General features: G+C 52.6%; 109 protein-coding genes and 7 tRNA genes (2 of these 116 cut by a window edge). 38 read left to right on the top strand and 78 right to left on the bottom strand.

The window, feature by feature from the left end; all coding sequences use genetic code 11:
• Together cstA and ICA20_RS17490 are read left to right on the top strand one after the other, a co-directional pair.
• Positions 1-1,645 carry the 3' portion of a pyruvate/proton symporter CstA gene (cstA, locus tag ICA20_RS17495; protein WP_006685575.1) on the top strand. 461 nt of this gene lie to the left of the window's left edge, so 1,645 of the gene's 2,106 nt are visible here — the last part of the coding sequence; the start codon falls outside the window, past its left edge; it ends in the stop codon at positions 1,643-1,645.
• 63 nt (positions 1,646-1,708) lie between these two features.
• The gene (locus ICA20_RS17490; RefSeq protein ID WP_006685574.1) at positions 1,709-1,906 is read left to right on the top strand and encodes a YbdD/YjiX family protein; all 198 of its coding nucleotides are present in this window, start codon (positions 1,709-1,711) and stop codon (positions 1,904-1,906) included.
• A gap of 99 nt (positions 1,907-2,005) precedes the next feature.
• On the opposite strand, the gene ICA20_RS17485 is transcribed toward ICA20_RS17490, so the two are convergent.
• On the bottom strand, positions 2,006-3,094 hold the full coding sequence (locus tag ICA20_RS17485) for an oxidoreductase (protein ID WP_038638645.1): 1,089 nt from the start codon (positions 3,092-3,094) through the stop codon (positions 2,006-2,008).
• 131 nt (positions 3,095-3,225) lie between these two features.
• Here ICA20_RS17485 and ICA20_RS17480 point away from each other — a divergent pair, with 131 nt between their 5' ends.
• On the top strand, positions 3,226-4,386 hold the full coding sequence (locus ICA20_RS17480) for a pyridoxal phosphate-dependent aminotransferase (RefSeq protein WP_038638647.1): 1,161 nt from the start codon (positions 3,226-3,228) through the stop codon (positions 4,384-4,386).
• Here ICA20_RS17480 and ICA20_RS17475 read toward each other — a convergent pair whose 3' ends face one another.
• The 4 genes from ICA20_RS17475 to dsbG form a co-directional block, all read right to left on the bottom strand.
• Positions 4,387-5,004 carry a ParB/RepB/Spo0J family partition protein gene (locus tag ICA20_RS17475; protein ID WP_038638649.1) on the bottom strand — a complete coding sequence of 206 codons (618 nt, stop codon included), beginning with the start codon at positions 5,002-5,004 and terminating at the stop codon, positions 4,387-4,389.
• Positions 4,989-6,212 carry a phosphoadenosine phosphosulfate reductase gene (locus tag ICA20_RS17470; RefSeq protein ID WP_038638652.1) on the bottom strand — a complete coding sequence of 408 codons (1,224 nt, stop codon included), beginning with the start codon at positions 6,210-6,212 and terminating at the stop codon, positions 4,989-4,991. The genes ICA20_RS17475 and ICA20_RS17470 overlap by 16 nt, the downstream gene beginning before the upstream one ends.
• A gap of 173 nt (positions 6,213-6,385) precedes the next feature.
• Positions 6,386-7,297 (bottom strand): LysR family transcriptional regulator, encoded by a 912-nt coding sequence (locus ICA20_RS17465; RefSeq protein ID WP_038638654.1) that lies wholly within the window; start codon positions 7,295-7,297, stop codon positions 6,386-6,388.
• A 206-nt stretch (positions 7,298-7,503) separates the two neighbouring features.
• Entirely contained in the window at positions 7,504-8,250 is a 747-nt protein-coding gene (gene dsbG, locus ICA20_RS17460) for a thiol:disulfide interchange protein DsbG (RefSeq protein ID WP_038638657.1), read from the bottom strand.
• Positions 8,251-8,616: 366 nt separating this feature from the next.
• Here dsbG and ahpC point away from each other — a divergent pair, with 366 nt between their 5' ends.
• Entirely contained in the window at positions 8,617-9,180 is a 564-nt protein-coding gene (ahpC, locus tag ICA20_RS17455; protein ID WP_004859485.1) for an alkyl hydroperoxide reductase subunit C, read from the top strand.
• Between the two features lie 150 nt (positions 9,181-9,330).
• Entirely contained in the window at positions 9,331-10,896 is a 1,566-nt protein-coding gene (ahpF, locus tag ICA20_RS17450; protein WP_038638660.1) for an alkyl hydroperoxide reductase subunit F, read from the top strand.
• Between the two features lie 101 nt (positions 10,897-10,997).
• Here the strand turns inward: ahpF and ICA20_RS17445 are convergent, their stop codons facing one another.
• The 8 genes from ICA20_RS17445 to ICA20_RS17410 form a co-directional block, all read right to left on the bottom strand.
• Positions 10,998-11,558, bottom strand: coding sequence for a desulfoferrodoxin family protein (locus tag ICA20_RS17445; protein ID WP_071888118.1), 561 nt, complete (start codon positions 11,556-11,558; stop codon positions 10,998-11,000).
• Between the two features lie 13 nt (positions 11,559-11,571).
• The gene (gene fadK, locus ICA20_RS17440; protein WP_038638663.1) at positions 11,572-13,233 is read right to left on the bottom strand and encodes a medium-chain fatty-acid--CoA ligase; all 1,662 of its coding nucleotides are present in this window, start codon (positions 13,231-13,233) and stop codon (positions 11,572-11,574) included.
• 3 nt (positions 13,234-13,236) lie between these two features.
• Positions 13,237-14,559, bottom strand: a complete 1,323-nt coding sequence (locus tag ICA20_RS17435; RefSeq protein WP_038638665.1) for an aromatic acid/H+ symport family MFS transporter — start codon at positions 14,557-14,559, stop codon at positions 13,237-13,239.
• A 66-nt stretch (positions 14,560-14,625) separates the two neighbouring features.
• The gene (locus tag ICA20_RS17430) at positions 14,626-14,910 is read right to left on the bottom strand and encodes a ferredoxin (RefSeq protein WP_038638668.1); all 285 of its coding nucleotides are present in this window, start codon (positions 14,908-14,910) and stop codon (positions 14,626-14,628) included.
• Complete coding sequence (locus tag ICA20_RS17425; protein WP_038638671.1) at positions 14,907-16,199, bottom strand: FAD-dependent oxidoreductase; 1,293 nt, start codon at positions 16,197-16,199, stop codon at positions 14,907-14,909. The genes ICA20_RS17430 and ICA20_RS17425 overlap by 4 nt, the downstream gene beginning before the upstream one ends.
• Positions 16,200-16,244: 45 nt before the next feature.
• Positions 16,245-17,201 carry an FAD-binding protein gene (locus ICA20_RS17420; RefSeq protein ID WP_038638674.1) on the bottom strand — a complete coding sequence of 319 codons (957 nt, stop codon included), beginning with the start codon at positions 17,199-17,201 and terminating at the stop codon, positions 16,245-16,247.
• A gap of 19 nt (positions 17,202-17,220) precedes the next feature.
• Entirely contained in the window at positions 17,221-17,985 is a 765-nt protein-coding gene (locus ICA20_RS17415; RefSeq protein ID WP_038638677.1) for an electron transfer flavoprotein, read from the bottom strand.
• Between the two features lie 11 nt (positions 17,986-17,996).
• A complete protein-coding gene (locus ICA20_RS17410) occupies positions 17,997-19,142 on the bottom strand; it encodes an acyl-CoA dehydrogenase (protein WP_038638680.1) in 1,146 nt (381 codons plus the stop codon).
• Positions 19,143-19,549: 407 nt separating this feature from the next.
• Between ICA20_RS17410 and ICA20_RS17405 the strand changes: the two genes are divergently transcribed.
• The 4 genes from ICA20_RS17405 to ICA20_RS17390 all read left to right on the top strand — a co-directional run bounded on the left by ICA20_RS17405 (position 19,550) and on the right by ICA20_RS17390 (position 24,420).
• A complete protein-coding gene (locus tag ICA20_RS17405; protein WP_149282231.1) occupies positions 19,550-20,716 on the top strand; it encodes an acyl-CoA dehydrogenase family protein in 1,167 nt (388 codons plus the stop codon).
• A 124-nt stretch (positions 20,717-20,840) separates the two neighbouring features.
• Positions 20,841-22,154: an MFS transporter gene (locus ICA20_RS17400; protein WP_038638688.1), complete on the top strand. Its 1,314-nt coding sequence runs from the start codon at positions 20,841-20,843 to the stop codon at positions 22,152-22,154.
• 32 nt (positions 22,155-22,186) lie between these two features.
• Positions 22,187-23,401, top strand: a complete 1,215-nt coding sequence (locus ICA20_RS17395; protein ID WP_038638690.1) for a CaiB/BaiF CoA-transferase family protein — start codon at positions 22,187-22,189, stop codon at positions 23,399-23,401.
• 68 nt (positions 23,402-23,469) lie between these two features.
• The gene (locus tag ICA20_RS17390) at positions 23,470-24,420 is read left to right on the top strand and encodes a helix-turn-helix domain-containing protein (RefSeq protein ID WP_038638694.1); all 951 of its coding nucleotides are present in this window, start codon (positions 23,470-23,472) and stop codon (positions 24,418-24,420) included.
• A gap of 47 nt (positions 24,421-24,467) precedes the next feature.
• Here the strand turns inward: ICA20_RS17390 and uspG are convergent, their stop codons facing one another.
• The gene (uspG, locus tag ICA20_RS17385) at positions 24,468-24,896 is read right to left on the bottom strand and encodes a universal stress protein UspG (RefSeq protein ID WP_016152215.1); all 429 of its coding nucleotides are present in this window, start codon (positions 24,894-24,896) and stop codon (positions 24,468-24,470) included.
• Between the two features lie 188 nt (positions 24,897-25,084).
• Positions 25,085-25,495 (bottom strand): nucleoside diphosphate kinase regulator, encoded by a 411-nt coding sequence (rnk, locus tag ICA20_RS17380; RefSeq protein WP_005120853.1) that lies wholly within the window; start codon positions 25,493-25,495, stop codon positions 25,085-25,087.
• Positions 25,496-25,771: 276 nt separating this feature from the next.
• On the opposite strand from rnk, the gene ICA20_RS17375 reads away from it, so the two are divergent.
• Together ICA20_RS17375 and ICA20_RS17370 are read left to right on the top strand one after the other, a co-directional pair.
• Positions 25,772-26,602 (top strand): alpha/beta hydrolase, encoded by an 831-nt coding sequence (locus ICA20_RS17375; RefSeq protein ID WP_038638697.1) that lies wholly within the window; start codon positions 25,772-25,774, stop codon positions 26,600-26,602.
• A 96-nt stretch (positions 26,603-26,698) separates the two neighbouring features.
• Entirely contained in the window at positions 26,699-27,322 is a 624-nt protein-coding gene (locus ICA20_RS17370) for a flavin reductase family protein (protein WP_038638700.1), read from the top strand.
• 41 nt (positions 27,323-27,363) lie between these two features.
• On the opposite strand, the gene rna is transcribed toward ICA20_RS17370, so the two are convergent.
• The 8 genes from rna to citC all read right to left on the bottom strand — a co-directional run bounded on the left by rna (position 27,364) and on the right by citC (position 35,018).
• Positions 27,364-28,170: a ribonuclease I gene (gene rna, locus ICA20_RS17365; RefSeq protein WP_038638702.1), complete on the bottom strand. Its 807-nt coding sequence runs from the start codon at positions 28,168-28,170 to the stop codon at positions 27,364-27,366.
• Between the two features lie 110 nt (positions 28,171-28,280).
• The gene (gene citT / locus ICA20_RS17360; RefSeq protein WP_038638704.1) at positions 28,281-29,744 is read right to left on the bottom strand and encodes a citrate/succinate antiporter CitT; all 1,464 of its coding nucleotides are present in this window, start codon (positions 29,742-29,744) and stop codon (positions 28,281-28,283) included.
• A 25-nt stretch (positions 29,745-29,769) separates the two neighbouring features.
• A complete protein-coding gene (gene citG / locus ICA20_RS17355; protein WP_038638706.1) occupies positions 29,770-30,675 on the bottom strand; it encodes a triphosphoribosyl-dephospho-CoA synthase CitG in 906 nt (301 codons plus the stop codon).
• Positions 30,644-31,198: a citrate lyase holo-[acyl-carrier protein] synthase gene (gene citX / locus ICA20_RS17350; protein ID WP_038638710.1), complete on the bottom strand. Its 555-nt coding sequence runs from the start codon at positions 31,196-31,198 to the stop codon at positions 30,644-30,646. The genes citG and citX overlap by 32 nt, the downstream gene beginning before the upstream one ends.
• A gap of 3 nt (positions 31,199-31,201) precedes the next feature.
• Positions 31,202-32,734 carry a citrate lyase subunit alpha gene (citF, locus tag ICA20_RS17345; protein ID WP_038638713.1) on the bottom strand — a complete coding sequence of 511 codons (1,533 nt, stop codon included), beginning with the start codon at positions 32,732-32,734 and terminating at the stop codon, positions 31,202-31,204.
• Between the two features lie 9 nt (positions 32,735-32,743).
• Complete coding sequence (locus ICA20_RS17340; protein ID WP_038638716.1) at positions 32,744-33,652, bottom strand: aldolase/citrate lyase family protein; 909 nt, start codon at positions 33,650-33,652, stop codon at positions 32,744-32,746.
• Positions 33,649-33,945 (bottom strand): citrate lyase acyl carrier protein, encoded by a 297-nt coding sequence (citD, locus tag ICA20_RS17335; RefSeq protein ID WP_003831276.1) that lies wholly within the window; start codon positions 33,943-33,945, stop codon positions 33,649-33,651. Before citD ends, ICA20_RS17340 begins: the two co-directional genes overlap by 4 nt.
• Complete coding sequence (gene citC / locus ICA20_RS17330; protein WP_038638718.1) at positions 33,942-35,018, bottom strand: [citrate (pro-3S)-lyase] ligase; 1,077 nt, start codon at positions 35,016-35,018, stop codon at positions 33,942-33,944. Before citC ends, citD begins: the two co-directional genes overlap by 4 nt.
• A 388-nt stretch (positions 35,019-35,406) precedes the next feature.
• Between citC and dpiB the strand changes: the two genes are divergently transcribed.
• A complete protein-coding gene (gene dpiB / locus ICA20_RS17325; protein ID WP_038638721.1) occupies positions 35,407-37,068 on the top strand; it encodes a sensor histidine kinase DpiB in 1,662 nt (553 codons plus the stop codon).
• A complete protein-coding gene (gene dpiA, locus ICA20_RS17320; protein ID WP_003831279.1) occupies positions 37,037-37,717 on the top strand; it encodes a two-component response regulator DpiA in 681 nt (226 codons plus the stop codon). The genes dpiB and dpiA overlap by 32 nt, the downstream gene beginning before the upstream one ends.
• Before the next feature lie 149 nt (positions 37,718-37,866).
• Here the strand turns inward: dpiA and dcuC are convergent, their stop codons facing one another.
• Positions 37,867-39,249, bottom strand: coding sequence for an anaerobic C4-dicarboxylate transporter DcuC (gene dcuC / locus ICA20_RS17315; RefSeq protein ID WP_038638723.1), 1,383 nt, complete (start codon positions 39,247-39,249; stop codon positions 37,867-37,869).
• A 450-nt stretch (positions 39,250-39,699) separates the two neighbouring features.
• On the opposite strand from dcuC, the gene pagP reads away from it, so the two are divergent.
• Positions 39,700-40,263: a lipid IV(A) palmitoyltransferase PagP gene (gene pagP / locus ICA20_RS17310; RefSeq protein WP_038638726.1), complete on the top strand. Its 564-nt coding sequence runs from the start codon at positions 39,700-39,702 to the stop codon at positions 40,261-40,263.
• A 189-nt stretch (positions 40,264-40,452) separates the two neighbouring features.
• Positions 40,453-40,662, top strand: a complete 210-nt coding sequence (gene cspE / locus ICA20_RS17305; protein WP_000034825.1) for a transcription antiterminator/RNA stability regulator CspE — start codon at positions 40,453-40,455, stop codon at positions 40,660-40,662.
• 51 nt (positions 40,663-40,713) lie between these two features.
• On the opposite strand, the gene crcB is transcribed toward cspE, so the two are convergent.
• Complete coding sequence (gene crcB / locus ICA20_RS17300; protein WP_003831281.1) at positions 40,714-41,097, bottom strand: fluoride efflux transporter CrcB; 384 nt, start codon at positions 41,095-41,097, stop codon at positions 40,714-40,716.
• Between the two features lie 90 nt (positions 41,098-41,187).
• Here crcB and ICA20_RS17295 point away from each other — a divergent pair, with 90 nt between their 5' ends.
• Together ICA20_RS17295 and tatE are read left to right on the top strand one after the other, a co-directional pair.
• Positions 41,188-41,976 (top strand): deaminated glutathione amidase, encoded by a 789-nt coding sequence (locus ICA20_RS17295; protein ID WP_038638732.1) that lies wholly within the window; start codon positions 41,188-41,190, stop codon positions 41,974-41,976.
• A 128-nt stretch (positions 41,977-42,104) separates the two neighbouring features.
• Positions 42,105-42,308 (top strand): twin-arginine translocase subunit TatE, encoded by a 204-nt coding sequence (tatE, locus tag ICA20_RS17290; RefSeq protein WP_038638735.1) that lies wholly within the window; start codon positions 42,105-42,107, stop codon positions 42,306-42,308.
• Between the two features lie 97 nt (positions 42,309-42,405).
• On the opposite strand, the gene lipA is transcribed toward tatE, so the two are convergent.
• The 10 genes from lipA to ICA20_RS17240 form a co-directional block, all read right to left on the bottom strand.
• Positions 42,406-43,371: a lipoyl synthase gene (gene lipA / locus ICA20_RS17285; protein ID WP_038638737.1), complete on the bottom strand. Its 966-nt coding sequence runs from the start codon at positions 43,369-43,371 to the stop codon at positions 42,406-42,408.
• A gap of 206 nt (positions 43,372-43,577) precedes the next feature.
• Positions 43,578-44,219, bottom strand: a complete 642-nt coding sequence (lipB, locus tag ICA20_RS17280; protein WP_038638740.1) for a lipoyl(octanoyl) transferase LipB — start codon at positions 44,217-44,219, stop codon at positions 43,578-43,580.
• A gap of 113 nt (positions 44,220-44,332) precedes the next feature.
• Positions 44,333-44,596, bottom strand: coding sequence for a DUF493 family protein YbeD (ybeD, locus tag ICA20_RS17275; RefSeq protein WP_003022706.1), 264 nt, complete (start codon positions 44,594-44,596; stop codon positions 44,333-44,335).
• A gap of 106 nt (positions 44,597-44,702) precedes the next feature.
• On the bottom strand, positions 44,703-45,914 hold the full coding sequence (gene dacA, locus ICA20_RS17270) for a D-alanyl-D-alanine carboxypeptidase DacA (RefSeq protein WP_038638745.1): 1,212 nt from the start codon (positions 45,912-45,914) through the stop codon (positions 44,703-44,705).
• 142 nt (positions 45,915-46,056) lie between these two features.
• On the bottom strand, positions 46,057-47,151 hold the full coding sequence (gene rlpA / locus ICA20_RS17265) for an endolytic peptidoglycan transglycosylase RlpA (RefSeq protein WP_038638749.1): 1,095 nt from the start codon (positions 47,149-47,151) through the stop codon (positions 46,057-46,059).
• 10 nt (positions 47,152-47,161) lie between these two features.
• Positions 47,162-48,274: a peptidoglycan glycosyltransferase MrdB gene (gene mrdB / locus ICA20_RS17260; protein ID WP_006685529.1), complete on the bottom strand. Its 1,113-nt coding sequence runs from the start codon at positions 48,272-48,274 to the stop codon at positions 47,162-47,164.
• 2 nt (positions 48,275-48,276) lie between these two features.
• A complete protein-coding gene (gene mrdA / locus ICA20_RS17255; RefSeq protein WP_006685528.1) occupies positions 48,277-50,178 on the bottom strand; it encodes a peptidoglycan DD-transpeptidase MrdA in 1,902 nt (633 codons plus the stop codon).
• Between the two features lie 30 nt (positions 50,179-50,208).
• Positions 50,209-50,676, bottom strand: coding sequence for a 23S rRNA (pseudouridine(1915)-N(3))-methyltransferase RlmH (rlmH, locus tag ICA20_RS17250; protein ID WP_003022725.1), 468 nt, complete (start codon positions 50,674-50,676; stop codon positions 50,209-50,211).
• Positions 50,677-50,679: 3 nt separating this feature from the next.
• A complete protein-coding gene (gene rsfS, locus ICA20_RS17245) occupies positions 50,680-50,997 on the bottom strand; it encodes a ribosome silencing factor (protein ID WP_003022728.1) in 318 nt (105 codons plus the stop codon).
• Positions 50,998-51,251: 254 nt separating this feature from the next.
• Complete coding sequence (locus ICA20_RS17240) at positions 51,252-51,863, bottom strand: adenosylcobalamin/alpha-ribazole phosphatase (RefSeq protein ID WP_038638753.1); 612 nt, start codon at positions 51,861-51,863, stop codon at positions 51,252-51,254.
• Positions 51,864-51,959: 96 nt separating this feature from the next.
• Here ICA20_RS17240 and cobD point away from each other — a divergent pair, with 96 nt between their 5' ends.
• The gene (cobD, locus tag ICA20_RS17235; protein ID WP_038643073.1) at positions 51,960-53,054 is read left to right on the top strand and encodes a threonine-phosphate decarboxylase CobD; all 1,095 of its coding nucleotides are present in this window, start codon (positions 51,960-51,962) and stop codon (positions 53,052-53,054) included.
• Here cobD and nadD read toward each other — a convergent pair.
• From nadD to leuS, 4 genes are read right to left on the bottom strand one after another with little or no spacing between them, the layout of a single operon-like run.
• Positions 53,029-53,670, bottom strand: coding sequence for a nicotinate-nucleotide adenylyltransferase (gene nadD, locus ICA20_RS17230; RefSeq protein WP_087857163.1), 642 nt, complete (start codon positions 53,668-53,670; stop codon positions 53,029-53,031). The two genes, cobD and nadD, sit on opposite strands and share 26 nt — an antisense overlap.
• Before the next feature lies 1 nt (position 53,671).
• Entirely contained in the window at positions 53,672-54,703 is a 1,032-nt protein-coding gene (gene holA / locus ICA20_RS17225; RefSeq protein ID WP_038638754.1) for a DNA polymerase III subunit delta, read from the bottom strand.
• Positions 54,703-55,296, bottom strand: a complete 594-nt coding sequence (lptE, locus tag ICA20_RS17220) for an LPS assembly lipoprotein LptE (protein WP_038638758.1) — start codon at positions 55,294-55,296, stop codon at positions 54,703-54,705. The genes holA and lptE overlap by 1 nt, the downstream gene beginning before the upstream one ends.
• 14 nt (positions 55,297-55,310) lie before the next feature.
• Positions 55,311-57,893 carry a leucine--tRNA ligase gene (leuS, locus tag ICA20_RS17215; protein WP_110498575.1) on the bottom strand — a complete coding sequence of 861 codons (2,583 nt, stop codon included), beginning with the start codon at positions 57,891-57,893 and terminating at the stop codon, positions 55,311-55,313.
• Positions 57,894-58,128: 235 nt separating this feature from the next.
• Here leuS and ICA20_RS17210 point away from each other — a divergent pair, with 235 nt between their 5' ends.
• Complete coding sequence (locus ICA20_RS17210; RefSeq protein ID WP_038638764.1) at positions 58,129-58,611, top strand: zinc ribbon-containing protein; 483 nt, start codon at positions 58,129-58,131, stop codon at positions 58,609-58,611.
• A gap of 96 nt (positions 58,612-58,707) precedes the next feature.
• On the opposite strand, the gene rihA is transcribed toward ICA20_RS17210, so the two are convergent.
• The 10 genes from rihA to miaB form a co-directional block, all read right to left on the bottom strand.
• Entirely contained in the window at positions 58,708-59,643 is a 936-nt protein-coding gene (rihA, locus tag ICA20_RS17205) for a pyrimidine-specific ribonucleoside hydrolase RihA (protein ID WP_038638767.1), read from the bottom strand.
• 116 nt (positions 59,644-59,759) lie between these two features.
• Positions 59,760-60,485 (bottom strand): glutamate/aspartate ABC transporter ATP-binding protein GltL, encoded by a 726-nt coding sequence (gene gltL, locus ICA20_RS17200; RefSeq protein WP_000631392.1) that lies wholly within the window; start codon positions 60,483-60,485, stop codon positions 59,760-59,762.
• Positions 60,485-61,159, bottom strand: a complete 675-nt coding sequence (gltK, locus tag ICA20_RS17195; RefSeq protein ID WP_038638772.1) for a glutamate/aspartate ABC transporter permease GltK — start codon at positions 61,157-61,159, stop codon at positions 60,485-60,487. Before gltK ends, gltL begins: the two co-directional genes overlap by 1 nt.
• A complete protein-coding gene (gene gltJ / locus ICA20_RS17190; RefSeq protein ID WP_038638776.1) occupies positions 61,159-61,899 on the bottom strand; it encodes a glutamate/aspartate ABC transporter permease GltJ in 741 nt (246 codons plus the stop codon). Before gltJ ends, gltK begins: the two co-directional genes overlap by 1 nt.
• 160 nt (positions 61,900-62,059) lie before the next feature.
• Positions 62,060-62,968 (bottom strand): glutamate/aspartate ABC transporter substrate-binding protein GltI, encoded by a 909-nt coding sequence (gene gltI, locus ICA20_RS17185; RefSeq protein WP_003022762.1) that lies wholly within the window; start codon positions 62,966-62,968, stop codon positions 62,060-62,062.
• Positions 62,969-63,326: 358 nt separating this feature from the next.
• Positions 63,327-64,865 carry an apolipoprotein N-acyltransferase gene (lnt, locus tag ICA20_RS17180; protein ID WP_038638779.1) on the bottom strand — a complete coding sequence of 513 codons (1,539 nt, stop codon included), beginning with the start codon at positions 64,863-64,865 and terminating at the stop codon, positions 63,327-63,329.
• Positions 64,866-64,889: 24 nt separating this feature from the next.
• Entirely contained in the window at positions 64,890-65,768 is an 879-nt protein-coding gene (gene corC / locus ICA20_RS17175) for a CNNM family magnesium/cobalt transport protein CorC (RefSeq protein ID WP_038638785.1), read from the bottom strand.
• Between the two features lie 96 nt (positions 65,769-65,864).
• The gene (gene ybeY, locus ICA20_RS17170; RefSeq protein WP_003835559.1) at positions 65,865-66,332 is read right to left on the bottom strand and encodes an rRNA maturation RNase YbeY; all 468 of its coding nucleotides are present in this window, start codon (positions 66,330-66,332) and stop codon (positions 65,865-65,867) included.
• Positions 66,329-67,375, bottom strand: coding sequence for a PhoH family protein (locus tag ICA20_RS17165; protein ID WP_019076268.1), 1,047 nt, complete (start codon positions 67,373-67,375; stop codon positions 66,329-66,331). The genes ybeY and ICA20_RS17165 overlap by 4 nt, the downstream gene beginning before the upstream one ends.
• Positions 67,376-67,528: 153 nt before the next feature.
• Positions 67,529-68,959 carry a tRNA (N6-isopentenyl adenosine(37)-C2)-methylthiotransferase MiaB gene (miaB, locus tag ICA20_RS17160; protein ID WP_038643077.1) on the bottom strand — a complete coding sequence of 477 codons (1,431 nt, stop codon included), beginning with the start codon at positions 68,957-68,959 and terminating at the stop codon, positions 67,529-67,531.
• Between the two features lie 147 nt (positions 68,960-69,106).
• Here miaB and ubiF point away from each other — a divergent pair, with 147 nt between their 5' ends.
• Entirely contained in the window at positions 69,107-70,282 is a 1,176-nt protein-coding gene (gene ubiF, locus ICA20_RS17155) for a 3-demethoxyubiquinol 3-hydroxylase (RefSeq protein WP_038638790.1), read from the top strand.
• Positions 70,283-70,386: 104 nt separating this feature from the next.
• On the opposite strand, the gene ICA20_RS17150 is transcribed toward ubiF, so the two are convergent.
• The 12 genes from ICA20_RS17150 to nagB all read right to left on the bottom strand — a co-directional run bounded on the left by ICA20_RS17150 (position 70,387) and on the right by nagB (position 77,281).
• Positions 70,387-70,461: transfer RNA gene (locus tag ICA20_RS17150), tRNA-Gln, on the bottom strand.
• 35 nt (positions 70,462-70,496) lie between these two features.
• Positions 70,497-70,571, bottom strand: a tRNA-Gln gene (locus ICA20_RS17145).
• Between the two features lie 43 nt (positions 70,572-70,614).
• Positions 70,615-70,691: transfer RNA gene (locus tag ICA20_RS17140), tRNA-Met, on the bottom strand.
• 20 nt (positions 70,692-70,711) lie between these two features.
• Positions 70,712-70,786, bottom strand: a tRNA-Gln gene (locus ICA20_RS17135).
• A gap of 38 nt (positions 70,787-70,824) precedes the next feature.
• A tRNA-Gln gene (locus ICA20_RS17130) sits at positions 70,825-70,899 on the bottom strand.
• Positions 70,900-70,922: 23 nt separating this feature from the next.
• Positions 70,923-71,007, bottom strand: a tRNA-Leu gene (locus ICA20_RS17125).
• An 8-nt stretch (positions 71,008-71,015) separates the two neighbouring features.
• A tRNA-Met gene (locus ICA20_RS17120) sits at positions 71,016-71,092 on the bottom strand.
• Positions 71,093-71,316: 224 nt separating this feature from the next.
• Entirely contained in the window at positions 71,317-72,981 is a 1,665-nt protein-coding gene (gene asnB / locus ICA20_RS17115; protein WP_038638793.1) for an asparagine synthase B, read from the bottom strand.
• Positions 72,982-73,232: 251 nt separating this feature from the next.
• On the bottom strand, positions 73,233-73,985 hold the full coding sequence (nagD, locus tag ICA20_RS17110; protein WP_038638796.1) for a ribonucleotide monophosphatase NagD: 753 nt from the start codon (positions 73,983-73,985) through the stop codon (positions 73,233-73,235).
• A 57-nt stretch (positions 73,986-74,042) separates the two neighbouring features.
• Positions 74,043-75,263, bottom strand: a complete 1,221-nt coding sequence (locus ICA20_RS17105) for an N-acetylglucosamine repressor (protein WP_038638799.1) — start codon at positions 75,261-75,263, stop codon at positions 74,043-74,045.
• An 8-nt stretch (positions 75,264-75,271) separates the two neighbouring features.
• Positions 75,272-76,420, bottom strand: a complete 1,149-nt coding sequence (gene nagA / locus ICA20_RS17100; protein ID WP_038638801.1) for an N-acetylglucosamine-6-phosphate deacetylase — start codon at positions 76,418-76,420, stop codon at positions 75,272-75,274.
• Between the two features lie 60 nt (positions 76,421-76,480).
• A complete protein-coding gene (nagB, locus tag ICA20_RS17095; protein ID WP_003022803.1) occupies positions 76,481-77,281 on the bottom strand; it encodes a glucosamine-6-phosphate deaminase in 801 nt (266 codons plus the stop codon).
• Between the two features lie 342 nt (positions 77,282-77,623).
• On the opposite strand from nagB, the gene nagE reads away from it, so the two are divergent.
• The 4 genes from nagE to chiQ all read left to right on the top strand — a co-directional run bounded on the left by nagE (position 77,624) and on the right by chiQ (position 83,649).
• Positions 77,624-79,573: a PTS N-acetyl glucosamine transporter subunit IIABC gene (gene nagE / locus ICA20_RS17090; protein ID WP_038638803.1), complete on the top strand. Its 1,950-nt coding sequence runs from the start codon at positions 77,624-77,626 to the stop codon at positions 79,571-79,573.
• 186 nt (positions 79,574-79,759) lie between these two features.
• A complete protein-coding gene (gene glnS, locus ICA20_RS17085; RefSeq protein ID WP_038638804.1) occupies positions 79,760-81,427 on the top strand; it encodes a glutamine--tRNA ligase in 1,668 nt (555 codons plus the stop codon).
• A 433-nt stretch (positions 81,428-81,860) separates the two neighbouring features.
• Positions 81,861-83,267: a chitoporin gene (gene chiP, locus ICA20_RS17080; RefSeq protein ID WP_038638807.1), complete on the top strand. Its 1,407-nt coding sequence runs from the start codon at positions 81,861-81,863 to the stop codon at positions 83,265-83,267.
• A 49-nt stretch (positions 83,268-83,316) separates the two neighbouring features.
• Positions 83,317-83,649 (top strand): ChiQ/YbfN family lipoprotein, encoded by a 333-nt coding sequence (gene chiQ / locus ICA20_RS17075; RefSeq protein WP_038638809.1) that lies wholly within the window; start codon positions 83,317-83,319, stop codon positions 83,647-83,649.
• A gap of 44 nt (positions 83,650-83,693) precedes the next feature.
• On the opposite strand, the gene ICA20_RS17070 is transcribed toward chiQ, so the two are convergent.
• The 8 genes from ICA20_RS17070 to ybfF all read right to left on the bottom strand — a co-directional run bounded on the left by ICA20_RS17070 (position 83,694) and on the right by ybfF (position 91,335).
• Positions 83,694-84,989: an MFS transporter gene (locus ICA20_RS17070; protein WP_038638812.1), complete on the bottom strand. Its 1,296-nt coding sequence runs from the start codon at positions 84,987-84,989 to the stop codon at positions 83,694-83,696.
• A gap of 53 nt (positions 84,990-85,042) precedes the next feature.
• The gene (gene tcuB / locus ICA20_RS17065; RefSeq protein WP_038638814.1) at positions 85,043-86,182 is read right to left on the bottom strand and encodes a tricarballylate utilization 4Fe-4S protein TcuB; all 1,140 of its coding nucleotides are present in this window, start codon (positions 86,180-86,182) and stop codon (positions 85,043-85,045) included.
• Positions 86,169-87,572 (bottom strand): FAD-dependent tricarballylate dehydrogenase TcuA, encoded by a 1,404-nt coding sequence (gene tcuA / locus ICA20_RS17060; RefSeq protein WP_038638817.1) that lies wholly within the window; start codon positions 87,570-87,572, stop codon positions 86,169-86,171. Before tcuA ends, tcuB begins: the two co-directional genes overlap by 14 nt.
• A 97-nt stretch (positions 87,573-87,669) precedes the next feature.
• The gene (gene tcuR / locus ICA20_RS17055; protein WP_038638820.1) at positions 87,670-88,596 is read right to left on the bottom strand and encodes a tricarballylate utilization LysR family transcriptional regulator TcuR; all 927 of its coding nucleotides are present in this window, start codon (positions 88,594-88,596) and stop codon (positions 87,670-87,672) included.
• Positions 88,597-88,723: 127 nt separating this feature from the next.
• Positions 88,724-89,170 (bottom strand): ferric iron uptake transcriptional regulator, encoded by a 447-nt coding sequence (gene fur, locus ICA20_RS17050; RefSeq protein ID WP_003022836.1) that lies wholly within the window; start codon positions 89,168-89,170, stop codon positions 88,724-88,726.
• Between the two features lie 289 nt (positions 89,171-89,459).
• A complete protein-coding gene (gene fldA, locus ICA20_RS17045; RefSeq protein WP_003022839.1) occupies positions 89,460-89,990 on the bottom strand; it encodes a flavodoxin FldA in 531 nt (176 codons plus the stop codon).
• Between the two features lie 155 nt (positions 89,991-90,145).
• Entirely contained in the window at positions 90,146-90,433 is a 288-nt protein-coding gene (gene ybfE / locus ICA20_RS17040) for a LexA regulated protein (RefSeq protein WP_038643079.1), read from the bottom strand.
• Between the two features lie 128 nt (positions 90,434-90,561).
• Positions 90,562-91,335, bottom strand: a complete 774-nt coding sequence (ybfF, locus tag ICA20_RS17035) for an esterase (protein ID WP_038638825.1) — start codon at positions 91,333-91,335, stop codon at positions 90,562-90,564.
• Positions 91,336-91,528: 193 nt separating this feature from the next.
• Between ybfF and seqA the strand changes: the two genes are divergently transcribed.
• Positions 91,529-92,071, top strand: a complete 543-nt coding sequence (gene seqA / locus ICA20_RS17030; protein ID WP_038638828.1) for a replication initiation negative regulator SeqA — start codon at positions 91,529-91,531, stop codon at positions 92,069-92,071.
• Positions 92,072-92,095: 24 nt separating this feature from the next.
• On the top strand, positions 92,096-93,736 hold the full coding sequence (gene pgm, locus ICA20_RS17025) for a phosphoglucomutase (alpha-D-glucose-1,6-bisphosphate-dependent) (protein WP_038638831.1): 1,641 nt from the start codon (positions 92,096-92,098) through the stop codon (positions 93,734-93,736).
• 95 nt (positions 93,737-93,831) lie between these two features.
• Here pgm and kdpE read toward each other — a convergent pair whose 3' ends face one another.
• From kdpE to kdpF, 6 genes are read right to left on the bottom strand one after another with little or no spacing between them, the layout of a single operon-like run.
• Positions 93,832-94,509 (bottom strand): two-component system response regulator KdpE, encoded by a 678-nt coding sequence (kdpE, locus tag ICA20_RS17020; protein ID WP_038638835.1) that lies wholly within the window; start codon positions 94,507-94,509, stop codon positions 93,832-93,834.
• Entirely contained in the window at positions 94,506-97,190 is a 2,685-nt protein-coding gene (kdpD, locus tag ICA20_RS17015; RefSeq protein ID WP_038638838.1) for a two-component system sensor histidine kinase KdpD, read from the bottom strand. The genes kdpE and kdpD overlap by 4 nt, the downstream gene beginning before the upstream one ends.
• A 10-nt stretch (positions 97,191-97,200) precedes the next feature.
• Positions 97,201-97,767, bottom strand: coding sequence for a potassium-transporting ATPase subunit KdpC (kdpC, locus tag ICA20_RS17010; protein WP_038638841.1), 567 nt, complete (start codon positions 97,765-97,767; stop codon positions 97,201-97,203).
• 8 nt (positions 97,768-97,775) lie between these two features.
• Positions 97,776-99,824 carry a potassium-transporting ATPase subunit KdpB gene (gene kdpB, locus ICA20_RS17005; protein ID WP_038638844.1) on the bottom strand — a complete coding sequence of 683 codons (2,049 nt, stop codon included), beginning with the start codon at positions 99,822-99,824 and terminating at the stop codon, positions 97,776-97,778.
• Positions 99,825-99,844: 20 nt separating this feature from the next.
• Positions 99,845-101,524 (bottom strand): potassium-transporting ATPase subunit KdpA, encoded by a 1,680-nt coding sequence (gene kdpA / locus ICA20_RS17000; protein ID WP_038638846.1) that lies wholly within the window; start codon positions 101,522-101,524, stop codon positions 99,845-99,847.
• Entirely contained in the window at positions 101,524-101,613 is a 90-nt protein-coding gene (kdpF, locus tag ICA20_RS16995; RefSeq protein ID WP_077949339.1) for a K(+)-transporting ATPase subunit F, read from the bottom strand. The genes kdpA and kdpF overlap by 1 nt, the downstream gene beginning before the upstream one ends.
• 308 nt (positions 101,614-101,921) lie before the next feature.
• On the opposite strand from kdpF, the gene ICA20_RS16990 reads away from it, so the two are divergent.
• The 4 genes from ICA20_RS16990 (at position 101,922) to ICA20_RS16975 (ending at position 105,708) form a co-directional block, all read left to right on the top strand.
• Complete coding sequence (locus ICA20_RS16990) at positions 101,922-102,128, top strand: YbfA family protein (protein ID WP_003022870.1); 207 nt, start codon at positions 101,922-101,924, stop codon at positions 102,126-102,128.
• 87 nt (positions 102,129-102,215) lie between these two features.
• The gene (locus tag ICA20_RS16985) at positions 102,216-103,169 is read left to right on the top strand and encodes a 2-thiouracil desulfurase family protein (RefSeq protein ID WP_038638852.1); all 954 of its coding nucleotides are present in this window, start codon (positions 102,216-102,218) and stop codon (positions 103,167-103,169) included.
• Between the two features lie 20 nt (positions 103,170-103,189).
• A complete protein-coding gene (phrB, locus tag ICA20_RS16980; protein WP_038638854.1) occupies positions 103,190-104,608 on the top strand; it encodes a deoxyribodipyrimidine photo-lyase in 1,419 nt (472 codons plus the stop codon).
• Positions 104,609-104,769: 161 nt separating this feature from the next.
• The gene (locus ICA20_RS16975) at positions 104,770-105,708 is read left to right on the top strand and encodes an Rpn family recombination-promoting nuclease/putative transposase (RefSeq protein WP_038638856.1); all 939 of its coding nucleotides are present in this window, start codon (positions 104,770-104,772) and stop codon (positions 105,706-105,708) included.
• Positions 105,709-105,758: 50 nt separating this feature from the next.
• Here the strand turns inward: ICA20_RS16975 and dtpD are convergent, their stop codons facing one another.
• The gene (gene dtpD / locus ICA20_RS16970; RefSeq protein WP_038638859.1) at positions 105,759-107,240 is read right to left on the bottom strand and encodes a dipeptide permease DtpD; all 1,482 of its coding nucleotides are present in this window, start codon (positions 107,238-107,240) and stop codon (positions 105,759-105,761) included.
• 289 nt (positions 107,241-107,529) lie between these two features.
• On the opposite strand from dtpD, the gene ybgI reads away from it, so the two are divergent.
• From ybgI to nei, 8 genes are read left to right on the top strand one after another with little or no spacing between them, the layout of a single operon-like run.
• Positions 107,530-108,273: a radiation resistance protein YbgI gene (ybgI, locus tag ICA20_RS16965; protein ID WP_016152273.1), complete on the top strand. Its 744-nt coding sequence runs from the start codon at positions 107,530-107,532 to the stop codon at positions 108,271-108,273.
• 15 nt (positions 108,274-108,288) lie between these two features.
• Positions 108,289-108,945 carry a 5-oxoprolinase subunit PxpB gene (gene pxpB, locus ICA20_RS16960; protein ID WP_038638862.1) on the top strand — a complete coding sequence of 219 codons (657 nt, stop codon included), beginning with the start codon at positions 108,289-108,291 and terminating at the stop codon, positions 108,943-108,945.
• The gene (gene pxpC, locus ICA20_RS16955) at positions 108,939-109,871 is read left to right on the top strand and encodes a 5-oxoprolinase subunit PxpC (RefSeq protein ID WP_038638865.1); all 933 of its coding nucleotides are present in this window, start codon (positions 108,939-108,941) and stop codon (positions 109,869-109,871) included. The genes pxpB and pxpC overlap by 7 nt, the downstream gene beginning before the upstream one ends.
• A complete protein-coding gene (pxpA, locus tag ICA20_RS16950) occupies positions 109,861-110,595 on the top strand; it encodes a 5-oxoprolinase subunit PxpA (RefSeq protein WP_038638868.1) in 735 nt (244 codons plus the stop codon). Before pxpC ends, pxpA begins: the two co-directional genes overlap by 11 nt.
• A gap of 52 nt (positions 110,596-110,647) precedes the next feature.
• A complete protein-coding gene (locus tag ICA20_RS16945; protein WP_003831395.1) occupies positions 110,648-111,370 on the top strand; it encodes a DUF969 domain-containing protein in 723 nt (240 codons plus the stop codon).
• On the top strand, positions 111,367-112,362 hold the full coding sequence (locus tag ICA20_RS16940; RefSeq protein WP_038638872.1) for a DUF979 domain-containing protein: 996 nt from the start codon (positions 111,367-111,369) through the stop codon (positions 112,360-112,362). The genes ICA20_RS16945 and ICA20_RS16940 overlap by 4 nt, the downstream gene beginning before the upstream one ends.
• A gap of 9 nt (positions 112,363-112,371) precedes the next feature.
• Complete coding sequence (gene pcp / locus ICA20_RS16935; RefSeq protein ID WP_038638875.1) at positions 112,372-113,016, top strand: pyroglutamyl-peptidase I; 645 nt, start codon at positions 112,372-112,374, stop codon at positions 113,014-113,016.
• A 14-nt stretch (positions 113,017-113,030) separates the two neighbouring features.
• Positions 113,031-113,822, top strand: coding sequence for an endonuclease VIII (nei, locus tag ICA20_RS16930; RefSeq protein ID WP_038638879.1), 792 nt, complete (start codon positions 113,031-113,033; stop codon positions 113,820-113,822).
• On the opposite strand, the gene ICA20_RS16925 is transcribed toward nei, so the two are convergent.
• Both ICA20_RS16925 and ICA20_RS16920 read right to left on the bottom strand, forming a co-directional pair.
• The gene (locus ICA20_RS16925) at positions 113,819-114,865 is read right to left on the bottom strand and encodes an AbrB family transcriptional regulator (RefSeq protein WP_038638880.1); all 1,047 of its coding nucleotides are present in this window, start codon (positions 114,863-114,865) and stop codon (positions 113,819-113,821) included. The two genes, nei and ICA20_RS16925, sit on opposite strands and share 4 nt — an antisense overlap.
• A gap of 174 nt (positions 114,866-115,039) precedes the next feature.
• On the bottom strand, positions 115,040-115,343 hold the 3' end of the coding sequence (locus tag ICA20_RS16920; RefSeq protein ID WP_006685463.1) for a citrate synthase. 980 nt of this gene lie beyond the right edge of the window; only the last 304 of its 1,284 coding nucleotides appear in the window; its start codon lies beyond the right edge, outside the window — the gene reads right to left on this strand; it ends in the stop codon at positions 115,040-115,042.

Here is a 115,343-nt window from a genome sequence, read left to right as displayed (position 1 = left end):
GATGGGCCCAACGGCGGGCGTTATTGCGCTGGTAGCCTGTTTTATGATCATGGTGATTATCCTCGCGGTACTGGCGATGATCGTCGTGAAAGCGCTGACCCACAGCCCGTGGGGAACCTACACCGTCGCGTTTACCATTCCGCTGGCGATCTTTATGGGGATCTACCTGCGTTATCTGCGTCCGGGCCGCATTGGCGAAGTGTCGGTCATCGGTTTGGTATTCCTGGTGTTTGCCATTATTTCCGGCGGTTGGGTGGCTGAAAGTCCGACCTGGGCACCGTATTTTGACTTTACCGGCGTACAACTGACGTGGATGCTGGTGGGCTACGGCTTTGTCGCTGCCGTGCTGCCGGTATGGCTGTTGCTGGCCCCACGTGATTATCTCTCTACTTTCCTGAAAATCGGCACCATTGTTGGCCTGGCGGTAGGGATTTTGATCATGCGTCCGACGCTGACCATGCCTGCGCTGACCAAGTTTGTTGACGGTACTGGCCCGGTCTGGACCGGTAACCTGTTCCCGTTCCTGTTTATTACCATTGCCTGTGGTGCGGTATCTGGCTTCCACGCGCTGATCTCTTCCGGTACCACGCCGAAGATGCTGGCGAACGAAGGGCAGGCCTGTTTTATCGGCTATGGCGGAATGTTAATGGAATCCTTTGTCGCCATTATGGCGCTGGTTTCCGCGTGCATCATCGATCCGGGCGTGTACTTTGCGATGAACAGCCCGATGGCGGTGTTGGCTCCGGCGGGTACGGCGGATGTCGTGGCTTCTGCAGCGCAGGTGGTCAGCAGTTGGGGCTTTGCTATTACTCCGGACACCTTGCATCAAATCGCCAATGAAGTCGGCGAACAATCCATCATTTCCCGCGCAGGCGGTGCGCCGACGCTGGCCGTTGGGATGGCGTATATTCTGCATGGTGCGCTGGGCGGCATGATGGATGTGGCGTTCTGGTATCACTTCGCCATTCTGTTTGAAGCCCTGTTTATTCTGACGGCGGTTGACGCCGGTACACGCGCCGCACGCTTTATGCTGCAGGATCTGTTAGGCGTGGTATCACCGAGCCTGAAACGTACCGACTCACTGCCTGCGAACCTGCTGGCTACAGCGCTGTGCGTACTGGCCTGGGGTTACTTCTTACACCAGGGCGTGGTGGATCCACTGGGCGGTATCAACACCCTGTGGCCGCTGTTTGGTATCGCCAACCAGATGCTGGCCGGTATGGCATTGATGCTCTGTGCGGTGGTGCTGTTCAAGATGAAACGTCAGCGCTACGCATGGGTGGCGCTGGTGCCAACGGCCTGGCTGCTGATTTGTACTCTGACTGCGGGCTGGCAGAAAGCGTTTAGCCCGGATGCGAAAATTGGCTTCCTGGCTATCGCCAACAAGTTCCAGGCGATGATCGACAGCGGTAATATTCCGGCGCAGTACACCCAGTCGCAGCTGACGCAACTGGTGTTTAACAACCGTCTGGACGCGGGCCTCACTATTTTCTTCATGGTGGTCGTCGTGGTGCTGGGGCTGTTCTCGATTAAAACTGCGCTGGCAGCGCTGAAAGAGGACAAACCGACTTCGAAAGAAACGCCGTACGAACCAATGCCTGAGAATGTCGAAGAGATCGTGGCGCAGGCGAAAGGCGCGCACTAATATTCTCTTAACCAACAAGCCCTCTCCGGTACGGGGAGGGCGTTTGTACGACAGGGAATCACTATGTTTGAAACGCTCTCCAAAGCCGGGAAGTATTTAGGGCAAACCGCCCGCTTGATGATCGGTGTGCCGGATTATGACAACTATGTTGAGCATATGCGCGTCACGCATCCGGATCAGACGCCAATGACCTACGAAGAGTTTTTCCGCGAGCGGCAGGATGCGCGCTATGGGGGCAAAGGCGGCGCGAAGTGCTGTTAATTTTTTTGCCGGATGGCGCTGACGCTTATCCGGCCTACAACAATGCTTTGGCCGTGGGCCTGATAAGGCGAAGCCGCCATCAGGCAACCTGCACCATAGTCACACCGTCAACGATTCTACCTTCTCAAACGCTACGCGCAGGGTATCTGGCGTTAACGTTACCGGCAGCGCATGAATAGATTCCACCGGGCGCAGGGTATGCGCAATCACCTTATCGATCTCAGCGCGATTTGCGATATCCACGTCTAACTGGGCCAGCCTGGTGGGGAGATTGAACCGCTGATAAGCGGTGACAAGTTGCGCCAGCACATCATCTTGTCCAAGCAGCGCGCTCTGCACCAGAATGCCATACGCCACTTTGGTGCCATGGAGAAACTTCTCCGTTTGCGGGAGGACGGTCAGACCGTTATGGACCGAATGAGCCGCCGCCACACGGGTGTAGCGCTCGCCCAGGCCGCCGACCATACCGCCGCCGGCTATAATCGCATCCACCACGTCGCTAAACGCCTGGGTTAGTTCACCACGCTGCTTATCTGCCAGTGCCTGCTCGCTGCTTTCCAGCAGGACGTCGCGGATGGCCAGCGCGCCGTTGATGCCCAGACGTACGGTCAGAGGTAGCGTTTCTGGCTGCGGAGCCAGCACCACTGCCTCATACCATTTCGCCAGCGTATCGCCAATACCGGCCAGTAAATACTCTTCAGGCGCGTTAAGTATGATTCGTGGCTCAACCAGCACCAAAAAATTGGCATCGTCGAATATTTCGAAATGCAGCGCCTGACCGGCATCGTTGTACCAGACGGAAAGCGGCGTCCAGGCCGCGCAGGTGGCGGCGATGGTTGGGATCGCCACGAAAGGTAAATCAAGGCGGCGAGCCAGCGCTTTAGCCGTATCGAGCAGTGTACCGCCACCCACGCCAATCACGATGCTGCGATCATCTCCCGATTCTTTTGCCAGTTGAGCAACATCGGTTTCGCTGCAATGTCCCGTAAATAACAGGCGCTTAGCTTCGGCAAGATGAAAAGCTTCTGGCAGATAAGGACGCGCCGCGGCGATAGCTAGCTCACCGTAGACCCAGACTGCGTGTGAGAGTTGATCCGGGGTGAAAAAGTCGTGCAGTCTGGAGAGGCTACCGGTGTGGGAAAAGTAGTTAGCCGGGCCGGTGACGACGCGAATCTCGGTATTACTCATGTTGTGTTGTCCTTGTGCTGTCCTGATCTGGCAGGTTATTTTTATATAGACGTCTGAACGTCTTGATTGCCAAATACTAACATCGTGCTATAGTGGCTTCAACAACAACATCACACGTCGGGATAACAATAATGAGCAATAACCCACTGATTGTGCAAAGCAAACTCCCAAATCTGGGGACCACAATATTTACGCAAATGAGCGCGCTGGCACAGCAGCATCAGGCCATTAACCTCTCGCAGGGATTTCCTGATTTTGACGGTCCACATTTCTTGCAGGAACGTCTGGCATATCATATCGCGCATGGCGCTAACCAGTATGCGCCGATGACGGGCGTGCAGCCGCTGCGCGAAGCCATTGCCGATAAAACCGCGGAGTTGTACGGTTATAAGCCCGATGCGACAAGTGAAGTCACCGTCACGGCAGGGGCCACAGAAGCATTGTATGCAGCCATTACGGCGCTGGTGCGGCCTGGTGATGAAGTCATCTGTTTTGATCCGAGCTACGACAGCTACGCGCCTGCGGTGGCGTTATCCGGCGGCGTGGTGAAACGTATTGCGTTGCAACCGCCGTCATTTCGTGTGAACTGGCAGGAATTTGCCACGTTACTCAGCGAGCGCACCCGGTTAGTGATCCTCAATACACCGCATAACCCATCTGCTACCGTCTGGCAGCGCGCTGATTTTGATGCGTTATGGCAGGCGATTAAAGAGCGCGAGATTTTTGTTATTAGCGACGAAGTGTATGAGCATATCTGCTTTGCCGCTCATGGACATACAAGCGTGCTGGCTCATCCGCAGCTACGGGAACGCGCTGTTGCCGTTTCATCTTTCGGTAAAACGTATCATATGACCGGCTGGAAAGTCGGCTATTGCGTTGCACCCGACGCCATTAGCGCCGAGCTACGCAAAGTCCATCAGTACCTGACGTTCTCAGTCAACACACCGGCTCAGCTGGCGCTGGCGGATATGCTGCGGGAGGATCCAATACACTACCGCGAGCTGCCCGCGTTTTATCAGAGAAAGCGTGATGTGCTGGTGAATGCGTTACGCGACAGCCGACTGGAAATTCTGCCGTGTGAGGGGACCTATTTTCTGCTGGTCGATTACAGTGCGGTCTCAACGCTTACTGACGTTGAGTTTTGTCAGTGGTTAACTAAAGAAGTGGGGGTTGCGGCGATACCGCTGTCGGTGTTCTGCGCCGATCCTTTCCCGCATAAGCTGATCCGCCTATGTTTTGCCAAGCAAGAATCGACGCTGTTAGCAGCCGCAGAGCGTCTGGTTTCGCTGTAATTATTTTACTGTCCAGGCTTTGGAAAACCGACGGTCGGCAAATAACTCCTGCAGGCCGTTGATTTGTTTCAGTCGCAACACTTCATCATTATCCATGCCCAGTTCTTTAGCGATTTTTTCTTCACTCCAGCCCAGTTGCGATAATTCACGCACGATTTCCGACATGGCGTGGATTTGGTGGCGCCCGCGGGCGCGGTTATGGCGGATTGTCGCCGCCATACGTTCATGGCGATCGCGTTCCAGGCAGGCGACGGGCAGATAGCCTTTTAATCGTGGTTTTAGCGATGCTTTGTTTTTTCCTAATTCATGGCGGTGAAAGCCATCGATGATTTCATACTCTTCTTCCGTTGAGTGAACCACGACAATCGGCTGGGTGAAGCCATCCGCTTCGATGGATTTCAACAGCAGCTTTTTCTCCGGCGGCGCAACGTTATTAGGGTTGTAATCATTGGGCGAAATGTGATCGCTTTTAATCCATAACACGCAATCTACTGGTTCTTCACGAAATGGACTGACGCTGTGGATTGCCATTCTGAATTCATTAATGGCTTCAATTCTATCTTTTTCTGGCAAACCAGAAAGAAAGCCGAGGAGTTCCTGTGTTAATCGTTGTTGCATAACAACCCCCATTCCTGACGTTTGGTTTTCATGCGTTCAGTATATCGCTGGTAGTTTTTCGTTTTTGTGGGGCTGAACGAAAGTGCCCGACACCAGTAATCATTATTCAGGAGCACTTTGCAGATCCTTCTCCATGAGGGGATATCCCTGGAACCAATATCGCCTTCCTGACTTTCCGGGATATTGTCCATGCCTTTTTTCTTATACCACTGTATATAGACAGCGATTTTGTTGCGGTAATGTTCTGCGGTCTGTTCTGGCATGCTGTGTAATAGCAGCATGGCGTATTGCTGCCAACTTAAATGCTCTGGTTTGAGTATTTTCCGATGACCGTAAAAATGGTTGTCATGACCGGCGTAAATCCCGCCGCTTTTAACGCCGCTGACGCGGGCGCACATAGCCGCCCATCGCTGTGGCTCAATGACATGGTACAGCCATAGCCCCTGGCGTTGTTCTGGTCCAAAGGGCTCGCAAATACGCATATATCGTGTTGGGACTCCGGCCTGATACATCAGGTTATACAAGGGATTGCATGGCATTTTTGTCTTTGCAAACCATGTCCAGATATCGGCTGTTTTCCAGTCATATAACGGATAAATATACCAGGTGTGTCCACCTGGCGCTGCCGTCGTCCACGGCTTGTCATCGGCAAAACGTTGCTTACGCGAGTTGGCGATGGCCACAAAGCGGTTATAGGACTCGTCCGCGCGAATGCCGACCATCATCGCTGCGGGACGCTTTTGTGAAAACCAATCTGCGAACTCGCGAACAAAAAGCTCAAAGGTCATACCGGGCTGATAGAAAGAAAAGAAATTGGGGTCGGTTATGGCATCGGCTGGTGGCTGACGCACCCACTGTATATTCGGCTCCCAGCACTGCCATTCGGGTTGATATTGTGAAAGCGCGTTTTGTGTGGTCAGAGGTAATGCGACCCAATAAAATTCTTCGATAACATCGGAATAACTCTCGCGTAGCGCCTGGACATAATCGATAGTGCAGGAAAACTGAGCTTCCCAGTCAATAAATAATACGCTAATTTTTTTCTGTAACTGGCGGGCAAGGGTGGCTGTAAGATGGAGCATAAGACCGGAATCTTTTCCTCCCGATAATGAAACACAAATGCGCGGCAGTGTGTTGAGCGTCCATGTAATGCGCTCCTGTGCGGCTTCAAGTACATGTTGAGTTAGAGGTATTTTATAAACAGACATATCAAATCCATAGTGAGGCGCTGTTATTCCCCGCTATGGTAAATGGTCAGCATAAGAAATGCTAATCTATATGTATCGTAATTTTTACGACTTATTCATCATTTCAATAAATAACTTTAATGAATTGTTAATATGAATTAATTATACCCATCGGGAAAATGTTTAACAGGCGTTTATTCGCTATCTGGTATAATTTTTTTTATATATGAGGCAAAGGAATCGTTAGAAAGCGAAGCGCGGTTATACATCATATACAGTTTTGCTGACGGTAATTTCATATCGACGCTAATCTCTTTGAGATTAAAGACAGGGGAGTAAAATTCGTACATAACTCTGGGTATAACACCAATGATATCAGTGTTTGATATAACGTTAACGATTGAAATCAAAGAGTCGCTACTGAAACCAATTTTACGATTGGCTAAAAAATGATTCGTTTGTGATTGATACTCTTTCATCCCCTGTTCCTCAGTGAGGAATAATGTAAATTTTTCCTTTAATAATTGCTCTATGGTACTTGAATCATTAATTCGGGGATGGTTACTGTTACGGACTAACACCCCTTCAATCGTTTTTAACGGCATGCATACAATGGAGCGGTTATGTACTGGTACGATTGTGAATACCAGATCCGCTTTGCGGTAAGATAAAATATTTTCAGCAGTTTCCGCGCTCATTAGAATGTCATGATGCTCAATTTCAATATCAATATCAGAATCTTCTCGGAGGGAATGAACTACTTCGTGTAAATGAAAACTGGTTGTCATTGGCGGGCAATAAATGATAAATTTTTTCTTTAAACTGGAGTTATGCATGATGTTAATTGTTTGCTCCAGTGAGTTGAGGTTTTGTTCCAGATGATGATGAAGATTGATGCCAGTTACCGTAGGCGTGATGCCTTTTCCCGAGCGAATGAATAATGGATCGTTAAACTGAGAACGAAGTCGTTGCAATGACTGACTCACGGCCGAAGGTGTAATGAAAAGTGTTTCTGCAGCCTTGCTGATGCTCAGGTGCTGATAGATACATTCAAAAATAACAAGTAGGTTTAGATCGAATTTTTTAAGATCGTAAAGATTAGCCATGTATACTTTCCTCTGACGGTAAAATTTGAAATAATTAAATTATGAAATAGTTTGAAATGTACTTATTTACAGACTTTATGTTTCAGTGCTTAATGAACGATTAATTTAAACTAACATAGCACAAAACACTTTATTTTCACGAGAAAAAAAAGAAATGTGGTGAGTGATTGAAATGAGAACGATAACAATCACTCATTTTATTACCTTTATTTATTTCCCATGATAATGTTTAATTTCTCCTGATCGGGTAACCCGACTTCCTGTTGCAGCGTATTGTCTTTACTCATGTAGTAGATGGCTGGCGTCACGTTAGCACCCAAATCATCCATCAACTTTTGATTGATATTGAGTATCTTCATCTGCTCGGGCGGGAGAGAGGCAGGAATTTCCAGCTTCATTTTGCCGCCGGAGGCTTCATAGTCATGCCAGGTTTTGGCCGGATCTTTTGTCGACAAGATTGCGGCAGCTGTTGCCGGGCTTTCAGGTTTGATTACGCCCACCAGTAGCGTACGCAACTGAACTTTACCGGAATCGACCCACGGACGCGCCTGCTGCCAAAACTGTTTGCAATAAGGGCAGAAGGGATCGGCGAACACGTAGACAATCACCGGGGCCTCTTTCTTACCATCCAGAATCCATGAGGCTTTTTCCATTCGCTGCCACATCTCGCGCCCTGCTGGGGCATAGATCTCTTTTTCTATCAGTATATTACTGAGGTTTTCACCTTTCTCATTGTACATGTAGCCTGAGATAGCATGTTTGCCGTCGGGCGTGACGTAGATAGTGACGCCCATATCCTGATATTTACCCAGATAACCTTTCATTCCGCCGGGGGCATCGAAAGGTTTCACAATAGTAATGCCCTGTTTCTCAATGGCTTTAACAGGGGCAGGTAGCTCTTCGGCATGAACGATAGCGGGAAGCAAGGATAAGAGTAAGGTACGCTTGAACATTGATTTTCCTTATAAAATCAGAAGGAAAGGGGACTGAATTGCAAAACCTATCACAGCCATAGGTAAGATCGACAGTCTGTCGATTGCCCTTTCTTTAGTTGGGTGATGTAATCCCAATCGCTGTTACGACCTTTGTTAAGGTAATGTAGAGCGCAACACATAGCCAGTTCTGCTGGTACTGAAGTTACCTGCGGGTAGCTCGGGTAATGAGGCTCCCTGCAAAGGGGGCCTTTTTTACTTTTGTCTTTTAGGTTCGATTGAGGAAGTTGTTAGTTAACGCTTATTGATTTGATAAAGGAAACGCATTAGCCCTTGGAAGAGATTTTCGTTAACTTATCTCTCAACGAAAACACGGAGGAAGTACAGATGTCTTTGATTAATACCAAAATTAAACCTTTCAAAAACCAGGCGTTCAAAAACGGTGAGTTCATCGAAGTAACCGAGAAAGATACCGAAGGTCGCTGGAGCGTCTTCTTCTTCTATCCGGCTGACTTCACCTTCGTATGCCCGACCGAACTGGGCGACGTTGCAGACCATTATGAAGAACTGCAGAAACTGGGCGTAGACGTTTACTCTGTTTCTACCGATACCCACTTTACGCACAAAGCATGGCACAGCAGCTCTGACACCATCGCAAAAATCAAATATGCAATGATCGGCGACCCGACTGGCGCCCTGACCCGTAACTTCGACAACATGCGTGAAGATGAAGGTCTGGCTGACCGCGCAACCTTCGTTGTTGACCCGCAGGGTATCATCCAGGCAATCGAAGTTACCGCTGAAGGTATCGGCCGTGATGCGTCCGACCTGCTGCGCAAAATTAAAGCCGCACAGTATGTTGCATCCCACCCAGGTGAAGTTTGCCCGGCTAAATGGAAAGAAGGCGAAGCGACACTGGCTCCATCTTTAGACCTGGTTGGTAAAATCTAAGCTAATTTGTAGGCCGGATAAACATAGTGCATCCGGCATTCCACAGGCGCAAATTTGCGCCTGTTTCATTCCAGCACCATGACGCAAGTTGCATTAATGCAGTCCCGCGAAGTCGGCTTGCATGATGATGTTTTCAGAGAGGGAAGAAGAATGCTCGACACAAATATGAAAACCCAGCTCAGGGCTTACCTTGAGAAACTGACCAAACCTGTTGAGCTGATTGCTACGCTGGATGACAGCGCTAAATCGGCAGAAATCAAGGAACTGCTGACTGAAATTGCTGAACTGTCAGAAAAAGTCACCTTCACAGAAGACAATACTCTGGCAGTGCGTAAGCCATCGTTCCTGATTACCAATCCAGGCTCTCACCAGGGGCCGCGCTTTGCGGGTTCTCCGCTGGGCCATGAATTTACCTCGCTGGTGCTCGCGCTGTTGTGGACAGGTGGTCATCCGTCAAAAGAGGCGCAGGCGTTGCTGGAGCAGATCCGCGATCTCGACGGTGATTTTGAATTTGAAACCTATTATTCACTCTCCTGCCATAACTGTCCGGACGTGGTGCAGGCGCTGAACCTGATGTCGGTACTGAACCCACGCATTAAACATACGGCGATTGACGGCGGTACGTTCCAGAATGAAATCACCGATCGTAACGTGATGGGCGTTCCGGCGGTATTTATGAACGGTAAAGAGTTCGGCCAGGGTCGCATGACGCTGACTGAGATCGTGGCGAAGGTGGACACCGGCGCAGAGAAACGTGCGGCTGAAGAGTTGAACAAGCGTGATGCTTATGACGTACTGATTGTTGGTTCCGGCCCTGCGGGAGCGGCTGCAGCGGTGTACTCCGCACGTAAAGGTATCCGCACCGGTCTGATGGGCGAACGTTTTGGCGGTCAGGTTCTGGATACCGTTGATATCGAAAACTATATCTCGGTACCGAAAACCGAAGGCCAGAAACTGGCTGGCGCGCTGAAAGCACACGTTGATGACTATGATGTTGATGTGATCGACAGCCAAAGCGCCAGCAAACTGGTTCCTGCGGCGCAGGAAGGTGGGCTGCATCAGATTGAAACGGCATCCGGCGCGGTGCTGAAAGCGCGCAGCATTATCATCGCGACCGGTGCGAAATGGCGCAACATGAATGTTCCGGGCGAAGATCAATATCGCACCAAAGGCGTAACTTACTGTCCGCACTGTGATGGCCCACTGTTTAAAGGCAAGCGTGTGGCGGTGATTGGCGGTGGTAACTCCGGTGTTGAAGCCGCTATCGACCTGGCGGGCATCGTGGAACATGTGACGCTGCTGGAGTTTGCTCCTGAAATGAAGGCCGATCAGGTGCTGCAGAATAAACTGCGTAGTCTGAAAAACGTCGACATCATTTTGAATGCGCAAACGACAGAAGTAAAAGGCGATGGCAGCAAAGTCACTGGGCTCGAGTATCGTGACCGCGTGAGCGGCGATGTTCACAGTGTAGAACTGGCAGGTATTTTTGTTCAGATTGGTCTGCTGCCGAACACCAACTGGCTGGAAGGCGCTGTTGAACGTAACCGCATGGGTGAAATTATCATTGATGCGAAGTGCGAAACCAGCGTGAAAGGTGTTTTCGCTGCAGGTGACTGCACAACCGTACCCTATAAGCAGATCATCATCGCGACAGGCGAAGGCGCGAAAGCCTCGTTAAGCTCCTTTGATTATCTGATTCGCACCACAGTAGCATAAAAAAGTAAGACTCACCTGCAATGCCAAAACCGCCAGTCATCCGCTGGCGGTTTTTTATTTCGCTAAAGCGCGCACAACATGCTGACCTGCAATGTGATCCGTCAAAATGTGTACCGCCACAACCCATGCTGGTTGCACCAGGTATAGGCTGAAAATCCTCGTTTGCAGTTGAATTTACACTGTTTCCCTTTACAGATTGGGCGATCGCAATAAACATAAGCATCATTGCCCGCGAGTGCAAAAGTGGCTTCCGGCGGCGCGCCTGGCGGCAGATATTTAAATTGTCCCCCCTGAAAGGTGTAAATAAAGATCCACTCCAGATAGTGATCTGCCGTCATTGGATGCGCCGGATTACCTACCGTTACGGAAAGCGTATTTGATTCAAATCCCCCGGAAATGGTCATCAGCGGTTGATGCTGTTGGGCGAGCGCATCGGTAGTAGTGGCATCATTAACCCGTAACGCGACGAGTGTTTTTCCACAGCAGGTTATTGGGGATGTTGCGTCACGTATAGCCATGGTGACAAGGAACGCCCCGCACTGAGGACAACGGTAGAAGTTCGGGTTAGGGCGGATAAAAGTGGGTTTGGTACTGTTTTTAATCCGGTTTGATACCCTGCGTACGTTGCGGGAATGTTCGGGAACAGTATGAGTTAGAGACATAACGCGCTCCTTCTTACGCCGAGGTTGTTAGACCAGTCGTTTCTTGCGAGAGGGATGCCAGACGCTGGAGAATATCCTGTCGGAGAATGTATTTTTGAATTTTGCCTGAGGCCGTACGCGGTAATTTGTCTATAACAACCAGATATTCCGGGTATTTATATTTTGCGATACGCCGTTGAGCGAAAAACGCGATGATATCAGCCAGCTGAAGCGTTTTTTGTGAATGACTCAGCACGACATAAGCGCAAGAACGTTCACCCAGGCGTTTATCCGGCATGCCCACCACAGCGGCATCGTGGATATCCGGATGAAGCAGCAGAATATCTTCTATTTCGCGACTACTGATGTTTTCACCGCCACGGACAATAACGTCCTTTTTTCGGCCAGTTATTTTGATATAGCCGTCTTTATCCATCCGGCAATAGTCGCCGCTGTAATACCACCCGTCGTCGTCAAGTACCTGGTCGGTCAGTTCCGGTTCATCAAGATAGCCGACAAAAACATTGGGGCCGCGAGAGGCTTCTTCGCCCTCATTATTTTCCGCCAGAGTCATCTTCTTCTGGTCGACCACTCTGATTTCAACGCCTGCAGCGGCTCTGCCATCCGTGTTCATTTGATGAGTCAGAGAGTCATGCGGTCGCACTATCGCATGGGGAGCACTTTCTGTACTTCCGTATACGCCAAGGAGTTGAATCCCTGCCTGGTGACATTCCTGCAGAAGTTTTCCTGGGATTGTGGTTCCCCCGCACAGAAAGAAGCGAAGAGAAGAGAGACTGCTGCGCTGTGCTTTGGAAGCATACAGCAGATCGCACACGAACGGTGTTGCTCCCATGATGCAGGTGCAGCGCTCTTGCGCCAGTAATGCCAGGCACTCTTGCGGAGAAAATATGTCCATCAACACGCTGCTGGCGCCTGTTAAAAAAGGGGCGGTCACGCCATGCAGAAATCCTGTTGCATGGGCTAGCGGAGCGGGCATGAGAATCGAATCCGTCCAGTTTATATTGAGCGCCGCGCAGAAGGTTCGTTCACTGGCGATGATGGTATTGTGCGTCAGCATCACGCCTTTGGGATGACCTTCCGTACCGGAAGTAAAAAGAACAGCCGCCAGATCGTCGCTATGCGTTAGGACGTGATGCACTATTGGCGGAGAATCATTGAGGATCTGGCTCAGAACGGGGCCTGTGGGCGCAGGCGCCAGCTTATCAACCGCCACCACCTTCTCAAGCCAGGGCAGATCGGAACGGAGTGCGGCGATCCTATCTGCCGGGTTGTCGTTTTTAAAACTCGTTGGTGTAAACAGTATCCGGGCCCTGGATTTATTGAGTATCCAGGTCAGTTCACACTCCCTGAAAGCAGGCAGGAGCGGGACGATCACGGCTCCGCTTTTCAGACAGGCCAGATAAATTATCGTGAATTCACACCAGCCGGGCAACTGGAGCGCCACGCGATCGCCCGGGCGGATACCGGCGTCGATGAGCCAGGACGCCAGCCGTCCCGCGGCAATATCCAGCGCTTTATAAGTATAGTTATCCCCCCGATTATCGGTGACCGCCACTTTGTCTGCATACGCTTTGGCCGACAGGGACCAGTAATCGGCTAATGTCGCATCTCCCCAGTGGCCCTGTTGCCGGTATTGCGCTTTACGCTCGGCATTGATTTTTAGGTTCGTTGTCATTGGTTATGTCTCAGACTGAGTTCTTTTTTTGCAATACATCGCCAGTGCGCCAGCCAGTAGCGGCAGAGGCAAAAACAGAAAGACGTCACTGAATGTCCAGCCTGCTGCGAGCATGAGCGAACCCACGCCTGCGCTGGTAATCGCGCCCAGCCGACCAATGCCCGTCGCCCAACCAACGCCGGTTGCCCGTATTGAAGTCGGGTAAAAGTGCGCAGCCAGTGCATAGCAACCGGGGTTGATCCCGTTGAGAGTGAAGCCAAGAATAAGAACTAGGGCATAGAGCAGGAAAAGCGAAGGGGTGAACAGCCCCAGAACTAATGCGCCGCATATGCTGCCTGACAGCGTCAGAATAATCGCCTCGTGTTTGCCCCAACGATCCATTTCAATACCAATGCAAAAATTGCCTATCATGCCGCCTATCTGAAAGACAGACCCCATAATGACGGCCTGGGAGAGCGTAAGTCCGGCATCTTTTATCATCAGGGGTAACCAGCTGGATAAAAGGTAAACGCTGAAGAGTCCGACAAAAAGCGTCAACCACAGCGCCACCGTTCCCAGCGTGTAAGGGGGATGCAGCAGTGACTTTGCCGTGCTGGCGCGGGCTTTTTGCGGCTCGGTGGTGTAAAAACGCGTATCTTTGTCTGCAATTCCGGGAATAAACAGATTTAGCAGGCGAACCAGGCGCGCATCGTTACCGGCGTGCTGCACCAGATACAACATCGATTCAGGTAAACAACGCAGTAAAACCAGTGCCAGCAATAATGGCAAAATGCCGCCTGCGATAAGCACGGCGCGCCAGCCAAACGTTCCGAGCAACTGTTGGCTAAGTATGCCTCCCAGCGCTGCGCCAGAATTAAAGCCGCAATGGATCACCGTTGACAGGCGAGAGCGATAACGGTGGGGGGCGTACTCTGCAACCAGCGTCGTGATGTTGGGCATGGCTGCGCCTAACCCGAGTCCGGTAATAAAACGAAAAAAAGTCAGGCTGGATAAATTCCAGGCCCCGGCAGAAAGCAGGCTGCTGAGACCAAAAAAGACAACTGACCCAATAATTAACTTTTTACGTCCATAGCGGTCAGCTAGCGGGCCAGAAATTAAAGAGCCTGCCGCCAGCCCCAATAATCCACTCATCATGACCGGGCCCAGATCTTGTTTGGATAGTTGCCAGTGATCTATTAATGCCGGAGCAATGTAGCCAATTGCCGTGACATCGAAACCATCAATACCCAGAACAAAAAAACCGAGAAAGACAATAAACCATTGCCGTTTGCTGATGGGGTGTTTGTCTAAAATCGTACTGATATCAATTTGATTCTGTACTGACATGGTCTTCTCCCTGAACCGCGAACACGAGGTATCTCCTGATACGGCGATATGCTGTTTTGCAGGGGGTTAGCCGAAGCGAAATTCAACGCCAAACGTTCCTTGTGGATATTCCCATTTTTGTAGAATGGTGTGTGAACACAGCACCCGGCATGTGCCGCATTCGAGGCAGCCAGCATAATCAAAGTGAGTATTGCCAGCGTCATCCTGGCGATATAATCCGGCGGGGCAGGCGAGGATCAGTTTACGGAACTGCTCTGGATCGGGGTTTTCCACCAGGACAATATGGGGATGGCTTTCATCGACCCTGAATTTATTCGTGCCCAATTTCACATCGACGTTCACGGTATTCATAATGCGCGAACTCCTTTAATGCCGTCTTTTAAGAGATTAATTAATCCGATTTTTTTGCCGTGCGCTAATACTGTCGAGCACAGTGAAGCAGGGGCCTTGCCGTTGACGGTAAACAGAGACGCCATGAGATCGGTTGCCATTTGCGGATATTGTTGAAAAATTCGCGGGTTCTCCATCATTGCGGGGAGGCGGCGGTAGTGGCGCATATCGCGTAACACCGCGCTTTTCTCCAGTGTGTTGGGATAAGCCTGGAGTTTTCCTTTACTGAAATCATTGGCATTTTTCGCGGCAATGACCGTTTGCGCCGCCACATTGGCTGCTGTGATGGCGAGATCCATGCCCCGCACGGTATAGCCCAGATTCAGACACATTCCGGCCGCATCACCGACAATCATCACTCCGTTCTCGACTAACGTTGGAACCATATCTATCCCGCCTTCCGGCACCAGATGCGCGGAATATTCCTGTAGCGTACCGCCTTCGATTAGCGGACGGATAGCAGGATGCTGTTTGAAGTCTTCCAGCATTTGCGGCACGGTTTTACGGGCATGCTCGATACCGTCGAGGCCGCATACCAGACCCAGTGAAAGCGTATCGCGATTGGTATACAAGAAACCGCCGCCCATTAATCCGTCTGACGGTGAACCGGCAAACAGCCAGGCGGCGCCTTCGTTACCTGTTAGCCCGAAGCGCTGCTGAATTTGTGCGGATGGCAGTGAAATCACCTCCTTCACACCAACGGCATAATGGTGCGGCGATGATTCTGGCACCATACCGATAGCGCGGCCCAGCAGAGAATTTACACCGTCGGCGAGGAGAACCACATTTGCCTCCAGGGTATCGTCTCCGGCCTGAACTCCCGTCACTCGTCCATTTTGACGGATCAGTGAATCTACTCTGACGCCGGTGATGAACTGAGCGCCAACGGCTTCTGCTTGCGCCATGAGCCAACTGTCAAATGTGCGGCGAAGCACCGTCCATGATTCTGCGACCGGGGCCTGTTGGGGGAGGCTCGCGAGATAGTCCAGCGTGACAGCGCTTTCTGTTGTAAGAAAGGAAATTCGCTCCCTGACTACTTTTCTTTCAACGGGGGCTATATGGGTAAAACCCGGCATAATTTCTTCCAGGCTGTGCGTGTAGAGTCGTCCTCCGGTCATATTTTTACTGCCCGCAGTATCACCACGCTCAATGACCAGCACATCCAGTCCTGCTTTTGCCATTACATAAGCGGCGATGCAGCCTGAGATGCCTGCGCCGACAACAATGGCGTCAAATTTTTCGTCCGACATCGCTTTTGCTCCTGTTGCCGCCATTCGGGATGGCGGCGTTAAATGTTAGTGCTGCAGCAGTTCCGTTAATGCCGGGACGACTTTATATATATCGCCTACCAGCCCGTAGTCGGCGTACTGAAAGATTGGCGCATTCTTATCTTTATTAATGGCGACAATGGTTTTGGCGCCATTACCGCCGACCATGTGCTGTATCTGCCCTGAGATGCCCAGCGCCAGATACACATCGGTTTTAAGCAGTACGCCAGAAACGCCAATGTAACGTTCACGATCCATCCAGTGCTCACCTTCAGCAATGGGGCGAGAGCAGCCGACTTCCGCATTCAGCGCAGCGGCTAAATCCCAGATCATATGCAGATCGTCTTTGGCCGCTAAGCCGCGCCCAATACCGACGACACGACGGGCTTTACTGAGATCGATGCTGCTGACCGATTTTGCCCGGCGCGCTTTGCATAAAAGCTCATGTTGCGGTGGGATATAGCTGACGGGCATGGGAGCAAGCTGATGCGGCGCATTTGCTTCCAGCGGCTCGAATACGCCACTCGAAACGGTCACGATAGCCGTAGGTGTGTTAATTTTTTCCCGACCAAACGCCAGACCGCCATACATTCGATGTTCGGCATACAGTTCGCCATTCTCCAGCGCCAGGCTGGTGGCATCATTAATCAGCGCTGATTGCAGCAGGATGCTAAGCCTGACCGCCAGGCTTTTTCCTCGTCGGGTTGCCGCCAGCAGGATTAATGTTTCCGTCCTGAGCTCACTGTCGTCTTTTTCGGTATTTTGTATCAGGGCAGCGAGGGTTTCTGCATAGTTTTCTAATCGTTGCTGTTCTGACTTTCCGCTCAGGACGTACACCGCGTCGGCATGTTGTACCTGCAAAGCCTCGCTCTCATCCCAGATGACCGCACTCACGTGTTCACCGAACTGCTTTGCTCCTGCAAGGAGATCCGCGTAACGGTCGGCGCTGTCACTCACTACCCATACCTGATTGATTTTGCTCATTCCAGCTTCTCCGTTGTCTTCAGTTCAGCACTTTATTGAGATGCTCTGCCAGGCGAGCGATATCTTCTGCGCCGTCGCCTTCAATGATGATGTGTTTACGTTCTGCCTGCTGCGGGGCATAAATATTGACCATTTCGGCCTCGGGAGACACCGGCGACCAGCCGATGTCATCGGCCGTCCATTGGGTAACGGGCTTTTTCCCTGCGCCGAGAATCGCTTTCATGGAAGGAATACGCGGTTCATTAATATCTGACGTGACGCACAAGACGGCAGGAAGCGGCACATCAATAATCTCTATTTCATTTTCCAGTGTGCGTTCGACCGTAACGTAGCCGTCATGGATTTCAATGTGGCTGACGGCATTGACGGTGGGCAGATGAAGCATTTCCCCGACACGCAGCCCGGTTTGCTGTGCATAGAGATCGCCAGAGCCTTCGCCACACAGCAGCAGATCAAAACCGATTTTCTTCGCTGCTGCGGCAATGACCCGGGAGGTTTCGTGCGCAAGCGCAGTTGACAGCCGCTCGTCGCGCACCAGGTAGAGTCCATGAGGACCTCGGGAGAGCAAATCTTTTCGCAGTTTGGCGTTATCCAGCGCCTGACCGCCAACGCACAGGGCGATGACTTCATCGTTTTCACCGGCCAGCAGGACGGCCTCTTCAATAGCATTGAGGTCGAATGGGCTGATTTTTTCTCCAGCACGCGTTGTGTCCAGCGTTCTGTCGGCGGTGATAGTGATGTCTTGTTCTTCCGCGACCAATTTATAACAGGCAAGTAATTTCATGACGTATCCTATTATTTTTCATACTGTTTCAGGATCTGGCGGGCTGAGATATACACCATAATCTCGTCAGTACCGCCACCGATGCGGTTAACACGGGTATCTCGCCAGAAGCGGGATACCCGGCTGTCATTGGTGTAACCAAGGCCACCTAAAATCTGCATCGCATCGTCAATGACTTCACAGGCTGACTGTGCGCAATACAATTTGCACATCGGCGCGGACAGGCACATGGGTAAATCGTTGTCACATTCCCATGCCGTGCGATAGACCATGTTTTTCATGTTTTGGATTTTTATCGCCATTTGGGTCAGCTTGAGCTGAATCATCTGGAACTGGCCGATATTTTTATCGAACTGAATACGTTGGTTGGCGTAGCGGGCGGCATCTTCAAAGGCGCATTCCGCCACACCCAGCGAGTGTGCGGCGATGACGAGACGTTCAATATCGAAGTTTTCCATCATGTGAATGAAGCCGTAACCTTCGCGGCCCACCATCGCGCTTTCTTCCAGTTCAACGTTATCGAGAAAAACCTCACAGTTGCTGACCATGTGCCAGCCGATTTTGTGCAGGCTATTACGCTTAACGCCCGGCATGTTTGGATCCACCCACCACAGGGTGAAGCAACGCTTCGGATCTTCCGGTTCGGGATTGCGTGCCAGCACCAGCATGTATGGGTAATCTTTGGCGCCCGTGATGAACGTTTTTTGCCCGTTCAGATAAACTTTGCCATTTCTTCGGGTATAGGTTGTGGCGACGCGGTTATTATCCGAGCCCGCCTGCGGCTCGGTGAAGGCGAGTGAATAGGCAGGGATCCCGGTCAGCCCGACTTCAGCCGTTTTCGCCAACTGTTCTGCATTGCCAAAGCGCTGCATATTATGGATGCATTGGCCTTCCGTCATAATGTAGGCGGGAGCCCCCATGCGCGCGATTTCCTCCAGAACCAGCACTTGCGTCATCATATCGGCGGGGATGCCGCCGAGTTCTTCTGGAATGCCTAACAGCCCCACGCCGCTTTCGGCCAATGCCTGAAAGAACTTGCTGGGGAAGGCGCCATTTTCATCACAGGTCTTGAAATATTCTTCGGGAAAATCTCGTGTTATCAGTTCGCGGATACTGGCTAAAAGCAGTTCCTGCTCTTCGGTCAGGCTAAAGTCCATGATGTCTCCTCAATGATGCCTGCTGATAAGAATTGATGTTTCAGACGATGTTCATTTCTTTATATTCTGATCGTGCCTGGACGCCGACTTGCAGAATAATTGGTATGAGGAGAATAAATTCAGCGGGCATTAATGATGCATAGACATATTTAACAACGTCCTGGACAAAACGAGCATTTAGTATGTTTTTGTGATGCGGGTTCAGAAATAAGCGCTGGGTTTTGGTGATGTTCGATTTGTCCTGTTTTTGGTTAAATCTGTCAATGTCAGGAGGACGAATTTTATTTTTATAATCCATCACGTTAATTCATGGAAACAGGTTGGTTAGAATATCTTATCTTTTATATATTCATATTCTTATGGCCTGCATTCTTACCTGAGTATTCAACGTGGAGTGGGGTTGGTATATGTCCATTTTATCTCAGCAGCAACTGGAAGCATTGAAGAAAAAAGTCAGAAAGGTTACCGAAACTGAGCTGGAAGAAATTCAACTGGAAGTTGAGCGGACGAATGTCTTTCCTGACTCTTATTACGACGTTTGCCGTAAAAACGATCTGTTTCGTCTGGCAATGCCTGAAGAATTTGGCGGTATGGGACTCAACTGCGAACAGTTCTTTTCGGTGATGGAAGAGTTTTGCCGCGGGCCTGGTGGGATGCGTATGAACCTGCACCACGCCAACGGATTGAACTGGCGAATTATGTACGATCATGGCGCAGAAGATTTGCGTGCTAAATGGTTACCGCTGCTGGCAAATAAAGATGCGTATATTAACTTTGCATTAACTGAGGCGGATTGCGGTTCGGGTGCAGATATTCGTACTACCGCGGTTAAAAAAGGGGATAAATATATTCTTAACGGAACTAAGACGTTGATATCTCATACGGATATATCCGATGGGAGCTATGTTATTGCGGTTACGGATGAGAATAAGCGTAAAAAGGGTGGCTTAACAGCATTCTTTATCGAAACGAATACCCCCGGTTATTACATTGATCCTATGCCGCATATGATGGGGTGCCGTGGTGCGGGTCATGCTTATCTGCGTTTTGAAAACTGCGAAGTCCCTGCGCATAACATTATGGGGAAAGAGGGCGATGGCCTGGATATTTTCATGAATGCGCTGGCGCATTCACGCGCCATGATTGCCGTAACCTGCCTTGGCATGTCACAGCGCTTCCTGGAGCTGGCGATTGCCAGAGCAAAAGATCGTGTGACTTTTGGTAAGGCTCTCGTTTCTCGCCAGGCGATTCAACAAACGCTGGCGGATATGGGCACGCAGGTACATGCGCTGCGCGTCATGCTGCGCGACTGTGCGCAAAAATTCGACCGTGGCGAAGATATTGAGATGGTTTCAGCCATGTGCAAACTGCACGGCATTGATACCGTGCGTACGGTATCGGATAGCTGTCTCGAAATCTTTGGTGGTATTGGCTATTTCGAAGATAACTCGTATGGCCCGGTAGAAAGGATGTACCGCGATGCTCGTGCCCTGTGGTTTGAAGAAGGCCCACGTACCGTGCAGCGACTGACTATCGCACGCCCATTGATTGCCGCAGGTGGTGAGATTCGCTAGTCCGGGGGCGTTTGCACCGTGTCAGAGGTTAGCCGATTTTACGGGACACTAACCTCAGTTTTGGTCGTACGTCGCTGTTTATCCTGTGGCTACGGCCATTTTTGCTTTTTTGCGAGAGTGACCTATGAGTACATCACCAGGGAACAGACGCTGGGGCATTATTGTCCTGCTCATTATTGATTATTTCGTCATGTTTGTGGCGCGAAGTGGGATGTCGATGTGTGGGCCTGCATTAATGCAGGAATATGGCTGGAGCGCTATGCAGTTTGGCTGGGTATCCACGGCGTTTTTCATTGGCTATGCCGTCACAATGTTACCCGCGGGTTTACTGGCGGACAGGTTCGGCGGCGGGGTCGTTTTGGTGACCGGAACATTATGGTGGGCAGTTTTCACATTTCTAACGCCGTTAGGATCAACGCTGGGCATCATGATGTTGCTGCGTATTCTGGTCGGGATTGGCCAAGGGTTGCTTGTGCCGGCTAACTTTTCACTGGCGGCAAAATGGGTACCTAAGCATGAAGCAGGAATGGCGACAGGATTATTGCAGATAGGTTGCCCTACTGGTATTGCCGTTGCCATGGTTCTGGCTGCATGGATAGTCCAACGCTGGGACTGGCAGGCCGTGTTTTACGTTGTATCGGTACCCGGCGTACTGTGGTGTCTGCTGTGGTGGAAACTCGGCAGCAACCGTCCGCAACAGGATACATTTATCACCCAGGGTGAACGAGACTATATTCTGGCTGGGCAAGTCTCTACTGAAATCTCTCCGGCCACACAAAATGAGCCGCTAAGTAAAGGCGATATTCTGGCAACCCCTTCAGTCTGGGCATGCGCCTTATGTTACTTTTGTACCAATTACCTCTTTTTTCTCTTCATGACCTGGCTGCCAACCTACTTTGCTATGGGGCGTGGAATCGATCTCAAACAAAGCGCGATTTTTTCTATGCTGCCGTATCTGGTGGCAATCTTTGCCTATCCGCTGGGGGGCGTAGTTACTGATGCCGCATGTCGTCGATTTGGACAAAACGTCGGACGTAAGATTTCTCCGGTACTGGGGTTATTATTAGCTGGGGTATTTTTGATCCTCGGCACTCAGGCAAACAGCTTGTGGAGTGCCGCCACGCTTATCTCTGCGTCGAACTTCTTCCTGTGCTTCACGATGGCTGCACACTTTTCAATTCCTATTATTTTCTCGCAAAAAGACACCGGTATGTTGGTCGGGCTGAACGGAGTGTTCGGGACGTTGGCGGGTATTCTCTCGCCTGTACTCGCTGGCTGGGTGATTGATGTCTCCGGTGGTCAGTACGAGTACGCACTGTATCTGGGCGCGGGCGTGGCGATTGTCGGAGCCTTCTTTATGTTAATTGCGCGCATTCGGCCAATAGAAAATAAATCAGCACGCGTAAGCGCCGGTGGCCGTAAAGGATTTGCCGGTTAAACAGGCTACTCATTATTGAGGGAATATGACGTATGAGACCATTAGAGGGCGTTAAGGTCGTTGATCTGACATCATTTCTGGCTGCGCCAACGGTAGCGCGTATTTTAGGTGATTGGGGGGCGGATGTGATCAAAATCGAACCGCCCATCGGCGATCCTGGTCGTACGCAGGCGTCAGTTTTTAATATGCCGTATGAAGATGATGAGAATCCGGCATTTGATATTTCCAATGCCAATAAGCGTTTTCTGTGCCTGAATTTGAAACAGGAGCGAGCGAAAGAAATTGCCTGGCGTATTCTTTCCACCGCTGATGTGGTAGTGACCAGCTATCGGACGAAAGCGCTGGAGCGGCTAGGGTTCTCATGGGAAGAGTTGCACCTGCGTTTCCCTCGTTTAATTTTCGCTCAGATTCTGGGGTACGGTGAGCAAGGACCAGAAAAAGATACCGCAGGGTTTGATGCGACGGCCTATGTTTGCCGGGGAGGGATCCTGGGGTCGACAAACGAACGGGGGGAAACGCCGATTAACTCAGTTAATGGGTTTGGCGATTTCCAGGCCTCCATGTGTCTTGTTTCGGGTGTCTGCGCGGCGTTATATGGTCGTACGCTCTCTGGGCAGGGGGATAAGGTCACTGTGAGTCTGCATCATACCGCGTTGTTTATGATGAGTATTGCCGTCACATCGGCGCAATACGGCAACGTTTATCCTAAATCCCGTTGTGAAGTCGCGAACCCGTTCAACAATACCTATAAAACCCGTGATGGTCGCTGGATGGTAATTTGTATCCCAGAGTACGATCGCTTTTTCAATAAGTTCATGACGCTACTTGGTCGCGAAGATTTGGTCGACAGTCCCGAGTTTTGTCGTATTGCCGATGTCAATCTGCATGGACGTAACCGGGATATTATCAGGATCATCAGTGAGCAGGTCGCTAAACGCTCGCTTGATGAAATGATGCAGATGTTAAAACAAAACGACTTTGCTCATGAGAAAGGCTTCACGCCTGATGAAATCCTTGACGATGAGCAGGCGTGGGCGACGGACTGTCTGAGAAATGTTGAATATATCACTGGTAACCGACGCGTGCTGGTGACCCCTCCTGTGAACATTGGCAGTATGGGGCCTGCACAAATTCGTCCATCCCGCAGATTAGGGCATGATTCGCAGCAAATTCTTTTGGAATACGGATATTCTGTCGAGGAGATAGCGCGTTTGAATGCTGACGGCGCGGTCATTATGCCCGCATAACCTTAGCCCGCCAGGGGATGACACCGTTGCCGCCTGGCGGGTCCATTTGATTGGGTGGGGAAGCATTGATGACAACGACCATTCCTACTTATGCGTTATATGGCGAGCAGTCGGAACCAGGCTGGGAAAATTTCTTTAATGTAGAAATGATCTCATTGCGTTCAAAACCCCTGAACTGGAAAGCCAGCCCGCATATTCATGACTCATTGATTCAGACCCTCTTTATTCAGAGTGGCGAGGTTGATGTTTTAATGAATTACACCCGGATGAAGTTGAAGGGGCCGGGTCTCATCCTTGTACCTGCGCAGACCGTTCATGGTTTTGATTACCGGCCCGGTACGGAAGGGATGACGATCACTGCCTCACAAGGGCCAATGGAGTCGGTAATGGGATTATTGGCGCCCAACGTTCTCACTCTGATGCATAAGCCCTGCGTAATCCCCCTCGATGGCTCCCCAGAAGACGGGAAAATTATTCAGGGTTTTTATCAGTCTTTACAAAAAGAGATGCAGAAACCGAGGGTTAATCATAAGGCAATGTGCATTTCGATTTTTATTTCCATCCTGGTTCACCTCACGCGTATCAGTACCCTGACAGAAGAACAGCAGAAATTTGATATCTGCTCGCGTAAAGCCTCACAAATAAACAAATTCCTCCTGCTGGTGGATCAGCGCTTTCGCCAGCGGCTGACCGTTAATGATTATTCTGAAGAGATGGGGATGTCCCCGGGGCATCTGTCGCGCTTATGCCGGATAACATTAGGCATGTCCAGCCTGGATGTGATTAATATGCGCGTACTGCAGGAAGCCCAACAGGAGCTGGTCTACACCTCTAAGACGATAAAGCAGCTTGCGGCTTTTTTAGGATTCAATGATGAAGCCTACTTTACGCGTTTTTTCCATAAACATACGGGTGTCAGTCCAGGACAGTACAGGGAGTTGGCCTTACAAAAAATATCTACAGGGGAGGTGTGCCAGGTTATGGGCGCTGCTGATGAGAAAGAGTGCATCACGCAATAACCCCCACCCGTAAGACGGGTGGGGTTGTTACAGTAAATCAGACGCAGTTAACGGACAACCAGTACCGGCAGAGTGGCGTGGCGGACAACGCTGGAGGCGTTTGAACCGAGCAGGTGGGTACTGATGGACGGGTTACGTGACCCAATGACCACCACATCCGCATTCAACTCTTCACCCAACTCGTTGACCACGTCACGGACACTACCAAAGCGCACGTGTTGTTTAATGCGGGAGGGATCGATGCTGAAGTGACCGACCATTGTTTGCAGACGCGTTTCCGCTTCGTGTTGCAGATGCTCTTCAAAACGACGAACGTCTGCCGCAAAGCGGTGCAGGCTTAAGCTCGCTGAGCCTGGCAGCACATGCAGCAGATGGATAACGCCGTTTTCCTGTGCCAGGAATTCTGCATGGCGAATAGCCTTGTCACTCAGTTCCATTTCGAATACATCAACAGGCATTATGATTGTGTTGTACATAAACATTCTCCTTGTCATTACATGAACACATAACAGCATAGTATTAAAAATGATTCTGTCAGTCACGGCACAGATTTATGTTTTGCGAACAGGAAATAACGTGAGGAGCGGGGAGATGAGGAGTAACCGGAAAGAGGATGCAGATGCATCCCCTGCAAGATAAAGCGAATAGCTTTGATAAGACAGAGTTAGCGCAGGTAGTCGCCCGCAGCTTCTGGTTGGTACTCAAGCTCGATGACTTCGAGGTGTGTTGATGTACCGCCCGGCAGTTCCCAGTGAATGGTGTCGCCAACGCGCAGGCCCAGCAGTGCCGCGCCAACAGGCGCCATGACGGAAAGCTGTGTGCTGCTGTCAGTCATATTAGCCGGATACACCAGGGTACGCACACGGACTTCGCCATCACTCAGATTGCGGAATTTCACGCGGCTGTTCATGGTCACGACATCGTGCGGCATGGTTTCTGGAGAACACATTTGCGCGCGATCCAGCTCGGCGTTCAGGGCGTCGGCAATGGGTAAACCAGCAAACGCAGGTTGCTCCAACAGGCGGTCAATGCGTTCCGCATCGAGGTCGTTAATGATGATAGTTGGTCTGGACATTTATTACTCCATGTCGTCGATACTGCGGGTGCGCAGGTAAATAATCCCAAAAGAAAACCCTCACCGTCAGGCGGCAAGGGTTTAGCTTGTATGATGATACTGAGACTTACCCCATGTTTGAAGTGATTTAGTTCACATTCAGGTAAATCATCAATATTGTCGCATATGGTGTGATTTTAGCCGAAAAACGTGATCGTTCTCCAATTTGCATTATGCTTTTTAAGCGCTCGTTGCGGGTGCGTCAATACAACTCAGTGTTCCGCTACAGGAGATCTCATGAGCCAGTACGACAAACTTACCTTAAAAGACGGCAGCTATTTGCATTTTAAAGACTGGGGAAGTGGACAGCCCATCGTGTTCAGTCATGGTTGGCCGCTGACAGCAGATGCGTTTGAGGATCAGATGCTGTTTCTTGGGTCGAAAGGATTTCGTGTGATCGCCCATGACAGACGCGGACATGGCCGCTCGGCCCAACCGTGGGATGGCCACAATATGGATCAGTATGCTGACGATCTGGCTGAACTTACCGCGCATCTCAATCTTAAAGATGCCGTGCATGTTGGGCACTCTACCGGCGGTGGGGAAGTGGCGCGTTATATTGGCCGCCATGGGACGCAGCGGGTGGCAAAAGCGGTGTTAATTGGCGCGGTGACGCCCATCATGATCAAGACCGACTTTAACCCGAATGGCGTGCCGAAAGAGGTGTTTGATGGCATCCGGGAAGGGGTAGTGAACGATCGCGCCGCCTTCTTCTATGAACTGACCGCGGCATTCTATGGTTATAACCGTCCGGGCGCAAAAGAGTCGAAAGCCGTCCGGGAAAGTTTTGTTGAACAGGGCTTACAAGGGTCCATCAAAGCGTTGTACGACTGCATTCATGCGTTTTCAGAAACAGACCTGCGTGGCGATCTCGAAAAAATGACCATCCCGACGCTGGTGATCCACGGCGATGACGATCAGATTGTCCCGTTTGAAACCTGCGGCAAGGTCGCGGCGGAAATATTGCCGGATGCGCAGTTGAAGGTATATGCCGGAGGTTCTCACGGTATTTGCACCACCCATAAACAGCAGATCAATGGCGATCTGCTCAACTTTATTCAGTCGTAATCTTTAACGGATTGTTCTACGCTGATCTTCTTTTTCCAGGGAGATGAGCGAAGCATAATTCGTGCTGCGCTACCGTTAATGACACCAGAGAAGGCTATGTATTTCTATCAACCATCACAGGGACACGGCTTACCGCACGACCCGCTAAATGCCATCATTGGACCGCGCCCCATTGGCTGGATTGCGTCGCGCGACAGTAACGGGCGACATAACCTGGCGCCATACAGTTTCTTTAATTGCTTTAACTACCATCCGCCGATTATTGGTTTTGCCAGCAGCGGCTGGAAAGACAGCGTGCGGAATATTGTCGAAACCGGTGAGTTTGTCTGGAACCTGACCACCCTTGAACTGGCTGGCGCGATGAATGAAACGTCTGCCAGCTTGCCGCACGGCGAGGACGAGTTTTTTACCGCTGGGCTGAATAAAGCCGACAGCCGGATTGTCAGCGTGCCGCGCGTGGCGCAAAGCCCGGTTAATTTTGAGTGCCGTTTATCGCAAACTCTGCAACTGACCACTGCTGACGGCGCGCCTGTAGAAACCTGGCTGGTGCTGGGAGAAGTGGTGGGCATCCATATAGACGAAACGCTACTGGAAGAAGGCATCTACCAGACGGCGAAAGCGAAGCCGGTACTGCGTGCGGGTGGACCCACGGCGTACTATTCAATCAGTGAAACACACCGTTTTGATCTGGTTCGCCCGGACGCCCGTTTGCAACGCTAAGCATGCAGACCGACGCCCGGTTTGCGCGTCGGTCGTGATTTTCAGTATCCAGCCTTGTCGATAATAAACTGTTTACCGCAGTTACCCGGATGCGGCTGCGGTAAGAATGACTGCGCAGATAGCGGTTGATTGATGGTGTCGGCTTTCAGGGATAGCTGGATCTCTGTGAGATAAGCCGGATTGCCGTGGCAGCTTAGCTTCACGGCTTTGACGTTCTCTTTGCCCCAGCTTTTGGCGATAGCGGCGTCAAATGCGTTGCGGCTGACAGTTTTGCCGTAGTTATCCGCGAGGAACTTGCCCGCTTCACTGTTTTTGAATTCATTATTCAGCCGCACCATCGTGCCAAAGTACACGTCGGGATCAAAACCAAAACAGGCGCCGTGTTTGGCATACTCGTAGCGTTCCAGGCAGGATGTTCCGCCAGCGCCTGGCATCACCGCGCTCAGTTTCGCCGCACTCTCCAGTGACAGGCCGGTTTCAGGCGCTGCACATTTACGGCTGGCGCGCGCTTCAGGCAGGTTAGGAATGGGACGCGTTGCGCAGCCAAAACGCATCCAGCGGCGGTTATCTACTCCGCGAGCGGCGATTGATTTTGGCAGGCTGGGCCACAGGCCGTGAACGGTCAGAAAATCCGCTTTGTCTGCAATCTCTTTTTGCAGACGACATTCGTCGGGTTCCTGACGATTACGCTCGTGTTGGCTTTGACAGAAACCGGTTTGCCAGGAGAGGGCCAGCACGTAGCGGTCAAAATCAGCGTACTGTTTTGCCTGAAGTTCATCGGCCTGAGCCACCGAAACCGGCAGCAGAAGCGCTGCCAGTAAAGAAGAATAACGCCATGTTGATGTCATGATGATTTCGGATACTTATATAAATTCTGAATATCATCTATTTAATCATAAAAAATGCCAGTCAGGTTTAGCTGACTGGCATCATTTTCATCAGGTGTGAGCCGGGATGATTAGCTCCACATTGCCAGAATCGGCCAGCCGACCAGCAGAAGCATAGCGATGTAGATAACGCCGAAGATAGCACCCAGACGCCAGTAGTCTTTAGACTTCACATAACCACAACCGTAGATGATAACGCCAGGGCCGGTTGCATACGGCGTCAGGCAGCCCATGATACCGATGGACAGCACCAGCAGGATACACAGATGTTCCATTGGAACGCCCGGGATACCTTTACCGACCGCCAGGATAACGGGCAGCATGGTGGCGGTGTGTGCGGAAAGGCTGGCGAACAGGTAGTGAGCAAAGTAGAACACCAGCACCAGCACGATCACGGTCGCGTTAGGTGAGAAGCCTTCCAGGTGCGTGCTCATGGTGTTAGCGAACCAGTCGATGAAGCCTGAACGGGTCAAACCATTTGCCATAACAACCAGCGTGGCGAGGTTTACCAGTGTGTTCCATGCGCTGTTATAGCGGGTAATATCTTTCCACGGTACAACGTGTAGCGCCAGCATCAGGGAAACCGCCAGCAGACCCACCGCGGTGGCATCAATCAGTTTACCCCCGAAGACCCACAGACCCAGGCTGAGCAGAACCAGACCGATCAGGGTCAGCTCTTTACGCGTCAGTTTACCCATGGTTTTCAGTTCTTCACCGGCCCATGCGGCAACTTCAGCACTGTGAGTGACTTCTGGTTTGTACAGAACATAGGACAGCCACGGCGCAACGATCAGCAAAATAATACCGACCGGCAGGAAGCTGAGGAACCATTGCAGCCAACTGATTTGAATGCCAGCAATTTTGTTGACGAATTCCAGACCCAGTACGTTCGGCGCCGCGCCGGTCACGAACATAGAGGAGCTCAGGCTGGTACTGATGACCATCATCCACATCAGATATCCGCCGATACGGCGTGCGGAAGGATCGTTCGGGAATGATTTAAACAGCGGCGGCAGGTTTTTGATAACCGGGAATACGGTACCACCGGTACGCGCGGTGTTGGACGGTGTAAACGGCGCCAGCAGGATGTCGATAATAACAATCGCATAGCCCAGCGTCAGGGTACGTTTACCCATGAATTTCACCATGAACAGCGCGATACGACGACCCAGGCCGGTAACTTCATAACCCAGTGCGAAAATAAACGCGCCAAACACCAGCCACACGGTGGTGCTGGAGAAGCCCGCCAGACCCCATTTCAGCGCTTGCTTACCCGCTTTGAATGCCGGGTCGGCCAGCTCGGATGCGTCAAACAGCAGATAGTTACTGCCGATAACGCAGATCGTCACGGCGATAAAGCTGATTGCCGTTGCCGGAATGGGCTCCAGAATCATCCCGACAATCATGGCCACGAACACGGCAAAATAGTGCCATGCCTGTGGGGGCATGCCATCAGGGACGGGGATAAGAAACATGACGCCCATGACTACCAATGGGGCCAGTAACTTCCAAATTTTATCTTTTGCTAAAGACATGTGTGTGATTCTCCGGAAAGGATCTTTAATTGTGATAATGATGAACTTGTGAAATCTGAGCTAAGAACCATGTGACGATCAGCAGATCGGCGCAGCCTCCAGGACTGAGGTTGCGTTCAATGCACTGTTGGTCGAACTGGCGTAGGTATTCGAGATCGGCCGGGGTACGAATTCCGCCTTGTTGTAACAACGTGGAAGCCTGCTGCTGTAACCAGCGCAAACCTTCTGCGCCACCACGGGAAGCCACGTTGGTGTCGCCGTTGATAGACATCAGCAGCAGTAACGTATCGAGTAACGCCAGTTCAGGATCGCGGCCCTCAGCCAGCAGTGCACGGTAGTGCGGCAGAGCATGCTGAATGACGAGGGGATATCCTGCTTCGGCTTCGCCGCGTGCGCCGGTTAATCCCAGTTGCTGATAAAGACGTTGGCCAGCCGTGAGTTGTTGGTTGTTCTGGCGCAGTTCGCGCTCGGTCAGGCCACGGCAAAATGTTGCTGCCGTAGAGCAAAGGGTTTCAGCGGTAACGCTCAGGCGGAGCTGGAGCAGGCGGCCAATGGCGGCGCACAGTAATCCCAGCGAGAAGATGCTGCCTTTATGGGTGTTCACTCCGGCAGTAGCGCGAAACATATCGGCTTCGCAGGCCATGCCCAGCGGACGTAGTCCTGGCAGGACATCTTCCGGCGGCTGCTGTGCGCTAAATGCGCCGTATTCGATAAAACGCGGCAGCCATGTCTGAATCGCTTCAGCACTGCGATAAAAATCTTCCAGCGCCATATCTTTATGCGCGCCGTTATTAATACGATCCACCAGACCCGGTTTAGGCGACAGGTTGACTTCCGTCAGCATGGCGCGCCACGCCAGCGTGGCGTAAGCGTCAGGCAGATCCAGAGGAAGAACTGCGTTATGAGTTGATGTTGCGGGAATCGGCATCATGCAGCAGTGCCTCCATCTGAGTGAGTAAGTCGGAAAGCGCGTGAGTTTTACCCCGCGCGCATTCGGCAGCGCTTTGCTCGCACAGCAGACAGCGGCGGGCAGGGAGCGCGAAATGACGCCGGGACAGAATTTCCCCTTCAGGGTTCAGGACGTCGATGTCCCATAACCGTCCCAGCGGATGTGAATGCTCAAGTCCGATAGTGGCGAGCTTGAGGTCCTGGGCCGGAGCCTCAATGGCCAGCAGGCCTTCCGGTCCGCTGGCAGAGACCAGCGCAGTTTGCTCCCTGACAATCCAGGCGGATTTTTCCGCCAGCGCGAGCAGGGCGGTGACGCCGTGATTAAAGATGCGACGGGTTAATTCGCTGTCTTTAATCGGACCTGGCGCGACCACGGTAAACGAGACCAGTGGCGCGTGATGACGCGTGAGCCAGGCATGCTGCCTTGCTTGTCTCTCATCTCGGCTGGCGAGCAGCTCAGGGATGGAAACCGCGTGGCAGGTGGCGTGTTCAGGGAGCAGGTGCATGGCTTATTCCTTCACCTGATGCACAACGTCAATTACCGAACCATCGCGGTAGCGCACAACGGCAATTACGCGATCGGTAAATTCGATGGCGCGCGGTTGACCGGTTAGCTGCTGTGCACGTTCGCGCAGCCATTCAATCGACACCACTTTCATGCCAGCTTCTTGCAGGCGTTCCGCCAGTTCAGGGCGAGCAGGGTTGACGGCGATACCGTGGTCGGTAACCAGAATGTCAACGCTGGAACCAGGGGTTACGCAGGTCAGCACGTTATCTACCAATGTCGGGATGCGTCCACGAACCAGCGGTGCGACGATGATAGAAAGCGCTGCGGCCACAGCCGTATCGCAGTGACCACCGGAAGCGCCACGCAGTACGCCGTCGGAGCCGGTCAGTACGTTAACGTTGAAGTTGGTGTCTACTTCTAATGCGCTCAGTACCACAACGTCCAGGCGGTCAACGGATGCGCCTTTCGAGCCCCAGTTAGCGTACTGGTTAGCGCTAATCTCAATGTGATTTGGATTGCGGGCCAGGGATTTCGCGGCGGTACTGTCGAAGCTTTGTACATCCAGCAGTTTGCGGATTAAGCCTTTTTCATGCAGATCAACGATGGTGGCGGTGATGCCGCCCAGCGCGAAATCGGCATGGATGTCACGGCTACGCATTTTGTCTTCCAGGAAACGGGTAACGGCCAGAGACGCGCCGCCGGTTCCTGTCTGCAATGAGAAGCCTTCATTGAAGTAACCGGAGTTAGCTATGACGTCTGCCGCGCTGCGGGCGATCAACAATTCACGCGGATTGGTGGTCATACGGGTCGCGTCAGCACCAATTTTGTCCGCATCGCCGACCTGGTCGATCTGCACGATCAGATCCACTTGATCCTGGGTAATGCTGGCCGGGTTGTGCGGATAGCTCAGCAGTTGTTCTGTCAGCAGAACAACCTGCCTGGCGTTCTCGGCATCGACGCGGGCATAGCCCAGTGAGCCACAGCACGCTTTACCGGTATAACCGTTAGCGTTACCAAACTGGTCGCACGCCGGTACGCCGAGGAATGCGACATCAATGTTGAGTTCGCCACTTTGCACCAGGTGTACACGACCACCGTGGGAGTGGATTTGCACCGGCTCAGCTAGCAGACCACGAGAGATCTCTTCTGCCAGCGGGCCACGCAGCCCGGAGGTATAAATTCGGCTGACCACGCCCTGACGGATGTGCTCAACCAGCGGCGCGTGGCAGTCGCTCAGGGAGCTTGAGGCCAGCGTCAGATTTTTAAAGCCCATGTTGGCGATGGCGTCCATCACCAGGTTAATCGTCAGATCGCCACCGCGAAATGCGTGGTGGAAAGAGATGGTCATACCATCCTGTAAACCTGAACGACGAATGGCGTCTTCCAGATTAGCGCACAGCTTTTTGTCGCGCGGTTTTTGCGCCTGCAATTCTACTTTTGCGGTGCTCTGATAAGCGGAAAGCTCGCTTTCTGCATGACGGCTCCAGGTCGCCACGCGATCCTGGCGTTGAGACTGTTCGATTTTCTGCGTCATTTTTTTGCCTTATTCTTCGCGAATGCCGGAAAGTTCTGCACGGGAGATAACCAGAAGGGCGCGCTCGATAACCGGGCTGTCGACCATCTTGCCGTTCAGGGAAACCACGCCACGACCTTCGCGGGCGGCAGCTTCAGCGGCTTCCACCACCAGACGGGCATGAGCCAGCTCTTTGCGCGTCGGGGCATAGAGGTTATGCAGAAGTTCAATCTGGCGAGGGTTGATCAGCGACTTGCCGTCAAAACCCAGTTGCTTGATGTGTGAGGCTTCGTGCAGGAAACCTGCTTCGTTGTTGGCATCGGAATAGACGGTATCGAATGCCTGAATACCGGCAGAGCGCGCAGCCTGCAAAATAGAGCAGCGGGCAAACAGCAGTTCAGTCCCTTCCGGGGAACGTTCAGTGCGCAGGTTACGCACATAATCTTCAGCACCCAGTGCAATACCAATCAGGCGCTCGGAAGCGTGGGCGATTTCTACCGCGCGGGTAATGCCTAACGGCGATTCGATAGCGGCTAACAGACCGGTGCTGCCGGGTTCGCGACCACAGGCGTTTTCGATGCGCAAGATTTCGCTTTCGATGTCGATGACATCCTGTGCGGTATCGGTTTTCGGTAAACGCACGATGTCGGCGCCGCCGCGCACAACGGCTTCGAGGTCATTGATGCCCCATTCGGAGTCGAGGGCGTTTACGCGCACGATGGTTTCTACGTCGTGATACAGCGGATGTTGCAGCGCGTGGTACACCATGCGGCGGGCGGTATCTTTTTCACGCAGCGCGACGGAGTCTTCCAGGTCGAACATCAGCGCATCAGCCGGGTAGATAAACGAGTTGCTGACCATGGCGGCATTGGCGCCCGGTACGAACAACATGCTACGGCGGGTACGGGTTTTAAGTTGTTGTAAAGATTCGGCAATCACTGGCAATCCTCCCATGGCAGTGCCGGAATACCGCCAGCGCGGGCCAGTAGTGCTTCCAGTCGCGCACGTAAAATGCAGTCCAGTGCGCCTTTATCATCAACATTTAATTGCACGCCGCGTACGTTGTAGCGGGACAGTACGTCCAGAATGGTGGCCCGAATGGCATCACCGAACTGCTTTTCGACGCTACTGTTAACCTGCAGGTCAATATCCTGCGAATCGAGTGGGGCGATGCGAATCATCACATCACCGGACTCGAGTGTGCCTGCGACGGCTGCCTGGTTTATTTTCATTTTTCACCTGTTGCTAATGCGGGGGTATTTTGGCGGACTGCCGCACCCGATGAGGCTCGTTCAACCATGCTTTGCAGATAGCGCAGCGTGGCGTCAGGAACCAGGGATGCGATAGCCGTGAGATCTTTTTTAACCAGCAGCTTGCGCACCCAGGAGGCGGAAATCGGCATCTCCTGGAAGCACAGCCGCTCAATTTCCACCAGTTCAATCGGTGGGGCGGGAAGCGTTGGGGTCTCCAGCCAGTAACGCATATCGTTGTTGTACTGGGAGGTGACGGTGCAATACGGCTCGGTACCCACGAAACGGTGCGTAACACCGAGAGCCGGGGCCAGGTACTGGCGGAAGATTTTCAGGTCTATTTCGGTGTAGCAGTGGTTAATAACGCTCTGCTCTTTGATGAAGTAGCACGGGAACGTGGCGCGGGAAATGATGTATTCCGAACCGCGATGCACGGTTAAACGCGGAATGTCTTTTGTCCCTTTAAGTACCAGATCCAGTCGGTCTTCATACGGAAAACGCGAGGTATCTTCTTTCACCAAAAACAGATGCAGCCAGTCACATTGCGCGGCAGCCTGTTGGATCAGAAAACGATGACCGTTGGTGAAGGGGTTGGCGTTCATGACGATACAGCCAATTTTTTTCCCTTCATGACGCTGTTTTGCCAGCGATTCGGCGTAGCGTTTCAGCCGCGTGGTGCTGTTTTCCATCAACACCATAATGCCGGGCACGCTGGTGAGTGTGGAAAAGCCGCACTGTTTAAACAGCGATTCGTACTCGGTTTTGGTATAGATGAAGAGGTGCGTACAGTGGCGCTCATAGGCGAGGTTGATGAGTTCTGTCGCCAGCGTCAGCGCCAGGCCTTCACCGCGCACGGACTCACAAATCGCGACGCACTTAATGATATTTCCGGCGATACCGCCACAGGCAATCAGGCGATCGTCACGGGTGACGGTGATAAATACTTCGACGGTGGTATCAACGCTCAGATCGTTCTCTTTCAGAAATTGCGCGATAGCCGCCATCTTTTTATTTTCTGAGCGTTTAACTTGCGTGAATATATTATTACCGAACATAGTAAATAGAGCCCCGATGCTATATTTGTTACTGGGTTTCTGTTTTTGTTGCTCTGATTAGCAACCTGATAACGTTTTGTTTGCAATTGAAGGGAATGGTTTTTTATTACGGAGTATTTCTTTTTTTCCCTGCTGCATACATCGTAAGGAGTATTTTGGAGGTAATTTTTGATTTATTTCACAATAAGTTAGAAGGTTTTAATGTGTTTTATGGTTTTAAGTTTTTTAATTAATTTAACCCGGAAATAGCGCGTGGTTTTAATTTGTTTAATTGATTTAAGGTGGGGAATCTGCAACGATCCTGTTTTATATCGTCACTTTTAAATAAAACATTTTTATTACAACTACAATAGAAAATAAGTTTCGGTAACGTCGGTGAGGAAAATTTATGGCAGAACAGAAAAATAAAACACGGTTTCCTTTTTTTCGCAGTCTGGCGTTTCCGTTACGCATTTTTCTGCTCATTCTGGTCGTTTCTGTTCTTATTATCGCAGCGTTAGCACAATACTTTACCGCCAGTTTTGAAGATTATCTGACGACACATGTCCGCGATATGGCAATGAACCAGGCCAAAATCATCGCCTCTAATGACAGCATCATCACGGCGGTGAAGCATCGTGATTACAAGCGTCTGGCGACTATTGCCGACAAACTACAGAGCGGGACTGATTTCGATTATGTGGTGATTGGAGATACCCACTCTATTCGTCTTTATCATCCGAACCCGGAAAAAATTGGTTACCCGATGCAGTTCACTAAGCCTGGCGCGCTGGAAAAAGGTGAGAGCTACTTTATTACCGGCAAAGGATCTATTGGGATGGCAATGCGCGCCAAAACCCCTATCTTTGATGACGATGGCAAAATCATTGGCGTGGTCTCAATTGGCTATCTGATCAGTAAAATTGATAGCTGGCGATCGGATTTCTTACTGCCAATGGCTGGGGTATTTATCCTGCTGTTGTTGGTACTTATGCTGCTCTCCTGGTTTTTTGCTGCCCATATTCGTCGGCAGATGTTGGGGATGGAGCCTAAACAAATCGCGCGGGTGGTGCGTCAGCAGGAAGCGCTGTTCAGCTCGGTGTATGAAGGGTTGATTGCCGTGGATCCTGACGGATATATCACTGCGATAAACCGCAGTGCGAGGAAAATGCTGGGGCTGTCATCGCCGGGCAGAAAGTGGCTGGGCAAACCGGTAAATGAAGTCGTTCAGCCAGCGGACTTTTTCACCCAGCAGATTGCAGAACAACGCCAGGATGCGATGGTTAATTTTAATGGGTTGAGCGTTATCGCCAACCGTGAGGCGATTCGCTCCGGTGACGAACTGCTCGGCGCCATTATCAGTTTTCGTAGTAAAGATGAAATTGCTACCCTTAATGCGCAATTAACGCAAATCAAACAGTATGTTGAGAGCCTGAGAACGCTGCGTCATGAGCACCTGAACTGGATGTCGACTATCAATGGCCTGCTGCAAATGAAAGAGTATGACCGGGTGCTGGCTATGGTTCAGGGCGAGTCACAGGCACAGCAACAACTGATTGACAGCCTGCGCGGCGCCTTTGCCGATCGTCAGGTGGCGGGTCTGTTATTTGGCAAGGTACAACGTGCGCGGGAACTGGGTCTTACGATGACCATTGTTCCTGGCAGCCAACTGCGCCAACTGCCTGAAGGGCTGGATAGCACAGAGTTTGCAGCAATTGTTGGCAATCTGCTTGATAATGCATTTGAAGCGAGTTTACGCACCCAGCAAGGCAACAAAGTCGTCGAACTTTATTTGAGCGACGAAGGGGATGATGTGGTCATCGAAGTTGCCGATCAGGGATGCGGTGTGCCGGAAGCATTGCGTGAAAAAATATTTGAACAGGGTGTAAGCACCCGTACCGATGAACCAGGCGAACATGGCATCGGTTTGTATCTGATTGCAAGTTATGTGAGGCGCTGTAACGGGGTGATTACGCTCGAAGATAACTCCCCTTGCGGCACCTTATTTTCTTTATTTCTTCCGAAAGTGAAAAAAAATAATGACGGAACCATTAACGCTACTGATCGTTGAGGATGAAACGCTACTGGCGGAAATGCATGCTGAATATATCCGCCATATACCCGGATTCAGCCAGATATGGCTGGCGGGTAATCTTGCGCAGGCAAGAATGATGATTGAGCGTTTTAAGCCCGGTTTGATTCTTCTTGATAACTACTTGCCGGACGGTAAGGGTATTACTTTGTTGCATGAGCTGACCCAGGCGCGTTATCCGGGCGGTGTGGTCTTTACCACGGCGGCCAGCGATATGGAAACGGTCTCCGAGGCCGTGCGCAGCGGCGCGTTTGATTATCTGGTCAAACCTATCGCTTACGAGCGGTTGGGGCAGACGCTGACGCGGTATCAACAGCGCAGACGCATGCTGGCAGGCAATGACAGCGCCAGTCAAAAGCAGATTGATGAAATGTTTAACGCCTACGCGCGCGGCGAGCCGAAAGGCGATTTGCCGACCGGGATTGATGCGTTAACGCTGAATGCGGTGCTGAAGCTATTTGCCGATCCGACGGTACATCATACTGCGGAAACGATCGCCCAGGCGCTCACCATCAGTCGTACGACCTCCAGACGTTATCTGGAGTACTGTGCCAGCCGCCATTTGATTATCGCGGAGATTATTCACGGGAAGGTGGGTAGACCGCAGCGTATTTATCACGGCGGCTAATACACGTCATCCTTTAAGCTGCCTCTTTGTTGGCTGCGTGCAGAAACCCCAGTCACATAGTTATCTATGCTCCTGGGGATTTCTTTACTTGCCGCCGCGATGCAGCATAAATGATTTTGTGTATTAAGGTCAGGTATTGACAGGTATCGTTAACCGCCAATCAGGGCAGACGTTGCCGGTACCATCACTTCGGTGGCGATAATCACCACCAGCAGTCCGACCAGTACCGGAACCGAGGTACGTTTCACGACTTCGAACGGAGAAATCTTCGCCATCCCTGCCACCGCCACAACGACGCCGGAGACCGGAGATATGGTACGCCCGAGGTTGGAGGCCTGAAGCATCGGGATTGCAAGGTAAGCCGGGTTAATGCCGGAAGAGTGTGCCAGTTTCGGGATCATCTCAACGAAAGCATAGAACGGCGCGTTACCGGAACCCGTGGTCATTGCTGCCAGCATGGTCAGGATCACCAGTACCAGCATCAGAATAATACTCGCTGAGCCAAACGAGGTGGCGATAGAAATCAGACTTTGAATAAAGCCGATGGTACTCAAGCCCTGGGCAAAAACACCCGCAGCGACGAGCAGCATCACTACGTTAGCAAAGGCGTCCGCCATGCCCCGGTAAGCGACCTCCAGACCTGAAAACACCTTCTGAGTATTGAATCCGCGAACAAATTCCAGAACGGCGGCGATGAGCATGCATAGTACCAGGATAGTAATAATGTGCAGCTGCGGACCCCATTTACCATCAAAAATCAGAACGCCTACGATCGGTGTAAACGGCAGGATGGCGTAAAACGACGGCGCGGTAGTGGTGATTTCTGCTACGTCTAACATTTCGTGAGAAATGTTCTCTTTTTTATCCAGATAGCGCTGCCAGAAAAAGTGTGCGATCGCCATAGCAATGATGGCGGCAATGGAAATTGGCAGCGTGGTTTTAAACGCGAAATCAATCAACGGCATTTCTGCGGCTTTTGCCGCCAGCACCACATCACCGGATGTCGGTGAAAGAATGATTGCGGCAGGGGAAGCGCATATGGCCGCCGCGGCGCCACGGCTGATCCCAACGTTTACCATGACCGGGAAAAGCGTTGCCATCAGCAATACGCCCAGGCCGGTAGCTGAGGAGACTGCCAGCGACATCAGACAGGCGACAAAATAGGCGGCAATCATCAACAGATAAGGTGAGTTGATATATTGCAGCGGTTTGGAGGCCAGCTTAACGACCATATCGTTCGCGCCAATATGCGTCATGTAGGCGGCAAAACCGCACAGCATCATAATCATCATGCCGAGATCGCCACCGCGGCTCATCAGCAGAATTTTAATGTATTCAACAATGTCTGTAGCAGTATAGCCCGTCGTTGCTGCGCTGGAAGGCAGAACTTTATGTCCCATCACCGCACTGATAATCAGCAAAACCAGACCGCCAACAAACAGTACGCCGGTGGCGGAATAACCTTTGATGATGTAGCGCGCTACACCCACAATAACCACAACCCCAATAAGGAGTTCAATAAATGTCAACATTGTTTCCCCTGTCGCATTGCTGCCCGGAAAGTAAAAAAACTAAAAAAAGTAAAAAGTGGTGACAGAATGTGCCTAATAAACCGATAACTATTGCTGATTGAAATCAATAAAAATACGGATTCAACCGATGGCCTGACTGTTTTTTCAACATCGTGGTTTAAAAAAGAATATCCCCGGCAAAAACTGTGAAACAGCATTGCTGTTGTGTGTATTTTGATATGATAGTGTTAAATTATTGTTTCTTTATTTGTCCATCACGTTTGAAAAGAACAATTTATTAGCAATCAAGAGAAAATTATTCCTGTAATAAAGCCCAGTAAATAGAGGGGAATCATCTTATAAGTATTGCCCGAAGAATATTCTGATTTTTTACCTGCGCATTTTTGTTAAGTTAACATTAAGGTTGAGTTTGCTACAATTGCTAATAACTCCCAGGATGGTAATTAAGTTGTGATTGTCGCTAAACGATATTTTCTCATTTTTTCATTTCTTTTTATTCAGTTAGCTTTCATTCCCCAGGGCGCTGCTGAAGATAAAGGCTGGTTTGCCACGTTTAAAGATAATGTCAGTGAAACCTGGCAGCAGCCGGAGCATTATGACCTGTATGTACCGGCTATTACCTGGCATGCCCGTTTTGCCTACGATAAAGAAAAAACGGATCGCTACAATGAACGCCCATGGGGGGCCGGATTTGGCCAGTCCCGTTGGGATGATAAAGGTAACTGGCACGGGCTTTATATTATGGCCTTTAAGGATTCCTACAATAAATGGGAACCGATTGGCGGCTACGGCTGGGAGAAAACCTGGCGACCGCTGCCTGATGAAAACTTCCATACCGGCCTCGGCTTTACCGCTGGTTTTACCGCACGCGATAACTGGAACTACATTCCCGTGCCGGTGCTGTTGCCGCTGGCGTCAATCGGTTATGGTCCGGCAACGTTCCAGATGACCTACATTCCAGGAACCTATAACAATGGTAACGTCTACTTTGCGTGGTTACGCTTCCAGTTTTGATGGGCTACCTTTATTGTCAGTCAGGTTTTAAAAAAAACCATTAAAAACATATGGATGGAAACGGTTGCTGAAAAATAACGCGACATTTATCACTTTTTGATAAAGTTCGACTGGACAAAACGCATCACAATTGTTGTACTGATACCCGACACAGCATTTGTGTCTATTTTTCATGTAAAGGTAATTTTGATGTCTAAGATTAAAGGTAACGTTAAGTGGTTTAATGAGTCCAAAGGATTCGGTTTCATTACTCCGGAAGATGGCAGCAAAGACGTGTTCGTACACTTCTCTGCAATCCAGACCAATGGTTTTAAAACTCTGGCTGAAGGTCAGCGCGTAGAGTTCGAAATCACTAACGGTGCCAAAGGCCCTTCTGCTGCAAACGTAATCGCTCTGTAAGCATACGACAGCAAGCATTCAAAACCCGCTTAATTGCGGGTTTTTTTCGCTCTAATGTGCGGGAGAGGCAGAAACCAGCCAGAATGCCAGGGCGGTCATCGCAAATGATCCCAGTAGATTAACCAGCACATTCACCATAGCCCAGCCAAAGCGTCCTTCCTGGAGTAAAAACACGACCTCTGCCGAGAAGGTGGAGAACGTTGTCAACCCGCCGCAAAAGCCGGTAGTAATCAGCACTTTCCACATTGGATCGATGTTTGTCATGCGATTAAACCACGCCAGACCCATACCAATGATAAACGCGCCAAGTAAGTTTGCCGCCAGCGTACCGAATGGGATAGCCTGATGCAGTGGGTTGAAGCGCATGCTCAACATCCATCTTGCTACGCTACCTGTACCACCACCGATAAAAACCGCTAAAAGAAGTTGTAACACTGCTAAATCCTGCTATTTGATTGTATATAGGATGAGTGTAACGCTGAATAATCACTGTTGGCGAGCCTGACAAACTTTTCTGGAGGGAATATGTTCGTTGCAGCAGGGCAGTTTGCCGTGGGACCTTCGTGGGAAAAGAATGCAGAAACCTGCGCTTCATTAATGTCTCAGGCCGCAGGAGAGGGAGTATCGTTGTTGGTACTACCGGAGGCGTTGCTGGCCCGTAACGATATTGACCCTGACCTGTCAGTGAAGTCAGCGCAATTGCTGGAGGGTGGGTTCCTGACGCGTTTACTCCGAGAAAGCGCGCAAAATGAAATGACGACAATTCTGACGATTCATGTTCCTTCTGTGCCAGGTCGGGCTTTTAACATGCTGGTGGCGTTGCGGGGAGGTCGGGTTGTTGCCCATTATGCAAAATTGCATCTTTACGACGCGTTTGCGATTCAGGAGTCGCGAAATGTCGATGCAGGAGACGCCATAGCGCCGCTGCTGGACGTAGACGGATTAAAGGTAGGGTTGATGACCTGCTATGACCTGCGTTTCCCTGAGCTGGCGTTAGCGCACGCTCTGCAGGGGGCAGACATTCTCGCTTTACCTGCCGCCTGGGTGCGGGGAGCGCTAAAAGAGCATCACTGGGCAACATTGTTGGCGGCAAGGGCTCTTGATGCCACTTGCTATGTTATTGCCGCTGGAGAATGTGGTAATAAGAATATTGGGCAAAGCCGGGTCATCGATCCCTTTGGGGTGACCATTGCCGCAGCGGCAGAAACACCGGCGCTGATTATGGCCGAGGTTTCTGCAGAGCGGGTGAAGCAGGTCAGGGCGCAACTTCCGGTGTTAATTAACCGACGCTTTGCGCCACCGCAATTATTATGACGTTTTTTTAAACAAGACTTGATTCACCTTGTTACAGATTGCTATTGTGTGCGCGCGTCGAAAGGCCGTTAATATTCTCAGGTTAATATGGCGCATTATGTAGCCTGGTTTAAGTTAAGAAGGTATCTATGGGTGAGATTAGTATTACCAAACTGCTGGTGGTTGCCGCACTGGTCGTTCTGCTGTTTGGTACCAAGAAGTTACGTACACTGGGTGGAGACCTGGGAACGGCAATTAAGGGCTTTAAGAAAGCGATGAACGACGATAATACCGATGCCAGGAAAGAGGCTGATGGTAGCGTTCAGGCGGAAAAGCTCTCTCATAAAGAGTAATATCAGGAGCATGATGCTCATACTGTGTGCTCTGTATGAAAAAAACCGGCAAATTGCCGGTTTTTTTATTGCTGATATGTAAGTGAGTATTACACGATTACTTCACTTCCAGCCCTTTGGCCTGCATATCAGCGTGGTATGAAGAACGAACAAACGGGCCGCAGGCTGCATGGGTAAAGCCCATCGCCATGGCTTCGGCTTTCATCTCGTCGAACTCATCCGGGCTGACATAGCGTTGCACCGGCAGGTGATGGCGGCTTGGCTGTAAATACTGCCCCAGCGTCAGCATAGTCACGCCATGACTGCGCAGATCGCGCATCACTTCAATAATTTCGGCATTGGTTTCACCCAGACCTACCATCAGACCCGATTTAGTCGGGATCTCCGGGTGCGCGTCCTTGAAACGCTCCAGAAGCTTCAGCGACCAGTTGTAGTCCGCTCCCGGACGGACATTGCGGTAAATACGCGGTACGTTTTCGAGGTTGTGGTTAAATACGTCCGGCGGCGTGGCCGTGAGGATATCCAACGCGCGATCCATACGACCACGGAAGTCAGGCACCAGCGTTTCGATTTTAATCGATGGGCTTTTCTCGCGGATAGCGGTGATGCAGTCAGCAAAGTGCTGAGCACCGCCGTCACGCAGATCGTCACGGTCAACGGAGGTAATGACGACATAGCGCAGCGCCATGTCCGCAATGGTCTGAGCCAGTTTCAACGGCTCGTTGACATCAGGCGCAACCGGACGGCCATGGGCAACGTCACAGAATGGGCAACGGCGAGTACAGATTGCGCCGAGGATCATAAAGGTTGCGGTTCCGTGATTGAAACATTCAGCCAGGTTAGGGCAGGAAGCTTCTTCGCAGACAGAGTGCAGGCCGTTTTTGCGCATTGCCGCTTTGATGCCCTGGATGCGGGTGGAGTCCGCTGGCAGTTTTATTTTCATCCATTCCGGTTTACGCAGCAGGGCTTCACGCTCTGTTGCCACATTTTTAACCGGGATAAGAGCCATCTTATCGGCATCGCGGTATTTAACACCGCGTTCCATCACAATGGGTTTACTCATAGCTTGCGTGTTCCAGTTGCGAATTACGAAGGAAAGCGTTTCAATTCAAGGGAATGTTGCATTTATCAACTATTTTTGAATTAGTGATACGCAGTATATCATTGAAACGGGCCAGAAAGCAGCCTGACAGGCTGGCAAAATGTAAAATAGTTGTTGTTTTGTGCCATTTGCCACAACATATGCCGTGGCAAAGTATGACAGCCTTTTTAGTCCACAACGTACTCGTGCGGTGGGTTACCCAACAGCGCCAGAATGTTGGCCAGCAGGCGTGGGCGAATGCTCTCAGTCGTGGCAGCGCTATCCCATTGCGATACTTTTGCCATCTCCATTCCGGCATAACCGCAAGGGTTGATACGCAGGAAAGGCGACAGGTCCATATCCACGTTAAGCGCTAAGCCGTGAAATGAACATCCCTTACGAATACGTAACCCTAATGAGCAGATTTTCTTCTCACCGACATAAACGCCTGGCGCATCGGCTCGCGGGTGGGCGTCGATGCCAATTTCCGCAAGGGTATTGACGACAGTTTGCTCCAGCAGCGTAACCAGTTCGCGAACGCCCAGTTTGCGGCGTTTCAGGTTCAACAGCACATACATGACCTGTTGACCTGGACCGTGGTAGGTCACCTGACCGCCGCGATCGCTCTGAATCACCGGAATATCTCCCGGCATCAGTACATGCTCGGCTTTACCGGCCTGACCCTGGGTAAAGACAGGATAATGCTCTACCAGCCAGATTTCATCATGACTGTTTTCATCGCGGGTATCGGTAAATTCGTGCATGGCCAGAGAGACTGGCTCGTAAGGTTGAAGACCGAGCTGGCGGACCAGAATTTTATCCTGATACAAAACGGCATCTCCGTAGATACTCACACAGAGTAGAGAATGTTAAAGAGGGGAAAAGTATATCACAGGAGGAAGGGGTTACCCGAGCGGGGATGCAGCGGGTAACCGACAGGTTTTTACAGCACCATGCGTACGATATCAATATTGCCTAATTCTTCGTACAGTGTTTCAACCTGCTCAATGTGTGTAGCAGTGATGGTGATAGAGACCGAGTGGTAGTTGCCTTTGCTGCTCGGTTTTACCGTCGGAGAGTAATCACCTGGCGCATGGCGCTGTACCACTTCAACCACCTGATCAACCAGCTCAGGCAACGCCTGCCCCATTACTTTGTAAGTAAATGGAGTAGGGAATTCAAGCAGTTCGTTAAGTTTGGTTTTCATGTCAGCTCCGGCGTTACATCAAAAAATAATAACTCCCACAGCGCGTGGGAGTTATCTGGATACCTAGTATATGGGGACGTAAATCACACTTTCAAGTGTTCGATTTTTAGCCAAACCAGTGATGGAACATTAATTTAATGTAATCAATGATTTTCCCAAAGAAGTTGCCTTCCGGGATTTCCTGCAGCACGACCAGCGGGCGCTGCTCGATGGTTTTGCCATCAAGCTGGAAGTTGATGGTACCGACAACCTGGTTTTTCTGCAGCGGCGCGTGCAGTTCAGTGGTGTTCAGCACATAACTTGCTTTCAGATCTTTCATACGGCCGCGCGGAATGGTCAGGTAGACATCCTTATCGACACCTAACGATGCGCGATCGGTGTTACCAAACCAGGCGGGTTCTGAGGCAAATTCTTTACCCACTTTCAGCGGGTTGACGGTTTCGAAGAAACGGAAGCCCCAGGTCAGCAGTTTTTTGCTTTCGGTTTCGCGACCTTTATAGGTGCGGCCACCCATTACGGCGGAGATCAGACGCATCTGGCCTTCGGTTGCGGATGCAACAAGGTTATAGCCAGCTTTATCGGTGTGACCGGTTTTGATACCGTCGACATTCAGGCTGTTATCCCACAGCAGACCGTTACGGTTTAACTGACGAATGCCGTTAAAGGTGAACTCTTTTTCTTTATAGATAGAGTATTCATTAGGCACATCGCGAATCAGCGCCTGACCAATCATCGCCATATCGCGGGCTGAGCTGTACTGACCGTCAGCATCAAGACCATGAACGGTCTGGAAGTGGGTGTTTTTCAGACCCAGCGCGTTCACATAGCTGTTCATCAGGCCGACGAAAGCATCCTGGCTGCCGGCAGCGAAGTCAGCCATCGCCACACATGCGTCGTTCCCGGACTGCAGGTTAATACCACGGATCAACTGAGAGACAGGAACCTGCATGCCTGGCTTGAGGAACATCAGCGATGAACCTTTAAAGACCGGGTTACCCGTAGCCCATGCGTCATTGCCAACGGTGACCAGATCGGTTTCTTTGAACTTCCCGGCTTTCATCGCCTGGCCGATGACGTAGCTGGTCATCATCTTGGTCAGGCTGGCGGGGTCGCGGCGAGTGTCAGCATTCTGTTCTGCCAGAACTTTACCTGAGTTGTAATCAATCAGGATATACGACTCCGCATCGATCTGCGGAACGCCGGGGATCATGGTTTTAATATTCAGGTCATCGGCATGGGCAGCAGAGAGAGTAGCTGCGCAGAGAGCCGCGGTGAGCGCCATACGCTGCACGAAACGAGCGGAAAAAGTGGTCTTCATGGTCTGAACTACGACGTCCGTGATGAAATTAAAAAAAGTGCCCTACTATAGCAAATGCATAACGGGCAGGCATCTGACTTTCCGCGTGACTTTGTTAATGTCATTTACGGAAATTGACAATTCAGATACCCGGTTTACGTTATTACATGCCGGTGATGAAGGACTGTAATTGCGCCTCGGATTGAAGACGCTGCTGCAATGAAGAGGCTTCAGTTTTACTGGCGAATGGCCCCATCTGAATACGCCATACCGCGCCGTTTTGCACTACCCGTCCAGGGACGCCAAACTGCTGACTTAAGCGCTTTTGATACTGCTGCGCACGGGTTTGATCGCTAACGGCACCGACCTGAACGACATAGCGTCCGTTGGCCGTAGCGGCTGGCGCGGTAACGGTCGCTGGCGCGGATACCGGGGCAGTTGACGCTGCGGGAGCGGCGGTTACAGGCTGTGTCGCAGGCGTGGGTTCGCTGCCTTCAAGTACACCGGCAGCAAGCGTTGTCGGCGCGCCGAGGAAACCACTGCTGTTGACCGGCGCACCGCTGGTATCCTCGCTTTTCAGCGTGGAATTACTGATAGGGCGGATATCGTTTTGCGCCTGACCCGCATCCGGTGCGGAAGACATCGCGCCGCCACCGCTTAAATCAGGACGAGCCGGCAGGGCATAGGTTTGTTTCGCCACAGTCGTGCAGGCCATACCCGGGCCGGATAATGAACCATCCTGCGCGACGATGATAGGGTCGATACGCACTTTGGTGTTGTTAGACGTGTTCAGTCGATCTGCGGCGGCACGTGAAAGTGAAATGACGCGATCGTTGCCATAAGGGCCGCGATCGTTAATGCGTACGACGATCATCCTGCCGTTTGCCAGGTTGGTGATTCTGGCATAGCTTGGGATCGGCAGCGTCGGGTGCGCAGCGGTCAACTGCATTGGGTCAAACGCTTCACCAGACGCGGTTAAATTGCTTCCAGGCTCCGCATCATAAATAGCGGCAAGCCCGGCCTGGCTAAAACGGGAGGGATCCTGGACTATTTTGTAGCTCTTACCATCACGCTGGTAGTCCTGATTCGCCGTTGGGTTCAGGGGTTCAAAGCGCGGATCGGCCCCGCTGATTTCAACAATCGGACCATTACACACCGCAGGCTGCGGCGCGACAGCAACCTGTTGCTGACCATCATCATTCGAACACGCCGCGAGCATTCCTGCTGCGATGCAGATACCAAGCCACTGCTTACGCATTGCGTACCCCTTACACGCTTTTCGACAACATTTTTCTATGGGTGTGGATCGACATAACAATCCCGAACCCGGCCATCAGCACGATCAGTGCCGAGCCTCCGTAACTGACCAATGGGAGTGGAACCCCAACCACAGGTAGAATACCGCTCACCATACCAATATTTACGAAGACATAAACGAATAATATCAACATTAAACCACCCGCCATGACGCGACCAAAGGTGGTTTGTGCGCGAGCAGCGATCCACAACCCGCGCATAATCAGCAAAATGTACAGCGTCAGCAAAATCAGGATTCCCACCAGACCCAGCTCTTCCGCTAAGACGGCGAAGATAAAGTCAGTGTGGCGTTCGGGTAAAAACTCAAGCTGCGACTGCGTACCGTGCAGCCAGCCTTTACCGCGTAATCCGCCGGAACCAATAGCAATTTTAGACTGAATAATGTGATAGCCCGCGCCCAGCGGATCGGTTTCTGGATCAAGTAACATCATGACGCGCTGACGCTGGTAGTCATGCATCAGGAAGAACCACAGTATCGGAATAAACGCGGCGACCAAAACTACTGCCACACCGATTAAACGCCAGCTTAAACCGGAAAGGAACAGGACAAACAGACCAGAAAGGGCAACCAGAATTGAGGTGCCGAGGTCAGGCTGAGCGGCAACCAGCAGCGTGGGCATAAAAATCAGCACCAGCGCAATCGCGGTATTTTTTAGCGATGGCGGGCAGACGTCGCGGTTGATGAAGCGCGCGACCATCAGCGGCACGGCAATCTTGGCGATTTCAGAAGGCTGAAAGCGCACGATACCCAAATCCAGCCAGCGCTGAGCGCCTTTGGAAATAGCGCCGAAGGCGTCAACCGCCACCAACAGAATGATACAGAAGATATAGAGATAGGGCGCCCAACCTTCATAAACCCTGGGGGGAATTTGCGCCATCACCACCATGATGACCAGACCCATCGCGATCTGGCCGACCTTACGCTCCATCATGCCAATATCCTGGCCGCTGGCGCTCCAGATGACCAGCGAGCTGTAGACCAGCAGAGCCAGCAAAATAAGCAACATTGTGGGATCGATGTGGATTTTGTCCCAAAATGTTTTTTTGTTCGGATTATCCGTCACGATTATTGGTCCTCAGCTGCTGCAACCGCTGGGTTTTCCGCAGGCAGATTGGTGTTGTTGTCGCCCAACATAATGTGGTCAAGGATCTGGCGCATAATCGTCCCCACAGCCGGACCCGCGCCGCCGTTTTCAAGGATCATGGCGACAGCGACCTGGGGTTTATCATAGGGTGCGAAGGCCGTCATTAATTTGTGGTCACGTAAACGTTCGGCGATCTTATGCGCGTTATAGGTTTCATTCGCTTTCAGGCCAAAGACCTGTGCGGTACCGGATTTCGCCGCAATTTTGTAAGGCGCGCCAGCGAAATATTTATGTGCAGTCCCGTTAGGGCGGTTAGCGACACCGTACATACCGTCTTTGGCGATTTCCCAGTAACCGGAATGAATATCGCCCACGGGCGGTTCGTGCGGCTGAACCCATGGCACTTGCTTGCCATTTTCTGCCGTGCTCATCAGCAGATGCGGGACTTTTACCAAACCGTCGTTGATAAGGATCATCAGCGCTTTACTCATCTGGATAGGGGTTGCCGTCCAGTAACCCTGACCGATGCCGACCGGAATGGTATCACCCTGGTACCATGGTTTTTTAAACCGTTTTTGCTTCCATTCACGGGTTGGCATGTTCCCGGAACGTTCTTCGGCAAGATCAATACCCGTATATTGGCCATAGCCAAACTTGCTCATCCACTCGGAAAGCCGGTCTATCCCCATATCATAGGCGATTTGATAGAAAAACGTATCCGCGGACTCTTCCAGGGAGCGGGTAATGTTCAGGTGGCCGTGACCCCATTTTTTCCAGTCGCGGTAACGTTTCTCAGAGCCGGGTAACTGCCACCAGCCCGGATCGAACAGACCGGTATTGCGGGTGATGACGCCCGCGCTTAACGCAGAAACCGCCACGTAAGGCTTAACCGTCGACGCTGGAGGATAAACGCCTTGCGTGGCGCGATTAACTAATGGGGTATTCGGATCATTGAGCAACCCGGAGTAATCTTTACTGGAGATGCCATCCACAAACAGGTTCGGGTCGTAGCTTGGCATGGAGACCAGCGCCAGAACGCCACCGGTACGCGGGTCGGTGACCACCACGGCGGCGCGGCTACCTGCCAGCAGCGTTTCAATATACTGCTGGAGCTTCAAATCCAACGTGAGGTAAATATCATGCCCGGCCTGCGGCGCGACCTCTTTCAACTGACGAATGACACGACCGCGGTTGTTGACTTCAACTTCTTCATAGCCGGTCTGCCCATGCAGTACGTCTTCATAGTAACGTTCAATACCGAGCTTACCAATATCATGCGTCGCAGCGTAGTTAGCCAGTTTGCCGTCTTTGTCCAGGCGGTCCACGTCTTTATCGTTGATCTTCGATACGTAGCCAATCACGTGGGTCAGGGCGGAACCGTAAGGGTAATAGCGGCGTTTATAGCCTTTAACTTCAACGCCAGGGAAGCGATATTGATTTACGGCAAACCGTGCGACCTGAACTTCCGTCAGGTTGGTTTTTACCGGAATAGAGGTGAAGCGGTGTGAACGGGCGCGCTCTTTTTTAAACGCGGCAATATCGTCATCCGTCAGGTCTACGACGTTGCGCAGCGCGTCAAGCGTATCCTGAATGTTGTCTACCTTCTCCGGCATCATTTCAATCTGATAAATGGTGCGGTTAAGGGCAAGCGGAATTCCATTACGGTCATAAATAATGCCGCGACTGGGAGGAATGGGTACCAGTTTAATGCGGTTTTCGTTCGAACGGGTCTGATAATCAGTAAAGCGAACGATTTGCAGATTATACAGGTTGGCGATCAGCACGCCGGTCAGCAGCAAAATCCCCAAAAAAGCGACCAGCGCCCGGCGCACAAACAGCGCGGACTCAGCCGAATAGTCGCGAAAAGAATTCTGTAGTTTCATCCGCTGCTTAATCTACTCAAGAATCAATGATCACTCACGGTGATAAGGATGGTTGGTGGTAATGCTCCACGCCCTGTACAGACTCTCTGCGACCAGAACCCGAACAAGAGGGTGAGGTAGGGTTAATGCAGAGAGTGACCAGCTTTGTTCCGCCGCGGCTTTACAGGCGGGAGAAAGACCTTCCGGCCCGCCGATCAGCAGACTGACGTCACGACCGTCCAGTTTCCAGCGCTCCAGTTCGGTCGCCAGTTGCGGCGTGTCCCAGGGTTTGCCCGGAATATCAAGGGTGACGATGCGGTTTTTGCCTGCGGCGGCCAGCATCTGCTCACCCTCTTTGTCGAGAATGCGTTTAATGTCCGCGTTCTTGCCGCGTTTTCCTGCCGGGATTTCGATCAGCTCAAAGGGCATATCTTTCGGAAACCGACGCAGATATTCGGTAAATCCGGTTTGTACCCAGTCAGGCATTTTCGTACCCACAGCGACAAGTTGCAGCTTCACGCATTAACTCCAGAGTTTTTCCAGTTCATACAGGCGACGGCTTTCTTCCTGCATCACGTGGACAATCACATCGCCGAGGTCAACGACGATCCAGTCAGCGACGTTCTCGCCTTCCACGCCGAGCGGCAGCAGGCCGGCAGTGCGGGACTCCTGAACAACGTGATCTGCGATAGACATAACGTGACGGCTGGATGTACCGGTACAGATAATCATGCAATCAGTGATACTGGATTTACCCTGAACGTCTAAGGCGATGATGTCTTGACCTTTCAGGTCATCAATTTTGTCGATTACAAAATCCTGGAGTGCTTTACCCTGCAAGTGTTCCCCCTGGGTGAAAAGAGTTAAAAACGTCTGTTAGTATACCTGAACCAGAGGCGATATCGGGACAAATGTCTCCGAAAGCGCTTTTGAAGTGCGCTATCATCCCACCCCACGCCACAGAATGCATCGCCATTTTTGTAAAACAATTTCTGCAAAGCTCTGAAGGGCGGGAAAAGTCAGGTTGCGGAGGATAACAGCCTGTCAGGGGGTGTCAATGGGAGAGAGGCCCTTCGGCAGAAAAAACCGCGCATTCACTCCCCGTCGTCCCATACGGCCCGGCTGTTAAGCACTTTCAGAACCGCGAAATCGTCACATAAATCTATTGCGCTCCAGCAGCCTTGTTCGACGCGGAAATGCCACATTGCCGCAGCCGGCATGGACAGCAGGCGGGCGATCAACACGCTCAGCACGCCCTGATGACTCACCACCAGCAGGTTTTGACACGCTTTATAATCGGCAAGTTGGGCAATGAAGCGTTCAACCCGCTGAGAAAATGCCTGAAAGCCTTCGCCATTTGTTGGCGTTGCGTTCTGCCAGTCGTTACACCATAAGGCGTAATTTTCAGCGTCTTCGCGCGCTAAATCGCGATGGTGGCGCATTTCCCAGTCACCAAAAAACATCTCATTCAGTTCAGGCATAATGCGCACAGGGAGGTCGCGATCGCCTAAGATCAACCGGGTTGTATGGCGGGCGCGTTCGAGTTCGCTGCAAAGAACATTGTCGACAGGAAGATTGCGTAACAGCTTGCCCACTGTTTGCGCCTGTGCGATCCCCCGCTCCGTTAGCGAGGTGGGGGCGTGGCCGCTGTATAATCCGGCGACATTGGCGTCGGTTTCGCCATGCCGTACTAACCAGAGTCTCATGTTTTCCTCGTGAAGCTATTCGCACAAAATATGATGTTTGCCCTGATTGCGCAGAGTTTTTTCACTAAAATACCCTTTTTTACGTGGAGCGGCACGATGTCTTTATTGAAGAGCGCGCATGGTGGGAATACCCGAGAAGCCGCCGAATTGTTGGGTATCTCGCCTGAACAATTGCTGGATTTTAGCGCGAATATTAACCCGCTGGGTATGCCGGCAAGTTTAAAACGCGCGATTATCAACAATCTGGACTGCGCGGAGCGTTACCCGGATGTCGATTACGCTCAACTGCATGCGGCGCTGGCGGAACATCATCAGATCCCGGCCTCGTGGATCCTGGCCGGAAACGGCGAGACCGAGTCTATTTTTACCCTGGTGCATGGCCTTAAGCCACGTCATGCGATGATCGTCACGCCCGGATTTGCGGAATATCGTCGGGCGTTGCAATGGGGGGAGTGTGCGATTCATGAATTTGCGCTGCGTGAACAGGATGGCTGGCAGCTTACCGAGGCGATTCTTGATGCGTTAACCTCTGAGCTGGACTGCCTGTTTCTCTGTACGCCTAACAATCCCACCGGTTTACTGCCAGATAACCACCTGCTACGTGAGATTGCCACCCGTTGTGAGCGGCTTGGGATCAATCTGATCCTTGATGAAGCGTTTATTGATTTTATTGCCGGTGAGCCGGGATTTATCCCGCTGCTGCACGGGAATCCACATATTTGGGTGCTGCGCTCGTTGACTAAATTCTATGCGATACCGGGATTGCGTTTGGGGTATCTGGTCAACAGTAACCAGCACGCCGTTGCACAGATGCGTAGCCAACAAATGCCGTGGTCAATTAATGCGTTTGCTGCCCTTGCAGGCGAGATTATTTTACGCGATAGCGCCTATCAGCAGGCGACGTGGAAATGGCTGGAGCAAGAGGGCGCGCGGTTTGATCAACAGTTGCAAGAACTGTCCGGCCTGACGGTGTATCCCGGCCGGGCAAATTATCGTTTATTACGCTGCGATCTGGCGGATGTTGATCTGCAACGCGCCATGCTCGAACAACATGTTTTAATCCGCAGTTGCGCTAACTATCCGGGGCTGGATACGCGCTATTATCGCGTAGCCGTTCGCAGCATGGAAGAGAATAACCGACTGCTGGCGGCATTACGCAAGGCGCTTAGCGGTACAACCCTTGTTGATTGATATAGTCAAGCACAGCGCCCGGCAGTAAGTCGTCGCACGGCTCCCCTTTTTCCAGGCGCTCGCGGATCAGCGTGGCGGAGATGTTAAACCACGGCGTTTCGGCCAGGTAAATTTTCCCGCAGGGCAGGTTGTGCAGGTCTTCCGGCGAATGGGTCAGATGATCCTCCAGCCACTGCTGGTGCTTTTCCTGCGCCATCTCGAGTGGGTAGCCCGGGCGTCGGCACACAATAAGATGCGTGTTACCCAAAATCGTGTCGTAGTCATGCCAGGACGGAAAGGTAAGCAGCGAGTCCTGACCAATAATAAACGCTAACGGCACGTCCGGACCTTGCTCTTCACGCCACTCTTGTAGCGTTTGTGCGGTGTAGGAGGCGGTATCGCGTTTGAGTTCGCGTTCATCCAGAGAAAACAGCGGCTTATCAGCAATGGCCAGTTCAACCATGCGCTTACGTTGTTCGCCGGACGCTTCTGGTTGCGCGCGATGTGGCGGCACGTTATTGGGCATGATGATGACCCGGGAAAGGCCAATCAGATTAGCCAGAATTTCAACCGGTTTAAGATGACCATAATGCACCGGATCAAAGGTGCCGCCGAACAGAGCCTGCAATGATTTCATATCAACCATCAATAAAAACATCGGCCAGCGATTTATGGCAGAGCAAAAGGGAAAGTCCCTCAAGTTCCGCCCACACTGACTGACCATAGTCTTGTTTAAGCGTAATTTCCGTACGCGTTAACAGCGTCACGGCCTGGCGCAACTGTGCCGGATTTAGCCGGTTAAGCGCGTCTCCCATCATGCCACGGCGATTTTGCCACACACGATGTTTATCAAACAACGTGCGTAAGGGGGTATGGGCCGACTGCCGTTTCAGGTTGACCAGCAACAGCAATTCGCGCTGTATCGTACGCAGTAAAATAACCGGCTCGCTGCCCTCAAGGCGTAACTGTTGCAGGATGTGCAGTGCGCGCTTGCTTTTGCCCATCAGCAGCGCATCCACCCAGTGGAATGGGGTAAAGTGCGCGGCATCGTTAACGGCTTTCTCCACGCGAGGCAGCGTGAGTTTGCCATCAGGCCACAGCAACGCTAACCGCTCAAGGGCTTGCGCCAGTGCTAACAGGTTACCTTCATAGCAATAGCATAATAGCTGATTGGCTGCGTCATCCAGTTGCAGGTTGTTAAGTTTCGCTCTCGCGGCAACCCAGCGTGGAAGCTGTGCTTGTTCCGGCGTCTGGCAGCTAACCTGAACCGCGTTATTCGCCAGCCCGGTATACCATGCGCCGTTTTCCTGCGCCTTAGTCAGTTTGTTGCCGCGAACAATCAGCAGCAGATCGTCATGAAGCAAAGTAACGAGCGAAGCGAGTTGTTCGTTAATGGCGGCATTGGGGCCATTTTCAGGCAACTGCAGGAGTAGCGTTTGACGGCTGGCAAACAGGCTCATCGCCTGGCAGAGTGAAAATATTTCTCCCCAGTCGGTGCTGGTGTCCAGAGTAAAAGCGTGGTGTTCTTCGAATCCTTGCGTTGCGGCAGCCAGACGGATGGCATCCTGGCTTTCCTGCAATAAAAGGGGATCGTTGCCCAGTAGTAAATACGCCGCGCGCAGCCCTTCATTGAGCTGTGCGCGGAGTTGTTCAGGGTACAGCTTGAGCATCAGTTACCCAGCGTGGTGGAAACACGCGCCGGAGATGACGCAGGCGCTGCAGGTTTCGTCGCTGCTGGCTCAGCATCCACACTGGATGACTGAGTATCGGCCAAATGTACGCTTGGCAGCTTACGAATCAACTGTTCTGCCGCTTTGTCGTACATCTCTTTGATGATCATGTCCTGCTCGTTATCCTTCGCCAGTGCAGCCTGTGGGTTGTCAAAGAACGAACGATAAACTTTGGCGCTGATGGGGTAAATATCATGTCCCGGAATCAGTACGGTAGCGCTTACGGACATCACCATCTGGTATTCAGCCGTTTGACCATTCTGGAATACCGACGCCGTATCCTGCGAAATGCTGACCGCGCCAAGGCGTAAGGACGTCACATCTTTGCGCATGGTACCGTCTTCAAGCAGCGTAACGCCGTTCAGACGCAGCTGATTACGCACCGCGCGGCTTAATGGGCCATTCGGATCGCCAGAGTTCAGGATCATGGTTTTCATTGAGGGTGGAACCTGCGTAGTACTACGCAGATGCCAACCACATCCGGCGGTGACCAGCACCGCCAGAGATAACAACAATGTTGTCAGAAGTCGCACGCTTCCTCCCGCGCTTAGCCAACGACCAGATTGAGGAGTTTACCCGGTACGTAAATCACTTTACGCACGGTAACGCCATCAAGATATTTTGCCACCAGGTGTTCCTGGCCAGCACGTTCACGAACCTGTTCTTCAGTGGCGTTTACCGGAACGGTGATTTTGCCACGTACTTTACCGTTAACCTGAACGACAACCAGCGTTGAGTCTTCAACCATAGCGCTTTCGTCAGCTACTGGCCACGGTGCGTTATCGATATCGCCTTCGCCTTTCAGCGCCTGCCACAGGGTGAAGCAAACGTGTGGGGTGAACGGGTTAAGCATACGCACAACGGCCAGCAACGCTTCCTGCATCAGGGCGCGGTCCTGCTCGTCTTCCTGCGGCGCTTTCGCCAGCTTGTTCATCAGTTCCATAATCGCCGCAATTGCGGTGTTAAAGGTCTGACGACGACCGATATCATCGGTGACTTTAGCGATAGTTTTGTGTACGTCGCGACGCAGCGCTTTTTGATCTTCGCTCAGAGCAGCAACGTTCAGGGCAGCAACATCACCTTTAGAAGTATGCTCGTAAACCAGTTTCCAGACACGTTTCAGGAAGCGGTTAGCCCCTTCAACGCCGGATTCCTGCCATTCCAGGGTCATGTCAGCCGGAGAGGCGAACATCATAAACAGACGCACGGTGTCCGCGCCGTAACGCTCAACCATTACCTGCGGGTCGATGCCGTTGTTTTTGGACTTGGACATCTTGCTCATGCCGGTATACACCAGTTCATGACCTTCGGCGTCCTTCGCCTTCACGATACGACCTTTTTCGTCGCGTTCAACGATGGCATCAACCGGAGAAACCCAGTTACGCTCGCCGTTAGCGCCGACGTAATAGAACGCATCAGCCAGCACCATGCCCTGACACAGCAGTTGTTTAGCCGGTTCGTCAGAGTTCACCATGCCCGCGTCGCGCATCAGCTTATGGAAGAAGCGGAAGTAGAGCAGGTGCATGATGGCGTGTTCGATACCGCCAATGTAGATATCAACTGGCAGCCAGTAGTTAGCGGCCTCTGGATCCAGCATGCCTTCGTTGTACTGCGGGCAGGTATAACGCGCGTAGTACCAGGAGGACTCCATAAAGGTATCGAAGGTGTCGGTCTCACGCAGCGCAGGCATGCCGTTAATGGTGGTTTTCGCCCACTCAGGATCGGCTTTGATCGGACTGGTGATGCCGTCCATGACCACGTCTTCCGGCAGAATAACCGGCAGTTGATCTTCTGGTGTCGGCAGCACGGTACCGTCTTCCAGCGTCACCATCGGAATCGGCGCGCCCCAGTAACGCTGACGGGAAACGCCCCAGTCGCGCAGACGATAGTTAACTTTACGTTCACCCACGCCTTTTGCGACCAGCTTGTCAGCAATGGCGTTGAAGGCAGCTTCGAAGTCGAGGCCATCGAACTCACCGGAGTTAAACAGCACGCCTTTTTCGGTCAGAGCTTGTTCCGACAGATCCGGCTCTGCGCCTTCGGCGGTCAGAATGACCGGCTTGATGGTCAGGCCATATTTGGTGGCAAATTCGTAGTCGCGCTGATCGTGACCCGGAACGGCCATCACTGCGCCAGTGCCGTATTCCATCAGGACAAAGTTTGCCGCCCAAACCGGGATCTCTTCGCCAGTCAGCGGGTGAACGGCTTTAAAGCCAGTGTCGACGCCTTTTTTCTCCATGGTTGCCATTTCGGCTTCAGCAACCTTGGTGTTGCGGCATTCGTCAATAAAGGCGGCCAGTTCAGGGTTATTCGCGGCGGCTTTCTGCGCCAGCGGATGACCTGCGGCAACGGCCAGGTAGGTCGCACCCATAAAGGTGTCCGGACGGGTGGTATAGACGGTCAGCGTGTTGTCGTAACCGTTCACGTCGAAGGTGATTTCCACACCTTCAGAACGACCGATCCAGTTGCGCTGCATGGTCTTAACGGTGTCCGGCCAGTGATCGAGGTTATCCAGATCGCGCAGCAGTTCGTCAGCGTAAGCGGTGATTTTAATGAACCACTGCGGGATCTCTTTACGCTCAACTTTGGTATCGCAACGCCAGCAGCAGCCGTCGATAACCTGCTCGTTGGCAAGAACGGTTTGATCGTTCGGGCACCAGTTGACTGCAGAGGTTTTCTTATATACCAGGCCTTTTTTATACAGCTCGGTGAAGAACTTCTGTTCCCAACGGTAGTATTCCGGGGTGCAGGTCGCCAGCTCGCGGCTCCAGTCATAACCAAAGCCCAGCATTTTGAGCTGGTTTTTCATGTAGGCGATGTTGTCGTACGTCCACGGTGCCGGAGCGGTGTTGTTTTTAACCGCAGCGCCTTCCGCAGGCAGACCGAACGCATCCCAGCCAATGGGCTGCAGTACGTTTTTGCCCAGCATACGCTGGTAGCGGGCGATCACGTCACCGATGGTGTAGTTACGTACGTGGCCCATGTGTAGTCGACCAGAAGGATAGGGAAGCATAGACAGGCAGTAATACTTCTCTTTGCTCTCGTCTTCGGTCACTTCAAATGTGCGCTTCTCATCCCAGTGAAGCTGTACTTTGGATTCTATCTCTTCCGGGCGGTATTGCTCTTGCATGGCAGCCAGTGGTCCTGTTTTCAATACAGCTACAAACGTAGCTCTAGATGTGGTGTTTCAGATCCGCATAGCATAGCCCAAACGCCCGCGCCAAAACAGCCTTTCGCGCATTCAGCGTTGAATTCCCGCAAGGATAATTCTTGCACGAATTTACACACTCTGTGGACAGTCTTGCAAAGCGTAGCGTAAATAACGTCTATTATTATAGACAGTTAACGACCCAGGAGGTGAAGTGATGAACAAGGTTGCTCAATATTACCGTGAACTGGTGGCTTCACTGAGCGAACGCCTGCGTAACGGCGAACGCGATATTGATGCGCTGGTGGAGCAGGCGCGTCAGCGAGTTATGCAGACCGGGGAGTTAACGCGAACCGAGGTGGAAGAGGTCACCCGGGCCGTCAGACGCGACCTGGAAGAGTTTGCGTTGAGTTATGAAGAGAGTCTCGATGAAGAGACTGATAGCGTCTTTATGCGGGTTATCAAAGAGAGCATCTGGCAGGAACTGGCCGATATTACTGATAAAACGCAGCTCGAATGGCGCGAAGTGTTCCAGGATCTTAGCCATCATGGGGTTTATCACAGCGGCGAGGTGGTCGGCCTGGGCAATCTGGTCTGCGAGAAGTGCCACTTCCATTTAGCGGTATACACCTCGGATGTACTGCCGCTGTGCCCGAAATGCGGCCATGACCAGTTTCAGCGTAGACCGTTTGAGCCGTGATCCCTTATTGCCGGATGGCGACGCGAAGCGTCTTATCCGGCCTACAAACTGCACGATTTTGTAGGCCGGATAAGCGTTAGCGCCATCCGGCGTGTATTAGGCGTAAAACTTCAGCCGTTCTGCCAGCAAATCGACAAACCCCTGGCGATCAACGTCCACCATCACGGTTGCGTTAGGTTTATTGCCGCTCAGGAAATAGTAGTCCACCACCGTCATCCCCTGGGTATATTTGCCCTGCGTTTCCACGCCAACCCAACGCTCAACGGTAGTAAACAGTTCAGGTTTCAGCAGCCAGGCAATGGTACACGGGTCGTGCAGTGGCGCGCCGATGAATCCCCATTTTTCGTCTTTATGATATTCAAAGAAAAAGTCGAGTAGTTCAGCCACGATCGTCGAAACAGGGTTGCCGATAGCGCGGAATCGCTCGGTATCTTCACGGTGTATTTGCGCTTTATGCGTGACGTCCAGACCTGCCATCACCACTGGGATACCCGACTGGAATACGATCTCAGCGGCTTCAGGATCGACATAGATATTGAATTCCGCCGCGGGCGTCCAGTTCCCGAGGCCCATCGCACCGCCCATAATCACGATACGGGCGATTTTGGCGTGCAGCTCAGGATGGCTGTTCAGAAGCAATGCCACGTTAGTTTGCGGCCCGGTGGAGACAATCGTGACCGGTTCCGGGCTTTCGCGCAGGGTTTTCGCCATCAGTTCTACGGCGGTACAGTCCAGAGGAGCGAAAGCGGGTTCCGGCAATGCCGGGCCATCCAGCCCACTCTCACCGTGGACGTTATCGGCAATAATCAGATCGCGCATCAGCGGTTTTACGGCTCCGCCGGCTACAGGGATATCCGTACGGTTGAGTAACGTTAACATGCGTAATACGTTACGCAGCGTTTTGTCGGGCGTCTGGTTGCCGGCAGAAGAGGTGATTGCTTTCACATCCAGTTCAGGTGAGGCGAGGGCGAGAACAATTGCGATAGCGTCGTCATGACCTGGATCGCAATCAAACAGGATAGGAAGTGCCATTGTTGCTCCTTGTAAGTGGGACTTTGTGACAAGGTTAACGCTGGGCTGTACCTGTTTCGAGGAGTGAAGAGATAAAGCGTGAGGTGACGCGCACATAGCGGTGCGCGCCAGCAAGATTAGTGCAGGATTTTCGCGAGGAAGTCTTTGGCGCGGTCCGATTTCGGATTGGCGAAGAACTCTTCTTTCGGTGAGTCTTCAACAATTTTCCCTTCATCCATGAAGATCACCCGGTTCGCCACTTTCCGCGCAAAGCCCATTTCGTGGGTAACCACCATCATGGTCATCCCTTCATTGGCCAGTTCAACCATAACGTCCAGCACTTCGTTGATCATTTCAGGGTCAAGCGCAGATGTCGGTTCGTCAAACAGCATAGCGATGGGATCCATGCACAGCGCCCGGGCGATGGCGACACGTTGTTGCTGTCCCCCGGAGAGCTGAGCCGGAAACTTTTCGGCATGGGCCGCCAGACCGACACGCTCCAGCAGCTTCTGCGCTTTTGCGCGGGCAGGCGCTTTATCGCGTTTAAGCACTTTTACCTGCGCCAGCGTCAGGTTTTCAATGATCGACAGATGTGGAAACAGTTCAAAGTGCTGGAACACCATGCCCACACGGGAGCGCAGTTTGGCCAGATCGGTTTTTTTGTCGTTCACCACGGTGCCATCAACCGTGATGACGCCCTGTTGTACCGGCTCCAGACCGTTCACGGTTTTGATAAGCGTGGATTTACCGGAACCTGAAGGACCGCAGACCACGACCACTTCACCTTTTTTCACTTCCGTAGAGCAGTCGGTCAGCACCTGAAAGTGACCATACCATTTAGAAACATTTTTCAGGGTAATCATTAAACTGTCCTTTTCTTCAAATAGCTGACCAACAACGATGCGCTCAGACTGAATACAAAATAAACGGCGCCAGCAAACAGGATCATTTCAACCTGCGTGCCGTCACGCTCGCCAATGGTGGAGGCGGTACGGAAGAAGTCTGCCAGACTTAATACATAGACCAGCGAGGTATCCTGGAAGAGTACGATACCCTGGGTAAGCAGCAGCGGCACCATCGCGCGGAAGGCCTGCGGCAGAATAATGAGCTTCATCGACTGCCAGTGGGTCATCCCCAGCGCCAGCGCGGCGCTGGACTGCCCGCGAGAAATACTCTGGATCCCCGCCCGAATAATCTCTGAGTAGTACGCGGCTTCAAACATTGAAAACGCGACCATCGCCGAGATCAGGCGAATATCGGTCTTTGGCGACAAACCCAATACGTTTTGCAGGAAGCCGGGCACAATCAGGTAGAACCACAGCAGTACCATCACCAGTGGAATGGAACGGAATACGTTGACGTAGCCTTTCGCAAACCAGGCAATCGGCGCGAAGCTGGACAGACGCATGACGGCCAGGATAGTTCCCCATACGATACCAATGACGACCGCCGTGACGGTAATTTTCAGCGTGATCATCAGCCCATCCAGCAGATACGGCAGGGAAGGGACAATAGAACTCCAGTCAAATTCGTACATTATTTGCCTCCCATATTGCCCGGCAGGCGGATCTTGCGTTCGACGAGATTCATCACCAGCATGATGACAGCGTTAATCAGCACGTAGGCCAGAGTAATGGCCGTAAACGATTCCCAGGCGTGGGCGGAGTAATCCAGCAGTTTCCCCGCCTGCGCCGCCATATCGACCAGGCCGATAGTAGAAGCGATCGCGGAGTTCTTCACCAGGTTCATCATCTCTGAGGTCATTGGCGGAACTATCACGCGGTAAGCGTTTGGCAGCAGAACATAACGATAAGCCTGCGGCAACGTCAGCCCCATCGCCAGCGCAGCGTTTTTCTGTCCACGAGGTAGAGACTGAATAGCAGCGCGAACCTGCTCGCAGACGCGCGCGGCGGTAAACAGCCCCAGACAAAGCATGGATGAAAGGAAGAACTGAATATTGGGATCCAGTTCCGACTTGAACCACATACCAATGTTTTCCGGCAACAGTTCAGGAATGACCAGATACCAGGTAAAAAATTGGACAATGAGCGGAACGTTACGAAACAGCTCAACGTACAGCGTGCCGATCCCGGCAAGGAAGCGGTTGGGAACTGTACGTAAAATGCCGAATAAAGAACCGATGAGGAAAGCGATAATCCAGGCCGTAATGGATAACGCGACCGTGACCTGGAAACCACTCCAGAGCCAGCCGAGATAGGTGGTGTTGCCGAACGGGGCTTGTTGTAAAAAAATGCCCCAGTTCCAGTCTATAGACATAAATCTACTCCAGAAAAAAAAAGGGTAGCAGCGCTACCCTCGAAGATTGTTATTCAGCGTTTTGCGGTTTTCAGGCCTGATGGGGAACGACCATCAGGCTTATAGTCTGTCCGTGCCGAGTAGCAATCGAGAGGGAGGGGAAGCCTCCCATTTATTTTAGTTAGTTAAGCGCTTTATCATTCGGTTCTTTGAACAGAGCTTTCATCTCATCTGACAGTTCGAAATTCATGTTCAGGTTCTTCGGTGGAATTGGGTTTTTAAACCACTTATCAAACCATTTTTCCGCTTCGCCTGAGGTCTGCGCCTTGGCGATCGTGTCGTCCATCAGTTTTTTGAACTCAGGGTCATCTTTGCGCAGCATGCAGCCATAGGCTTCCTGAGACTGCGGCTTGCCGACGATCTCCCAGTTGTCTGGTTTTTTCGCCTTCGCGCGTTCGCCAGCCAGCAGGGCGTCATCCATCATAAAGGCAACGGCGCGACCGCTTTCCAGAGTACGGAAAGAGTCACCGTGGTCTTTCGCGCTGATGATGCGCATGTCCATTTTTTGTTCTTCGTTCAGCTTGTGCAGCAGCACTTCTGAGGTGGTGCCCGAAGTCACGACCACGGCTTTGCCTTTCAGGTCAGCGAAATCTTTGACGTCGCCGCCTTTTTTCGCCAGCAGACGGGTGCCGACAACGAAAATGGTGTCAGAGAATGCCGCTTGTTTTTGACGCTCGACGTTGTTGGTGGTGGAACCACATTCAAAGTCGAAGGTACCGTTTTGCAGCAGCGGGATACGGTTCTGTGAGGTAATCGGGATCAGTTTTACCTGCAGGTCAGGCTTGTTGAGTTTTTTCTTCACGGCTTCAACGATGGCGTTGGAGTAATCCTGTGAATAACCGACCACTTTTTGCTGATTATCGTAGTAAGAAAACGGTACCGATGATTCACGGTGACCGACAACGATAACGCCATTTTTGGCGATCTTGTCCAGCGTGCTGCCTGCCGCTGGTGCCGCATCTTCTGCGTGCGCCAGACCAGCGGACATTCCCATGACCAGCATGGCAGTGGCGAGCTTACGTAATTGCATATCCAACTCCTTTATCGTCTGCGCCAGGGACGCATTGATACCCATTGTGATGTTGTTATTGTTTGCTACTTAAACGTGCAGTCTTGTATATGTTTGTTAACATTTAGTTTGGATGAATGTAAAGAATTTGCTGTGTTATTGTTTATTTTTGCGAAGTGCGCCGCACCATTTGGGGGCAAAAATATCTTGTTGCACATTTCAGGTGCTACCAAAGATCAACTTTGGTGCGACCAGGTTGCACATTCAGCCAAAACTGCGTTTGCCTTGTATAACAAAGCAATAGACGTGCCAGAATGGGCAAGGTAGGGAGTTTGTCGGCCGGATAAACAAAGTCGTTATCCGGCCCGGGGAAGGAAGGTTATTTACGACGCTGGCGCAGGCTCATTACCAGCGCGCCAAAGCCAAACAGTGCGGTAAGCAGCCATAGCGGCCAGTTACCGGTACGGGCATACGGGGTTAAGCCCGTGGTTGGCGTTACGCTGGTGGTCAGAACCTGGCGGGTAAACTGCGGGATCATCGCCTGAATCTCACCCTGTGGACCAATCACCGCCGTAATACCATTGTTGGTGCTACGCAGCAGCGGGCGCGCCAGTTCCAGGGAACGCATACGCGCCATCTGGAAGTGCTGCCATGGGCCGATAGACTTACCAAACCACGCATCGTTAGAGATGGTGAGTAGATAGTCCGTATCCGGGCGGAAGTTATCACGAACCTGTTCGCCAAGAATGATTTCGTAGCAGATTGCTGCGGTCAGCTTAAAGCCGTGTGCATGCAACTGTGGCTGCACATACGGCCCGCGGCTGAACGACGACATAGGCAGGTCAAAGAACGGCGCTAATGGGCGCAGGATCGATTCCAGCGGGACAAACTCGCCAAACGGTACCAGATGGTTTTTATTGTAGCGGTTACTGGAGTCGTAGCTGTACGGGCTGTCTTTACCCAGCGTGATGATGGTGTTGTAGGTGTCGTAACGGTTCTGCTTATTCAGCCGCGCGTCTACGATACCGGTAATCAACGTGCTGTTTTTCGATTTCAGCAGATCATCCATCATGCTCAAAAAACGCTGCTGGTTAATTTCCAGGTCCGGGATAGCGGACTCCGGCCAGATGATCAGCTGTGATTTACCCATTTCGGGCTGGGTGGCGTCGAGATAAATTTTCAGCGTGTTAAGTAGCTGACCCTCATCCCACTTCAGTGACTGCGGAATGTCACCCTGTACCATCGAAACCTGAGTTGTTTTTTCCGGCTCAAGCGTATACCACTGGATATAGCGCAGCGGGAAGGGCAGAGCGAAAAGCACCACGCCAGCAATCAGCGGTTTCCAGTTGCGCGTCACCAGCGCCAGCGCCAGCAGGCCGCTGACCATCATCAGCAGGAAGTTAATCGCTTCAACGCCCATCACCGGCGCCAGCCCTTTTAACGGGCCGTCAATTTGGCTGTAACCAAACTGCAGCCACGGAAATCCGGTCAGGACCCAGCCGCGCAGGAACTCGGTTATCTGCCAGACAACCGGCGCGGCAATGGCGACGCGTAGCCAGGTTGTCTTCGGCCACAGGCGTGACAACACGCCAGCAAACAGACCGGTATAGAGTGAAAGGTAGGCGGCAAGCAGTACCACAAGGAAAACGTTAACCGGACCTGGCATACCGCCAAACTGCGCGATGCTGACGTAGACCCAGTTAATGCCGGAGCCAAACAATCCCAGGCCCCAGAAGTAGCCGATAGCGGCTGACTGAAGTGGACGGCGGTTGAGGGTGAGAGCCTGCAGGCCCATCAGCGATACGATCGCCGCAGGCCAGATGTCATACGGAGAGAAAGCCAGCGTCCCGCAGGCACCGAATAATAACGCCAGCAGCAGGCGAATGCGCTGGCGTTCAATTAGTGAGGCAAATGCCATGTAGTCTTAGATCCAGTTTCGGGTTTATTCGTCCAGTTTGGGCTGGGGTGAGTCGTCCGGAATTCTGACATGAACCTGAATAATACGACGGCTGTCGGCCATTGCCACTTTGAACTGGTAACCATCAATGTCGATAGTCTCCCCACGAGCGGGAAGATGACCAAAGGCCTGCATGACCAGACCGCCAATGGTATCGACTTCTTCGTCGCTAAAGTGGGTGCCAAAGGCTTCGTTGAAGTCCTCAATTGGCGCCAGCGCGCGAATGGTCCAGGTGTGGCGACTGAGCTGACGGAAATCAATATCGTCTTCTTCGTCGTACTCATCTTCGATTTCACCAACGATCAGTTCAAGGATGTCCTCAATGGTCACCAGACCAGAGACACCGCCGAACTCGTCGATGACGATAGCCATATGATAACGCTGGGAGCGGAACTCTTTCAGCATGCGGTCAACACGCTTGCTTTCCGGTACGACAACCGCCTGGCGTAACACTTTCTCCATGCTGAAGGCTTCGGCATCGCTGCGCATAAACGGCAGCAGATCTTTGGCCATCAGAATCCCTTCAATGTGATCTTTGTCTTCGCTGATCACCGGGAAACGCGAGTGGGCTGACTCGATAATGACATCGAGGCATTCATCCAGGGTCTGGTTGCGTTTCAGGGTAATCATTTGAGAGCGGGGGATCATGATGTCGCGAACGCGCTGGTCCGCAATGTCCATCACCCCTTCGAGCATATCTCGCGTATCTTCATCGATAAGGTCGTTCTGCCCGGAATCACGGATCAGCTCCAACAATTCGTCACGGTTTTTGGGTTCACCGTGGAAAAGTTGGCTCAGTAACAGGGAAAAAAATCCCTTTTTGCTGGTTAACGTGTCACTACTGTGTGAATTGTCGTCGCTCATGGCGTCGTATGGGTTCTCATGTTAGTTAATAGGTCGCTCAATGCGCGTAAACTCAGCGCATGGCTTCATGGGAAGCCCGGGCTGATGCCCGACGGCTTATTCCTTCTCGGCAATGTACGGATCCTCATAGCCCAGAGCAAGCATAATCTCTGTTTCAAGGGATTCCATTTCTTCCGCTTCATCATCTTCGATATGGTCGTAGCCGAGTAAATGCAGGCTACCGTGCACCACCATGTGCGCCCAGTGGGCCTCAAGCGGTTTACCTTGCTCCTGCGCTTCTTTCTCAACCACCTGGCGGCAGATGATCAGATCGCCCAGCAGTGGCATCTCAATGCCCGGCGGGGCTTCAAACGGGAAAGAGAGCACGTTGGTTGATTTATCTTTCCCGCGATAGGTCAGGTTCAGCTCGTGGCTTTCCGCGTCATCAACCAGGCGAATCGTCACTTCAGACTCTTCCTGAAACTGCGGGATTACCGCATCCAGCCAGCCCTGAAACTGACTTTCTGTGGGTAAACCAGATTCGTCTTCACATGCCAGCTGTAAATCGAGAATAACCTGACTCATTTTTGCTCCTGCTCCTGAGCTTCGCGCTTGCGTTCCGCTGCCAGCTCGGCTTTTCGTTTCTGTTCTGCTTCTTCCCAGGCTTCATACGCCGTGACGATACGGGCGACTACCGGGTGGCGAACCACGTCTTCGCTATGGAAGAAATTAAAACTAATCTCGTCGACTTCGGCCAGCACCTCAATGGCATGACGCAGACCGGACTTAGTGCTACGCGGCAGGTCAATCTGAGTGATATCGCCGGTGATGACCGCTTTGGAGTTAAAGCCGATACGGGTCAGGAACATTTTCATCTGTTCGATGGTGGTGTTCTGGCTCTCATCAAGAATGATGAACGCATCGTTTAAGGTACGACCGCGCATATAGGCCAACGGTGCCACCTCAATGACGTTACGCTCGATCAGCTTTTCGACCTTCTCAAAACCGAGCATTTCGAACAGCGCGTCATACAGCGGACGTAAATAGGGATCGACTTTCTGACTCAGATCGCCTGGCAGGAAGCCCAGTTTTTCGCCGGCTTCCACTGCCGGACGGGTCAGCAGAATTCGACGGATCTCCTGGCGCTCAAGCGCATCGACCGCAGCGGCAACCGCAAGATACGTTTTACCCGTACCCGCAGGGCCAACGCCGAAGGTGATGTCGTGATCGAGGATGTTAGCGATGTACTGCGCCTGGTTCGGCGTACGCGGTTTAATCACTCCGCGCTTGGTTTTGATATTCACCGCTTTGCCAAATTCCGGCACGCTGTCCGCGCTTTGCTCAAGCACACGCGCTTCTTTAATCGCCAGATGAATTTGCTCAGGTTCAATGTCCTGCGTCTGACCGCGCATTGGGGCGGTATCGACATACAGGCTGCGTAAAATATCAGCCGCAGCGGTGACGCAAATTGGGCGACCGGTCAGCTTAAAGTGGTTATCCCGACGGTTAATTTCGATGCCGAGGCGACGTTCAAGCTGTTTGATGTTGTCATCAAATGGACCGCAAAGGCTCAACAGACGGGCGTTGTCTGCGGGTTCAAGGGTGATTTCGCGAGTGTCTATGTTCAAACTGTTCCTCTTTAGCATGTCTCGCCGGACGCTGAACATTTACCGGCATCTAAGGAAATTATTCACGCCATAGGGAAAAGGCGCAAGCATTGCAATAAATATGGGGACTGCGGGAGGAAATACAAGGCCCGTCAGAGCTGACGGGCCAGAAGATTAAGGCTGGTAAATACCGACGCCCAGATCGTTTTCTTTGCGGGTACGTGCAATGACCGACTCAGGGGATTCTGCGATGCGCAGGCCCATTTCGTCTTCGGTGCGCACCACTTTACCGCGCAGGGAGTTCGTCCAGACATCGGTAATTTCAACATCCACAAACTTACCGACCATTTCCGGGGTGCCTTCAAAGTTCACCACGCGGTTGTTTTCGGTACGCCCTGACAACTCCATGATGCTCTTACGTGATGTGCCTTCAACCAGAATACGCTGGGTTGTGCCGACCATACGGCGGCTCCAGGCCATGGCCTGCTGGTTAATTCGCTCCTGCAGGATATACAGACGCTGTTTTTTCTCTTCTTCCGGTACGTCGTCAACCATATCGGCAGCCGGGGTGCCAGGACGCGCAGAGAAGATAAAGCTGTAGCTCATGTCAAAATTCACGTCAGCAATCAACTTCATGGTCTGCTCGAAATCCTGTGTGGTTTCGCCAGGGAAGCCAACGATGAAATCCGAGCTAATCTGAATATCCGGACGCGCCGCGCGCAGTTTGCGAATGATCGCTTTGTATTCCAGCGCGGTATGGGTGCGTCCCATCAGATTCAGTACGCGATCTGAACCGCTCTGTACCGGCAGGTGCAGGAAACTCACCAGCTCCGGCGTATCGCGATAAACTTCAACGATATCATCGGTGAATTCGATCGGATGGCTGGTGGTGAAGCGGATACGGTCAATGCCGTCGATCGCCGCAACCAGGCGCAGCAGGTCAGCAAAAGATCCTGTCGTGCCATCATAGTTCTCACCGCGCCAGGCGTTCACGTTTTGCCCCAGCAGGTTCACTTCACGCACGCCTTGCGCCGCAAGCTGAGCGATTTCAAACAGGATGTCATCCGCCGGGCGGCTGACTTCTTCACCGCGGGTGTAGGGCACCACGCAGTAAGTACAATATTTATTACAGCCTTCCATGATGGACACAAACGCGCTTGGACCTTCAGCACGCGGTTCCGGCAGGCGGTCAAACTTTTCGATCTCCGGGAAACTGATATCAACTACCGGGCTACGGCTAGTGCTTCCACGTACTTTGTTGATCATTTCCGGCAGGCGATGCAGAGTCTGCGGCCCAAAAATAATATCGACGTAGTGGGCGCGCTGGCGAATATGATCGCCTTCCTGAGATGCGACACAGCCACCGACACCGATGATGAGATTGGGATTTTTCTCTTTTAACAGCTTCCAGCGGCCCAACTGATGGAAAACTTTTTCCTGAGCCTTCTCACGGATTGAGCAGGTATTCAGCAGCAGCACATCCGCTTCTTCCGCCACGTCGGTCAGTTGATACCCATGAGTGGCATCCAGCAGATCGGCCATCTTCGATGAATCGTATTCGTTCATCTGACAGCCCCAGGTTTTAATATGGAGTTTTTTGGTCATCGACTTGCTCTTGCGAAATTGTGGCTGAAATGCAGGGCGCATAGTGTACTGCTTTGGCGCGGTTGTGACCAGTATGACGGATGTCAGCCTCAAGGGGTAAAAAATCCTGTAAACTTACACAATACATGTAACAGGATGATTGACCACATGACAAATCAACCAACGGAAATTGCCATTGTCGGCGGGGGGATGGTCGGCGGCGCGCTGGCGCTTGGACTGGCGCAGCATGGATTTACGGTAACGGTCATTGAACATGCCGTTCCCGCGCCGTTTGTGGCTGATGGACAGCCCGATGTCAGAATTTCCGCCATTAGCTCCGCCTCGGTGTCGTTGCTGAAAGGGCTGGGGGTCTGGGATACGGTTCAGGGTATGCGCAGTCATCCTTACCGTCGTCTGGAAACGTGGGAATGGGAAAATGCCCATGTAATGTTTGATGCCGCTGAGCTTAAGTTACCTTTACTGGGTTATATGGTGGAAAACACGGTTCTGCAACAGGCACTCTGGCAGGCGCTGGAAGCCCACCCGAAAGTCACGCTGCGCGTACCGGCGTCATTGATCTCTCTGCATCAACATAACGATCGGCATGAGCTTGTACTGGCTGGCGGTGAGAAAATCAGCGCGAAGCTGGTGATCGGCGCGGACGGCGCAAATTCTCAGGTGCGGAAAATGGCCGGGATTGGTATTCATGCCTGGCAGTACGCGCAGTCCTGCATGTTAATCACCGTACAATGCGAGAACGCACCCGGCGACAGCACCTGGCAACAATTCACGCCTGACGGTCCGCGCGCATTTTTACCGCTGTTTGATAACTGGGCCTCGCTGGTGTGGTATGACTCACCGGCGCGTATCCGCCAACTGCAGGGTTTGGGCATGTCGCAACTGCAGGTGGAGATCGCCAAACACTTCCCGTCGCGACTCGGCAACGTTACACCAGTGGCGGCGGGGGCATTCCCGCTTACGCGTCGTCACGCGCTACAATATGTCCAGCCAGGTCTGGCGTTGGTGGGCGATGCCGCGCATACCATTCATCCGCTGGCGGGGCAGGGCGTTAATCTGGGGTTCCGTGATGTGGATGCGCTGATTGACGTGCTGGTTAATGCGCGCAGCTACGGTGAATCCTGGGCCAGTCAGCCGGTACTGAAGCGCTATCAGAATCGTCGTATGACTGATAATTTCATTATGCAGAGTGGGATGGATCTGTTCTACGCCGGATTCAGCAACAACCTGCAACCGCTGCGTATCATGCGTAATCTCGGGTTAATGGCCGCAGAGCGCGCAGGCGTACTGAAACGTCAGGCCTTGAAATATGCGTTAGGATTGTAATTCAGGCAGGCCTACGGGGGAAATACGTAGGCCTGATAAGCGGAGCGCCATCAGGCGATAAACGCAGAAAAGCAAAAAGCTCGCCGAAGCGAGCTTTTTTAATATGGCTGGGGTACGAGGATTCGAACCTCGGAATGCTGGTATCAGAAACCAGAGCCTTACCGCTTGGCGATACCCCAACGGGCGCACCCACAATGTGGACGACTTTTGAAATTGGCTGGGGTACGAGGATTCGAACCTCGGAATGCCGGAATCAGAATCCGGTGCCTTACCGCTTGGCGATACCCCAACAATATTTTGGCTTTACCGAACGAGTCGATACGTCCTTAATATGGTGGCTACGACGGGATTCGAACCTGTGACCCCATCATTATGAGTGATGTGCTCTAACCAGCTGAGCTACGTAGCCATATATTACTTATTCTTCGATGGCTGGGGTACCTGGATTCGAACCAGGGAATGCCGGTATCAAAAACCGGTGCCTTACCGCTTGGCGATACCCCAATGACCGTTGCGGTAAACCGCTATATCGAAGAAAAAAATGGCTGGGGTACCTGGATTCGAACCAGGGAATGCCGGTATCAAAAACCGGTGCCTTACCGCTTGGCGATACCCCATCCGTGCAACGCTTACGGGTGAATGGTGCGGGAGGCGAGACTTGAACTCGCACACCTTGCGGCGCCAGAACCTAAATCTGGTGCGTCTACCAATTTCGCCACTCCCGCAAAAAAGATGGTGGCTACGACGGGATTCGAACCTGTGACCCCATCATTATGAGTGATGTGCTCTAACCAGCTGAGCTACGTAGCCATCTTTTTTTTCGCGTAACCTTATCGGCGTTGCGGGGCGCATTATGCGTATTGAGCCCTGAAGCGTCAACCCCTTTTTCATTGAAAATAGCTGGAATGTGACTGTTTGGTTAGGTTGCGAACAGCATGGCGCAATATTCGGCAATTATTAGTTATTAATTGTTTTTTTGCACAGAAAACAGACATAAAAAAAGAGCCCCGTAGGGCTCTTTTCTAAGGATTAACTTATTTATAAGCGGACTGATGTACGCCAACCGCACGACCAGAGGGATCGTTCATGGTTTTAAACGCTTCATCCCATTCAATCGCTTTGGCAGAAGAACAGGCTACTGATGGCCCGCCAGGCACACATTCCGCCGCGCTGGCAACCGGGAACAATTCTTCAAAAATCTCACGGTACAAATACGCTTCTTTAGACGATGGCGTGTTGTAAGGGAAACGGAAGCTGGCGGTTTCCAGTTGTTGGTCAGAAACTTGCTCAGCAGCCACCTCTTTCAAGGTATCGATCCAGCTGTAACCGACACCATCAGAGAACTGCTCTTTCTGACGCCATGCGACGCTGGCAGGCAGGTAAGATTCAAAACATTCGCGCAGCACATGTTTTTCCATTTTGCCGTTGCCGCACATTTTATCCTGCGGGTTGATGCGCATCGCCACATCAAGGAATTTCTTATCCAGGAAGGGCACGCGAGCTTCCACACCCCAGGCAGACATCGCTTTGTTGGCACGGGCGCAGTCGAACATATGCAGCGCCTGCAGCTTACGCACGGTTTCTTCATGCAGCTCTTTCGCGTCTGGCGCTTTGTGGAAATAGAGATAGCCGCCGAATACTTCGTCAGAGCCTTCACCCGACAGCACCATTTTAATGCCCATCGCTTTAATTTTACGCGACATTAAGTACATCGGCGTTGAGGCGCGGATCGTTGTGACATCGTAGGTTTCGATGTGATAAATCACGTCGCGGATAGCATCCAGACCTTCCTGCACGGTGAAGTGGATCTCATGGTGCACGGTACCCAGATGGTTCGCGACCTCTTGCGCGGCTTGCAGATCCGGTGCGCCTTCCAGGCCGACGGCGAAGGAGTGCAACTGCGGCCACCAGGCTTCGCTACGTTCCTGATCTTCAACACGGCGCGCCGCGTATTTTTTCGTAATCGCGGAAATGACCGAGGAATCCAGACCACCGGACAGCAGTACACCATAAGGAACATCTGACATCAGATGGCTTTTCACCGCATCTTCCAGCGCCTGACGCAGCTCGTTTTTATCGGTCACGTTGTCTTTGACCGCATCGTAATCAAACCAATCACGCTGATAATACTGACGAATTTCGCCGTCCTTACTCCACAAATAGCTACCGGCCGGGAATTCTTTGATTGTGCGACATACCGGAACCAGGGCTTTCATTTCAGACGCGACGTAGAAGTTACCGTGTTCGTCGTACCCCATATACAGTGGGATGATCCCGATGTGATCGCGACCAATCAGATAAGCGTCCTGTTCGCTGTCGTACAGGGCAAAAGCAAACATGCCTTGTAGGTCATCCAGGAACTCCGGGCCTTTTTCCTGATACAGCGCGAGGATAACTTCGCAGTCTGAACCGGTCTGGAACTGATAGCGATCGCCGTATTCCGCGCGCAGCGCCTGATGGTTATAAATTTCACCGTTAACCGCCAGGATATGCGTTTTCTTCACGTTGTACAGCGGCTGAGCACCGGCATTGACGTCGACAATGGACAGACGTTCGTGCGCCAGAATGGCGTTATCACTGGCGTAAATACCTGACCAGTCCGGGCCGCGATGGCGCATCAGACGAGATAATTCCAGGGCTTTTTTACGCAGTTCAACTGCGTCAGTTTTAATATCGAATACGCCAAAAATAGAACACATAACCTTCTCCGTTAACCTGTTGCGTGATGCTTTTTATGTTTGCTTGATAAAGAAAATGCCGCAAAGCGGGAGAGGGCGCAAGCGAATTACGGTGCGGAAAATAAAAAACGCAATGGTCATTGCTGATTGGTGAAAAAAGATTACGTAATGAGCGCTATTATTGATGAATCAGCAGTGAAAAGATGAATTTATTGAATGGGCGTGTTTTTCAGGCCGGATAACTTGCAGGTATTGTTATCCGGCCAAAGAGATTAAATGACGTCTATCTCAGCAACGGACGGATAAATCCAGCTCGGTCTGAACGGCATGCTGTCGATGTCGTCAAGCGTTGAGACGCCAGACAATACCAGAATGGTTTCCAGACCGGCCTGGAAGCCCGCCAGAATATCGGTACGCAGGTTATCGCCAACGATAACGGTCTCTTCCGAGTGCGCCTGCATTTTGTTGAGCGCCGCGCGAATAATCCACGGGCTGGGTTTGCCGACATAAAACGGCTTACGGCCAGAGATTTTCTCGATACCGGCGCACAGTGCACCGCAGGCGGGATAAAAGCCGCGGCCGTGAGTATCCGGGTTTGTGGCGATGAAACGCGCGCCGTTAGCGACAAAATATGCTGCTTTATGCATCATGTCCCAGTTATAGGAGCGCGTCTCGCCAACAATCACAAAATCGGGGTTCACGTCGGTAATGGTAAACCCGGCTTTATACAGCTCATGAATTAACGCGCCTTCACCTACCACGTAGGCTTTTTTGCCTTCCTGGCGACGAAGAAAATCAGCGGTAGCCATGGCGGAAGTATAAAAGACGCTATCGGGGACATTCACTCCCGCGGTGGCGAAGCGGTTTGCCAGATCTTGCCCGGTCTGTGAAGGATAGTTAGTCAGCAGAACTAACGGCAGGCCTTTTTCCAGGATCCCGGTCAGAAATTCTGCCGCACCCGGTACGGCGACATTGTCGTGCATCAGCACGCCGTCGATATCACAAATTACATTCTTAATGGTCATGAACAACCCAGGGAATTAGTTATGAGTCTTATAGTAATCCACTACTATATGAGAGCATTAGTTTTCCAGCAAACGTTGCAGCAATGTCCCGTTGAGCATCGCGCGCTTCACCAGCGCAAAGGCGCCAATGGCGGAACGGTGATCCAGCGTGGAACGAACCACCGGTAAATTGTGGCGAAACGCTTTCAACGCCTGCGTGTTGATACAGCTTTCTATTGCAGGCAGCAGCACTTTATCTGCCTCAGTAATTTCGCCTGCAATGACGATTTTTTGTGGGTTAAACAGGTTGATGGCGATGGCGATGGTTTTACCCAAGTGGCGACCAACGTGTTCAATCACTTCTGCTGCCAGGTTATCGCCCTTATTTGCCGCCTTACAGATAGCTTTAATATTGCAATCATCCAGCGTGAGTCGGCTGGGATAACCCTGTTTCAGTAAGTTTTGCACGCGGTGTTCGATAGAGGCATTGGCGGCAATGGTTTCCAGACAGCCGAAGTTACCGCAGTGACAGCGCTCACCCAGCGGTTCAACCTGAATGTGACCAATCTCGCCCACGTTGCCATTGCGACCGATGAAAATTCGGCCATTGGAAATAATTCCCGCTCCGGTTCCGCGGTGAACTCGCACTAAAATGGAGTCTTCGCAATCCTGGCTTGCCCCGAAATAGTGCTCGGCCAGCGCCAGGCTGCGGATATCGTGACCGACAAAGCAGGTAACCTTGAAGCGTTTTTCGAGCGCCTCGACCAGCCCCCAGTTTTCGACCTGAATGTGCGGCATATAGCGAATGACGCCGCTTTCAGGATCAACCAGACCGGGCAGGATGACGGAAATCGCAATCAGCTCGCGGATTTTCCGCTGGCAGCTGTCAATAAAAGTGGCAATGGTGTTGAGCAGCGCATACTCCAGCGTTTCCTGGGTGCGCTCCGGGAGAGGGTAATGCTCTTCGGCGACCACTTTACTGCTCATATCATAGAGCGTGAGCGTCGTGTCGTGACGGCCCAGACGTACGCCAATGGCGTGGAAATTGCGGGTTTCGGTGACGATAGAGATAGCGCGGCGGCCCCCGGTGGAGGCCTGCTGATCGACTTCTTTGATCAGCCCGCGTTCGATCAACTGACGCGTAATTTTGGTTACGCTGGCGGGGGCAAGCTGGCTTTGCTCGGCAATTTGAATACGCGAGATTGGCCCATGCTGGTCAATCAGGCGATAAACCGCCGCGCTGTTAAGCTGTTTTACGAGATCAACATTACCTATTTGAGCTTGTCCGCCTGGTGTCATTCTTTCTCTTACTCAGTAACGACCTCGTTGCCATTAACGATGGTCTTGATGATTTTAAAGTCGTGCGTAAACGCAGTCAGGTTGGCTACTTTGCCTGGCGCGATGCTGCCGAGTCGTTTGTCGACGCCAATGGCGCGAGCAGGGTAGAGCGTTGCCATGCGTAACACTTCGTCGAGAGCGATATTCGCATGTTCGACCAGATTGCGTACGCCTTCAATCATGGTTAATGATGAACCGCTCAATGTACCGTTCTCATCAACGCACAATCCATTCCGGTAGTATATTGTTTTACCAGCGAAAATGAACTGTTCAATATTGGCACCTGCCGGCGCGGTCGCGTCGGTGACCAGGCACAGCTTGTCGCCTTTCAGGCGCTTGGCATTACGGATGTTAACGTAGTCAACATGCAGACCATCAGCGATGATACCGCAATAAATATCGGCTTCGTCAAGAATAGCGCCCGCCAGGCCCGGTTCGCGGCCCGTTATATAAGGCATGGCGTTAAACAGATGCGTTGCAAAGGTAATCCCTGCGCGGAAGCCGATTTTGGCCTCTTTTACCGTCGCATTGGAGTGACCGGCGGAAACCACGATACCTGCATTTACCAGTTTGGTGATGACCTCTACCGGGACCATTTCTGGCGCCAGCGTCACTTTGGTTATCACGTCAGCATTATCGCACAGGAAATCAACCAACGCAGCGTCCGGTTGACGGACAAATCCCGGATTATGGGTGCCTTTTTTCACCAGATTGAGCCACGGACCTTCCAGATGAAGTCCTAATGCCTGATTCGGGTGTTTCGCCAGGTATTCACGCATGACGCGAACGCCTTGTTTCATCAGGTCATCGCTGGTGGTGATAAGCGTAGGCAGATAGTTGGTGCAGCCTGATTTTTCATTGGCTTTCTGCATGATTTCCAGCGTTTCGACGGTCACGGCTTCTGCCGTATCGTTAAACTGTACGCCACCGCAGCCGTTTAGCTGTACATCGATAAAACCGGGGGAAATAATGGCCCCATTCAGTGAGCGCTGTTCAATTCCTGACGGTAACTCAGCCAGTGGGCAAACGCTGTCAATCAGGCCATTGGCGACAACAATCGCATGGTCATCAAGAATTTCGTGACCGGTAAAGATCCGGCCCTGGGTTAAAGCATACATTCCGACCCCCGATTTCAAAAAATGCCGCCCTGCAACTTATCGACAGGGCGGAGACATCAATTACAGACCTTTAATATTTTCCGCTTCTAACTCGTTAAAGTATTTCAGCGTTTTCACTTTCAGTTCCATGGTGGAAGGCTCATCGCACACCACAACGGCTTTTGGATGCAACTGCAGACAGCTGATGGTCCACATGTGGTTAACGTTGCCTTCAACGGCGGCTTGCAGCGCCTGCGCCTTCTGGTGACCCAGTACCAGGATCATCACCTCTTCGGCATCCAACAGGGTGCCCACGCCCACGGTCAGGGCATATTTAGGCACCTGGCTTACGTCGCCGTCAAAGAAGCGTGAGTTAGCAACACGCGTGTCGTGAGTCAGCGTTTTGATGCGGGTACGGGAAGCCAAAGAGGAGGCTGGTTCGTTGAACGCGATGTGACCATCGTTGCCTACACCGCCCATAAACAGGTGGATTTTACCGTAAGAACGGATTTTTTCTTCATACTGACGGCATTCTGCATCAATATCGGGCGCGTTACCATTGAGGAGGTTGATGTTTTCTGCTGGAATATCAACGTGATCAAAGAAGTTACGATGCATGAAGCTGTGATAGCTTTCCGGATGCTCTTTCGGCAGGCCAACATATTCGTCCATATTGAAAGTAACAACATGCTTGAAGCTCACCTGGCCCGCTTTATGCATTTCAACCAATGCCTTATAAGCTGTCAGCGGAGTACCGCCCGTCGGCAGGCCCAGAACGAACGGGCGATCTGCCGTTGGTTTGAACGCGTTAATACGGTTAACGATATGGCGAGCAGCCCATTTGCCGACTTGTTCAGCGGTATTCAGGGGGATCAGTCTCATTCTTCACCTCAAAAGTAAATGTAAGCAATTGGCGGATTGAGTCTCTGTGCAGTATTAAGCGTAACCTGGTTTTGCATCGGTAAGGATCAATCCGTTTCGATTTTTTGAATGATAAAATAAGTTTTCGTAGTTAGCCAGTGAAAGGGAGGGTTAATAACGATATTTGGTGACTGAAATCACAAAAAACACGCGTTTAATTTGCGATACGAATTAAATTTTCACACACTCAGAATGTAGATGAATGGTTAATATCGTTGATCCAGAATCTTGCTGTCAGGAATGGTCGCACAATAAAAATATGGCTTCAAAGAAGCCTAATCGGGGTCTCGTAGGGGGAATAAAATGAATATTTTAGGTTTTTTCCAGCGGCTGGGTAGGGCGTTACAGCTCCCCATCGCTGTGCTGCCAGTCGCGGCACTGTTGCTGCGATTCGGCCAACCAGATTTACTAAACGTACCTTTTATCGCGCAAGCGGGTGGGGCTATCTTCGATAACCTGGCGCTGATTTTCGCTATCGGTGTGGCTTCCAGCTGGTCAAAAGACAGCGCGGGTGCGGCAGCGCTGGCGGGTGCGGTCGGTTATTTCATATTGACCAAAGCAATGGTTACCATTAACCCGGCCATCAATATGGGTGTACTGGCGGGTATCATCACCGGTCTGGTTGGCGGTGCGGTGTATAACCGTTGGTCTGGTATCAAACTGCCTGACTTCCTGAGCTTCTTTGGCGGCAAACGCTTCGTGCCGATCGCCACTGGCTTCTTCTGTCTGGTGCTGGCTGCTATCTTCGGTTACGTGTGGCCGCCGGTGCAGAACGCCATCCATGCGGGTGGTGAGTGGATCGTAGGCGCTGGCGCGTTGGGTTCCGGTATTTTTGGTTTCATCAACCGTCTGCTGATCCCAACCGGTCTGCATCAGGTTCTGAATACCATCGCCTGGTTCCAGATTGGCGAATTTACTAACGCCGCTGGCACTGTTTTCCACGGTGACATCAACCGCTTCTATGCGGGTGACGGCACAGCGGGTATGTTCATGTCTGGTTTCTTCCCGATCATGATGTTTGGTCTGCCGGGTGCGGCGCTGGCGATGTACTTCGCTGCTCCGAAAGCGCGTCGCCCGATGGTTGGCGGTATGCTGCTGTCCGTTGCGATCACCGCGTTCCTGACCGGTGTTACCGAGCCGCTGGAATTCCTGTTCATGTTCCTGGCGCCACTGCTGTATCTCCTGCACGCACTGTTAACCGGTATCAGCCTGTTCGTTGCGACGCTGCTGGGGATCCACGCGGGCTTCTCCTTCTCCGCAGGTGCTATCGACTACGTGTTGATGTACAACCTGCCGGCAGCAAGTAAGAACGTCTGGATGCTGGTCGTGATGGGGCTGGTCTTCTTCGTCATCTACTTCGTGTTGTTCAGCGCGGTTATTCGTATGTTTAACCTGAAAACGCCGGGCCGCGAAGATAAAGAAGACGATATCGTTACAGAAGAAGCGAACAGCAATACTGAAGAAGGTCTGGCTCAACTGGCAACCAGCTACATTGCTGCGGTTGGCGGTACCGATAACCTGAAAGCGATTGATGCCTGTATCACCCGTCTGCGTCTGACTGTGGCCGATTCTGGTCGCGTAAACGATGCGATGTGTAAACGCTTAGGCGCATCGGGTGTCGTTAAGCTGAACAAACAAACTATCCAGGTCATCGTAGGTGCGAAAGCGGAATCCATCGGCGACGAAATGAAGAAAGTTGTGGCGCGTGGCCCGGTTGCGGCAGCGTCTGCTGAAAGTGCACCAGCAGCAGCGGCCCCGGTGGCAAAACCGCAGGCTGTAGCGAACGCAGTCACCGTTGAAGCGCTGGTTTCTCCGATTACCGGTGACGTCGTTGCGCTGGAGCAGGTTCCTGATGAAGCCTTCGCCAGCAAAGCAGTAGGTGATGGCGTTGCGGTGAAACCAACGGATAAAATCGTGGTTGCTCCGGCTGCGGGCACTATCGTGAAAATCTTCAACACCAACCATGCGTTCTGTCTGGAAACCGTTAAAGGCGCGGAAATCGTAGTCCATATGGGTATCGATACCGTCGCGCTGGAAGGTAAAGGCTTTAAACGCCTGGTTGAGGAAGGTGCGGAAGTGACAGCGGGTCAACCGATTCTGGAAATGGATCTGGATTTCCTGAACGCCAATGCACGTTCCATGATTAGCCCGGTTGTGTGCAGCAACAGCGATGATTTCGGCGCTCTGGTCATTAAAGCCGAAGGTCATGTGGTTGCCGGTCAGACACCACTGTATGAGATTAAAGGTAAATAACTGCTCCTGAGTAAAGTGAGTTAAATGCCTTAAGCGGCGGGGGATATTCCTCCGCCGCTTTTTTTTGCAGCAATTGGCCCCAATATTTTCGATTGATACATATTTTGCGTAACTAAAGGTTGTCAGTCTGCCTGGCTTATAAGATCATATTCCGTTATACGTTGTTTACGCTTTGAGGAATCCACGATGAGTGAGGCTGAAGCCCGCCCGAGTAACTTTATTCGTCAGATCATCGATGAAGATCTGGCCAGTGGTAAGCACACCACGATCCATACCCGTTTTCCGCCGGAGCCAAATGGCTATCTGCACATTGGCCACGCGAAATCCATTTGTCTGAACTTTGGTATTGCGCAAGATTACCAGGGCCAGTGCAACCTGCGTTTTGATGATACGAACCCGGTTAAAGAAGATATCGAGTACGTTGAGTCGATTAAAAACGACGTTGAATGGTTAGGTTTCCACTGGACTGGTGACATTCGCTACTCGTCGGATTACTTCGATCAGCTTCACGCCTATGCGGTAGAGCTTATTAATAAAGGTCTGGCGTACGTTGACGAACTGTCAGCGGACGAAATTCGCGAATACCGCGGTACGCTCACTCAGCCGGGTAAAAACAGCCCGTTCCGCGATCGCAGCGTCGAAGAGAACCTCGCGCTGTTCGAAAAAATGCGTACCGGTGGCTTTGAAGAAGGTAAAGCCTGCCTGCGCGCGAAAATCGACATGGCGTCGCCGTTTATCGTGATGCGCGATCCGGTGCTGTACCGTATTAAGTTCGCTGAACACCACCAGACCGGCAACAAGTGGTGCATCTATCCGATGTACGACTTTACCCACTGCATCAGCGATGCGCTGGAAGGCATTACCCACTCGCTGTGTACGCTGGAGTTCCAGGATAACCGTCGTCTGTATGACTGGGTGCTGGACAACATCACCATCCCGGTTCACCCGCGTCAGTATGAATTCTCGCGCCTGAATCTGGAATACACCGTGATGTCCAAGCGCAAGCTGAACCTGCTGGTGACCGACAAGCACGTTGAGGGCTGGGACGATCCGCGCATGCCGACCATCTCTGGCCTGCGTCGTCGCGGTTATACCGCGGCCGCTATCCGTGAATTCTGCAAACGTATTGGCGTGACCAAGCAGGACAACACCATTGAGATCGCCTCTCTGGAATCCTGCATTCGTGAAGATCTGAATGAAAACGCGCCGCGCGCGATGGCGGTTATCGATCCGGTGAAACTGGTTATTGAAAACTACCCGCAGGGCGAGAGCGAAATGGTGACCATGCCTAATCATCCGAATAAACCGGAAATGGGCAGCCGTGAAGTGCCGTTCAGCGGTGAAATCTGGATCGACCGCGCTGACTTCCGCGAAGAAGCGAACAAGCAGTACAAGCGTCTGGTGATGGGCAAAGAAGTACGTCTGCGTAATGCTTACGTGATCAAGGCCGAGCGTGTAGAGAAAGATGCGGAAGGGAATATTACCACCATTTTCTGCACTTACGATGCCGATACTCTGAGCAAAGATCCGGCCGATGGTCGTAAAGTAAAAGGTGTTATTCACTGGGTCAGTGCGGCACATGCGTTACCGATTGAAATCCGCCTGTACGATCGTCTGTTTAGCGTACCGAACCCAGGCGCGGCAGAGGACTTCCTGTCCGTGATTAACCCGGAATCCCTGGTGATTAAACACGGCTACGGCGAGCCATCGCTGCAGGCCGCGGTCGCAGGCAAAGCGTTCCAGTTTGAACGTGAAGGTTACTTCTGCCTTGACAGCCGCTACGCTACGGCTGACAAGCTGGTGTTTAACCGCACCGTTGGTCTGCGCGATACGTGGGCTAAAGCGGGCGAATAAGCCGCAACACATCCTGTCTAAACGCCGCTTCATGCGGCGTTTTTTTTACGCCAAAACGTTTCTCAGGTTCCATTTGCGGAGCGAATTAATTACATGCCTGTAATAATGAATCGGCTGAATGTTTTTGCCTTTAAATAACTTACCGCAATATGAAATGGGCTGAAACCGATTTCATCCCCATGGAAAACAAGCGGTTTTTTCTTTTTTTCAACGCTTTTTTATCTCCCGATGAAAATGTAACAGAAAGCAATGAAATATGTGCGGTTGCTCATACTATTACATACTCGTTACAGAAAGAGATTGATAATTCGCGTCGCGAAAAATAGTCTATTCATTGTAGTCACTGAGGTTTTCTTAGCACTACTTTTTTAATTTTTGTTTTTTCGCTGACCGCTTTTATCGGCAGCATTTTTATGTCAAAGAGGATTAACATATGCGTACGTTTAGTGGCAAACGTAGTACGCTGGCGCTGGCTATCGCCGGTATCACAGCAATGTCGGGTTTCGTTGTCGCTCCCCAGGCTCACGCCGAAGGTTTCATTGATGACTCCACTTTAACCGGCGGCATCTATTACTGGCAGCGTGAGCGTGACCGTAAAGATGTCACCGATCATGACAAATACAAAACCAACCTTTCTCACTCCACATGGAACGCCAACCTCGACTTCCAGTCCGGTTATGCGGCGGATATGTTTGGTATTGATATCGCAGCATTCACCGCGATTGAAATGAACGAAAGTAGCGAAAGCGGCCATCCAAACGAAATCGCATTCTCTTCAAAAAATAAAGGCTATGACGAAGATTACTCCGGCGATAAGAGCGGAATTAGCCTGTATAAAGCAGCAGCCAAATTTAAATACGGCCCAACCTGGGCGCGCGCCGGTTACATTCAACCAACCGGGCAGACGCTATTGGCTCCGCACTGGAGCTTTATGCCTGGTACTTATCAGGGTGCCGAAGCCGGTGCCAACTTCGACTATGGTGATGCCGGCGCACTGAGCTTCTCCTATATGTGGGCCAATGAATATAAAGCGCCGTGGCACACCGAAGTCGATAAATTCTATCAGGCCGATAAAAAGACCAGCGTAGATTACCTGCACTCAATCGGCGCGAAATATGACTTCAAAAATAACCTGTTGCTGGAAGCGGCATTTGGTCAGTCTGAAGGCTACGTCGATCAGTACTTCGCGAAAGCCAGCTACAAATTCGATTTAGGTGGTAACCCGTTTACCACCAGTTATCAGTTCTACGGCGCGCGCGACAAAGTTGATGATCGCACCGTGAACGATATTTATGACGGCACGGCCTGGCTGCAGGCGTTGACCTTCGGCTACAAAGTGGCGGAAGTGGTTGACCTGCGCCTGGAAGGGACCTGGGTTAAAGCGGACGGGCAGCAGGGGTACTTCCTGCAGCGTATGACCCCGACCTACGCCTCATCAAACGGTCGTCTGGATATCTGGTGGGACAACCGCTCCGACTTCAACGCCAACGGCGAAAAGGCCGTCTTCTTCGGTGCAATGTATGACCTGAAGAACTGGAACCTGCCGGGTTGGGCAGTCGGTGCGTCCTACGTTTACGCCTGGGATGCCAAGCCATCTACCTGGCAGCTCAATCCGGATGCGTACTACGACAAAAACCGGACTATCGAAGAGTCTTCTTACAGCCTGGATGCGGTCTATACCCTGCAGGACGGTCGTGCGAAGGGCACCATGTTTAAACTGCACTTCACCCAGTACGACAACCATTCAGACATTCCGAGCTGGGGCGGTGGTTATGGCAACATCTTCCAGGATGAACGCGACGTGAAGTTCATCGTTATTGCTCCGTTCACCATCTTCTAATGCCAACAGCGGCAGACCAGACGTCTGCCGCTCCGTTGAGGAAAGTGCTATGAAAAAACTGATACTCATCGCCATTATGGCATCAGGGCTGGTGGCTTGTGCGCAATCCCCTTCGCCGAAAGAAGACAGTCGCCTGAAAGAAGCCTACAGCGCGTGTATTAACACCGCGCAAGGATCGCCGGAGAAAATTGAAGCCTGCCAAAGCGTGCTGAATGTGTTGAAGAAAGAAAAGCAGCACCAGCAGTTTGCTAATGAAGAAAGCGTACGCGTACTGGATTATCAGCAGTGTATCCAGGCCACGCGCACGGGTAACGATCAATCCGTTAATGCTGATTGTGACAAGGTCTGGCAGGAAATTCGTAGCAAGAACGCTGCGCAGTAATTCGAAAAATGCTACGGGCGGAGAATTTTCCGCCCGTTTGCTTTTCAGAGCTTATGTTCCACTGGTTGATAGCCCCGACTCAGTCGGACAAACAGCATTGCCGTGGCGGCGAGTCCACAAAGTGCTGCGCACATCAGCCACCATCCAGGTGAGCTTTTATCCCCGGTTAGCTGGACCAGCGCCGTGGATATGACTGGTGTAAGGCCGCCAAAAATCGCCGTGGCAAGACTGAATGCCAGTGAAAAGCCCACCGTACGGACATAGACAGGCATCACCTCGGTGAGTGCCGCGACCATTGCCCCGTTGTACATGCCAAAAAAGAACGAGAACCAAAGCAGGACCAGCGTCATGCGCATGAAGTCTGGCGCGGCGGTGAGCCAGTGCATTACCGGCCAGGTGGTAAGCAGTGCGAGTACGGTAATCCCCATCAATACCGGACGACGACCAATTCGGTCAGATATCGCCCCGCCAATCGGCAGCCAAATAAAGTTAGAAATCCCGACCAGCATGGTGACTACCAGGCTATCGCGCGCGCTCAGGTGGAGTACGGCCCTGCCGTAGGTTGGGGTGTAGACGGTAATAAAGTAAAACGTCGTGGTGGTCATCGCTACCAGCAGCGTACCCGCAGCGATCAGACGCCAGTTTTTGATGATAGTGGTGAAAATTTCCCTGGTGTCGGGACGGTGCGTACGTTGTAAAAATGCGTCTGTTTCCTGAAGCGAACGGCGCAGGACGAAGATCAACGGAATAATCATACAACCAATAAAGAACGGAATGCGCCAGCCCCATTCAGAGATCTCATCGTGCCCCAGTGTGGCATTCAGAGCGTAGCCAATCAGCGCCGCCACCACAATGGCGACCTGTTGGCTGGCGGACTGCCAACTGGTGTAGAAACCTTTATTGCCAGGCGTGGCGATTTCAGAAAGATAAACCGAAACGCCTCCCAGCTCTACGCCCGCAGAGAAGCCTTGCAATAATCGACCGACTAATACCAGCACAGGGGCCAGCAGGCCAATGCTTTGGTAACCGGGAACCAGGGCAATCAGCAGGGTACCGCAGCCCATGATCGCCAGCGTCACCATCAGTCCTTTACGGCGACCAATTCTGTCGATGTAAGCACCCAGCACGATTGCGCCAACGGGCCGCATTAAAAAACCCGAACCGAAAACCGCAAAGGTCAACATGAGCCCGGCAAATTCACTCTCCGCGGGGAAGAACGTCTTTGCGATATAGGTGGCGTAAAACCCGAACAGAAAAAAGTCGAACTGTTCGAGAAAATTACCGCTGGTTACCCGCAGTATTGCGCCGAAAGTTCCGGCGCGCGATGGTTGTTGTGTCATTGGGTTTGCTCCACTGTCTTATCATAATATTTATAGAGGTAAGAGTTTGCGGGTTAGTCGCCTGTGACCCCCGCTTGTTTGCCGCGCCGTTTCTCAATCGCCCACTTGAGTAAGGCTGCGCAGCGGTAAAATCCGTGGGCAAATTTTCCGTAAGGAATGGTCAGAAAAAGCGCCATGACCACGCCGAGATGAATGGCCAGTAAAATAGCCATCCATGAGGTGTCTCTTCCCGCCAGCAACGCCAGACCGGTCAGACTGGTCAGCAGCAGCAGCAAAATAAAACCGCGATCCATCGGTTTTTGCCGTGCGTCGCCGTGTAGTGGTGAGCGTTTAAGATTCAGCCATAGCAAGCCAGCCGGGCCGACAACCAGACCAATGCCGCCCAGCGTGCCCAGCATCACCGGAAGGCTGAAGAACGGGTAGGGCGCTTCTATGCCTGCAAAGTAGTGATAGCCTGTAGCCACCACGGTGGCGGCAAAGCAGAGCATAAAACCGTAGAAGGTAAAGTGGTGGAAACGGCGGCGCATCAGGGTGAAAGCATCATCCGCTTCGTTACAACCTTTGCCGTGGCCACCATCGAGATATTTCAGCGTCAGCGCATCGTGTGAGGCTTCAGCAATCTCGGCGGAACGCGGCATACCCGGAGAGATCTCGCGCCAGAAGCGGATCACGCCCGCCATCAGCAAACCGATCGCCAGAATAAAGACCGAACCAAACATCCAGGCCAGCAGGTTATGCGGGAAAATTTGATAGAAATCCCCGGCCAGCGGAGGATGGAATAGTGAACCTTTCAAACCTATAGCGAGGAGTAAAAACAGGATCAGACCGAAAACCAGCGCCAGCGTCACGGTTACGCCCGCGCGACGATAAAGCGCGCCAAAGGCGGCGGGTTGCGCATAATGCTGATAGGTTTCGAGCCGGACCTCCGCCATCGCCTTCGGTACGTTGATGGCAAATTCATGAGGCGGGGCATACTGACACGCGTGCAGGCAAGCGCCGCAGTTATGGCACAAGTTCGCCAGATAGTTGATATCCGCTTTACCGAATTCCAGACGTTGCGTCATCGCCGGGAATACGGCGCAAAAGCCTTCACAATAGCGACAGGCATTGCACACCTGCATCACACGTTCAACTTCAGCTTCCGGTTCGGTGATAATTTGCGCTTCGATGATCAGTTTCTCAAGCTGCTTCATGACGTGTCTCCTTACGTGCGGCCAGCGCGGCTTCTTTTCCGGCAATGCGGCCAAAGGTTGTGCCGATCGACATCCCCACGCCTGCGGTGTAGCCCTTGCCCAACACGTTGCCCGCCATCATCTCTCCGGCGACGAACAGGTTACGGCTTGGAAGCCCGGCAAAATGCACAGCGGCGTGTTCGTTCACTTTTAACCCAAGATAAGTGAAGGTGATCCCTGGCCGCAGGGCATAGCCGTAGAATGGCGGCTGGTCCAGTGGTCGCGCCCAGTGCGTTTTCGCGGGTAGCAAATCTTTGGTGGCGCAGTTATCCAGAACGGTGTGGTTGAACTGACCTGGCTGGCAGGCGTTGTTGTATTGCATCACGGTGTGGGTAAAACGTTCGGCATCCAGTCCTAACTGAAGAGCCAGCTCTGCCAACGTATTGGCCTGCGCGCCGGGAAAGACCGGCGGCATAAAGTGGCCAATAGCTTTACTGTCGATGATGGAGTAGCCAATCTGCCCTGGCTGTTGAGCGACCAGACGTCCCCAGATGGCGTAGCGTTTGGGCCAGAAATCTTCACCTTCATCATAAAAGCGCTCAGCGTCCCGGTTCACCACTATACCGAGCGAGACGCAGTCCACGCGGGTGCAAATCCCGCCGTCATATAATGGCGCTCTGGCATCAATGGCCACGCAGTGTGACTGGGAGGGATCGCCGATAATGTCGGCTCCGGCATCCATCATAAATTTGAGCAGTACGCCCTGGTTAAAGCGCGTGCCGCGAATCAGGAAGTTATCCGCTGGCCATTCGCCGCGCTCGTTCTCTCCCCATGCTTCTCGTAGCCATTCGCGGTTAGACTCAAAACCGCCAGCGGCAAGTACGCAGGATTTAGCGGTGATGCGCTCTTCGCCTGCCAGCGCCGCCACGAACTCGCCATTACGCAGTTCAAGCGCCTGAACCGGGGTGTTATAGCGGATCTGCACTCCCAGCTTTTCTGCGCTGCGATAATAGGCATTCACAAGGGCCTTTCCACCGCCCATAAAAAAGGCGTTGGTTCGCGCCACGTGTAAAGCGCCAGAGAGAGGAGGCTGAAAGTTAACGCCGTGCTGGCGCATCCAGTCGCGGCATTGTGAAGAGGTACGGATCACCAGACGCGCCAGCGCTTCGTTGGTATTCCCTTCCGTGACGCGCCACAGATCTTGCCAGAATTCTTCTTCAGGATAGCTGTCCACCAGCACATCCTGCGGCGCATCATGCATACAACGTAAATTACGCGTGTGTTGGGAGTTTCCTCCGCGCCATTCCCGGGGGGCCGCTTCGAGCAGGAGTACCGAAGCTCCTTGCTCCCGGGCGGTCAAGGCAGCACATAACGCGGTATTACCACCACCAATCACCAGAACATCAACCATCGTATACTCCATTACCATTTAACTATTTGTTAAATTTGTAATTGAAATGTATACGTACAGCTTGTGCGGGCGCTATGATGTGGTGCTAAACGGTACTTTAGTTATTGTAAAGAGTAGCGCCAGGCCAGCTTCCTGCTTCCACCAGTTGATGCATAACTTTCGTCAGCACCACACGGGCGGCAAGGCCTGCCGGGGTAAGTTCATCGTCAGAGAGGCTGACCAGAAAGTTAGGGCGGCTAAGTATCGGATTATAGACGCCGATCACTCTTAGAGTTTCTTTATCGAGATGGGAGATCGCCGCACCGGGCTGAAGAGTGGCGCCAATGCCACTGCGTACGGCGCGCATCAGTAACGCCAGACCATCAATTTCAGTAGCGATCTCAATATTTAGCGCGTGTTCCTGGCAGATGGCATCCAGCCTGCCGCGCAGACCGTGTCCCGGGCTTGGCATGATCAATGGAATATTTGCCAACTGGGCTGGAGCAATATTGTCGTCGACAATATCAGCCAATAGGGCATGGGTCCCAATCAAAAACAGCCGTTCTTCAAGAATCGGTCTGGCGCTCCAGCGCAGGATCTTTTCTTTTTGAAACACGACAGCCAGATCAATCTGGCGGGTATTAATCATTCGTTCCAGGTTGCCAGAGAGACTTTCCACCACATGCAGGCGAACATCAGCATAGCTTTCCCGCATGGCGTGAATAAATGGCATGCCGAGAACGGAAGCGGTACTGGGGGCCATACCGACGCTGACGTGTCCGGAAAGTCGGGCCTCGCGCGCGGCGAGGATTGCATCGTCTGCATGCCGGAGCGCCAGCTGCGCCTGGGAGTAAAAAGCCAGTCCGGCGCTGGTGGGCGTCACACCGCGCGAGGTGCGTTGAAGCAGACGAATAGCAAGTTCGCTTTCCAGGCGCGTCATTTGCTGACTGAGTGCCGAAACACCGATATTGAGATCGAGCGCCGCGCTACCCATGCTGCCGGTTTCTACAATACGCACAAAATAGCGTAGTTGACGAAGTTCCATTTCAACTATCCGAATGGCAATTGATTTTTACATTAAAGCAACATTGACGTAGAAGGAAGAGGGGGATGGTCAAATTTGGCCCATAAAAAAAGCCAACCGGATGGTTGGCTTTTCAGAAATCGTCACATTATTTGCCGTCGTGCGCATGCTCATCTTCGCGGCAATCGCCTTCGGCGCAGTGGCCATAAAGATAGAGGCTATGGTTGGTTAAGCGAATACCATGTTTAGCCGCAATCTCACGCTGACGCGCTTCAATGGAATCATCGCTGAACTCGACCACTTTGCCGCAGTCGAGGCAAATGAGGTGATCGTGGTGATGCTGTTGAGTCAGTTCGAAGACGGATTTACCACCTTCAAAATTGTGGCGGGTCACGATACCGGCATCATCAAACTGGTTCAGCACACGATACACGGTCGCCAGACCAATTTCTTCACCCATATCGATCAGGCGTTTGTATAAGTCTTCCGCACTGACGTGATGGTTATCCGGTTCCTGAAGAACTTCCAGAATTTTTAAACGAGGAAGCGTTACTTTCAGGCCAGCCTTCTTTAATGCGGTATTGTTGTCAGTCATGCGGAATCTGTCCTGTAGCTAAACGATTCACTTCATTAACAGAAGTGACAGAAATTGCACTTGAGAAATTGCGTATCATTATAGAACTGCCATGGTTAAATGAAAACAGCAAGTCTCTGGCATATATTGTTAATCAAAACGTGGTATCGCCGACAAACACACTGTGCAACACCCGATTGGCATCCAGCCATTGTACAGGGTCAGACGAAAAAGTTACAAATTTGTAGCAATTATTTTGATTGGTTTTATCTATTGATGCGGCGCAGATGAGGATCTGCGCCGCGCGAAATCAGGCATTGATGATTTCGTCGAGGTGCAGTTCTTCTGAGATCTGCTTAACCCATTTTTCTACACGTTCAGCGGTCAGCTCCGGCTGGCGATCTTCATCGATAGCCAGACCGACAAAGTGGTCGTCGTCAGCCAGGCCTTTGGACGCTTCAAAGTGATAACCCGCCGTTGGCCAGTGACCGACGATGGTGGCGCCGCGTGGCTCAATGATGTCGCGAATTGTGCCTAACGCATCGCAGAAATATTCTGCGTAATCTTCCTGGTCGCCGCAGCCGAACAATGCAACCAGTTTGCCGTTAAAATCAATGTCTTCGAGGGTAGGGAAGAAATCGTCCCAGTCACACTGCGCTTCACCGTAGTACCAGGTTGGAATGCCGAGCAGCAGAATGTCATACCCTTCCAGGTCTTCTTTGCTGCTTTTTGCAATGTCATGTACATCGGCAACGTCTTTACCAAGCTGTTTTTGAATCATTTTTGCGATGTTTTCGGTATTACCGGTGTCGCTGCCGAAAAAGATGCCAGTGATTGCCATGAGTAAAATAACCTCTTGAAACTTATTGAAATGGTGGTGGCGCATTGCCCACGGATAAGGGCAATCATAGCAGAACAGTCAGGCATGCGGAAACAGCAAACACGCGGGACTGCACTCTGTGCTACACGATTTATGATTTAGAGCAGAAATTCAGACTATGCCTGACCGCGCAATGCGGTGAGTTGGGTTATCAGCATCTCTTCGATGAGTTCACTGCGACTCATGTTGCGCGCCTCGGCCAGCTCGTTTAACGCGTCAACGGCATCAGCGTTCAGTTTCAGTTCGACACGCTTAAGCCCGCGAACTTTGTCACGTTTAAGCTGATTACGTTTATTTATACGTAACTGTTCATCACGCGAGAGCGGATTAGTTTTGGGTCGTCCCGGGCGACGCTCCTGCGCGAACAGATCTAATGTCGTACGGTCCGTTTGTTCTTTGGCCATGATCTTGGTGACTTCGGGGAAACAATCAGCCAGGCGTCCGCCCGGATGGATAGCGCGCCATAATACATCAGCAGGAGAGGCACGCCAACGCCCACGCGCGTAATCGCGCACGGACGCTGAGTTTTTAATCAGTTAGCCGGTTCGTTAAGATAACGACGGATGGCCCGCAGCACTGCTTCAGGTTTTTCCGCATGTACCCAATGCCCCGCGCCTGCGATAACGTGCGCCCGAGCCTGCGGGAATTGTGCCAGCAGCTGCTCGCGATACGCTTCGGTGACATAAGGGGAGTTACCGCCTGGAATAAACAATGCCGGGTGCTCCCATGCCGGGAGGGTTTGCCAACCGACGATATTGGGATATTGATCCCACAACACAGGAACGTTAAAGCGCCACTCGCCGTCAACAAAGGATTTCAGCAGAAACTGAATAACACCTTCCTCTTGCAGATGCTGGCGCATGACGCTTGCTGCCTGCTGGCGCGAGGACGCTTGTGCCTCGGTTACGGCATTGATTGCCGCAAAAATCTCATCGTGACGGCGCACATGATAGTCAACCGGCGCAATATCAATAGCCACCAGCCGATCAATACGATCAGGGGCTAACGCGGTTAACGCCATGACGGCTTTTCCCCCCATCGAGTGACCAATAAAGATCGCTTTTTCGATCTGTCGATCGTCCAGCGTATCCACCAGGTCTTGCGCCATGGCCGCATAATTCATCTCAGGCGAGCGGGGCGAGAGGCCATGATTTCGCATATCAACCTGGATGATATCGTGATCGACCACCAGGGAGCGTGCCAGGATCCCCAGGTTATCCAGGCTACCAAACAGGCCGTGAACCAGGACGATGGGAGAATTATTGTGCAGGTTTTGCGCAGATTGCGCTCGGATATTCAATTTCATGGCAAAGTTCTTTTTTTCACACTCACGGGTTAGGGTATCATGTTGACCATTCTGCCACAGGGCTGCAACAACTACGGTTACTCCGAGTTTTATCAGCCACCAGGCTTGACGCTATCCGCTGTTGGGATTTGCCTTTACACTACGCGTGTTAACCCAACAACTTGTATTCAGCTAAACACTGCACTGGATTAAGATGAAAACGATTGAAGTTGATGATGAACTCTATAGCTATATTGCCAGCCATACCAAGCATATCGGCGAGAGCGCATCCGACATTTTACGGCGTATGTTGAAATTTTCCGCCGCAGCACAGCCTGTCACTCCGGTAGTAAAAGAAGTCCGCGCTGTGCAACCTGTCGTGGAAGCTAAGCCGGTTAACCCCGTAAAAGATAAAGTGCGCGCGATGCGTGAACTGCTGCTGTCCGATGAATATGCGGAACAGAAGAAAGCAGTAAATCGCTTTATGCTGGTGCTGTCTACACTCTATTCTCTGGATCAAAACGCATTCGCCGAAGCAACGGATTCGTTGCATGGCCGGACGCGCGTTTATTTTGCGGCAGATGAACAGACGCTGCTGAAAAATGGTAATCAAACCAAACCGAAACACGTGCCAGGCACGCCGTACTGGGTGATCACCAATACCAACACCGGCCGTAAATGCAGCATGGTGGAGCACATCATGCAGTCAATGCAATTCCCTGCGGAATTGATTGAAAAGGTTTGCGGAACAATTTAATCCTTGCATTAGAAGGACCAGGCAATGGCAATCCACAACCGTGCAGGTCAACCTGCGCAACAGAGTGATTTGATTAACGTCGCCCAACTGACGGCACAGTACTATGTACTGAAACCAACGGCAGGGAACGCTGAGCACGCCGTCAAGTTCGGTACGTCCGGGCATCGCGGCAGTGCAGGTCGTCATAGTTTTAACGAGCCGCATATTCTGGCTATCGCCCAGGCGATTGCTGAAGAACGTGCGAAAAACGGGATTACTGGCCCGTGCTATGTGGGCAAGGATACCCACGCGCTGTCTGAACCGGCTTTTATCTCTGTGCTGGAAGTGCTGGCGGCGAATGGCGTTGACGTCATCGTGCAGGAAAACAACGGCTTTACGCCAACCCCTGCCGTGTCGAATGCCATCCTGGTCCACAACAAAAAAGGCGGCCCGCTGGCTGATGGCATTGTGATCACGCCGTCCCACAACCCGCCGGAAGATGGTGGCATTAAATACAACCCGCCAAACGGTGGTCCGGCAGATACCAACGTCACCAAAGTGGTGGAAGACAGGGCTAACGCGTTGCTGGCTGACGGTCTGCAAGGCGTGAAGCGTATGTCGCTGGACGCGGCGCTGGCATCGGGTCATGTTAAAGAGCAGGACCTGGTTCAACCGTTTGTGGAAGGACTGGCGGATATCGTCGACATGGCGGCGATCCAGAAAGCGGGTCTGACGCTGGGTGTCGATCCGTTGGGCGGTTCCGGTATCGAATACTGGAAGCGTATTGCGAAGCACTACAACCTGAACCTGACTATCGTTAACGACCACGTTGATCAGACTTTCCGCTTTATGCATCTCGATAAAGACGGCGCAATCCGTATGGACTGCTCCTCCGAGTGCGCGATGGCGGGTCTGCTGGCGCTGCGTGACAAGTTCGATCTGGCCTTTGCCAACGATCCGGACTATGACCGTCACGGTATCGTCACCCCGGCGGGGCTGATGAACCCGAACCACTACCTGGCGGTGGCGATCAACTACCTGTTCCAGCATCGTCCGCAGTGGGGCAAAGATGTTGCCGTCGGTAAGACGCTGGTTTCCTCGGCAATGATTGACCGCGTGGTCAACGATTTGGGTCGTAAGCTGGTGGAAGTGCCGGTCGGTTTTAAATGGTTTGTTGACGGTCTGTTCGATGGCAGCTTTGGCTTTGGTGGTGAAGAGAGCGCGGGCGCTTCTTTCCTGCGTTTCGACGGTACACCGTGGTCGACCGACAAAGACGGCATCATCATGTGCCTGCTGGCGGCAGAAATTACCGCTGTGACCGGTAAGAACCCGCAAGAACACTACAACGAACTGGCTGCTCGCTTCGGCGCGCCGAGCTACAATCGTTTGCAGGCGAGCGCGACCTCTGCGCAGAAAGCGGCGCTGTCTAAGCTGTCTCCGGAAATGGTAAGCGCCAGCACGCTGGCGGGCGACCCGATCACCGCACGTCTGACCGCGGCACCTGGCAATGGTGCTTCCATTGGCGGTCTGAAAGTGATGACTGACAACGGCTGGTTTGCCGCGCGTCCGTCAGGCACGGAAGACGCTTACAAGATCTATTGCGAAAGCTTCCTCGGCGAAGAACACCGCAAACAGATCGAAAAAGAAGCGGTTGAGATCGTCAGCGAAGTGTTGAAAAGCGCGTAAATCCCGGGCCGGATAAGACGCTAACGTCACCATCCGGCATGAATACAAAAGCCGGATAGCATGTATGCTGATCCGGCTTTTTTATTCGACTAGACTTACGGCATAAACCGATAGCCAATCCCGGTTTCGGTCAGAAAATGACGTGGACGAGCCGGGTCCCGCTCCAGTTTCTGGCGCAGGTGTCCCATATAAATTCGCAGATAATGGCTGTGCTCAACGGCGTTCGGCCCCCAGACCTGGTTCAACAGCTGGCGTTGCGTCAGTACCTTCCCGGCATTATTCAGCAGTACCGCTAACAGGCGAAACTCAATCGGCGTCAGATGGATTTCCTCGTCACCACGGTGTACGAGGCGGGCGGCGATATCCACTTTTACGTTGGAAAAATGCACCACCGGTTCGGGAGACGCGCCGCTGGCGTGGCGACGCAATGCCACGCGCAATCGCGCCTGTAGCTCGCCAATACCGAAGGGTTTACTGAGATAGTCATCGGCGCCGGCATCCAGCGCGGCGATTTTATCGCTCTCTTCGCTGCGGGCTGAAAGCACAATTACCGGGATTGCGCTCCATTGCCGCAGGTCGCGAATAAAATCAATGCCGTCGCCGTCTGGCAGGCCGAGATCGAGAATGATGAGATCGGGTTTTCGCGTGGCGGCTTCCAGCAAACCACGTTGTAGCGTTTCCGCTTCATATACACGCAGGCCATCGGCTTCCAGCGCAGTGCGCAGAAAGCGGCGAATGGCCTGTTCATCTTCAACAATCAGTACGTTTGTCACATATCCTCATGAAAATCTTCAAGTTCAGGGGGGATCTCCTGGGGTAGTGTAACACGGAAACATGCCCCCCCCTGGGCACGATTATGGGCGGAAATGCTGCCGCCGTGCACGTCCACAATCGCCTGACAAATGGCCAGTCCCAACCCCACGCCGGGTACCGATGACTCTTTATTTCCTCTGGAAAATTTGTCAAAAACGCGCTGTTCCATACCCGACGGAATACCCGGTCCATTATCCCAGACGTCCAGTAGCAGGTGCTCGCCATCGACGCTGGCGTCAATGCCGATTTGTGCCTGCGGACCCGCGTATTTTACGGCGTTCTCCAGCAGGTTGATCAACACCCGTTCAAAAAGCGGGCCATCGACATGGATCAGCGTCAACGGTTCGGGTAACGACAGGTTAATCGGAGCAGAGAGTCCTGGCTCCAGCATCTGCAGGGCGCTGCCCACCACCTCTTCCAGCGTTAACCACTCCTTCTTAAGATTAAAGCCGCCAGACTGAATTCGCGCCATATCCAACAGATTATTAACCAGTCGGGTGGTATTCAGCACGTGCTGGCGAATCTCACTGGCCTGGCGCGCATGCGGCGAACCTTCACTGGCCAGATCCAGCGTTAAAATCTCTGCCTGACCGAACAGCACCGTCAGCGGCGTGCGCAAATCGTGGGACAGGGCGGCAAGCAACGCATTGCGAATGCTTTCACGCTCGCTGGCAAACCGGGCCTGCTCTTCGCTGGCGGTCAGGGTCAGACGTTCCAGCGCACTGGCGACCAACAGGGTAAAGGTTTCCAGCAGGCGCTGCTGCTCGGGGATCATCAACTGACGCAGATTTCCCGGTTCCACTACCAGTAGCCCATGCGTTTTATCGGCGCTTTTTAGCGGTAAGATTTGGTACGGTACGCCCGGTAAGGTATCCGTGCCCGCGCCAGCCGGTTGCCCTTTGTCAAAACTCCATTGGGCAATGGCATCGTCCCATGGCGTCATGCCCTGTTGATGGGTGAGGGGAGCCAGCTTACCGTGTTCATCAGGTAATAAAACCTGACTGCGGGCCTGAAACGTTGAGGCGATGAACTGTTCACTGGTCGCGGCGATATCCTGCTGGCTCCGTCCAACGGCTAACGCTTTCGACATCTCATACAGATGACGCGTACGCTGTTCCCGATAGCGCGCCACCCGCGCCTGATAACGGACGCCGGCGGTCAGATTACCGATAACCAGCCCGACCGTTAGCATTACTGCAAAAGTAAGCAGGTACTGAACGTCGGAAACGGCCAGCGTCCCACGCGGGGCAATAAAGAAGAGATCGAAGCTGGCGACGTTAATAAAGGTTGCCAGTACGGATGGCCAGCGTCCGTAGAAGAGGGCGATAACCACCACACCCAGTAAATAGAGCATTACCAGGTTAGCGGCATCAAAAGCCATCAGCCACTGCATCGCGATCAGCGTAATGATGGCGCATAGCGCGACGGCAACCACACAACCCTGAATTTGTACCCGCCATTTATCTTTAAAGGTGCGGCTATCCGGAGTGGGTAGCGTCGGGCGTGAAGGCGGTTCGTCCAACGCGACAATCATCAGGTCGAGATCCGGTGCGCGATGGGCCAGTTTGTCGGCAAAGGAATCGCTGCGCCACCAGCGACGCGTTGTCGGACGCCCGAGCACAATTTTTCCCAGATTATGCTCGCGGGCGTAGCGGATTACCGCTTTATCTTCAGCAGGATCGGAAAGCGTGGCGGTTTCCGCGCCCAGCTCCTGGGCCAATCGCAGTGCGCTTAAGATCGCGCGCCGCTGTTTTTCGGGGAGTCGGTGCAGCGCCGGCGTTTCGACATACACCGCATGCCAGACGCTGCCGAGACGCGCCGCCAGTCGCGCGGCGGCGCGCACCAGTTTTTCGCTGCCGGTGTTGTGCCCAATGCACAGCAAAACGGCGTCGCGGGTATGCCAGACTTTTTCTTCCCCTGGACGCCCGCGCCAGGCGCGCATTTGATCGTCCACCCGATCGGCCGTGCGTCGCAAGGCCAGCTCGCGCAGCGCGATCAAATTACCTTTGCGAAAGAAATGCTCGATGGCTCTTTCCGCCTGACCAGCGATATAGACCTTGCCTTCGTTCAGGCGCTGGCGCAAATCATCGGGGGGAAGATCGACCAGCACCACATCGTCAGCGGCATCGAAAAAAGGATCGGGGACGGTTTCGCGCACCTGAATACCAGTGACGCCGCTGACCACATCATTGAGACTTTCCAGATGCTGGACGTTAACGGTGGTAAAGACGTCGATACCGGCTTCCAGCAACTCTTCAATATCCTGCCAGCGCTTTGGATGGCGTGAGCCTGGCGCATTACTGTGCGCCAGTTCATCCATTAAAATGAGCGCCGGACGGCGGGCCAGCGCGGCATCAAGATCGAACTCGTTGATGTGACGACCATGACGCGCATGTCGCTTTAGCGGCAGGATACTGAGACCGTCCAGCAGCGCGGCGGTCTCTTTGCGTCCGTGGGTTTCCACCACGCCAATCAGCACATCTAACCCCTGCGCCCGCAGCCGCTGGGCTTCCGTTAGCATGGCCCAGGTTTTCCCGACGCCCGCGCAGGCGCCGAAGAATATTTTTAGTTTTCCGCGGTGTGGGGCGGTGGTCTGCTCCAACAGGCGATCGGGGTCGGGACGTAAGGGGTCGCTATGCATGTCCTTTTTCTCAGTGCTTATCCAGCGCTAAATTAAGTTCCACCAGGTTCACCACCGGCTGGCCGATAAAACTGACCAGCGGCTTTTGCGTGTATTGTGCAACCAGGCGCGACACCTCTTCAACGCTGAGGTTGCGGGCCTGCGCCACGCGAGGAATTTGCCAGGCCACCGCGGCGGGCGTCAGGTTGTTATCCAGCCCGCTGGCCGACGCGGTTACCAGTTCTAGCGGAACGGCAGGATTAGCCTGTGGATTGGCTGCACGCAGCGCGGCAATCCTGCTTTGCAACTGTTTATCCAGTTCCGGGTTGCTGACGGCCAGGTTACTGCCGCCAGAAGCCATGGGATTATAGGGCATTTCCGCCGTCGCAGACGGACGCCCCTGAAAATAACCGGCGGCGGTAAAATGTTGCCCAATAAGCTCAGAGCCGCGAACAACCTGATCTTCGCGGATCAACGAGCCGTTAGCCTGGTGGGGAAACCACCACTGCCCCAGCGCGGTGGTCAGCAGCGGGTAAGCCCCGCCGGTAATAAGCATCAGGAAAATCAATGTTGATAATGCAGGACGTAATCCACTCATCTGAAACCTCACACCAGACCCAGCAGGGTCAGCAGTAAATCAATCGCTTTAATACCAATAAATGGCACCACCAGACCGCCCAGACCGTAGATCCACAAATTACGGCGCAACATTGCAGATGCGGATAACGGCTTGTAGCTCACGCCTTTAAGCGCCAGTGGGATCAGAAAAATGATGATTAGCGCATTAAAGATAACCGCGCTGAGGATCGCTGAATCCGGCGAATGCAGTCCCATGACGTTAAGCGCATTGAGCTGCGGATAGGTGGCGGCGAACGCGGCCGGGATAATGGCGAAATACTTTGCCACGTCATTGGCGATACTGAAGGTGGTCAGCGAGCCGCGCGTCATCAGCATCTGTTTCCCAATGTGCACCACTTCAATCAGTTTGGTGGGGTTGGAATCGAGATCCACCATGTTGCCAGCTTCCTTCGCCGCCTGGGTCCCGGAGTTCATAGCGACCGCGACATCCGCCTGCGCCAGTGCCGGGGCGTCGTTGGTTCCGTCGCCGGTCATCGCCACCAGACGGCCTTCCGCCTGATACTGACGAATCAGCGCCAGCTTGGCTTCCGGCGTGGCCTCCGCTAAGAAATCATCCACCCCGGCTTCTGCGGCGATCGCGGCGGCGGTCAGGCGGTTATCGCCGGTTATCATCACCGTTTTGATCCCCATTTTGCGCAGTTGGGCAAAACGTTCTTTGATCCCGCCTTTCACAATATCTTTCAGGGCTATCACGCCCAGTACGCGGGAGCCTTCGGCTACCACCAGCGGCGTAGCGCCAAGGCGAGCGACGTTGTCGACCTTCTGCTCGACATCGACCGGGAAGTGACCGCCGTTGGCTTCAACGTGACGACGAATGGCATCGACCGAACCTTTGCGGATCATACGGTTGTCGATGTTGATACCGCTCATCCGGCTTTGCGCGGTAAACGGCACAAAGGTCGCGTGCAGCGATTGCACGTCGCGAATACGCAGATTAAAGCGCTGTTTTGCCAGAATAACGATGCTGCGGCCTTCCGGTGTTTCATCGGCCAGCGATGAAAGCTGTGCGGCATCGGCCAGCGTTTTTTCGTCCACGCCCTGGGCAGGCAGAAAATCTGAAGCCTGACGGTTACCCAGCGTAATAGTGCCGGTTTTATCCAGCAGCAGGACGTCCACGTCACCCGCGGCTTCGACCGCTCGTCCGCTGGTAGCAATGACGTTCGCGCCCAGCATACGGCTCATCCCGGCCACGCCAATGGCAGAAAGCAGACCGCCGATGGTGGTGGGGATCAGACAAACGAGCAGGGCAACCAGTACTGTGACGCTGACTGCGCTGCCGCCCCAGGCGGAAAACGGCCATAGCGTGGCGGTCGCCAACAGAAAGACGATAGTCAGGGCAATCAGCAGGATCGTCAGGGCGATTTCATTGGGGGTTTTACGCCGCTGCGCGCCTTCGACCATGGCGATCATCCGGTCGAGGAATGTTTCGCCGGGGTTTACACTGCATTCGATCACCAGCCAGTCGGAGAGGATGCGGGTCCCGCCGGTGACCGAGGCAAAATCGCCACCGGATTCACGAATGACCGGCGCAGACTCACCGGTAATCGCGCTTTCGTCTACCGATGCGCCACCTTCGATCACCTCGCCGTCACACGGGATAATATCGCCAGCTTCCACCAGCACAATATCGCCTTTACGGAGATCATCGGCAGGGACGTGATCCATGGCCGAGCCGTATTTTGGTTCGCGAAGTTTGCGGGCAAAGGCGGTTTTTTTCACCCCTTTCAGACTGTTCGCCTGTGCTTTACTGCGCCCCTCAGCCAGCGCTTCGGCAAAGTTAGCGAACAGGACGGTGATCCACAGCCACAGACTTATCGCGCCGGTAAACCACGGATTGCCTGGCATATAACCTGTTGCCATCGCCAGCGTTAACAGCGTGGTCAACAGGCTGCCCAGCCAGACGAGAAACATCACCGGATTACGCCATTGGGTATGTGGGCTTAATTTTTTCACGGCATCCATCAGCGCCTGTGCGACCAGAGAAGGTTCGAACAGCGCCAGTTGCTTGCGACTCATAGTAATGTGCTCCGCATCACTCAGTGTAATGACAGGTATTCTGCGACCGGGCCAAGGGCCAGGGCAGGAACAAAGGTGAGAGCGCCAACCAGTAACACCGTACCGATTAACAACCCGACAAACAGCGCGCCGTGGGTGGGTAGCGTGCCAGGGCTGGCAGGCTGGATCTTTTTACTGACCAGCGACCCGGCAATAGCCATCACGGGTACGATCACGCCGAAGCGACCAAAGAACATGCACAGCGCCAGCAGGCAGTTCCAGAACGGGCTATTGGCGCTTAATCCGGCAAAGGCGCTACCGTTGTTGTTCGCAGCAGATGACACGGCATACAGCACTTCACTAAACCCATGTGGACCCGGGTTGAGCATGGCGCTGCGCCCGGCATCGGTCATCATTGCTATTGCTGTGCCAAGCAGGACCAGCGCAGGGGTGACCAGAATCGCCAGCGCGGTCATTTTCATTTCACGCACGTCGATTTTCTTACCCAGGTATTCCGGTGTTCGGCCAATCATCAGCCCGGCGATGAACACAGCCAGCAATACGAACAGCAGCATGCCGTACAGACCTGAACCCACACCGCCGAAGACCACTTCGCCAATTTGCATCAGCCACATCGGCACCATTCCACCGAGTGCGGTAAAAGAGTCATGCATCGCAATCACTGCGCCACAGGATGCCGCCGTTGTGACGACCGCAAACAGACTGCTGACCAGTACGCCAAAGCGGCTCTCTTTGCCCTCCATGTTGATATTGCTATCTGCACCTAACTGCATCAGATGCGGGTTGCCCTGAACTTCGGCCCACATCACGACGGCTACGCAGATGACAAAAATGAGCGACATGGCCCATAACAGGGTCCGGCCCTGACGACGATCGCCCACCACATCGCCAAATGCAAAACACAGCGCAGTAGGAATTAAGAAAATAGCCAGCATCTGTACCAGGTTGGTCAGCGCGGTTGGGTTTTCAAACGGATGTGCTGAGTTAGCGTTAAAGAAACCGCCCCCGTTGGTGCCGAGCATCTTAATCGCTTCCTGCGAAGCGACAGGTCCCATCGGCAGCAACTGTTTCACCCCTTCAAGCGTCGTGATGGGCTGATAGGGCAATACGTTTTGCAGCGCGCCTTGTTGAATAAAAAACAGGGCGATGAGCAGCGCAATCGGCACGAGGATCCACAGCGTAATACGAACCAGATCGACCCAGGCATTACCCAGCGTATCCATGCTCTGGCGCGTAAAGGCACGCGTCAGGGCAAAAATCACCGCAATACCGGTCGCCGCGGACAGGAAGTTCTGCACGGTCAACCCAGCCATCTGGCTGAAGTAGCTTAAAGTGGTTTCACCGGCATAAGATTGCCAGTTGGTATTGGTGACAAAACTCACCGCGGTGTTGAGCGCCAGATGCCATGAAAGTCCTGGAAGCTGCTGAGGATTCAGCGGCAGCAGGTTTTGCGCCATCAGCATCGAAAACAGGACCAGCAGGCCCAGTACATTGAGCGCGAGGATTGCCAGCAGATACTGCCGCCAGTTCATCTCCTGTTGCGAAATGCCCAGACCACGCCAGAGCACACTCTCCACGCCAGCGAGGCCCGGTAGGGACGTATTATTGATGAGTCGGGCCAGCCCAAACCCTAGCGGTCTGGCGATGACAAACAGCACCAGCAAGAAACTGGCAATGAGTAAAAAACCTTGAGCCGCCATCAGAACGCCTCCGCATTAATCAGGGCATACACAAGGTAACCTAATAATAAAAAGACCAGCCCAATGCCGGTTATCACGCCTGCACTCACAGTGCACCTCCAGTGGCATAAATGTGATAACCAGAGCGTAGGTTTTTGCTTGCAAAGATTTCGCAAAAATCGGCGGGCGGGGTGTAAAAAAAGTATAAAAATGGCAAAGACCATTATTTAACTAATGGTTAGTATTAATTTAACTTTTATGTAACTTAATTACGGTTTTAAGCTAAACGGGGCATAAATAGATAAAAATAAGTGGTCGGATGAGTAGTAAAATTACACACAAGGCGGTATTATTTTCATCAGTTAACCAACTTTATTTTTCCGGTGCGATTCACCGAACAGTTATATGGGAGAGGATTATGGACTTTTATAAAGAATATCCAGCACACATTGTTTTCTTACGCCGTACCTTTGCCGTAGTGGCGGGCGTACTGGCGCTGCCGGTCATGCTGTTCTGGAAAGACCGTGCCCGTTTTTACAGCTACCTGCATCGCGTCTGGTCTAAAACCAGTGATAAGCCGGTGTGGATGGAGCAGGCTGAAAAAGCCACCTGCGATTTCTATTGATAATTTATGAATCCTAAAAGCCGCTGATATCAGCGGCTTTTTTGCTCATGATAGCTACACTTATCTCAGGAATGAAAAGGAGCGATCATGAGCGAGAAAATCCCTGTTGGTATCAGTGCCTGTCTGTTGGGGGAAGCGGTTCGCTATGATGGAGGGCATAAGCGCCTGGCCTTTGCTGTAGAAGACCTGTCGCCGTGGGTCGCGTTTGAACCCGTATGCCCTGAAATGGGGATCGGGTTACCGGTCCCACGACCTGCGCTGCATCTGGTCAAAGAGGGCGAGGCTGTCTCCCTGCGTTTTAGTGATAAGCGCGAGGGGGATTTGACCGACGCAATGACGGCTTTTAGTCAGCGACAAAGCGATCGTCTGGTGCATTTGTGCGGCTATATCGTCTGTGCGAAATCACCCAGTTGCGGTATGGAACGGGTGCGAGTCTACGACGCGGAAGGCAAAAACAACCGTAAAGCCGGACGAGGGATCTTTACGTCTGTGCTGATGTCGACGTTACCCTGGCTTCCCGTGGAAGAGGACGGGCGTTTGAACGACCCGCAGATTCGGGAAAATTTTGTTGAGCGTATTTATGCTTTGCACGAGCTCAACAGTATCCGCCAGCAAGGGTTAACGCGCGGCGCATTAATCGATTATCACAGTCGTTACAAGCTATTACTGTTGGCCCATTCCCAGCCGGACTATCTCGCTCTCGGGCGTTTTGTCGCGGCGATTGGCGAATGGCAAGATTTGCAGGCCTATTTTGTCGAGTATCGCTTAAGGCTGATGAGTTTGCTGGCGCATCTTCCCTCCCGGCGCAACCATACCAACGTGCTGATGCATGTCCAAGGGTATTTTCGTACGCAATTAAATTCTCGTCAGCGACAAGAGCTGGCCTCTCTCATTGACAGTTATCGACGTGCGACTCAACCGCTGCTTGCGCCAATAACATTACTCAAACACTATATGGCGGAATACCCGGATGCTTATCTTTCCGGGCAGCGCTATTTCAATCCCTGGCCAGAGGCTCTGCGTTTGCGCTACGGGCGTTAATTTTTTTCTTCAGGAGTGTTATGACCACCCATTTGGTCTGGTTTCGGCGTGATTTACGTCTGCACGACAACCTCGCGCTGGCGGCGGCTTGTCGGGATCGTTCTGCGCAGGTGCTGGCGTTATATATATCTACCCCCGGGCAGTGGAAGGCCCACGATATGGCCCCGCGTCAGGCGGCATTTGTCAACGCGCAGTTGAATGCGTTACAAACGGCGCTGGCAGAAAAAGGCATCCCTTTACTGTTTCATGAAGTGGCTGATTTTGCGGCCAGCGTGGACACCGTCAAACGTGTCTGCCTGCAGCATGACGTCAGTCGATTATTTTATAACTATCAATATGAAATAAACGAACGACAGCGTGATGCAAACGTAGAGAAATCATTACCCCAGGTGGTGTGCGAAGGGTTTGATGACAGCGTGATCCTGCCTCCTGGAGCGGTGATGACCGGCAATCATGAGATGTATAAAGTGTTCACGCCGTTTAAAAATGCCTGGCTGAAGCGGATTAAAGACGGTATTCCAGAATGTGTGAGCGCGCCAAAAATGCGAGAAAGCGGCGCTCTTGACGCACCGTTAACATCAATAACGCTGAGCTATCCGCAGCAAGATTTTGATGCCCAAAGGTTTGTGGCAGAGGAAAAATTGGCCATCGCGCAATTACGCCAGTTTTGCCAGCAGGCTGCGGGAAAATACGAACAGCAGCGTGATTTTCCCGCGATTGACGGGACCAGTCGATTATCCGCAAGCCTGGCGACAGGCGGGTTATCGCCGCGCCAATGCCTGAATCGACTGCTCGCAGAGCAGCCGCAGGCGCTTGAGGGCGGGGCGGGCAGCGTCTGGCTGAACGAGCTTATCTGGCGTGAATTTTATCGTCATCTGATGACGTATCATCCGGCGCTGTGTCGGTATCAACCCTTTATCCGCTGGACCGATCGCGTGCAATGGCAGAATAACCCGACGCATTTGCAGGCCTGGCAAACGGGTCAAACGGGTTACCCGATTGTGGATGCGGCGATGCGTCAGCTCAACGCCACGGGCTGGATGCATAATCGTTTACGCATGATTACGGCCAGTTTTTTAGTAAAAGACCTGCTGATCGACTGGCGTAAAGGGGAGCAGTATTTCATGTCGCAACTGATCGATGGCGACCTGGCGGCCAATAACGGCGGCTGGCAGTGGGCCGCATCCACCGGAACCGATGCCGCACCGTATTTCCGCATATTTAACCCCACGACGCAGGGCGAAAAATTTGACCGTGACGGTGAGTTTATCCGCCAGTGGCTGCCGGAATTGCGCGATGTGCCGGGTAAAGCCATCCATGAGCCGTGGTCGTGGGCGGAAAAAGCGCAGGTGACGCTCAACTATCCTCGCCCGATTGTCGATCATAAGCAGGCCAGACTGGCTACGCTGGCGGCATATGAGGCGGCGCGAAAAGGGTAAAGGCAGGGTGGATTTCTGCGTAATGACTTCCAGCAAAATGAATTTGTTGCAGTTGGGCGCGTTTAGCGCTGAAGTGTGCGCGCAAGGTTGTTAATGCCCTGATGCAGATGCTTTTATCTGGCAGTAAAGTTCCGTCATCTTCATTCGGGTGATGGAACTTGATGACAATGCCAACAACCTCCACACCGCACGACGCGGTATTTAAAACGTTTTTACATCATCCCGAAACGGCGCGGGATTTTCTCGACATTCACCTGCCAACTGAACTGCGGATGCTTTGCGATTTGAATTCGCTGAAGCTGGAGTCAGAAAGCTTTATTGAAGCAGATTTACGTTCGCGCTACTCCGACGTGCTCTGGTCTTTGCACACACGCAACGGTGACGGTTATGTCTATGTGGTGATAGAGCATCAAAGTTCAGCTGAGCCGCATATGGCTTTTCGTCTGTTGCGTTATGCGATGGCGGCGATGCAGCGTCATCTGGACGCAGGGCATAAGGAACTGCCTCTGGTGATACCGATGCTCTTTTATCATGGCTGTCGAAGCCCCTATCCGTACTCATTGTGCTGGCTGGATGCCTTTGCTGACCCCGTGGCGGCAAGACAGCTTTATTCCAGCGCATTTCCGTTGGTAGACATAACGGTGGTACCCGATGATGAGATCATGGCTCACAGACGAATGGCGCTGCTGGAATTAATGCAAAAACATATCCGTCAGCGGGATTTGCTGGGGCTGGTAGAGCAACTGGCCACGTTGCTACTTACTGGATGCGCTAATGACACGCAATTACAGGCGATGTTTAATTACATCCTACAATCTGGCGACGAATCTCGTTTTAATGAATTTATGCAGGAGATAGCGCAACGGATCCCCCAACATAAGGAGAGGCTGATGACTATTGCAGAGCGGTTACGGTTAGATGGATTACAGGAAGGGTTACAGCAGGGATTACAGCAGGGATTACAGCAGGGATTACAGCAGGGTAAACAAGAAGCCGCATTACGTATAGCGCAAACCATGCTGGAGCAAGGTATAGATCGCACAATGGTGCTACTGGTTACAGGTCTTACTGAAGAGGAACTCGCAGCAATTCATGCATAATTACCTGAAAAAACAGGCCCGAATCTTATCACATCATCGGGCCTGTACACTCAGGACTCTACCGCTAACGCACGGTTTCTGAATTTCAGCGACTGGTACAGCCAAATCAGCAGCACCAGTACCACACAGGCCAGTGCGCCCCAGGTAATTTCGCTAAAGACGTCGATATAGGCATTGATGGAATAGTTGATGGCGCCGGCAGCGTCAAACGAACCTTGTGACGTCTGGTCGGCGATCACCCCAGCCAGGTAGTTGGCGATTGCGCCGGAGAGCAGCATATAAATGCCGGTTAATACACCGGTTACTCCGGGGATCTCAATGCGGGTAATTTGCGACATTGCCACCGGGTCGATAAACAGTTCCGCAAAGCCCATGACCGCCAGCCCCAATACCATCAGCGGCATGGAAGAGTGGCCGTAAGCGGCGGACCAGCGGGCGCTTAAGGTCAGAATACAAAAACCGGCGCTCATTAAACCGAGACCAAGGGCAAATTTGCCCCAGATGCGTACGGTGCGATTGCCGCCTACGCTCTCTTTGACCACCCATGCCAGCACGATACCGCACAGCATAACCGCAAAGGCGTTAACCGACTGGAACATCGCGGTGGGTACGGAATACCCCATAATGTCGCGATTAACAAAGCGGTCGATATACAGGCTGATTGAGCTACCGCCCTGTTGAGCAAAGGCCCAGAACAGCAGGCTAAAGAAGGTCAGCGTGACGATGAGCCCCAGCTCTTTGCGTTGCTTCTGGGTTTGCGCCTGGCGGTAAATCTTCGCCAGAACCGCCAGACCGATAACAGTAGCAACGATCAGGGCGTACACGGACCACTCTTTCCAGAACAAGACAGTAATCAGCAGTGGGGCGGCAACCAGCAGAACTAACAACCAGGCCCAGTTCGGCAACATGTATTTTTTCGCGCGCAGGACGGCCTTATTGACGCCGGTGGTATGGGCGAAATGGCGATTACCACATAAGAAAATCACCAGCCCTGCCAGCATGCCGATAGCGGCCAGCGCAAAACCCATCGCCCAACTGTACTCTTCCTGCACATAGCCACAGGCTATCGGGGCAATGATTGAACCGATGTTGCCGGCGGCGTAGAGCAGAGAGAATCCACCGTCGCGGCGGGGATCTTCAGGCTGATACAGTTCACCCAGCAGGCAACTGACGTTGGATTTAAACAGACCGTAGCCACAGACGATAATCGCTAGCGATAAATAAAGGAATGCCGGGGCCATTTCGCTGGCGCCCAACACCAGATGCCCCACCGCCATCAAAAATGTGCCGATCATCACCGCCATCCGGTTGCCGAGCACTTTATCTGCCAGATACCCTCCGAGAATGGGTGTGACGTAGACCAGCGAGCAGTAGGCGCTGAACAGTTCATAAGCGTGATTATCGTCGTACTTAAGCTGGTTAGTGAGATACAGAATCAGCAGCGCACGCATACCGTAAAAACTGAAATATTCCCAAATTTGTAGCGCGACAACGTAATAAATCGCCCGCGGTTGAGATGCTTGTTTATTCATTGTTTTCTCGAAGTAAATGTCTCGCAACAGGTTGAATGTGCTGTGCGAGCGTGTTTCCTTAAAGTTGTAACTTTGATACAGATCTGATTATTTTTGCAATATGCTGTCTGATTGCATAAATATACATGAATTAGATCGCGTGGTGGTATGCAAATTACGTTCTACAGTGGTGTGATTGTTTCTTAATGTGTCAATGAAATGACTATCGACGAACGCAGGCGAGGACGCTATTTTAACCTAAGCTGTGTTGCTGATTGGGCAGGCAGAACTTATGACAACGAGGACGATGATGAAAAACACCGAACTGGAACAACTGATCAATGACAAACTGAACAGCGCCGCCATTAGCGACTATGCGCCGAACGGTTTGCAGGTTGAGGGCAAAGAGACGGTGCATAAAATCGTGACCGGCGTGACCGCAAGCCAGGCGCTGCTGGACGAGGCGGTGCGCCTGCAGGCCGATGCGGTCATCGTTCATCACGGTTATTTCTGGAAAGGCGAATCTCCGGTGATTCGCGGCATGAAGCGCCATCGTCTGAAAACGCTGTTGGAAAATGATATTAACCTGTATGGCTGGCATCTGCCGCTGGATGCCCATCCGGAACTAGGCAATAACGCGCAGCTTGCCGCGCTATTGGGGATTACCGTGATGGGGGAAATTGAGCCGCTGGTACCGTGGGGTGAACTCTCTATGCCGGTTCCAGGGCTGGAGCTGGCGTCGTGGATTGAAGCGCGTCTGGGCCGTAAACCGTTATGGTGCGGTGATACCGGGCCGGAAAAGGTGCAACGCGTCGCGTGGTGTACGGGGGGCGGTCAAAGCTTCATTGATAGCGCAGCCCGGTTTGGCGTCGATGCCTTTATCACCGGTGAGGTTTCAGAGCAAACCATTCACTCTGCCCGCGAACAGGGGCTGCATTTTTATGCTGCCGGTCACCATGCGACCGAACGGGGCGGGATTCGCGCATTAAGCGAATGGCTGAATGAAAATACCGATCTGGATGTCACTTTTATTGATATTCCTAACCCAGCGTAATAAAGAGGGACCAAAGTGCAGCGAGCGCGTTGTTATCTGTTAGGTGAGACTGCGGTAGTTCTGGAACTGGAACCGCCCATTACGCTGGCGACTCAAAAACGTATCTGGCGTCTGGCCCAGCGTCTGGTTGATGCTCCGAATGTACGTGAAGCGATTCCAGGAATGAACAATATCACGGTGATCTTGCGTGACCCACAAACGCTGGCGCTGGATGCGATTGAACGCCTGCAGCGCTGGTGGGAAGAGAGCGAAGCGCTGGAACCGGATTCGCGTTTTATTGAAATTCCCGTGACTTATGGCGGTGAGTTTGGTCCCGATCTGGCAGAGGTCGCCCGGCACAGTGGATTAAGCGACAAGCAGGTTGTTGAACTTCATGCGTCAGTTGACTATGTGGTGTGGTTTATTGGTTTTCAGCCAGGGTTCCCCTATCTGGGGAGCTTACCTGAACCACTCCATACCCCCAGACGGTCAGAACCGCGTCTGCTTGTTCCGGCAGGTTCTGTAGGTATCGGTGGATCGCAAACGGGGGTCTATCCGCTTGCCACGCCCGGCGGATGGCAATTGATTGGGCGTACCTCCGTGTCGTTATTTGATCCAAAACGAGAAGAGCCGATCCTGTTGCGCGCTGGGGATACCGTGCGTTTTGTTCCGCAGAAGGAGGGGGTATGTTAAACATCATTCGTGCGGGCATGTACACCTCGGTCCAGGACGGCGGACGCCACAATTTTCGTCAATCCGGCATCAGCCACTGCGGCGCGCTGGATAAACCGGCGTTAAACGTTGCTAACCTGCTGGTGGGAAATGATGCGAATGCCGCTGCGCTGGAAATCACGCTGGGGCAACTGGTAGTCGAATTTGAAGCTGATGGTTGGTTTGCCCTGACCGGCGCCGGATGCGAAGCGCATCTGGATCGTGCTCCTGTGTGGAGTGGGTGGCGACTGCCGGTGAAAGCGGGACAGCGACTGACGCTAAAACGTCCACATCATGGTATGCGTAGTTATCTGGCGGTTGCGGGCGGATTTGATGTTCCCGAAGTCATGGGCTCGCGCAGCACCGATCTTAAAGTCGGCATTGGCGGGCTGGAGGGGCGTCTGCTGCGTGATGGCGATCGGCTGGCGATTGGGGCATCTACCCGGCAATTCAGCGGACCTCAGGGGGTAAAACAGCTGATGTGGGGAAACCACATTCGCGCGCTGCCTGGGCCTGAATACCAGGAATTTGACGAGGTCTCGCAGGCGTCTTTCTGGCGTTCGCCGTGGCAGCTTAGCCCGCAAAGCAACCGGATGGGCTATCGCCTGCAGGGGCAGCCGTTGACGCGTATGACCGATCGCGAGTTGCTGTCGCATGGCTTACTCCCCGGCGTGGTGCAGGTTCCGCATAATGGTCAACCGATCGTGCTGATGAACGATGCCCAGACGACGGGCGGTTATCCGCGCATCGCCTGTATCATCGAAGCGGATATGTACCATCTGGCGCAGATCCCGCTCGGTCAGCCGATTCATTTTGTGCAGTGTTCGCTGGAGGAAGCGCTTAAGGCGCGCCACGATCAGCAGCGTTACCTGCAACAGTTAACATGGCGACTTAATAATGAAAATTGATCTCAACGCAGACCTCGGTGAGGGCTGTGCTAACGATGCAGCGCTGCTGCAACTGGTGTCGTCAGCTAATATCGCCTGTGGATTTCACGCCGGTGATGCGCAAACCATGCTTTTAAGCGTGCGTGAAGCGCTAAAAAATGGCGTGGCGGTAGGCGCACATCCGAGCTTTCCGGATCGGGAGAATTTTGGCCGTAGCGCCATGACTCTGCCTGTGGAAACGGTTTATGCGCAGACGCTGTATCAAATTGGCGCGCTGGCAGCCATTACGCGCGCGGAAGGCGGCGTGATGCGTCATGTGAAACCCCACGGTATGCTTTATAACCAGGCGGCAAAAGATCCACAGTTGGCGGATGCGATTGCGAAAGCGGTGCATGCCTGCGATCCCTCGCTGGTTCTGGTGGGGCTGGCGGGAAGCGAACTGATTCGCGCCGGGGAACATTATGGCCTGGTGACGCGTCAGGAGGTTTTTGCCGATCGGGGTTACCAGGCTGACGGCAGTCTGGTTCCGCGTAGCCAGCCTGGCGCATTGATTGAGGATGAAGAGCAGGCGCTGGCGCAAACGCTAGAAATGGTGCTATCCGGTAGAGTAAAAAGCCAAAGCGGAACATGGGCGAACGTGACGGCCCAGACGGTATGCATTCATGGGGATGGCGAGCACGCACTCGCTTTTGCCCGTCGCTTGCGCAGCGCATTCGAAGCATGCAATATTCAAATTAGCGCATAATTTTTTCATAGAAAACAATAATATATTACACAACAACATAAGGGATTTAATTATGGGAGAGGTCATTTCTCTCTGGCCATTGACGGGTATCGCCGTCATTGTGGTCGGATTTCTTTTACGTTTTAACCCGGTATTGGTGGTCATTATTGCCGGGATCGTCACCGGACTGGCGGCGCATATGCCAATCGCTACCATTCTGGAAAAGCTGGGTGAGGGATTTCTCAACACCCGCAACCTGCCGTTTATCCTGCTGATCCCCCTGGCGGTTATTGGTCTGCTGGAGCGTCACGGACTCAAAGAGCGCGCTCAGGCGTGGATTGCCAAAATCCGCAGCGCCACCAGCGGCCGTCTGCTCATTGTCTATCTGTTTATTCGTGAGGCGACCGCCGCCTTAGGACTGACCAGCCTGGGGGGACATCCGCAGATGGTGCGTCCGCTGCTGGCGCCAATGGCGGAAGGGGCCGCCGAGAAAAACCACGGTGAGATACCGGGCGCGGTTCGTTATCGTCTGCGCGCCATGTCTGCCGCGACTGATAACGTTGGGCTGTTTTTCGGTGAAGATATCTTTGTTGCCTTCGGTGCCATCATATTCATGCACAATTTTATGCTGGAATCGGGCGGGATCCAGACCGAACCGCTGCATATCGCCCTGTGGGGGATCCCGACGGCAATTTGCGCCTTCCTGATCCACGGCACGCGTCTGTGGCGGCTGGATAGCTATTTGCAGCGTGAAGTGGCGAAAGCGAATGCCGCAGCGAAAGGGGAAGCGAAATGAATTTTCAGCAAAGCTATCTCTACTGGCTGGCAGGCGCGGTATTACTGATTGTGGCGCTGATGTCCTGGCGGGATAAGGCTAACCCGCGTCGCTTAACTACCGGTCTGTTTTGGGGCCTGTACGGCGTTCTCTTTCTGCTTGGCGACTGGACATACTCGCTGTTTGGCGATAAACGCGCGGTGCATATTGCCGTCGGCGTCGCGGTGGTCATACTGGCCCTGATCGCCGGTTTCGGCGGCGTAAAGCTGGGAAGCTACCATCAACGAACGCAGCAACAGCGCGAAGAGAGCGCCAGTCGTCTGGGTAATCGCCTGTTTTTCCCGGCGCTGGCGATCCCGGTGGTAACCGTTATTGGCGTACTGATGTTCAACCATATTCCGGGTTTACAGGATGCGCTGTTTGGGCCGGGTAATCATGCCACGCTGGTGACGCTCTTTTCGATGACCGCAGGTTCGTTGATTGGTCTGGCGATGGCGATCAAAATGACCCATGAGCGGGTGCATCAGCCGATTCAGGAGGCACGCCGACTGCTGGACTCCATCGGTTGGGCATTCATCCTGCCGCAGATCCTGGCCACGCTCGGACTGTTGTTCACTGCGGCGGGCGTCGGCAGCGGCATTTCATATCTGACCCAGGAATATCTGGCGGTGGATAGCCGTTTTATCGCGGTGGCGGTGTACACCATTGGTATGGCCTTGTTGACGATGGTGATGGGCAATGCGTTTGCCGCTTTCCCGATCGTGACCGCGGGAATCGGTATTCCGATCCTCGTACTGCAACACGGTGGTAACCCGGCGGTGATGGCGGCGATTGGTATGTTCTCCGGCTATTGCGGAACATTGATGACGCCAATGGCGGCGAACTTCAATATTGTGCCTGCGGCGCTGCTGGAGCTACCAGACAAAAACGCGGTGATTAAAGCGCAGGTGCCAACCGGCATACTGCTGCTGTTGGTTAACGTTTTTCTGATGTATTTCCTGATGTTCCTGTAAGGAGGAAGGATGAAAACAGTACTCATCACGGGATTTGAACCCTTTGGCGGCGAGTCAGTTAACCCTTCCTGGGAAGTGGTCTCGGGTCTCGACAATGCTATCATCGATGGATGCCGTGTCGTTGCCCGCCAGTTGCCGTGCGTCTTTGGCGAGTCTCTCTCCGTACTCAATGCCGCGATTGACGCATTGTCGCCATCGCTGGTGCTGGCGGTCGGGCAGGCGGGTGGCCGAACGGATATCACCGTGGAGCGCGTAGCGATCAATGTTGACGATGCGCGTATTGCGGATAATCAGGGGCAACAGCCGATTGATGTACCGATTGTGGCCGATGGCCCTGCGGCGTGGTTCAGCACATTGCCGATCAAAGCGATGGTTGTCGCCATGCGCAACGCGGGAATTCCGGCCTCGGTTTCTCAGACGGCGGGTACCTTCGTGTGTAACCACGTGATGTATGGCCTGCTGCATAAATTACGCGACGTGCCGGCAGTGAAGGGCGGTTTTATTCATATTCCTTATCTGCCACAACAGGCCGCGCAGCACCCCGGTGCGCCAAGTATGGCGGCGGAAACAGTACGTCGGGCGCTGGAGGTCGCGATTGCCACCGCATTGCAGTTGGAAAGCGATATCGCGGTGACAGGCGGCGCAACACATTAACAAAGGACAGTATTATGCCTGAAGGCCCGGAGATCCGCCGCGCGGCGGATACCCTGGAGGCGGCAGTCAAAGGTAAACCCCTGACGGATGTCTGGTTTGCCTTTGAGCAGTTAAAACCGTATCAATCCCAACTCATCGGGCAGAGTGTTACCCAGCTTGAGACGCGGGGTAAAGCCTTACTGACCCATTTTTCCAATGGCCTGACGCTGTATAGTCACAATCAGCTTTACGGCGTGTGGAGAGTGGTCGATACCGGCAACATTCCGCAAACCACGCGGGTGCTGCGCGTCAGGCTGCAAACCGAGGATAAAACTATCCTGCTGTATAGCGCGTCTGACATCGAAATGCTGACGCCAGAGCAGCTCACCACCCATCCATTTCTGCAACGGGTTGGACCGGACGTGCTGGATTTGCGTTTAACGGCCGCAGAGGTAAAAACGCGTCTGCTGTCATCACGTTTTCGCAATCGCCAGTTTTCCGGTCTGCTGTTGGATCAGGCATTTCTGGCGGGACTAGGTAACTATCTGCGGGTAGAAATTCTCTGGCAGGTGGGGTTGACCGGTCAGCATAAAGCGTCACAGCTTAGCGATGAACAGTTGGATGCGCTGGCGCAAGCGCTACTTGATATTCCTCGCCTGTCGTATAACACTCGCGGCCAGGTCGATGACAATAAGCACCACGGCGCGTTGTTTCGCTTTAAGGTCTTTCATCGGGATGGCGAAGCCTGTGAGCGCTGTGGCGGCATCATCGAGAAAACGACACTTTCCTCGCGACCTTTTTACTGGTGTCCGGGCTGCCAGCATTAGGTGGGCTGTCTTGGCGCATGTGCTGAAATAAAACGCGCCACCGCCGGACCGGTCAATAAAATACTGAACAGCCGCAGGGTTTGCATCGCCATGATTAGCGCCATATCGGCGTGGCTGCCAGCGGCAATTACCGCGACGGAATCGACTCCGCCAGGGCTGGTCGCCAGATAGGCGGTGAGAAAGTCGATTTGCATATAATGCGCCAGCCCCCAGGCCATCGCCGCACAAATCGCCATCAGTGAAAAAATGGACAACAGTATTTGCGGCAGTGGCCGCAGCGCCATTAAAAAGATCTGTTTGTCAAAGCCAAGACCGATTTGCCAGCCAATCGCCATATACGCTATCGCCAGTAGCCATTCCGGCAGTTCAATCACCATTATACCGCCTGCGTTTAGCAATGCGCCCGCCAGCATGGGCAGTAACATCACGCCGGAGGGGATACGCAGTAAGCGCCCGGCCACACCAGCAACTGCGGCCAGCAGTATGGTACTTAACAGATTAAGACTCAGCGGTGGAAACCAGACGATTTGCTGGCCGACCGTTTGTGCCTGTTCGCCCATGACAAATCGGGTGACCAGCGCGGCAGCGCCGACCACCAACAGTACGCGCAAATACTGCATAAACGCCACCAGCCGGATGTCAGCGCCATAATCCTGCGCCATCGCAACCATCGCGGCTGCCCCGCCAGGTGATGACCCCCACGCGCCGGTGTTCCCCGGTAGATTGCTGTAGCGAACCAGCAGCCAGCCGATCACCGCGCTGCTAATCAGGGTTGCCAGCAGGATGACAATCACCATCGGCCAGTGTGCCGCAAGTGTCGTTAAAATGGATCCGGTGAGGTTTTGCGCAATCATGCAGCCGAGAATGGCCTGAGCGGCAAGAAATGTGCAGCGGGGAGGCTGCAGGGAGATCCCACGCATACTGAAAATGATACCGACAATCATCGAGCCGAGCAGCAATGCGCCTGGAAGATGTATCAACAGAAAGAACAGGGAAAGAAGGAGTGATAGCAGAAATAGCAGGCTCCACTGCAAAACAGGCATCCCATGCTCCTGAGTGAAATGAGGAAGATCTCAGTAAATCATAGAGAAAACGTGATGAGAATAAAATAATGTGGGTCAAGAATAAACAGACCGGACAGCGGCATTAACACCCTGTCCGGCCTGGAAGATTCAAGGGAGTAGGCCGGACAGGCGAGAGCGCTGTCCGGCAGACAATTAACGCTTAATATCAGACTTAAAGTCGCGCTTGTCGTAGCCGGTATATAGCTGACGAGGACGAGCGATTTTCATGCCGTCGGTGTGCATTTCATTCCAGTGTGCAATCCAGCCAACGGTACGCGCCATAGCGAAGATCACAGTGAACATGGAGGACGGAATGCCCATCGCTTTCAGAATGATGCCAGAGTAGAAGTCGACGTTCGGGTAGAGTTTCTTCTCGATGAAGTACGGGTCGTTGAGCGCAATGTGCTCAAGCTCCATTGCCACTTCCAGCAGATCATCTTTGGTGCCCAGCTCTTTC

This window comes from Citrobacter sp. C5_2 (genome assembly GCF_014596845.2).
GTDB lineage: Bacteria > Pseudomonadota > Gammaproteobacteria > Enterobacterales > Enterobacteriaceae > Citrobacter > Citrobacter werkmanii.
Note: the sequence above shows the minus strand (reverse complement) of the source record. Positions and strands in the feature narration are given on the sequence as shown.

Bases quoted from the DNA above. Each gene is read 5' to 3' on its own strand.
- ICA20_RS17295 (WP_038638732.1), top strand. From the start codon at position 41,188: ATGTTCGTTGCAGCAGGGCAGTTTGCCGTGGGACCTTCGTGGGAAAAG.
- pgm (WP_038638831.1), top strand. From the start codon at position 92,096: ATGGCAATCCACAACCGTGCAGGTCAACCTGCGCAACAGAGTGATTTG.
- ubiF (WP_038638790.1), top strand. From the start codon at position 69,107: ATGACAAATCAACCAACGGAAATTGCCATTGTCGGCGGGGGGATGGTC.
- ICA20_RS17490 (WP_006685574.1), top strand. From the start codon at position 1,709: ATGTTTGAAACGCTCTCCAAAGCCGGGAAGTATTTAGGGCAAACCGCC.
- corC (WP_038638785.1), bottom strand. From the start codon at position 65,768: ATGAGCGACGACAATTCACACAGTAGTGACACGTTAACCAGCAAAAAG.
- ICA20_RS16975 (WP_038638856.1), top strand. From the start codon at position 104,770: ATGACAATGCCAACAACCTCCACACCGCACGACGCGGTATTTAAAACG.
- pxpC (WP_038638865.1), top strand. From the start codon at position 108,939: ATGTTAAACATCATTCGTGCGGGCATGTACACCTCGGTCCAGGACGGC.
- miaB (WP_038643077.1), bottom strand. From the start codon at position 68,959: ATGACCAAAAAACTCCATATTAAAACCTGGGGCTGTCAGATGAACGAA.
- nagA (WP_038638801.1), bottom strand. From the start codon at position 76,420: ATGTATGCTTTAACCCAGGGCCGGATCTTTACCGGTCACGAAATTCTT.
- ICA20_RS17475 (WP_038638649.1), bottom strand. From the start codon at position 5,004: ATGCAACAACGATTAACACAGGAACTCCTCGGCTTTCTTTCTGGTTTG.
- ahpC (WP_004859485.1), top strand. From the start codon at position 8,617: ATGTCTTTGATTAATACCAAAATTAAACCTTTCAAAAACCAGGCGTTC.
- ICA20_RS17070 (WP_038638812.1), bottom strand. From the start codon at position 84,989: ATGACACAACAACCATCGCGCGCCGGAACTTTCGGCGCAATACTGCGG.
- leuS (WP_110498575.1), bottom strand. From the start codon at position 57,893: ATGCAAGAGCAATACCGCCCGGAAGAGATAGAATCCAAAGTACAGCTT.
- fldA (WP_003022839.1), bottom strand. From the start codon at position 89,990: ATGGCAATCACTGGCATCTTTTTCGGCAGCGACACCGGTAATACCGAA.
- phrB (WP_038638854.1), top strand. From the start codon at position 103,190: ATGACCACCCATTTGGTCTGGTTTCGGCGTGATTTACGTCTGCACGAC.
- ICA20_RS17410 (WP_038638680.1), bottom strand. From the start codon at position 19,142: ATGGACTTTAGCCTGACCGAAGAGCAGGAACTGCTTTTAGCCAGTATC.
- dpiB (WP_038638721.1), top strand. From the start codon at position 35,407: ATGGCAGAACAGAAAAATAAAACACGGTTTCCTTTTTTTCGCAGTCTG.
- dtpD (WP_038638859.1), bottom strand. From the start codon at position 107,240: ATGAATAAACAAGCATCTCAACCGCGGGCGATTTATTACGTTGTCGCG.
- fur (WP_003022836.1), bottom strand. From the start codon at position 89,170: ATGACTGACAACAATACCGCATTAAAGAAGGCTGGCCTGAAAGTAACG.
- rihA (WP_038638767.1), bottom strand. From the start codon at position 59,643: ATGGCACTTCCTATCCTGTTTGATTGCGATCCAGGTCATGACGACGCT.
- ICA20_RS17430 (WP_038638668.1), bottom strand. From the start codon at position 14,910: ATGAATACCGTGAACGTCGATGTGAAATTGGGCACGAATAAATTCAGG.
- ICA20_RS17415 (WP_038638677.1), bottom strand. From the start codon at position 17,985: ATGAAATTACTTGCCTGTTATAAATTGGTCGCGGAAGAACAAGACATC.
- rlpA (WP_038638749.1), bottom strand. From the start codon at position 47,151: ATGCGTAAGCAGTGGCTTGGTATCTGCATCGCAGCAGGAATGCTCGCG.
- dacA (WP_038638745.1), bottom strand. From the start codon at position 45,914: ATGAAGACCACTTTTTCCGCTCGTTTCGTGCAGCGTATGGCGCTCACC.
- ICA20_RS16925 (WP_038638880.1), bottom strand. From the start codon at position 114,865: ATGCCTGTTTTGCAGTGGAGCCTGCTATTTCTGCTATCACTCCTTCTT.
- nagE (WP_038638803.1), top strand. From the start codon at position 77,624: ATGAATATTTTAGGTTTTTTCCAGCGGCTGGGTAGGGCGTTACAGCTC.
- ICA20_RS16940 (WP_038638872.1), top strand. From the start codon at position 111,367: ATGAATTTTCAGCAAAGCTATCTCTACTGGCTGGCAGGCGCGGTATTA.
- kdpD (WP_038638838.1), bottom strand. From the start codon at position 97,190: ATGCATAGCGACCCCTTACGTCCCGACCCCGATCGCCTGTTGGAGCAG.
- dsbG (WP_038638657.1), bottom strand. From the start codon at position 8,250: ATGTTCAAGCGTACCTTACTCTTATCCTTGCTTCCCGCTATCGTTCAT.
- citC (WP_038638718.1), bottom strand. From the start codon at position 35,018: ATGTTCGGTAATAATATATTCACGCAAGTTAAACGCTCAGAAAATAAA.
- ICA20_RS17405 (WP_149282231.1), top strand. From the start codon at position 19,550: ATGTCCATTTTATCTCAGCAGCAACTGGAAGCATTGAAGAAAAAAGTC.
- cspE (WP_000034825.1), top strand. From the start codon at position 40,453: ATGTCTAAGATTAAAGGTAACGTTAAGTGGTTTAATGAGTCCAAAGGA.
- gltL (WP_000631392.1), bottom strand. From the start codon at position 60,485: ATGATTACCCTGAAAAATGTTTCTAAATGGTATGGTCACTTTCAGGTG.
- fadK (WP_038638663.1), bottom strand. From the start codon at position 13,233: ATGACAACGAACCTAAAAATCAATGCCGAGCGTAAAGCGCAATACCGG.
- ICA20_RS17420 (WP_038638674.1), bottom strand. From the start codon at position 17,201: ATGAGCAAAATCAATCAGGTATGGGTAGTGAGTGACAGCGCCGACCGT.
- ICA20_RS17390 (WP_038638694.1), top strand. From the start codon at position 23,470: ATGACAACGACCATTCCTACTTATGCGTTATATGGCGAGCAGTCGGAA.
- chiQ (WP_038638809.1), top strand. From the start codon at position 83,317: ATGAAAAAACTGATACTCATCGCCATTATGGCATCAGGGCTGGTGGCT.
- gltJ (WP_038638776.1), bottom strand. From the start codon at position 61,899: ATGTCTATAGACTGGAACTGGGGCATTTTTTTACAACAAGCCCCGTTC.
- lnt (WP_038638779.1), bottom strand. From the start codon at position 64,865: ATGGCATTTGCCTCACTAATTGAACGCCAGCGCATTCGCCTGCTGCTG.
- ybeD (WP_003022706.1), bottom strand. From the start codon at position 44,596: ATGAAAACCAAACTTAACGAACTGCTTGAATTCCCTACTCCATTTACT.
- ICA20_RS17445 (WP_071888118.1), bottom strand. From the start codon at position 11,558: ATGTCTCTAACTCATACTGTTCCCGAACATTCCCGCAACGTACGCAGG.
- pxpA (WP_038638868.1), top strand. From the start codon at position 109,861: ATGAAAATTGATCTCAACGCAGACCTCGGTGAGGGCTGTGCTAACGAT.
- gltI (WP_003022762.1), bottom strand. From the start codon at position 62,968: ATGCAATTACGTAAGCTCGCCACTGCCATGCTGGTCATGGGAATGTCC.
- ICA20_RS16985 (WP_038638852.1), top strand. From the start codon at position 102,216: ATGAGCGAGAAAATCCCTGTTGGTATCAGTGCCTGTCTGTTGGGGGAA.
- ybeY (WP_003835559.1), bottom strand. From the start codon at position 66,332: ATGAGTCAGGTTATTCTCGATTTACAGCTGGCATGTGAAGACGAATCT.
- ahpF (WP_038638660.1), top strand. From the start codon at position 9,331: ATGCTCGACACAAATATGAAAACCCAGCTCAGGGCTTACCTTGAGAAA.
- citF (WP_038638713.1), bottom strand. From the start codon at position 32,734: ATGACGCAGAAAATCGAACAGTCTCAACGCCAGGATCGCGTGGCGACC.
- ICA20_RS17210 (WP_038638764.1), top strand. From the start codon at position 58,129: ATGAACAAGGTTGCTCAATATTACCGTGAACTGGTGGCTTCACTGAGC.
- nei (WP_038638879.1), top strand. From the start codon at position 113,031: ATGCCTGAAGGCCCGGAGATCCGCCGCGCGGCGGATACCCTGGAGGCG.
- seqA (WP_038638828.1), top strand. From the start codon at position 91,529: ATGAAAACGATTGAAGTTGATGATGAACTCTATAGCTATATTGCCAGC.
- asnB (WP_038638793.1), bottom strand. From the start codon at position 72,981: ATGTGTTCTATTTTTGGCGTATTCGATATTAAAACTGACGCAGTTGAA.
- ICA20_RS17240 (WP_038638753.1), bottom strand. From the start codon at position 51,863: ATGAGACTCTGGTTAGTACGGCATGGCGAAACCGACGCCAATGTCGCC.
- ICA20_RS17435 (WP_038638665.1), bottom strand. From the start codon at position 14,559: ATGTCAGTACAGAATCAAATTGATATCAGTACGATTTTAGACAAACAC.
- mrdA (WP_006685528.1), bottom strand. From the start codon at position 50,178: ATGAAACTACAGAATTCTTTTCGCGACTATTCGGCTGAGTCCGCGCTG.
- ICA20_RS17470 (WP_038638652.1), bottom strand. From the start codon at position 6,212: ATGTCTGTTTATAAAATACCTCTAACTCAACATGTACTTGAAGCCGCA.
- holA (WP_038638754.1), bottom strand. From the start codon at position 54,703: ATGCTCAAGCTGTACCCTGAACAACTCCGCGCACAGCTCAATGAAGGG.
- glnS (WP_038638804.1), top strand. From the start codon at position 79,760: ATGAGTGAGGCTGAAGCCCGCCCGAGTAACTTTATTCGTCAGATCATC.
- ICA20_RS16990 (WP_003022870.1), top strand. From the start codon at position 101,922: ATGGACTTTTATAAAGAATATCCAGCACACATTGTTTTCTTACGCCGT.
- ICA20_RS17400 (WP_038638688.1), top strand. From the start codon at position 20,841: ATGAGTACATCACCAGGGAACAGACGCTGGGGCATTATTGTCCTGCTC.
- citT (WP_038638704.1), bottom strand. From the start codon at position 29,744: ATGTCTTTAGCAAAAGATAAAATTTGGAAGTTACTGGCCCCATTGGTA.
- ICA20_RS17395 (WP_038638690.1), top strand. From the start codon at position 22,187: ATGAGACCATTAGAGGGCGTTAAGGTCGTTGATCTGACATCATTTCTG.
- pcp (WP_038638875.1), top strand. From the start codon at position 112,372: ATGAAAACAGTACTCATCACGGGATTTGAACCCTTTGGCGGCGAGTCA.
- ICA20_RS17425 (WP_038638671.1), bottom strand. From the start codon at position 16,199: ATGTCGGACGAAAAATTTGACGCCATTGTTGTCGGCGCAGGCATCTCA.
- nagB (WP_003022803.1), bottom strand. From the start codon at position 77,281: ATGAGACTGATCCCCCTGAATACCGCTGAACAAGTCGGCAAATGGGCT.
- lipA (WP_038638737.1), bottom strand. From the start codon at position 43,371: ATGAGTAAACCCATTGTGATGGAACGCGGTGTTAAATACCGCGATGCC.
- gltK (WP_038638772.1), bottom strand. From the start codon at position 61,159: ATGTACGAATTTGACTGGAGTTCTATTGTCCCTTCCCTGCCGTATCTG.
- chiP (WP_038638807.1), top strand. From the start codon at position 81,861: ATGCGTACGTTTAGTGGCAAACGTAGTACGCTGGCGCTGGCTATCGCC.
- dcuC (WP_038638723.1), bottom strand. From the start codon at position 39,249: ATGTTGACATTTATTGAACTCCTTATTGGGGTTGTGGTTATTGTGGGT.
- ybfF (WP_038638825.1), bottom strand. From the start codon at position 91,335: ATGAAATTGAATATCCGAGCGCAATCTGCGCAAAACCTGCACAATAAT.
- citX (WP_038638710.1), bottom strand. From the start codon at position 31,198: ATGCACCTGCTCCCTGAACACGCCACCTGCCACGCGGTTTCCATCCCT.
- tatE (WP_038638735.1), top strand. From the start codon at position 42,105: ATGGGTGAGATTAGTATTACCAAACTGCTGGTGGTTGCCGCACTGGTC.
- cobD (WP_038643073.1), top strand. From the start codon at position 51,960: ATGTCTTTATTGAAGAGCGCGCATGGTGGGAATACCCGAGAAGCCGCC.
- kdpB (WP_038638844.1), bottom strand. From the start codon at position 99,824: ATGAGTCGCAAGCAACTGGCGCTGTTCGAACCTTCTCTGGTCGCACAG.
- ICA20_RS17465 (WP_038638654.1), bottom strand. From the start codon at position 7,297: ATGGCTAATCTTTACGATCTTAAAAAATTCGATCTAAACCTACTTGTT.
- ICA20_RS17370 (WP_038638700.1), top strand. From the start codon at position 26,699: ATGTATTTCTATCAACCATCACAGGGACACGGCTTACCGCACGACCCG.
- kdpC (WP_038638841.1), bottom strand. From the start codon at position 97,767: ATGAGTGGATTACGTCCTGCATTATCAACATTGATTTTCCTGATGCTT.
- ICA20_RS17105 (WP_038638799.1), bottom strand. From the start codon at position 75,263: ATGACACCAGGCGGACAAGCTCAAATAGGTAATGTTGATCTCGTAAAA.
- tcuA (WP_038638817.1), bottom strand. From the start codon at position 87,572: ATGGTTGATGTTCTGGTGATTGGTGGTGGTAATACCGCGTTATGTGCT.
- nadD (WP_087857163.1), bottom strand. From the start codon at position 53,670: ATGAAATCATTGCAGGCTCTGTTCGGCGGCACCTTTGATCCGGTGCAT.
- citD (WP_003831276.1), bottom strand. From the start codon at position 33,945: ATGAAAATAAACCAGGCAGCCGTCGCAGGCACACTCGAGTCCGGTGAT.
- rnk (WP_005120853.1), bottom strand. From the start codon at position 25,495: ATGTCCAGACCAACTATCATCATTAACGACCTCGATGCGGAACGCATT.
- citG (WP_038638706.1), bottom strand. From the start codon at position 30,675: ATGATGCCGATTCCCGCAACATCAACTCATAACGCAGTTCTTCCTCTG.
- rna (WP_038638702.1), bottom strand. From the start codon at position 28,170: ATGACATCAACATGGCGTTATTCTTCTTTACTGGCAGCGCTTCTGCTG.
- ICA20_RS17480 (WP_038638647.1), top strand. From the start codon at position 3,226: ATGAGCAATAACCCACTGATTGTGCAAAGCAAACTCCCAAATCTGGGG.
- uspG (WP_016152215.1), bottom strand. From the start codon at position 24,896: ATGTACAACACAATCATAATGCCTGTTGATGTATTCGAAATGGAACTG.
- kdpA (WP_038638846.1), bottom strand. From the start codon at position 101,524: ATGGCGGCTCAAGGTTTTTTACTCATTGCCAGTTTCTTGCTGGTGCTG.
- ybgI (WP_016152273.1), top strand. From the start codon at position 107,530: ATGAAAAACACCGAACTGGAACAACTGATCAATGACAAACTGAACAGC.
- ybfE (WP_038643079.1), bottom strand. From the start codon at position 90,433: ATGGCCAAAGAACAAACGGACCGTACGACATTAGATCTGTTCGCGCAG.
- tcuR (WP_038638820.1), bottom strand. From the start codon at position 88,596: ATGGAACTTCGTCAACTACGCTATTTTGTGCGTATTGTAGAAACCGGC.
- dpiA (WP_003831279.1), top strand. From the start codon at position 37,037: ATGACGGAACCATTAACGCTACTGATCGTTGAGGATGAAACGCTACTG.
- ICA20_RS17485 (WP_038638645.1), bottom strand. From the start codon at position 3,094: ATGAGTAATACCGAGATTCGCGTCGTCACCGGCCCGGCTAACTACTTT.
- tcuB (WP_038638814.1), bottom strand. From the start codon at position 86,182: ATGAAGCAGCTTGAGAAACTGATCATCGAAGCGCAAATTATCACCGAA.
- nagD (WP_038638796.1), bottom strand. From the start codon at position 73,985: ATGACCATTAAGAATGTAATTTGTGATATCGACGGCGTGCTGATGCAC.
- ICA20_RS17375 (WP_038638697.1), top strand. From the start codon at position 25,772: ATGAGCCAGTACGACAAACTTACCTTAAAAGACGGCAGCTATTTGCAT.
- ICA20_RS16945 (WP_003831395.1), top strand. From the start codon at position 110,648: ATGGGAGAGGTCATTTCTCTCTGGCCATTGACGGGTATCGCCGTCATT.